Source organism: Corynebacterium sp. NPDC060344 (genome assembly GCF_042725215.1).
Lineage (GTDB): Bacteria > Actinomycetota > Actinomycetes > Mycobacteriales > Mycobacteriaceae > Corynebacterium.
Genome location: NZ_JBHXCS010000010.1, coordinates 1 through 83207 on the forward strand (window position 1 = coordinate 1; position 83207 = coordinate 83207).

The 83207-nt window shown below is 69.3% G+C and carries 83 protein-coding genes, 1 tRNA gene, 1 other RNA gene, 1 pseudogene and 1 riboswitch; of the genes and pseudogenes, 51 read left to right on the forward strand and 35 right to left on the reverse strand.

What is annotated here, in order from left to right; translation table 11 throughout:
* Positions 1-131 precede the first annotated feature (131 nt).
* The 7 genes from ACFWGD_RS10970 to ACFWGD_RS11000 all read right to left on the reverse strand — a co-directional run bounded on the left by ACFWGD_RS10970 (position 132) and on the right by ACFWGD_RS11000 (position 8596).
* A complete protein-coding gene (locus ACFWGD_RS10970; protein WP_377778738.1) occupies positions 132-1097 on the reverse strand; it encodes a DUF1707 domain-containing protein in 966 nt (321 codons plus the stop codon).
* Positions 1098-1170: 73 nt separating this feature from the next.
* Positions 1171-1911, reverse strand: a complete 741-nt coding sequence (locus ACFWGD_RS10975; RefSeq protein WP_377778739.1) for a TetR/AcrR family transcriptional regulator — start codon at positions 1909-1911, stop codon at positions 1171-1173.
* A gap of 37 nt (positions 1912-1948) precedes the next feature.
* A complete protein-coding gene (locus ACFWGD_RS10980) occupies positions 1949-3796 on the reverse strand; it encodes an ABC transporter ATP-binding protein (protein ID WP_377778740.1) in 1848 nt (615 codons plus the stop codon).
* A complete protein-coding gene (locus ACFWGD_RS10985; protein WP_377778741.1) occupies positions 3789-5609 on the reverse strand; it encodes an ABC transporter ATP-binding protein in 1821 nt (606 codons plus the stop codon). The genes ACFWGD_RS10980 and ACFWGD_RS10985 overlap by 8 nt, the downstream gene beginning before the upstream one ends.
* On the reverse strand, positions 5599-7167 hold the full coding sequence (locus tag ACFWGD_RS10990; RefSeq protein ID WP_377778742.1) for an ABC transporter ATP-binding protein: 1569 nt from the start codon (positions 7165-7167) through the stop codon (positions 5599-5601). Before ACFWGD_RS10990 ends, ACFWGD_RS10985 begins: the two co-directional genes overlap by 11 nt.
* Positions 7164-7934, reverse strand: coding sequence for an energy-coupling factor transporter transmembrane component T (locus ACFWGD_RS10995; RefSeq protein WP_377778743.1), 771 nt, complete (start codon positions 7932-7934; stop codon positions 7164-7166). Before ACFWGD_RS10995 ends, ACFWGD_RS10990 begins: the two co-directional genes overlap by 4 nt.
* A complete protein-coding gene (locus ACFWGD_RS11000) occupies positions 7931-8596 on the reverse strand; it encodes an MptD family putative ECF transporter S component (protein ID WP_377778744.1) in 666 nt (221 codons plus the stop codon). Before ACFWGD_RS11000 ends, ACFWGD_RS10995 begins: the two co-directional genes overlap by 4 nt.
* A 142-nt stretch (positions 8597-8738) precedes the next feature.
* Between ACFWGD_RS11000 and ACFWGD_RS11005 the strand changes: the two genes are divergently transcribed.
* The 7 genes from ACFWGD_RS11005 to ACFWGD_RS11035 all read left to right on the forward strand — a co-directional run bounded on the left by ACFWGD_RS11005 (position 8739) and on the right by ACFWGD_RS11035 (position 14805).
* A complete protein-coding gene (locus ACFWGD_RS11005; RefSeq protein ID WP_377778745.1) occupies positions 8739-9578 on the forward strand; it encodes a TatD family hydrolase in 840 nt (279 codons plus the stop codon).
* 318 nt (positions 9579-9896) lie between these two features.
* Complete coding sequence (locus ACFWGD_RS11010) at positions 9897-11036, forward strand: transglycosylase family protein (RefSeq protein WP_377778746.1); 1140 nt, start codon at positions 9897-9899, stop codon at positions 11034-11036.
* Positions 11037-11963 carry a 16S rRNA (adenine(1518)-N(6)/adenine(1519)-N(6))-dimethyltransferase RsmA gene (gene rsmA / locus ACFWGD_RS11015; protein WP_377778747.1) on the forward strand — a complete coding sequence of 309 codons (927 nt, stop codon included), beginning with the start codon at positions 11037-11039 and terminating at the stop codon, positions 11961-11963. It abuts the gene before it with no gap.
* A gap of 113 nt (positions 11964-12076) precedes the next feature.
* Complete coding sequence (locus ACFWGD_RS11020) at positions 12077-12718, forward strand: hypothetical protein (protein ID WP_377778748.1); 642 nt, start codon at positions 12077-12079, stop codon at positions 12716-12718.
* Positions 12719-12785: 67 nt separating this feature from the next.
* On the forward strand, positions 12786-13679 hold the full coding sequence (locus ACFWGD_RS11025) for a hypothetical protein (RefSeq protein ID WP_377778749.1): 894 nt from the start codon (positions 12786-12788) through the stop codon (positions 13677-13679).
* Complete coding sequence (locus tag ACFWGD_RS11030; protein ID WP_377778750.1) at positions 13676-14281, forward strand: hypothetical protein; 606 nt, start codon at positions 13676-13678, stop codon at positions 14279-14281. The genes ACFWGD_RS11025 and ACFWGD_RS11030 overlap by 4 nt, the downstream gene beginning before the upstream one ends.
* 248 nt (positions 14282-14529) lie before the next feature.
* On the forward strand, positions 14530-14805 hold the full coding sequence (locus ACFWGD_RS11035) for a DUF1540 domain-containing protein (RefSeq protein ID WP_377778751.1): 276 nt from the start codon (positions 14530-14532) through the stop codon (positions 14803-14805).
* Between the two features lie 130 nt (positions 14806-14935).
* Here the strand turns inward: ACFWGD_RS11035 and ACFWGD_RS11040 are convergent, their stop codons facing one another.
* Together ACFWGD_RS11040 and ACFWGD_RS11045 are read right to left on the reverse strand one after the other, a co-directional pair.
* Positions 14936-15688: a hypothetical protein gene (locus tag ACFWGD_RS11040; protein WP_377778752.1), complete on the reverse strand. Its 753-nt coding sequence runs from the start codon at positions 15686-15688 to the stop codon at positions 14936-14938.
* A 75-nt stretch (positions 15689-15763) separates the two neighbouring features.
* Complete coding sequence (locus ACFWGD_RS11045; RefSeq protein ID WP_377778753.1) at positions 15764-16279, reverse strand: NUDIX hydrolase; 516 nt, start codon at positions 16277-16279, stop codon at positions 15764-15766.
* A gap of 188 nt (positions 16280-16467) precedes the next feature.
* Between ACFWGD_RS11045 and ACFWGD_RS11050 the strand changes: the two genes are divergently transcribed.
* Genes ACFWGD_RS11050 through ACFWGD_RS11065 form a run of 4 tightly spaced genes read left to right on the forward strand, consistent with a single transcriptional unit; the run spans position 16468 to position 20831 of the window.
* A complete protein-coding gene (locus ACFWGD_RS11050; RefSeq protein WP_377778754.1) occupies positions 16468-17916 on the forward strand; it encodes an extracellular solute-binding protein in 1449 nt (482 codons plus the stop codon).
* Positions 17916-18809 (forward strand): carbohydrate ABC transporter permease, encoded by an 894-nt coding sequence (locus ACFWGD_RS11055; protein WP_377778755.1) that lies wholly within the window; start codon positions 17916-17918, stop codon positions 18807-18809. The genes ACFWGD_RS11050 and ACFWGD_RS11055 overlap by 1 nt, the downstream gene beginning before the upstream one ends.
* Positions 18810-18815: 6 nt before the next feature.
* The gene (locus tag ACFWGD_RS11060) at positions 18816-19649 is read left to right on the forward strand and encodes a carbohydrate ABC transporter permease (protein ID WP_377778756.1); all 834 of its coding nucleotides are present in this window, start codon (positions 18816-18818) and stop codon (positions 19647-19649) included.
* Positions 19650-19655: 6 nt separating this feature from the next.
* Positions 19656-20831 carry an ABC transporter ATP-binding protein gene (locus ACFWGD_RS11065; RefSeq protein ID WP_377778757.1) on the forward strand — a complete coding sequence of 392 codons (1176 nt, stop codon included), beginning with the start codon at positions 19656-19658 and terminating at the stop codon, positions 20829-20831.
* Positions 20832-20909: 78 nt separating this feature from the next.
* Here ACFWGD_RS11065 and ACFWGD_RS11070 read toward each other — a convergent pair whose 3' ends face one another.
* Together ACFWGD_RS11070 and ACFWGD_RS11075 are read right to left on the reverse strand one after the other, a co-directional pair.
* On the reverse strand, positions 20910-21758 hold the full coding sequence (locus ACFWGD_RS11070; RefSeq protein WP_377778758.1) for a ParB N-terminal domain-containing protein: 849 nt from the start codon (positions 21756-21758) through the stop codon (positions 20910-20912).
* A 2-nt stretch (positions 21759-21760) separates the two neighbouring features.
* Entirely contained in the window at positions 21761-22609 is an 849-nt protein-coding gene (locus tag ACFWGD_RS11075) for a metallophosphoesterase (RefSeq protein ID WP_377778759.1), read from the reverse strand.
* A gap of 94 nt (positions 22610-22703) precedes the next feature.
* On the opposite strand from ACFWGD_RS11075, the gene ACFWGD_RS11080 reads away from it, so the two are divergent.
* Positions 22704-23663, forward strand: coding sequence for a 4-(cytidine 5'-diphospho)-2-C-methyl-D-erythritol kinase (locus tag ACFWGD_RS11080; RefSeq protein ID WP_377778819.1), 960 nt, complete (start codon positions 22704-22706; stop codon positions 23661-23663).
* Positions 23664-23756: 93 nt separating this feature from the next.
* Entirely contained in the window at positions 23757-25730 is a 1974-nt protein-coding gene (locus ACFWGD_RS11085) for an ABC-F family ATP-binding cassette domain-containing protein (protein WP_377778760.1), read from the forward strand.
* A gap of 622 nt (positions 25731-26352) precedes the next feature.
* On the opposite strand, the gene ACFWGD_RS11090 is transcribed toward ACFWGD_RS11085, so the two are convergent.
* From ACFWGD_RS11090 to ACFWGD_RS11100, 3 genes and pseudogenes are all read right to left on the reverse strand, one after another.
* On the reverse strand, positions 26353-27960 hold the full coding sequence (locus ACFWGD_RS11090) for a carboxylesterase family protein (protein ID WP_377778761.1): 1608 nt from the start codon (positions 27958-27960) through the stop codon (positions 26353-26355).
* A 125-nt stretch (positions 27961-28085) separates the two neighbouring features.
* Positions 28086-28664: a CAP domain-containing protein gene (locus ACFWGD_RS11095; RefSeq protein WP_377778762.1), complete on the reverse strand. Its 579-nt coding sequence runs from the start codon at positions 28662-28664 to the stop codon at positions 28086-28088.
* A 226-nt stretch (positions 28665-28890) separates the two neighbouring features.
* Positions 28891-29652: pseudogene (locus tag ACFWGD_RS11100) on the reverse strand (alpha/beta hydrolase family protein); the annotation flags it as partial.
* A 273-nt stretch (positions 29653-29925) separates the two neighbouring features.
* On the opposite strand from ACFWGD_RS11100, the gene ACFWGD_RS11105 reads away from it, so the two are divergent.
* From ACFWGD_RS11105 to ACFWGD_RS11125, 5 genes are all read left to right on the forward strand, one after another.
* Positions 29926-31119, forward strand: coding sequence for an ABC transporter permease (locus tag ACFWGD_RS11105; protein ID WP_377778763.1), 1194 nt, complete (start codon positions 29926-29928; stop codon positions 31117-31119).
* The gene (locus tag ACFWGD_RS11110; protein WP_377778764.1) at positions 31116-31847 is read left to right on the forward strand and encodes an ABC transporter ATP-binding protein; all 732 of its coding nucleotides are present in this window, start codon (positions 31116-31118) and stop codon (positions 31845-31847) included. Before ACFWGD_RS11105 ends, ACFWGD_RS11110 begins: the two co-directional genes overlap by 4 nt.
* A gap of 254 nt (positions 31848-32101) precedes the next feature.
* A complete protein-coding gene (locus ACFWGD_RS11115; protein WP_377778765.1) occupies positions 32102-32689 on the forward strand; it encodes a TetR/AcrR family transcriptional regulator in 588 nt (195 codons plus the stop codon).
* Positions 32690-32732: 43 nt separating this feature from the next.
* Entirely contained in the window at positions 32733-33128 is a 396-nt protein-coding gene (locus ACFWGD_RS11120; protein ID WP_377778766.1) for a YbaN family protein, read from the forward strand.
* Positions 33129-33138: 10 nt separating this feature from the next.
* Complete coding sequence (locus ACFWGD_RS11125) at positions 33139-33918, forward strand: metal-dependent transcriptional regulator (protein ID WP_377778767.1); 780 nt, start codon at positions 33139-33141, stop codon at positions 33916-33918.
* On the opposite strand, the gene ACFWGD_RS11130 is transcribed toward ACFWGD_RS11125, so the two are convergent.
* The 5 genes from ACFWGD_RS11130 to ACFWGD_RS11150 all read right to left on the reverse strand — a co-directional run bounded on the left by ACFWGD_RS11130 (position 33902) and on the right by ACFWGD_RS11150 (position 39481).
* Entirely contained in the window at positions 33902-34822 is a 921-nt protein-coding gene (locus ACFWGD_RS11130) for a metal ABC transporter permease (RefSeq protein ID WP_377778768.1), read from the reverse strand. The genes ACFWGD_RS11125 and ACFWGD_RS11130 overlap by 17 nt on opposite strands.
* A complete protein-coding gene (locus tag ACFWGD_RS11135) occupies positions 34819-35757 on the reverse strand; it encodes a metal ABC transporter permease (protein ID WP_377778769.1) in 939 nt (312 codons plus the stop codon). The genes ACFWGD_RS11130 and ACFWGD_RS11135 overlap by 4 nt, the downstream gene beginning before the upstream one ends.
* Positions 35754-36482 (reverse strand): metal ABC transporter ATP-binding protein, encoded by a 729-nt coding sequence (locus ACFWGD_RS11140; RefSeq protein WP_377778770.1) that lies wholly within the window; start codon positions 36480-36482, stop codon positions 35754-35756. The genes ACFWGD_RS11135 and ACFWGD_RS11140 overlap by 4 nt, the downstream gene beginning before the upstream one ends.
* Positions 36482-37438, reverse strand: coding sequence for a metal ABC transporter substrate-binding protein (locus ACFWGD_RS11145; protein ID WP_377778771.1), 957 nt, complete (start codon positions 37436-37438; stop codon positions 36482-36484). Before ACFWGD_RS11145 ends, ACFWGD_RS11140 begins: the two co-directional genes overlap by 1 nt.
* A gap of 261 nt (positions 37439-37699) precedes the next feature.
* A complete protein-coding gene (locus ACFWGD_RS11150) occupies positions 37700-39481 on the reverse strand; it encodes an AbgT family transporter (RefSeq protein WP_377778772.1) in 1782 nt (593 codons plus the stop codon).
* A 226-nt stretch (positions 39482-39707) separates the two neighbouring features.
* Here ACFWGD_RS11150 and smpB point away from each other — a divergent pair, with 226 nt between their 5' ends.
* The 3 genes from smpB (at position 39708) to ssrA (ending at position 41490) form a co-directional block, all read left to right on the forward strand.
* The gene (smpB, locus tag ACFWGD_RS11155; RefSeq protein WP_377778773.1) at positions 39708-40205 is read left to right on the forward strand and encodes an SsrA-binding protein SmpB; all 498 of its coding nucleotides are present in this window, start codon (positions 39708-39710) and stop codon (positions 40203-40205) included.
* Between the two features lie 163 nt (positions 40206-40368).
* Positions 40369-40962 carry a hypothetical protein gene (locus tag ACFWGD_RS11160; RefSeq protein ID WP_377778774.1) on the forward strand — a complete coding sequence of 198 codons (594 nt, stop codon included), beginning with the start codon at positions 40369-40371 and terminating at the stop codon, positions 40960-40962.
* Between the two features lie 152 nt (positions 40963-41114).
* Positions 41115-41490: a transfer-messenger RNA gene (gene ssrA, locus ACFWGD_RS11165) on the forward strand.
* Between the two features lie 37 nt (positions 41491-41527).
* On the opposite strand, the gene ACFWGD_RS11170 is transcribed toward ssrA, so the two are convergent.
* Together ACFWGD_RS11170 and ACFWGD_RS11175 are read right to left on the reverse strand one after the other, a co-directional pair.
* A complete protein-coding gene (locus tag ACFWGD_RS11170; RefSeq protein ID WP_377778775.1) occupies positions 41528-42691 on the reverse strand; it encodes a tyrosine-type recombinase/integrase in 1164 nt (387 codons plus the stop codon).
* Complete coding sequence (locus ACFWGD_RS11175; protein WP_377778776.1) at positions 42678-43160, reverse strand: XRE family transcriptional regulator; 483 nt, start codon at positions 43158-43160, stop codon at positions 42678-42680. Before ACFWGD_RS11175 ends, ACFWGD_RS11170 begins: the two co-directional genes overlap by 14 nt.
* A 135-nt stretch (positions 43161-43295) precedes the next feature.
* On the opposite strand from ACFWGD_RS11175, the gene ACFWGD_RS11180 reads away from it, so the two are divergent.
* The 14 genes from ACFWGD_RS11180 (at position 43296) to ACFWGD_RS11245 (ending at position 50915) form a co-directional block, all read left to right on the forward strand.
* Positions 43296-43499 carry a helix-turn-helix transcriptional regulator gene (locus ACFWGD_RS11180; RefSeq protein ID WP_377778777.1) on the forward strand — a complete coding sequence of 68 codons (204 nt, stop codon included), beginning with the start codon at positions 43296-43298 and terminating at the stop codon, positions 43497-43499.
* Positions 43496-43738, forward strand: coding sequence for a hypothetical protein (locus ACFWGD_RS11185; protein ID WP_377778778.1), 243 nt, complete (start codon positions 43496-43498; stop codon positions 43736-43738). Before ACFWGD_RS11180 ends, ACFWGD_RS11185 begins: the two co-directional genes overlap by 4 nt.
* A 9-nt stretch (positions 43739-43747) precedes the next feature.
* Positions 43748-44086 carry a hypothetical protein gene (locus ACFWGD_RS11190; protein ID WP_377778779.1) on the forward strand — a complete coding sequence of 113 codons (339 nt, stop codon included), beginning with the start codon at positions 43748-43750 and terminating at the stop codon, positions 44084-44086.
* Positions 44087-44160: 74 nt separating this feature from the next.
* On the forward strand, positions 44161-44511 hold the full coding sequence (locus ACFWGD_RS11195) for a hypothetical protein (protein ID WP_377778780.1): 351 nt from the start codon (positions 44161-44163) through the stop codon (positions 44509-44511).
* Positions 44512-44636: 125 nt separating this feature from the next.
* Complete coding sequence (locus tag ACFWGD_RS11200; protein ID WP_377778781.1) at positions 44637-45176, forward strand: hypothetical protein; 540 nt, start codon at positions 44637-44639, stop codon at positions 45174-45176.
* Complete coding sequence (locus ACFWGD_RS11205) at positions 45173-46747, forward strand: phage/plasmid primase, P4 family (protein WP_377778782.1); 1575 nt, start codon at positions 45173-45175, stop codon at positions 46745-46747. Before ACFWGD_RS11200 ends, ACFWGD_RS11205 begins: the two co-directional genes overlap by 4 nt.
* Before the next feature lie 206 nt (positions 46748-46953).
* Positions 46954-47139 (forward strand): hypothetical protein, encoded by a 186-nt coding sequence (locus ACFWGD_RS11210; RefSeq protein ID WP_377778783.1) that lies wholly within the window; start codon positions 46954-46956, stop codon positions 47137-47139.
* Positions 47136-47450, forward strand: a complete 315-nt coding sequence (locus tag ACFWGD_RS11215; RefSeq protein ID WP_377778784.1) for a WhiB family transcriptional regulator — start codon at positions 47136-47138, stop codon at positions 47448-47450. Before ACFWGD_RS11210 ends, ACFWGD_RS11215 begins: the two co-directional genes overlap by 4 nt.
* Positions 47447-47791: a hypothetical protein gene (locus ACFWGD_RS11220; RefSeq protein ID WP_377778785.1), complete on the forward strand. Its 345-nt coding sequence runs from the start codon at positions 47447-47449 to the stop codon at positions 47789-47791. Before ACFWGD_RS11215 ends, ACFWGD_RS11220 begins: the two co-directional genes overlap by 4 nt.
* A gap of 1 nt (position 47792) precedes the next feature.
* The gene (locus ACFWGD_RS11225) at positions 47793-48167 is read left to right on the forward strand and encodes a helix-turn-helix domain-containing protein (protein ID WP_377778786.1); all 375 of its coding nucleotides are present in this window, start codon (positions 47793-47795) and stop codon (positions 48165-48167) included.
* An 89-nt stretch (positions 48168-48256) separates the two neighbouring features.
* A complete protein-coding gene (locus ACFWGD_RS11230) occupies positions 48257-48493 on the forward strand; it encodes a hypothetical protein (RefSeq protein ID WP_377778787.1) in 237 nt (78 codons plus the stop codon).
* Positions 48493-49389 carry a major capsid protein gene (locus ACFWGD_RS11235; RefSeq protein WP_377778788.1) on the forward strand — a complete coding sequence of 299 codons (897 nt, stop codon included), beginning with the start codon at positions 48493-48495 and terminating at the stop codon, positions 49387-49389. Before ACFWGD_RS11230 ends, ACFWGD_RS11235 begins: the two co-directional genes overlap by 1 nt.
* 17 nt (positions 49390-49406) lie before the next feature.
* Positions 49407-49790: a capsid cement protein gene (locus ACFWGD_RS11240; RefSeq protein WP_377778789.1), complete on the forward strand. Its 384-nt coding sequence runs from the start codon at positions 49407-49409 to the stop codon at positions 49788-49790.
* A 12-nt stretch (positions 49791-49802) separates the two neighbouring features.
* A complete protein-coding gene (locus ACFWGD_RS11245) occupies positions 49803-50915 on the forward strand; it encodes a head maturation protease, ClpP-related (protein WP_377778790.1) in 1113 nt (370 codons plus the stop codon).
* A gap of 652 nt (positions 50916-51567) precedes the next feature.
* Here ACFWGD_RS11245 and ACFWGD_RS11250 read toward each other — a convergent pair.
* The 4 genes from ACFWGD_RS11250 to ACFWGD_RS11265 all read right to left on the reverse strand — a co-directional run bounded on the left by ACFWGD_RS11250 (position 51568) and on the right by ACFWGD_RS11265 (position 54601).
* Positions 51568-51729: an RNA helicase gene (locus ACFWGD_RS11250; RefSeq protein ID WP_377778791.1), complete on the reverse strand. Its 162-nt coding sequence runs from the start codon at positions 51727-51729 to the stop codon at positions 51568-51570.
* Between the two features lie 59 nt (positions 51730-51788).
* Positions 51789-52403, reverse strand: coding sequence for an NUDIX domain-containing protein (locus ACFWGD_RS11255; protein ID WP_377778792.1), 615 nt, complete (start codon positions 52401-52403; stop codon positions 51789-51791).
* A gap of 557 nt (positions 52404-52960) precedes the next feature.
* Positions 52961-53800 carry a GDSL-type esterase/lipase family protein gene (locus ACFWGD_RS11260; RefSeq protein ID WP_377778793.1) on the reverse strand — a complete coding sequence of 280 codons (840 nt, stop codon included), beginning with the start codon at positions 53798-53800 and terminating at the stop codon, positions 52961-52963.
* 237 nt (positions 53801-54037) lie between these two features.
* On the reverse strand, positions 54038-54601 hold the full coding sequence (locus tag ACFWGD_RS11265) for a PPA1309 family protein (protein WP_377778794.1): 564 nt from the start codon (positions 54599-54601) through the stop codon (positions 54038-54040).
* A 111-nt stretch (positions 54602-54712) separates the two neighbouring features.
* Between ACFWGD_RS11265 and ACFWGD_RS11270 the strand changes: the two genes are divergently transcribed.
* Positions 54713-57709 (forward strand): UPF0182 family protein, encoded by a 2997-nt coding sequence (locus ACFWGD_RS11270; RefSeq protein WP_377778795.1) that lies wholly within the window; start codon positions 54713-54715, stop codon positions 57707-57709.
* Between the two features lie 257 nt (positions 57710-57966).
* Positions 57967-58043, forward strand: a tRNA-Met gene (locus tag ACFWGD_RS11275).
* Positions 58044-58189: 146 nt separating this feature from the next.
* On the opposite strand, the gene ACFWGD_RS11280 is transcribed toward ACFWGD_RS11275, so the two are convergent.
* Positions 58190-59083, reverse strand: a complete 894-nt coding sequence (locus ACFWGD_RS11280; protein ID WP_377778796.1) for a hypothetical protein — start codon at positions 59081-59083, stop codon at positions 58190-58192.
* Positions 59084-59292: 209 nt separating this feature from the next.
* Positions 59293-60996 carry a GMC oxidoreductase gene (locus ACFWGD_RS11285; RefSeq protein ID WP_377778797.1) on the reverse strand — a complete coding sequence of 568 codons (1704 nt, stop codon included), beginning with the start codon at positions 60994-60996 and terminating at the stop codon, positions 59293-59295.
* A gap of 209 nt (positions 60997-61205) precedes the next feature.
* Here ACFWGD_RS11285 and ACFWGD_RS11290 point away from each other — a divergent pair, with 209 nt between their 5' ends.
* Complete coding sequence (locus ACFWGD_RS11290) at positions 61206-62156, forward strand: trypsin-like peptidase domain-containing protein (protein WP_377778798.1); 951 nt, start codon at positions 61206-61208, stop codon at positions 62154-62156.
* Positions 62157-62198: 42 nt separating this feature from the next.
* Here the strand turns inward: ACFWGD_RS11290 and ACFWGD_RS11295 are convergent, their stop codons facing one another.
* On the reverse strand, positions 62199-62504 hold the full coding sequence (locus ACFWGD_RS11295; RefSeq protein ID WP_377778799.1) for a hypothetical protein: 306 nt from the start codon (positions 62502-62504) through the stop codon (positions 62199-62201).
* 152 nt (positions 62505-62656) lie between these two features.
* Positions 62657-63484, reverse strand: coding sequence for a histidinol-phosphatase (gene hisN, locus ACFWGD_RS11300; RefSeq protein ID WP_377778800.1), 828 nt, complete (start codon positions 63482-63484; stop codon positions 62657-62659).
* A gap of 38 nt (positions 63485-63522) precedes the next feature.
* Here hisN and ACFWGD_RS11305 point away from each other — a divergent pair, with 38 nt between their 5' ends.
* Positions 63523-64173: a hypothetical protein gene (locus ACFWGD_RS11305; RefSeq protein WP_377778801.1), complete on the forward strand. Its 651-nt coding sequence runs from the start codon at positions 63523-63525 to the stop codon at positions 64171-64173.
* A 28-nt stretch (positions 64174-64201) separates the two neighbouring features.
* Here ACFWGD_RS11305 and ACFWGD_RS11310 read toward each other — a convergent pair whose 3' ends face one another.
* Positions 64202-65020: an inositol monophosphatase family protein gene (locus tag ACFWGD_RS11310; RefSeq protein ID WP_377778802.1), complete on the reverse strand. Its 819-nt coding sequence runs from the start codon at positions 65018-65020 to the stop codon at positions 64202-64204.
* An 84-nt stretch (positions 65021-65104) separates the two neighbouring features.
* Between ACFWGD_RS11310 and prfB the strand changes: the two genes are divergently transcribed.
* The 11 genes from prfB (at position 65105) to ACFWGD_RS11365 (ending at position 77135) form a co-directional block, all read left to right on the forward strand.
* The gene (gene prfB / locus ACFWGD_RS11315; RefSeq protein WP_377778803.1) at positions 65105-66241 is read left to right on the forward strand and encodes a peptide chain release factor 2; all 1137 of its coding nucleotides are present in this window, start codon (positions 65105-65107) and stop codon (positions 66239-66241) included.
* A gap of 135 nt (positions 66242-66376) precedes the next feature.
* The gene (locus ACFWGD_RS11320) at positions 66377-66853 is read left to right on the forward strand and encodes a hypothetical protein (protein WP_377778804.1); all 477 of its coding nucleotides are present in this window, start codon (positions 66377-66379) and stop codon (positions 66851-66853) included.
* Positions 66853-68607 carry a sensor histidine kinase gene (locus tag ACFWGD_RS11325; RefSeq protein ID WP_377778805.1) on the forward strand — a complete coding sequence of 585 codons (1755 nt, stop codon included), beginning with the start codon at positions 66853-66855 and terminating at the stop codon, positions 68605-68607. Before ACFWGD_RS11320 ends, ACFWGD_RS11325 begins: the two co-directional genes overlap by 1 nt.
* A complete protein-coding gene (locus ACFWGD_RS11330; protein ID WP_377778806.1) occupies positions 68604-69263 on the forward strand; it encodes a response regulator transcription factor in 660 nt (219 codons plus the stop codon). The genes ACFWGD_RS11325 and ACFWGD_RS11330 overlap by 4 nt, the downstream gene beginning before the upstream one ends.
* Positions 69260-70879: an SLC13 family permease gene (locus tag ACFWGD_RS11335; protein ID WP_377778807.1), complete on the forward strand. Its 1620-nt coding sequence runs from the start codon at positions 69260-69262 to the stop codon at positions 70877-70879. Before ACFWGD_RS11330 ends, ACFWGD_RS11335 begins: the two co-directional genes overlap by 4 nt.
* A 97-nt stretch (positions 70880-70976) precedes the next feature.
* Positions 70977-72227, forward strand: coding sequence for a glycerate kinase (locus tag ACFWGD_RS11340; RefSeq protein WP_377778808.1), 1251 nt, complete (start codon positions 70977-70979; stop codon positions 72225-72227).
* A gap of 170 nt (positions 72228-72397) precedes the next feature.
* On the forward strand, positions 72398-73087 hold the full coding sequence (gene ftsE, locus ACFWGD_RS11345) for a cell division ATP-binding protein FtsE (RefSeq protein ID WP_377778809.1): 690 nt from the start codon (positions 72398-72400) through the stop codon (positions 73085-73087).
* Between the two features lie 48 nt (positions 73088-73135).
* Entirely contained in the window at positions 73136-74038 is a 903-nt protein-coding gene (gene ftsX / locus ACFWGD_RS11350; RefSeq protein ID WP_377778810.1) for a permease-like cell division protein FtsX, read from the forward strand.
* Positions 74039-74102: 64 nt separating this feature from the next.
* Complete coding sequence (ppk2, locus tag ACFWGD_RS11355) at positions 74103-75029, forward strand: polyphosphate kinase 2 (protein ID WP_377778811.1); 927 nt, start codon at positions 74103-74105, stop codon at positions 75027-75029.
* A gap of 177 nt (positions 75030-75206) precedes the next feature.
* Positions 75207-76256, forward strand: coding sequence for an enoyl-CoA hydratase/isomerase family protein (locus ACFWGD_RS11360; protein WP_377778812.1), 1050 nt, complete (start codon positions 75207-75209; stop codon positions 76254-76256).
* 66 nt (positions 76257-76322) lie between these two features.
* Positions 76323-77135, forward strand: a complete 813-nt coding sequence (locus ACFWGD_RS11365) for an Fpg/Nei family DNA glycosylase (protein ID WP_377778813.1) — start codon at positions 76323-76325, stop codon at positions 77133-77135.
* 86 nt (positions 77136-77221) lie between these two features.
* Here the strand turns inward: ACFWGD_RS11365 and ACFWGD_RS11370 are convergent, their stop codons facing one another.
* The 3 genes from ACFWGD_RS11370 to ACFWGD_RS11380 form a co-directional block, all read right to left on the reverse strand.
* Positions 77222-78139 carry a MinD/ParA family protein gene (locus tag ACFWGD_RS11370; RefSeq protein WP_377778814.1) on the reverse strand — a complete coding sequence of 306 codons (918 nt, stop codon included), beginning with the start codon at positions 78137-78139 and terminating at the stop codon, positions 77222-77224.
* A 427-nt stretch (positions 78140-78566) separates the two neighbouring features.
* The gene (locus ACFWGD_RS11375) at positions 78567-79466 is read right to left on the reverse strand and encodes an SDR family NAD(P)-dependent oxidoreductase (protein WP_377778815.1); all 900 of its coding nucleotides are present in this window, start codon (positions 79464-79466) and stop codon (positions 78567-78569) included.
* Between the two features lie 41 nt (positions 79467-79507).
* Positions 79508-80278 (reverse strand): YwiC-like family protein, encoded by a 771-nt coding sequence (locus ACFWGD_RS11380; RefSeq protein WP_377778816.1) that lies wholly within the window; start codon positions 80276-80278, stop codon positions 79508-79510.
* A gap of 132 nt (positions 80279-80410) precedes the next feature.
* A riboswitch (FMN riboswitch) is annotated at positions 80411-80563 on the forward strand.
* Positions 80564-80581: 18 nt separating this feature from the next.
* Here ACFWGD_RS11380 and ACFWGD_RS11385 point away from each other — a divergent pair.
* Entirely contained in the window at positions 80582-81370 is a 789-nt protein-coding gene (locus tag ACFWGD_RS11385; RefSeq protein ID WP_377778820.1) for a nicotinamide riboside transporter PnuC, read from the forward strand.
* Here the strand turns inward: ACFWGD_RS11385 and ACFWGD_RS11390 are convergent.
* Together ACFWGD_RS11390 and ACFWGD_RS11395 are read right to left on the reverse strand one after the other, a co-directional pair.
* Positions 81286-82191 (reverse strand): HAD hydrolase family protein, encoded by a 906-nt coding sequence (locus ACFWGD_RS11390; RefSeq protein WP_377778817.1) that lies wholly within the window; start codon positions 82189-82191, stop codon positions 81286-81288. The two genes, ACFWGD_RS11385 and ACFWGD_RS11390, sit on opposite strands and share 85 nt — an antisense overlap.
* A gap of 142 nt (positions 82192-82333) precedes the next feature.
* A complete protein-coding gene (locus ACFWGD_RS11395; protein ID WP_377778818.1) occupies positions 82334-83029 on the reverse strand; it encodes a hypothetical protein in 696 nt (231 codons plus the stop codon).
* Between the last annotated feature and the right edge of the window lie 178 nt (positions 83030-83207).

Consider the following 83207-nt stretch of genomic DNA (forward strand, 5'->3'; position numbering starts at 1 on the left):
TAAGAGACAGGGCCAGGTACCTACGTTTAAACGTAGGTACCTGGCCGAAACGTAGGTTTCTGCGGTGACCGGGCCGGCGCGGGGATCGGCGCTGAAACAGTACCGGGGGAATTGCGCTGCCGTGGCCGCCGTCAGTCGCGGCCGTAGGGGTTGTCGCTGGAACGACCGGCCGTGCCGCCGCTGCCTGCGCTTCCAGTGGCACCGCCGTTACCAGCGCCGCCGCCCGCCGAGCCGCCGTTGCTCGAATCGCCGTCGGTCGCGCCGCCGTTGCCGGTGCCTCGATCGGTTGCGCCGCCGCCCGCCGCGCCGCCGTTGCCAGCACCACCGTTGCCCTTCGCGTGGCGCCCGGTCTCGCCGCGGTTGAACAGGCCGGCGGTGCCCTTCAGGCCGGTCTTGCCCATCTCGCCGAGGTGGCTCATGGTCTCCGGGTCGAAGGCCTTGTTCACCAGGCCGATCGCCCGTCCGGTCAGCTCCTCGGTCTGGGCCTTGCGCGCCAGCCGCACCTCCATCAGGCGCTCTTCCTCGAGGATCTTCTGCCGCGCCGCGCGCTCCTGCTCGGCGGCCTTGCGCTCGGCGGCGCGGAGCTTTTCCGACGACCGCAGCTCGCGCAGCCGCTGCCGCTCCACGGACTGGGGGCTGGGGACGTGCCAGGAGTCGGGGCCGATCTTCATCACGTAGAGCATCAGCCACACCGTCGGGATGAGCAGCAGCAGCACCGCGGGCAGGGGAGATGCCACCATCGCGGACAGGAGGATGGTGCCTGCGGCGGACCCGACCGTCGTCAAGCCGAGCAGCCCCAACCTGGTCTTCTTGCCGTGTTGGTAGGCGGCGTCGATCTCCTCGCCGGCGTAGAGCTTCGCGGGCGCCTGCCCGGGCAGACCGCCCCTGCGGGATGCAGGGAGGTCGTCGAAAAGCGGGAGGAGTTCGGTGCCGGTCTGGGCGCATGCGACCTGCTGGACGCGCTCGTCGTATTCGTCGATGGTCAGGCGCCCTTCGGAGAAGGCGCGGCCGAGGCTGGCCATCGCCGCCTCGCGTTCGGCGTCGCTGATGCGGTAGTTCGCGCCGTTGCTGCCGTGGTTGCCGTTGCTGACCGTCATGCGGTCGATGATATCGCCTCGGGTCGCCGGGACTCGGGGCGCAGTGTCGGGTCGGAGCGCTGGCGGGCCGGGCTCACGGTTCCGTGGGAGAGACGGCATCGCGGCCTGCGTCGCGGCCTGCGCCGAGATTCACGCTGAGGTCCACGGCGAGGCCCGCCTCGATACCCGCGATGATGAATTCCACTTTCGCGTCGAGTCGTCCCCGGACGAGCCATGAGCGATCCGGTGGGACGTGGGTGCGGCCCCCGCTTTTCGACGCCTCGGCCAACAGCTTGTCCACCGCCTGGTCCAATCCGCTGCGCCCGGGTGAGATTTCGCGGCGCATGGCGGCGATGGACACGTGCGTCATCAAGATGGTGTCACCGAGGAAATCGAGGACGAAATCGAGCGCCCCGCCATCCCCGGGAAATCCCGCCGCCATCACCGAGTCGGCGAGTTCCCGGAAATATCGTTGGGCCGCCGCGTGGGCGCCCGGGTAGTCCATGATGGCGCGGTCGACGCCGGGGTGGTTTTCCAGCAGCGCCCACATCGTGTCGACGTAGTGGCGCAGCTGATCGGGCCACGGCAATTCCGCCGGCGGCGCCACCAGGGAATCAGCGGTGCGGGCGAGGGAGAGTTCGACAAGGTCGGAGCGGGATTCCACGATCCGGTAGAGCGATGGCGTGGACACCCCCAGCTCTTTGGCGACGGCACCGAGGGTGAAGGAATCCAGGCCTAGCTCCAGTGCCGCGTCGATGGCGTCGTCTGCGGTGAAGCGGGGTTTCGGGCCGGTGCGGCGGCCGCCGGCCGGGCCCCCGCCAATGGAGGTGGGCATGGTCCCAACTGTAATGGTGCCGGCGGCCGCGGCCGGATCAACCGGCCGCCAGGGACCACCCGGACGCGGCGGCGCGACGATCCCAGAAGGTGCGGTACGCCCCACCTGCGGCATGGAGTTGGGCGTGGGTGCCCCGCTCGGCGATGCCGCCGGCGTCGTCGAGGACGATGATTTCGTCCGCCGCCATCACCGTGTCGAGTTTGTGGGCGATGACGATGAACGTGGACTTCTTGCGCAGCTCCTCGACGGAAGCGAGGATGTTGGACTCGTTTTCCGCGTCGAGTGCGCTGGTCGCTTCGTCGAAAAGCACGATCGGCGAGTTCTTCAGCAGCGCCCGTGCGATGGAGACCCGCTGGCGTTCGCCGCCCGACAGCGACCGGCCGCCTTCACCGACCCGGCTGGCCCAACCGTCGGGCAGGCGTTCGGCGATGGAGGTCACGCCGGCGAGGTCGGCGGCCGCGCGGACCTCGGCGTCCGTGGCGCCGTCGCGGCCCACCCGGATGTTGGCCTCGAGGGAGTCGTCGAACAGGTAAACGTCCTGGAACACCATCGATAGTTGCGCCATGAGCTGCTCGGTGGTCTGGTCGCGCACGTCGGCGCCGCCGACCCGGACCGCCCCGGAATCGACGTCCCAGAACCGGGAGATCAGCCGGGCCACGGTGGTTTTTCCGGAACCCGATGGCCCGACCAGCGCGGTCATGGTGCCGGGGGCGACGGTGAAGGACAGGTCCGACAGCACCGGCCCCGACGCGTCGTAGCCGAACCCGACACCGTCGAATTCGACGCGTCCGGGGGCGCCCAGGGAGGCCGCGGCGCCGGCGGAGGGCGTCGGCAGCGTCGGCTCGGCCAAGATCGCCGACAACTCCGCCAGCGGTGCGCGGCCCATGTCGAGGCCGATGAACTCCGCACCGAGGTCGTCGAGGATCCGGGTGAAGCGCAGTGCGATGCCGATGAAGGCGATGGTTTCGATCGGGCCCAGCGACCCGTCGACGACGAGGCCCGCCGCGACGGTGATGAGCGTGACGACGACCGCCTGCACGACGATGCCGTTGAGCACCAGCGGCACCATGCTCAGCCACATTTCGGCGACTCGTGCGCGGTCATTGTCCTTGGCTGCCCGGAGCAGCGGCGCGAAATCCGCGGAGCGCCCGGCGGCGCGCAGTGCCGGCTGGCAGGCGGCGTACTCGACGATGCGGTTGGCCAGCTCGCGTTCCGACGGCTGCACCCGCGCCGAGGCAGTGCGCTTGATCGACTGCGCGATGACCATCACCGCGACCGTGATGGGCGCGGCAACGGTGAGGATCAGGCCAAGGCGGGGATCCCAGAACCACGTGCCGACGACGATGACGGCCAGCGCCGCGGCGTTGGCCGCCACGGTAGCCATGATGTGGGCGAACGCGCTGGCCGCGGCCATGAAGCCGTCCGACACCAGCCGGGACAACCCGCCCGTGCGGTCGGGCCGGAACCATCCCAGGGGCAGGGACGCCAGGGCTTCGCCGATGGCGCCGTGGGCGCGGCGGATGAACTCCAGAGTCGACGAGTAGCCGTTGATCGTGGACAGGTATCGGGCCGTGGCGCCCACGGCGGCCAGCGCGGCGAGGACCACCAGCCACCCACCGACGCCGAGGCCCCACACGGGGGCACCGGTGCCCAGCGACGACGACGCCGGCAGCAGGACGATGAGGGCCGCGCCATCGGCGAGCCCCGACACCAGCGTCCATGCGAGGGATGTCCGGCGCAGCCTTCGGCCCTCCGCACCGAACAACCCGCCACTGGCATTCAGCAGCAGGGGATCCTTCAGCACGGAAAGCGGGGAGGTGGAATCGGGGCGTTTGACGGCCGGCCGCCGGGGCGCGCGCCGGGTGGCCGTGGAGGGCTCAGACATGCTTCGGGGCCTTTCGGTTCATCAATTCATGGACGGCGCCGGCGGTGACGGCGTCTCCGGACAGGACGTCGGCGATGCGGCCGTCGACGAGCAGTGCGATCTGGTCGACGCCGCGGACGGACTCGGGTTTATGTCCGATGACCAGTACGGTCCGGCCGACGACGAGTCGGTTGAGCGCCGCCTGGATCTCCGCTTCGCAGTCGGGGTCGGTGGCGGCGGTGGCCTCGTCGAGGATGAGGATCGGCGCGTCGGCCAGCAATGCCCTGGCGATGGCGATGCGCTGGCATTGGCCACCGGACAGATGCGCGTCCTCGCCGACGACGGCGTCGAGGCCGCGCGGCAGCGCCTCGACGTCATCGGCGATGCGGGCAGAGCGGGCGGCGGCGATGATCTCCTCGTCGGTGGCGCCGGGCTTGGCCAGTGCAATGTTGTCGCGGATGCTGATGCGCGGCAGCTGGGGGTCCTGCAGCACGAAGGACACGGTCCGGTAGAGCTCGGCGGTGGGCAGGTGGCGGATGTCGACGCCCCCTATCTCCACCGAGCCTTCGTCGGGGTCCTGGAAGCGCGCGACCATCGTCGCCAGCGTCGACTTTCCCGACCCCGACGGCCCGACTAGCGCCGTGACCGTGCCCGGCGCCAACCGCAGCGTCACGTCCGACAGTGCCCTGGTGTTCCCGTAGGAGAACCCGACGCCGCGGAACTCCACGCCGTTGTCGCGGGGAGCGGGTGCACGGGGAGGGGCGCCGGCGTCGTCGGAAAGCGATCCTTCCCTCGTGCGACCCGCGTCCGGTGCCGACAGTTCGGGACCGTCGAGGATTTCGGTGATGCGCAGGGCCGCATTGCCGGCGAGCTGGTACGACCAGGCGGTGGTGCCGAGCTTCTGGACCGCGCCGGGCACGACCAGGGCGATGAGCGTCGTGGTGAGCACCTGCACCGGCGACACGATGCCCGCGGCCACCAGGGCCGCGCCACCGGCGACGTTGACCAGCACCAGCAGCGCCACCGAGACGACGGATTCGGACAAGGCGGATACGCGCATGAGCGGGCCCACCCAGGTCAGGTAGAAGTCGGAGAACGAGCGCGCGGCATCACGGTAGCGGCGGTGTGCCTCGCCGGTGCGCCCGAAGGCCTTGACCACGGCGATTCCGTCGGCGAATTCCACGGCGGTGGAGGACACCCGGCCGAGGTGGGTGTCCATCTCGGCCGTCTTCGTTCCCATTCCGCGCATGCCCCACGCCTGCACGAGCGCGTAGAGGGGCAGCGTCGCCAGCGCCAGCAGCCCGAGTCGCCAATCCACGGTGAACGCGTAGCCGAGCAGCATCACCGGGGTGATGATGGCCACCGTCGTCTCCACCGGCGCATGCGCCACGAGGATGTGGAGGGTGCGGGTGTCGTCCTGGATGGCCTTGCGCACCTGGCCGGACGTCGCGTCGGAGAACCACGACAGCGGTGCCCGTGAGATGCGGTCGAGGATGCGGCGGCGCAGGACCGACCCGAGTGCGAGATCCGCGAAATGCGTCAGCGCCAGTGCCGCGAACAGCAGCGCGAGTTGGCCGAGGAACGTGGCCAGCAGGAACTTCACCACGGGGTCGGTGTCCGCGGAGTCGACGGGTACGCCGGCGCGGTGGGCCTCGAGGAGGATCTCGCCGAGCCGCACCAGCGCCACGTACGGCGCGATGGACAACAGGGCGGATGCGGCGCCGAGGATGCGCCCGGCGAGCAGGCGGCCCCGGATGGGACGGAGGAGCTCGCCGAGCGCGGCGTTGGCCGCCGTTCGCTTGTCGACGGTGCCGGCGTGGACTTCAGCTGTCATGGTCGGTCCCTTCCGGGGCGGACGACGCCCCGCAGTCGTTGGTGGGGTCGCTCCCGGGAATCGCCGGGGCGTGGTTGATCGCGGGGTCTGAGAGGTCGATGACGTGATCTGCGCAGGCGTCGATGAGCTCGTCGTCGTGGGTGATGACGATGACCACCGCGCCTGCGTCCGCAAGCCCGCGCATGTGGCCGGCGATGGCGGTGAGGTGATCGAGGCCGACCCCCGACGTCGGCTCGTCGAGGATGTGGATGCGCTTGTCCTGCACCGACGCCGAGGCGATGACCAGGCGTTGGCGTTGCCCGCCGGACAACGAATGCGGGTGGCGGTCGCCGAGCCCGGAGAGGTCGAACTCCGCCAGCACGGACGGCACGTCGACGGTGCCGCGGCGGTGTCGCGGCAACCCGAGCGTGACCTCTTCTGCGACGGATTCGGCGAAGAGCTGGCGGCCGGTGTCCTGCATGACCATGTACCCCTCTCGGCGCAGGGCCTTCGCGGACGCCGGGGCGCCGTCGAACTCGACGGTGCCGCCCTTCTCCGGCGACGACAGTCCGCACGCGATTCGGGCCAGCGTGGACTTTCCGGCCCCGTTGGGCCCGGTCAGCGCCGTGACCCGGCCGGCGGGGAAAGCCAGGTGGGGGATGTCGAGCACCCTCCGGTGGCCGTAGGAGAAGCGGACGTCGCGCAGGACCAGTCCGGAAGTCGGGCCGGATCCGTCATCGGTGCCGGCTGCCGCCGCATCGGGGTTACGGCGGCCCCGTGGAGCCGACGCCTGGGGCGGGCCGAGCCGGCGCAGCCCGGCGTCCCGCCGTTCGGCGTCGGGCATGCCGAAGAACTCGTCGCCGGTGAACGTCCGGGCGACGGCGCCGTCGCGCAGGAGCACCACGCGATCGGCAAGGCCGGCGAGGAAATGCAGCCTGTGCTCGGCGACCACGATGGCATTGCCGTCGTCCTTGAGGCGGGCGATGATCCCCCTCAATTCCCGGATCCCGGACGGGGATAGGTTGGACGTCGGCTCGTCGAAAAGCAGGGTCCGTGCACCGGAGGCCATCGCGCATGCGCAGGCCACCCGCTGCAGTTCGCCGCCCGACAGGCCGGCGAGGTCGCGGCCGAGCAACGGGCCGATGCCCGTGGCCGCGGCGGCGTCGGCGATGCGGCGGCGAATGACGCCCGGATCGACGCCGAGATTTTCCGGCGCGAAAGCCAGATCGCCGAGGACCGTGGGAGTGAAGAACTGCGTGCGCGGATTCTGGAACACCGTCGCAGTCGACCCCGCGGCCGCGTGCAGGGGCGAGGCGGGGACATCGAGATCGCCGACGCGCACCCCGCCGGAGAGGCGGCCCCGGTGGAAATGGGGGATCAGCCCATTGAGCAGGCGCAGAGCCGTCGACTTGCCCGACCCTGAAGGTCCGCACAGCACCGTCACCGTGCCCGGTTCGGCAGTGAAGGAGACATCGTCGATGCCGCCCGACTCGGAAATGACGTCCTCGGGGCCGGTGGCGTAGCGGAAGGTGGCGCCGGTCACGTGGGACCCGGCCATGGTGGTCGAGGTGCCGCTCACGAGGTGCCCCCGATTCCGTAGGCGCCGGCGCCGGGGCCGAAGGACAGGGCGACGACGGCGATGACGCCGGCGAGCACTGCGGCGTCGGAAAGCCGGAAGGCGAGGCGGGTGATGGTGGTCGGGCGCGCCGGGCCCCCGAGGCCGCGGATCATGGCGGAGGCCGCGAGTTCGTCGCCCGTGCGCACCACCGTCGACAGCAGCGGGATCAGCGCCATTTCACCCGTGCGCACCGGGTGGGCGAGGAATGAACCGACGCCCGGGCGCAGGCCGCGCAGAGTCATGGCGTCGCCGATGGCGCGGGCCTCGGTGATGATCACCGGGATGATCCGCAGCACCACCGCCAAGGGGATGACCAGGAAGTTCGGGGCCCGCAGTGCCCGCAATCCGGCGGTGAGCTCCGTCGGGCGGATTACCGCGATGGCGTAGGCGCCGAGCCCGATGCACACGGCGAAGCGGGCGCACCAGAAACCGATGGCCACCAGCGCCGCGGCGCCGGTCGAGGCGAGGAACGTGGGCACCATGAGGAACAGTGCCGTGAACGCGGCGAACGCGATGGCGAAAACCCCCGCATGCCGCAGTGCCCGCGGCCGGCCCGTCGTGGCGAGCAGAACGGTGACCAGGATGCCCGCCGCCACAACGCCCGCGAAGGCGCCGCGGCCGAGGACGGTGCCGTTGATGACGGCGACGGCCAGCAGGATCGTCCGGGGATCCGGCGTGGCCCTGGTGGCGCCGAGTTCCGGCGCGATCCCGGGAATCGCCGCCGTCACGCCAGGCCCGCCCGGGAGAAGTGGCGGCGGCCGACCCGGACGCCCAGGATGCCGCCGAGCCAGGCCAGGATGAACACGACGATGGCCCAGGCGCCGATGATCCACGGCTGGAACAGTTCGCGCATCGAGGCGACGTAGTCGGCGCCCATTTGCGCGGACAGCTGCTCGTAGTATTCGTCGGCGGCGAAGAGAATCGGGAACAGCGGCACGATCAGCCACAGCGAGAAGATGGCGTAAACCAGGGGCACCCCGAGCGAGGGACGGCCGCGGAGCCGTCCGAGCAGGAGGTCGCAGACGACGCCGATGACGAGCAGCGCCGGGATCAGGTAGATGGGGTGGCCGGTGGCGACCCACAGGATGGACAGGATGACGCTGAGCAGCGTCATGGCCCCGAAGCGCGGCGTGCGAGCGATGAAGAGGGCGATGACGATGCCGTTGAGGATCAGCCCCGCCGCCCACCCGACGAACATGAGGATCGGGTTGATGAACCCGATCATCCCGGTGGCGAAGAAGACCACGTAGTAGAGCGCGGTGAATATGCCGACGTTGATGAAGTCGCGGGTGGTCATGCGGTTGCCGCGGGTCTCCGTCGCCGTGGTCGCCGTGGTCGATCCCGTGGGGCCCGTCGTCGCGCCCGTCCCGGTCGGTGTGGTGCTGGTCATGCGCATTCCCTTCTGGTGGGGTGGCGGCAGCGGCCGCGATCGACGGGCCGTGCCTGGCTTAGGTAAGGCGAGGGTAACACTGAAGGGCTTAAAGTGTTATTGGTCGCGGGGTGCTGCGGGGACCGCCCTACACTTGGCCACCATGGGAAAGAAGAAGCGCCCCGTTGCCGAGCCCGCCCCGTACGTCGCGCCGTTGTTCGACGCGCATACGCACCTCGCGTCGTGTGGTGCGCGGGATGAGGCGTCGATCGCCGCCTTGATGGACCGCGCGATGGCCGCGGGCGTGGCGGGCGTGTGCACGATCGGCGATGGGTTGCCGGAGACGGAGTTGGCCGTCGCGGCGTCGCGCGCGCATCCGCGGGTGTGGGCGGCTGCGGCGATTCATCCGACCAGGGCCCATGAGCTTGACGACGACGCCCGGGCGCGCCTCACCGCCATGGCCTCGGAGGAGCGGGTCGTCGCCATTGGGGAGACCGGCCTGGACGAGTATTGGATCGGGAAGATGGACGACTGTGCGCCGCTGGACGTGCAGATCGAAGCGCTGCAGTGGCACATGGGGTTGGCGGAATCGGTGGACAAGCCGCTGATGATCCACAACCGCGAGGCCGACGAGAACCTGATGCGCGAGCTGGACGGTTTCGGCGGGACGGTGATCCTGCATTGCTTCAGCTCGCCGATCGCGGTGGCGCGCGAGGCGCTGGAGCGGGGATACGTGCTGTCGTTCACGGGCAACGTGACGTTCAAGCGCAACGCGGACCTGCGGCTCGCGGTGGAGGAGGCGCCGGCGGAGCAGCTGCTGGTGGAAACCGATGCGCCGTACATGACCGCCGAGCCGTACCGCGGGGCGCGCAACGAGTCGGCGTTCGTCGGTTGGCAGGCCCGCTGCATGGCGGAGGCCCGCGGGGTGCCGGCCGAGGAGATGGCCGCTCAACTCACCGCCAATGCCGAGCGGATCTACGGCATCGAGGTGCCGGCGCTGTAACGGGCGGTCGCGTCGCAAAGCAATTGCATGCGGTGCTGTCACATCAACCACAGTTGCCCCAGTGGTTCCACCAAATGGGGGTGTGTAACGCTGCGATTACGGCAACTGTGGCGCGAATTACTCCCGATTTGCCGATCAACCTGGGCATTTGGTGGACTTTGATGCGATCTTTACCGTAACGTGACCGCAGTACTTCCACCGGGGTGCACTTTTCGCCGCCCGCACCAGCCCGTGCCGGAGCGCGCCCGCCATGCCCGACCATGCCCGCCAGCAGCCCGACCGCAGCCCCCGGGGAACTTCGAGAGGAACCGCAGCACCGTGACCAAGCACTCCAAGAGCCACGTCAACCCGCTCAACAACAAGGCCACCACGACCAAGCGCGTCGCCACCGGTGGCCTTCTCGTCGCCCTCGTCGCCGGCGGCGGCACCGCCGCAGCGGCCCAGAAGAGCGTCACCGTCGACGTCGACGGCGAGATCCAGCAGGTCTCCACCATCTTCGGCGACGACGACCGCATCCTGGACAAGGTCGGCGTCGAGGTCGGCGACGGCGACCAGGTCATCCGCCAGGGCGAGATCACCGACGGCGGCAAGCTGGTCTACCGCTCCGCGAAGCCGGTGTCGCTGACCATCGACGGCGTGACCACCGAGACCACGTCGACGGCCCTGACCGTCGAGGAGCTGATCGATTCGCTGCCGCAGCTCGGCGCGGCCGACACCGTCAAGGCCCCGACGTCGCAGCGCATTCCGGCCGAGGGCATCGAGCTGGACATCGTCACGGCCAAGGAGATCCTCCTCAACGACTCCGGCCGCGAGGGGCGCCTGCAGATGGCCGTGGCCACCGTCGCCGACGTGCTGGAGCAGCGCGGCATCGAGCTGGGCGAGGGCGAGACCGTCACCCCGGCGCCGGAGACCCCGGTCACCGAGGGCATGCGCGTCGACGTCTCCCGCGTCATCGAGCAGGTGCTCACCGAGGACGTCGAGATCGCCTCCCCGGAGGAGATCATCGAGGATCCGGAGATGTTCGACGACGAGCGCGTCGTGGAAACCCAGGGCACCCCGGGCACCAAGCTGGTGCAGGTCAAGGTCCTGTCCCGCGATGGCCAGGAGCTGTCGCGCGAGGTGCTCAAGGAAGAGGAGAAGGCCGCCGCGACGCCGACCACCGTCCGCCAGGGCACCAAGCCGCGCCCGGGTGCGGCCCCGGCCGTGTCCAACGGCTCCACCTGGGACGCGCTGGCGCAGTGCGAGTCCGGCGGCGACTGGCACATCGACACCGGCAACGGCTACTCCGGTGGCTTGCAGTTCCACCCGCAGACCTGGACCGGCCACGGTGGCGGCCAGTACGCGCCGACCGCGGGCCAGGCGACCCGCGAGCAGCAGATCGCCGTGGCGGAGAAGGTCCGCGCGTCGCAGGGTTGGGGCGCCTGGCCGGCGTGCTCGGCCTCCCTGGGGCTGCTCTAAGTGACCGAGGTGCGTCTCCTCGGCCCCGTCGAGGTGCGGCAGTTGGCTGCGGAGCTGGATCTGCAGCCGACGAAGAAGCTCGGCCAGAACTTCGTCCATGACCCGAACACGGTGCGGCGCATCGTCGCCGCCGCCGACCTGTCGCCGGACGACTACCCCGTCGAGGTCGGCCCCGGGCTGGGGTCGCTGACCCTGGGCCTGCTGGAGCACTGCGGCCGCGCCGCCGCCGTCGAGATCGACCCGCGCCTGGCGCAGCGCCTGCCGAAGACGGTGGGGGAGTTCGCGCCGGGGCGCCACCTGAATCTGGTGCTCAAGGACGCGATGACGGTGACGCGGGACGACATCGTCGGCAAGCAATCCAATGCCGCGGGCGAGGGCGACGCGGAGTTCCCCGAGCCGACCGCGCTGGTGGCGAACCTGCCGTACAACGTGTCCGTGCCGGTGCTGCTGCACATGCTGCGCGAGTTCTCGTCGATCCGGCGCGTGCTGGTGATGGTGCAGCTGGAGGTCGCCGAGCGCCTGGCCGCGCAGCCGGGGTCGAAGATCTACGGCGTGCCCAGCGTCAAGGCCGCCTTCCACGGCAGCGTGCGGCGCGCCGGCACCGTCGGCCCGAACGTGTTCTGGCCGGTGCCGAAGGTCGACTCGGGCCTGGTGCGCATCGACGTCTTCGGCGTACCCGGCCCGGATGGCGGGGACTCGCCCGCCGGCGACGCCCCGTGGCCCGTCACCGACGAGGCCCGCGCGACGGTGTGGCCGCTCATCGACGCCGCGTTCGCGCAGCGCCGCAAGACCCTCCGCGCGGCGCTGTCCGGCGTGTACGGGTCGGGCGCGGCGGCCGAGGAGGCGCTCGTCGCCGCCGGCATCGACCCGAAGCTGCGGGGCGAGAAGCTGGGCGTGGCGGACTTCGTCAGGCTCGCCGGACTGTAGTCGGGCTGCCGTAGCCACGAGCAGCCCCGCGCCAGCGGCCCGATATCGGCGCTGGTCAGGTGCGATGAATCTCCACCGGCCAGCCGGAACACCCCGTGTGCTCCACTGTCGGCATGACCGACAACACGAATGACCCCGATCAGCTCCGCCTCGACGATGGCTTCACCTCCGAGTGGCGGGTCGAGGTGGCCTTCCGCACGGAGCGACCGTTCGACGACGACGATCTCGACGAGATCCTCGGTGCCCTGCGCGCCGTGTACGGATCGTCGGTGATGATGACGCCCGGCGGCCACGACGGCTCGACGGTGCTGTCCTTCTGGGCGGATTCCGGAGCCGAGGCCGCCGGCGAGGCCGTCGCGTTCGTCGAGTGGGCGCTGTCGCCGATTCTCGGCCGCGTGACGGTGACCCGGGCCGAGCCGACGCTGGTCAACGCCTGGTCCGGGCCCGACGATGATCCGATCCGCGTGGCATTGCGCGCGCTGGAGGCCGATCGCGCGGCCGAGGCGCGGGGCGAGGTCCCGGTGCTTGACGACGGTCTGCGAGCGGCCTTCATCCGCGCCCGCGGCGGATTCGACCCGGCCTTCCCCGAGGTGAAGCGCCAGCGGATCCGGGCGGTGTGGGTGGAAGACGCCGACATTCTCGAGGCGGTCGCCGACACCGGCTGGGAACCGGGGCGGCCCTTCATCGGAGGCGGAGATGAGGATGAGGACGGTGACGAGTTCGATGGGGGCAATGAGGACGAAAACCTCTCGTGACCTTGAATGTTCGACTGGCGGGCCGAGTTCCGGCCAGGCCATCCGGAGCGTGTTCTAGCTTGGGGCCATGACTTTCACGGATGAAAACACCGACCGACCGTTCACCCGCGCAGAGGAGTTCCGCGACGTGCTCGCCGACGCCTGCGCCGACGACTCCTTCGCCGACAGCGGGCTGATCTGCCCGGACGCCGACCTCGATTTCGGGGCCGATGATCTGGGGCTGTGCGACGCCTTCGACGTCGTCGAGGAAATGCGCGGCGAACTGCGCAATCTCCGCTACGTATGGCGCGACGACGACGGCACCCGGGTCACGCTCGTGGCCGACTCGGGGGAGATGCTGACGCTGTCGTACACCGTCATCGAGCGCCGCCATCGTTTCGGGCGGACGCGCGCCGCTGGAGCCGGCTGGGAGGTGGCGGCCTTCGGCGCCGACGGGTTCCCGGTGCCGGTGGGCGTGGCCAAGCCGGGCGCGACGCCGGCGATGACGAAGACGGTGACGACGGCGGACGAGGTGCGCAAGACCGTCGCGCGGATGGTCGCGGGGTGGGTGTCCGACGAGATGCGCCGGATGCGCGCCCGGCGGCGCGCTCAGATGGGGCGGCTGACGGAGAACAACCGGGCGAAGGCGATCGCATGGCTCGAGGACATCCACCGTGCGCTGGAATCCGGGGACCGGGAATCTCACCGCGGTGACCTCGACGGATATCACTGGCTCGATGGGTTCGACGAACCGGAGGTGGCGTACGCGGTGGTCCGGTACCGGATGAATGGCCGTGACGTGCTCCGGGTGATGTGGCTTGATCTGACGGACCTGGCGGACCTCGGCGCCGGCGAGGCTGATCTCAAGGCCTGCCGGGTGGCCAGCGCCGAGGCGGCCGAGTTCATCGGCGACGACGGCGTGCGGGCGATCATCGAGTGGGACGACGAGAACTCGACCCCGGCGGATTGGACTGCGGCATGACGGTCATGGACGTGTGGCGGGTACGGGTCGGATTCCGGCTTTCGGCTGAGCCAACCGGGAAAAACTCGGCCGGGAACAAGTCCGCCGGCGAGAGTCTGGTCGCAGTCACTCTCGCCCCGGAGCTGGAACGCCACCTCAAGCGGTTTCCCGGTGCGGGGTTCGAGTTCGATGCCGCGTCGAACGCCGGAGCAGTCGACGTGGTCGTGGAAGGCCCCTCCGGCCACTGGGGATCACCCGACGCGGACCATGCCGCTGCCGTGGCCGCCGGCATCGTCGACGATGTCGCCGGCGCCGTACTTAAGGCGCCGTCGGCAGTGCTGCAGGCGCCTTCGGTGACGGTTCCGAAAGCACCGTTGGCGGAGCTGCAGATGCCCTTGGCGACCGTGGCGACGACCGTCATCGGCGACGCGGAGATCGTGCCAGCGGTCGTCGTGTGGGGCGGTGCGGACCACGATGCGCCGATTCCCGACTCGGAACGGCACCGCTTCCTGCGCCGCCGTGGCCTGTTCGGTGACCGGGCGCGGACGGCGGAAAGGCGGGAAACGCTCGACTTCTGGCACGACGACGTGGACGTGAAAACCGCGATCACGGCAGGGTTTTAGCGCTCGTGGCCCGTCCATCGCGCCGTCGCGGACGAGATCGTTGTGGCGGGCCGAGAGTGAGCTGAAGCGAGTCTGGATCGGGCGTGTATCGGGCCCGAATTGGATCCGGATTGGGGCAGGAAAGGGAACGTGAATCTCCGCAGCGGAGGCTCCCCTTCCTTGTCATTGCAGGTCAGGTGGCTATTCTGGGGATTGTCAGATACGCGGAGATACCCAAGACCGCTTCGTGCCCTTTAGGAGACCCGCTCATGTCCATCACCAAGATTTCCTCCTGCACCACCACCGCCTGCTCCTTCAACAACGGCGGCTGCACCGCATTCGCCGTGAACGTCGGAGGCGACGGCGACGCCTCCTGCACCACCTTCGCCACGGTCGACCTCCGGGCCGGCCTCGCCGATGCCGCCGGCCAGGTCGGAGCGTGCAAGCGCTTGGACTGCAGCCACAACGACGACCTCATGTGCGGGTTGGCCGACATCTCGGTCACCGGTGACACCGCACTGTGCGCCAGCTACGAGGCGCGCTGACACGGTTCACGACCGGGTCGACACTGAGGCTGCACCGGGCCGACACGGTCCCGAATCGGCCTGGCTCCCATCGGAAATGGAAAACGCGCGGGGTTCGGCGACGAACCCCGCGCGTTCCCTCGTCCCGGTGTCAGATACGCGGTGACGCGTGCCGGGCCGAGGTTCTGGCGGCCAACGCGGACACCGCGCCGGCCAAGTCCGAAAAGTCCCGGATGGCCTCCGGGAAGTACACGAAAACACTGGTCAAGCGGTTCCCGTACACGGTGGACAACATCAGCCCACTCGTGTCGATGTCCGCGACCCACACGTCGCCGCCCATGGCATCGCCGGCGTGCATCGCGGCGGAGGCGTCCAACTCGAACTCCGAGCAGCGGAATCCGGGAATGAAGCCGACCAGGGCGTCGGAAAGCAGAAGCCCGAGCTGGGCCTGCGACAAGTTGCCGACGACGTCGCGCGCATCGACCTCCCGGGCCGCGAGCTCCACTTCCTCGCGCACCGGCCGCAGTTCGTCGACGGGAAGCTTCACGACGCCCGACGGCCCGTGCACGAGGGCCTTCTCCAGCTCCACGACGCCCAGGGCGTACATGCCGTCCTCGCTGCTCAGCCAGCGGACCTTCCCCAAAGCGTGCAGGCCCGCGACGGTGATGTCGGCGGAGACCTCGGGGGCCTTCTTCACGCCGTCGATGCGGACATCGGCATCGCCGAAGAATACCGCGTCGGCGGCGGGGCACACGACGATGAGTCGGCCTCCATCGCTCAACCGATGCGACACGACCGGGATCGTGGCAGTGGCATCGGCCCGATACGGCGCCAGCGACAGGGCCCCGGCTCCGCCGAGAATCCGGCGGCCGAGGCCCTGGCCATGCGAAACTGCGGAATCCATGGAACCTCCATTGGGTCTAGGTGAGGCTAGCCTAAAGACAGTGTCTTTGGCTGTCAATGGAGGGGGTGGTCGTACTTAGGTGGACTCCAGGCCCAGCACCCGGCCGACGTGCCAGGCCAACGGCAGCTCCGCGAGCTGCTCGCGGGTGGCCCACAGATAATCGGAATGCTCGCGGGTCAGCACGACGTCTTTCTCGGTGTTATCCGCCTCTCCATGCGCCCCGGCATCGTCGTCACGCTCGTGGGCCTCGAAGGTGACGATGTGATACCGGAAATCCCCGCCATTGGTGTCGGGATTCGACCAATGCGCGACCTCCCGGCCGAGGGTGCCGACCAGCCCGGTCTCCTCGGTCATCTCGCGCAGTGCGGCGACATCGGGTTCCTCGCCCGGCTCGCTCTTGCCGCCCGGCAGATCCCACTGGTCGCCGAGGTACCCGCCGGGGGAGCGGCGCAGCACCAGCAGGCGGTCGCCGCGGCGGACCAGCACATTGCAGACCCACCCATCGTCGTCCGGCCATTCGGACAGCAGGGCCGTGCCCGCGGGCTCGCGGCGGCTCGAAGCCGGCTTGTCGTGGTGGCGGTCGTCGATCATGAGGAAATCTTAAGTCCGCGCCCCGAAGTGGGCACAACTCGCGCGTCCGCGATGAGCACACCCGCAACGCCCCTGCTCGCGCGGCCGCCATCGATAACTATCCAATAAAGATCTCCCTGTGGAAACAGTGACGGCCGTACACTGAGAAATGGCTTATCAAATCCGCTACACGAGGAGCTGATGGAACCATGACGGCGTCGCCGGGAAGATCCCCGACCGGGGATCGGGAAGGGCGGGGCCGACGGCCTCGCCCGCGAACATCGTGGAAAAAGAAATCCGCCGCGCTGCTCGCCGCGCTGACCATCGGCTCGCCGATGCTCGCGGCCTGCGGCACCGACGACGGCGGCCCCACCGTCCTGCGGTTCATGGGGCCGGCCGACGGCGTCGACCAGTACACGGCCGCCGCGCAGAAATGCTCCGAGCAGGCCGACGGGCGCTACACCATCGAGTACGACGTCTCCGCCAAGCAGACCGACGACCAGCGCCTGCAGCTCGCGCGCCGCATCGTCGGCGGCGATGACTCATTCGACATCATGGGCCTCGACGTCACGTGGACCGCCGAGTTCGCCGAAGCGGGGTGGGCGGTCGAGTTCCCGCAGGACGTCGCAAAGCGGGTCGAGGACGGCACCCTGTCCGGCCCGATGGAAACCGCCACGTGGGACGACAAGGTCTATGGCGCTCCGCTGAACACGAACACGCAGCTCATGTGGTACCGCAAGTCGCTGATGCCGCAGGGCCCCGACGGTCAGCCGCAGCCCCCGGCGACGTGGGAGGAGATCGCCGCACTCGGCGGCCAGCTCGCCGACGAGGGCAAGCCGTCCTACGTCGGCGTGCAGGCCGCGCAGTTCGAGGGCATCGTCGTCTGGTTCAACTCCATGCTCGAGGCCGCCGGCGGCAGCATCGTCGACGAGACCGGCCGCGAGGCCACCATCGACGAGGGCGACGCCGCCCAGCGCGTGCTCGCGGCCATGAAGGCCGTGGCCACCGCGAAGGGCGCCGACCCGTCGACTTCCCAGCTCGACGAGAACATGGCGCGCCTGGCCTTCGACCGCGGCGACGCGTTCATGCAGGTCAACTACCCGTTCGTATACGCGGGCCTCAAGGAGAAGGCCGAGGGCGGGGACGCCCGCGCCAAGGAGGCCTTCGACGACCTCGGCTGGACGGTCTACCCCGGCATGGACGCCGGCGAACCGTCCAAGGCGACGATCGGCGGCCTGAACATCGCCGTGCCGTCGACGTCGAAGAACCAGGAGCTGGCCTTCGAGGCCATCGAGTGCCTGCGCAACGAGGAAAACCAGATGCACAACGCGCTCACCGGCGGCCTGCCCCCGACGCTGACCAGGCTCTACACCGAAGCATCCGACGAGTTCATCGAGGAGTACCCCTTCTACCGGGAGATCTTCGAGTCGCTGAACACCCTCGACCCGGCCGACCTCGGCCCCGAGGAGCAGAGCCTGCTTCCCGACGAACGCCGCGTCTCCGTCGCGGTCCGCCCGGCCTCGCCGGCGTATCAGTCCGTGTCGATCCTCCTCGCCTCGCGGCTCAGCCCGCCCGGCGACATCGACCCCGAGTCCCTCGTCCCCGAACTGGCGGAAGAGATCGACCGGGCCATCAAGTCCGAAGGGTTGGTGCCGTGATGAGTGGCCAAGTGAAGTACTCCGACGGCCGCAAGGCCGAGCGCCGCCTGGGCATGATGCTGGTCGCCCCCGCGGTGATCCTCATGCTGCTGGTCACCGCGTACCCGATCATTTACGCGGTCTGGCTGTCGATGCAGCGTTACGACCTGCGTTTCCCGGCCGACCGCGAGTTCGTGGGCGTGGACAACTACGCCGCGGTGCTGTCGTCGGGCTACTGGTGGGAGTCGCTGTGGGTGACGGTGTTCATCACGGTCATCTCGGTGATCATCGAGTTCGTGCTCGGCCTGGCCATCGCGATGGTCATGCACCGCGCGATCTTCGGCCGCGGCATCGTCCGCACGGTGGTGCTGGTGCCGTACGGCATCGTCACCGTCGCCGCCGCCTATTCGTGGAATTACGCGTGGACGCCGGGCACCGGCTACCTGGCCAATTTGCTTCCCGACGGCTCGGCGCCGTTGACCGAGCAGTGGCCGTCGATCTTCATCATCATCCTGGCGGAGGTGTGGAAGACCACGCCGTTCATGGCCCTGCTGCTGTTGGCGGGCCTGGCGCTGGTTCCGGATGACGTGCTCAAGGCCGCGGCGCTGGACGGCGCGGGTTTCTGGCACCGGCTGTTCAAGATCACGCTGCCGCTGATGAAGCCGTCGATCGTGGTGGCGCTGCTGTTCCGCACGCTCGACGCGTTCCGCGTGTTCGACAACATCTACATCCTGACCAAGGGCAACAACGGCACCGGCTCGGTGTCGATCCTCGGCTACAACAACCTGTTCAAGGCGTTCAACCTGGGCATCGGCTCCGCCATTTCGGTGCTGATCTTCCTGTGCGTGGCCGTCATCGCATTCATCTTCGTCAAGGGGCTCGGCGCATCGACCCCGGGCAACGGGAAGGAGTGATCCGCCATGCAACAAGGAACCGGCAAAGAGAAGGCGCTGTGGACCATCGCGCTCGTTCTCGTCGTCCTGTACGCGCTCGTGCCCGTGGCCTGGATCGCGTCACTGTCGTTCAAGACCACGGCAACGCTTCACGACGGCCACTTCATCCCCCGCGAGTGGACGCTCGACAACTACAAGGGCATCTTCCAGACGTCCGAGTTCACCCGCGCCCTGATCAATTCGATCGGCATCGGGATGATCACCACGCTCATCGCCGTGATCGTCGGCACGATGGCGGCTTACGCCATCGCCCGGCTGACGTTCCCGGGCAAGTCGCTGATCCTCGGCGTGTCGCTGCTGATCGCGATGTTCCCGCAGGTGTCGCTGGTCAGCCCTCTGTTCGACATCACGCGCCGCGTGGGGCTGTTCGACACGTGGCCGGGCCTGATCCTGCCGTACATCACGTTCGCGTTGCCGATGGCCATCTTCATCCTGTCGTCCTTCTTCAAGGAGATCCCGTGGGAGTTGGAGAAGGCCGCGCAGATGGACGGCGCGACGCCGTTCCAGGCGTTCCGCAAGGTGGTGGCCCCGCTGGCCATCCCGGGCATCGTCACCGCGGCGATCCTGGTGTTCATCTTCGCGTGGAACGACTTCCTGCTGGCGGTGTCGCTGACGTCGACGGAGGCCGCCCGCACCGCCCCGGCCGCGATGGCCAACTTCACGGGTTCATCCCAGTTCGAGGAGCCGACGGGTTCGATCGCCGCGGCGGCGATCGTCATCACCATCCCGATCATCATCTTCGTCGTCATTTTCCAGCGCCGCATCGTCGCCGGGCTGACCTCCGGCGCAGTGAAGGGATAGCAAGTCATGGCCGAAATCGAGCTGAAGAACGTTTGCAAGAGGTTCCCGGACGGCGCCGTGGGCGTCGACGACGCGAACCTGCACATCAAGGACGGGGAGTTCATCATCCTCGTCGGGCCGTCGGGCTGCGGTAAGTCGACGACGCTGAACATGATCGCCGGCCTGGAGGACATCACCGACGGTGATCTGCTCATCGGCGGCGAGCGCGTCAACGACGTCGCCCCGAAGGACCGCGACATCGCCATGGTGTTCCAGTCCTACGCGCTGTACCCGCACATGACGGTGCGCGAGAACATCGAGTTCCCGCTGAAGCTGGCGAAGATGTCCAAGGGAGAGATCGACGAGAAGGTCGCCGAGGCCTCCCGCATCCTCGACCTCGACCCGTATCTGGACCGCAAGCCGTCGAATCTGTCGGGCGGCCAGCGCCAGCGCGTGGCCATGGGCCGTGCGATCGTGCGCCGGCCGAAGGTGTTCCTCATGGACGAGCCGCTGTCGAACCTCGACGCGAAGTTGCGCGTGCAGATGCGCGCGGAGATTTCGCGCCTGCAGGATCAGCTGGGCGTCACCACGGTCTACGTCACGCACGACCAGACGGAGGCGATGACGCTGGGCGATCGCGTGGTGGTCATGAAGGGCGGCGTCATCCAGCAGGTCGGCGAGCCGCAGGAGCTCTACGACCACCCGAAGAACCTGTTCATCGCGGGGTTCATCGGCTCTCCGTCGATGAACTTCACCCCGGGCCGGCTGAATCGGGGAGTGGTCTCCACGGGGCTGGGCGACATCCCGCTTTCCGACGATTTGTCGTCCAAGCTCGGCGATTCCTCGGACCGCGGCGTGATCGTGGGGCTGCGCCCGGAAGCGTTCGAGGACGCCACCCTCGTCGATGAGTCGCAGCGCGGCGACGGCGTGGTCACCGAGGTCGACGTGGAGGTGCTCGAGTCGATGGGCTCGGACAAGTTCGCGCACTTCACCGCCCCGCAGACGGGGGAAAAGGGCGCCGGCGGCGTGGCGTCGTCGGCGGCGGCCGCCGATGCCGGGCTCGACGACAAGTCCACGGGCACCATGGTCGCGCGCCTGTCGGCGGAGTCGCCGGCGCGGCGCGGCGAAAAGGTGTCGCTGTGGTTCGACCCCGCCAAGGTCACCGTGTTCGACGCGGAGACGGGCGAGAACCTGGGGCTGTGATCCATCCCGGTTGACGTGCCCCGGTCGCGCCACGTGCGCGCCGGGGCGTCGCAAAGCAATCGGCCGCACGGCCCCGAATCAGTCGGGCTGGCGGCCGGTTTCGCGCACCCGCTCGAAGACCTCGTCGGTCCACTCGTGGCGGCGGATGAGGCGGTAGCGCTCGGCGGCGATCCAGACGTAGAGCTCGGCGTCGGTGTGGTTGGGGGCCAGGCCGATGGCGCGGGCGGCGGCGATGACCGGCTCGTACTCGGTGGTGAACCAGCGGTCGGCGACCTCGTCACGGGTGAGGAACGCCCCTTCGGCCTGCATGGCGCGGAAGCCCCAGGCCTCGACGTTTTCGGCCAGCTCCGCGTACTTCCACGGGTTGGGCAGGACGATCCGCGCGGCGCGGTCGGCCGGCAGCGGCACGCGGGACAGGAAGATGCGGCGGTGGTCCTTGAGCACCAGGTCGCGGTTGGACTGGATGCCGTCGGCGTCGACCTTGGTCAGGATCTCCGTGACGTAGGCGTCGATGGTGGGGTTGCCGCGGTTGCGGGCGATGGAGACGCGGTGGTGGCCGTCGACGACGAAGTACATGCCGCCGACCTTGCGCAGCCGCACCGGCGGGACCGTTTCGCCGCGGCGCTGGGCGGCGTTGATGCGGGCCCAGCGCTCGCGGGAGATCGAGGTGGTGGGGCGGAAGTCGCGGTCGAACTGGCCGGTGCGGTCGACGGAGCCGACGATGGCCTCGACGGGGACGTCGATCAGGCCCAGTTCGCGGCGGCCGGTTTCGCCCAGGGCGGCGACGACCTCGTCGTAGGGCAGCACCTGGGTGATGTCGTCCGGCTGGCGGCGCAGGCGGGACACCGCGCGGTTGAGACGGGCGCGGCGGCGGGCGCGGGAGAAGTCGGCCTGGGCATCGGCGTCGGGGAAACCGGTGTCTGCCATGGTCAGCGTCCTTTCAGGATCAGTTCGGCGCGCGGGGTGGGGTCGGCGGAGTCGGTGCGGGAGTTGGGGCCGGAAACTGAGTTGGAGTTGGGGCCGGGGTGCACCCGCGTCAGCGTCCACCCGACGGTGTTGACCACGAGGGTGCCGGGCCCCGAGTCGCCGGACGGCAGCGAAGTGACCCGCCGGTCCGCGCCGTGCAAGTGGACGTGACCATGCAGGTGCAGGGCGGGCCGGAGCCGTTCGGCCAGCATGTCGACGGCCGGCAGCGCACGATGGACGGTGTCGTGGTCGCGCACCGTGACCGGGGATCCGCCGAGACGCGCGCGACCGCCGGCGGATGCTCCCTGGTTCTCGGCCCCGGGAGTGCCGGGAGCGTGGGTGAGCAGGACGTCGACGGCGGGGGAGCGGCGGGCCCTCCTCAGCACGCGCCGCGCCCGCCGCATGGCCTGGGCATTCGTCCACTGGTTGGGTCCGGCCGAGTACCGCCCGCAGCCGCCGAGCCCGGCGATGCGCAGCCCCGCGACCTCGACGACGTCCCGGTCGGCGGCCCACGCCCCGGCGGGCCCGGGCCAGACGTCGTGGCGGCCCGCGCGGATCCACCCGGCGGCCGACAGAGTGAACCCCTCCAGCGATGGGTCGTGGTTGCCGGGCACCATCGCGCAGGGCACGTCGAAGGCGTCGGCGACGGCGGCGACGTAGCCGAAGTCCAGGTCCCCGGCGGACAGCAGCAGGTCCGGCCGATTGCCCGCGCCGAAGTCGACGCCTCCGGGGACGGTCAGCGCGGGGCGTTCCTCGTCGGCGATGGCGAGGATGGTCACCGGGCCCGTTGCTGTGCGACGCTGCTGTTCCATTGCCCTCGACCGTATTCGACCGGGGCGGGGGACGTGTGGCGCGCGGGTAGACTCGGGCGTCGTGAACCCGCCCAACCCCCCGAATCCGTCGTCCATGCCGCCGAAGGTGCCGCAGTCCATTTCCGCGACGGCGCACGCCAAGGTGAATCTGCACCTGGGCTGCGGCGACGTCCGCGATGACGGGTTCCACGAGCTGGTCACCGTCTTCCAGTCGCTGTCGCTGCCGACCACCGTCACGCTGACGGAGATCCGCGATGGCGATGCGGAGGGTCATGTCGCCCGGCTGACGGTGTCCGGAGACTCCGCGGCGCACGTGCCCACCGACGAGTCGAACCTGGCGTGGCGCGCCGTCATCGCCGCCGTCGAGGCCGCCGAGTCGAAGGTGCCGAAGGTGGCGGCGATCCACATCGACAAGTCCATCCCCGTCGCCGGCGGCATGGCCGGAGGTTCGGCCGATGCCGCCGCCGCGCTGGTCGCCGCCCGCGAGTTCTTCGAGCTGCCGCTGACGGACGCCGACCTCATGTCGCTGGCCGCCGACCTCGGCTCCGACGTGCCGTTCTGCCTCATCGGCGGCACCGCGCTGGGCACCGGGCGCGGCGAGAACCTGGCGCCGGTGCTGGTGCGCGGCGAGTACCACTGGGCACTGGCGCTGGCCAAGGGAGGGCTGTCCACCCCGGAGGTCTTCCGCACCATCGACCGGCTGCGCGCCGACCGCGACGTCCCCCGCGCCGCCGCGCCGGATGATCTGATGAAGGCCCTGGCCTCCGGCTCCGCCGACGAGCTGGCCGCCCACCTGGCCAACGACCTGCAGCCGGCGGCGATCTCGCTCAAGCCCGAGCTGCGCACCACCCTGCGCGCCGGGCTCGACGGCGGTGCACTGGCCGGCATCGTCTCCGGCTCGGGGCCGACGACGGCGTTCCTGTGCCGCGACCGCGAACACGCCCTCGACGTCGCCGCGCACCTGGCCACCTCCGGCACCTGCGCCGCCACCCTCACCGCCTCCGGGCCCGCCGCCGGCGCCCGGCTGGTGAAGTCCCCGCCGCGCCGGGCGTGAGGGTGATCCGGCGGGGACGCCGGGACGTCGTAAAGCACAAAGCAATCCACCGACCGCACTGACAGCACTGACCGAGGAGCACGAGAAGCCGCGATGGCGAACCTGATCAACCTGGAGAACGTCAGCAAGACCTTCGGCCTGAAAACCCTGCTCGACGGCATCAGCCTGGGCATCCAGACCGGGGACCGCATCGGCGTGGTCGGGCTCAACGGCGGCGGCAAATCGACGCTGCTGAAGATCCTCGCCGGCGTCGAACCCGCCGACGCCGGGCGCGTGTCGCGCAACAACGACCTCGCCATGGCCCACGTCACCCAGGGCGCCGAGCTGGACCCGCAGGCCACGATCTTCGACAGCGTCATCGCGCCGCTGGGCGTCGCCGAGCACGAATGGGCGGGCGACGCGCGGATCCGGGGCGTCCTCGACGGCCTCGGCCTCAACGACCTGGGCCTGGACACCAAGGTCGGGGAGCTCTCCGGCGGCGAGCGCCGGCGCGTCAACCTCGGCGCGGCGCTGGTGCAGGACCTGGACCTGCTCATCCTCGACGAGCCGACCAACCACCTCGACATCGAGGGCGTGCAGTGGCTGGCCGACCACGTCATGGCGCGGCGGTCGGCGCTGGTCGTGGTCACCCACGACCGCTGGTTCCTGGACACCGTGGCCACCAAGACGTGGGAGGTCCACGACGGGCAGGTCGACTTCTACGACGGCGGCTACAACGACTGGACCTTCGCCCGCGCCGAGCGCGCCCGGCAGGCCGACGCCGCCGAGGCCCGCCGCCAGAACCTGGCGCGCAAGGAGCTGGCGTGGCTGCGGCGCGGCGCCCCGGCGCGCACGTCGAAGCCGCGCTACCGCATCGAGGCGGCCGAGGCGCTGATCTCCAACGTGCCCGCCCCGCGCGACAGCGTCGAGCTGATGGCGTTTTCCAAGCGGCGCCAGGGCAAGGTCGTCGTGGAGCTGGAGGACGCCGCGCTGTCGGCGCCCGACGGCCGCGAGCTGGTCCGCGATCTGACGTGGCGCCTCGCGCCGGGCGAGCGCATCGGCCTGGTCGGCGTCAACGGCTCCGGCAAGACGACGCTGCTGCGCACGCTGGCCGGCGAGCACCCGCTCGACGCCGGCAAGCGCATCGAGGGCAAGACCGTGCGTCTGGGGTGGCTTCGCCAGGAGCTCGACGACCTGCCCATGGACATGCGCGTGCTCGACGCCATCGAGGACGTGGCCACCTACATCGAGTTCGGCGACAAGCAGCTGTCGGCGTCGCAGCTGGCGGAGCGCCTGGGTTTTTCGCCGAAGCGCCAGCGCACCCCCATCGGCGACCTGTCCGGTGGCGAGCGCCGTCGCCTGCAGCTGACGCGCGTTCTCATGGCCGAGCCGAACGTGCTGCTGCTCGATGAGCCGACGAATGACCTGGACATCGATACCCTCCAGGAGCTGGAGGACCTGCTGGACAATTGGCCGGGCACGCTGGTGGTCATTTCGCACGACCGTTACCTGGTCGAGCGCGTCTGCGACACCACGTGGGCCCTGTTCGGCGATGGTGGCCTGACCAACTTGCCGGGCGGCATCGAGGAGTATCTGCAGCGTCGCCGCCGCCTTGCCGCGGCGGGCGTCGGCGGGGCGGCCCCGGTGCGTGAGGGTTCCGGTTCTTCGCTTGACGACGCCCCGGCCTCCTCCACCTCGGCCACCAGTGCCGGCGCCGCGGGTGCCGGCGCTGCGGGTGCGGCCGGTGGGGGAACTGCCGGCGGGAGCGCAGCCGGTGCGAGCGTGGCCGGCGGAGCTGGTTCGGGCGCCGCGGGTGGCGGTGCGGGGCAGTCAGCGGCGCCGGCGAAGACCCTGTCCTCGCAGGAGGAGCGTGAGCTGCGCAAGGAGATGAACAAGCTCGAGCGTCAGATCGCGAAGCTGGACCAGAAGGAGTCGAAGCTCAACGACGAGATGGCGAAGATTTCGGAGGACGTCGCCAACCTCGACACCACCCGCCTCGCCGAGATCGATCGGGAGCTCACGGCGCTGCGCGAGGAGCGCGACGAGATCGAGATGCGGTGGATGGAGGTCGGCGAGGAGCTGGAGTAGCGGCCGCTCCATCGGGCCGTTCCTCCTGACTGCTCCCTCCGCCGACTCCGCCCGACTACTCTCTCCGCCGCCTCCGAAGCCTTCAACTGACTGCTCCTGACCAGGCGATTGTCCCGTTTTGGGCGACGAAACCCCGAAATCGCGGAAAACGGGACAGTCGCCGGCGGCATTGGTGCAGGTCGCCGTAGCCCGGCATGTCCCGGTTTGGGCGATCCCCGAAAAATTGGGACGGAAGGTGCCCGTGGTGTGGGGTCGGGCCCGGAGTACGGCGTCGGGAGCTCGAAGTCGGGAGCTCCGAGCCGAGAACCGGGCGCCGAAGCCGGGAAACGTGGGCCGGCCTGGAACCAGGGGCCCACGATGGACTGGATTACCGGCGCTGGAATCGGGTCAAGTCACACCAGCCCCAAAGTTGGCGAGCGCGTTCATTTCGTAGGCTCGCAACGGCAAACGACCAGGTGAAACGCCGCCGAAATCCTACGAAATGAACGCAAACCCGGTTTGCTGGGGCTGGTGTGAATAGCGCAGGTCAGCGCCGTGGGAAATTACGGACGCCGGGGCGAGGTGCGAGCGCCGGAGCCGGGGCGAAGTGCCAGCGCCGGGGCCGACGACGCGCGCCGGCCGGCTACTTGGCCGCGACCTTCTCCACCTTCAGGAAACCCGCACGGCGAAGCAGCGCCTGCGCGACGGCGCCGGTCTTCGCGAACTGCGTCCAAATCGCCTGCATCGCCTTCCGGTCGCGCTGGACGTCGGTCCACATCTGCCCTTCGAGGAGGACGGAGTCGCGCCAGATGGCCTCGTCGCCAAGCAAAAGCGGCAGGTCACAGGTGTGGGCGGAACGGTACTCGCTGTCCTTCGACCCCCACTTCAGCGTGTAGTGCAGCGCGCTGCCGCCGGCGGCCGCCCACTTCCGCGCGAACGCCTCCGAACCACCGTAGGTCTTCTTCGTGAAGTGCCGCAGCGCCCGCTCGAACAGCTGCCCGCCGACGGCCGGCACGCGCTTGAGCCGCGCGACCTCCTCGGCGTCGTGGAAGAACAGCGCCGCCTCGCGCGGCGTGTGCCCGAGCAACAGGTCGATGTCCTCGGCGATGGCGTCGAGGGCGGCGTCGAAAAGCGACTCGTCGGGCATCGGCGCCGCGCCGTAGCGCACGCCCCACGGCATGGCCTGCCCGTTCTTGAACGGGCGCGCGGCCTCGGTGGCGCGGTCCTCGGCGTCGGCGATGTCCTCGTGGGAGGTGGCGCGGTCGATGGGCCCGGCGGCGTCGATCATGGCGTCGTACATCGGGCCGCGGCCGCCGAGGAAACCGAACGCGAGGGACTGCAGGATCGCGCGCTGGAACGGCGGGCGGTAGGGCTTTGCGACGTCCCCGCGCCCCGGTCGAGGCGCCCCGATCTTGTCGGCGCCGGCGATGACCATCAGCGACAGGATCAGGTCCGCACCCGCGGACTGGCCGAACATGGTGATCTGCTCGGGATCTCCGCCGAACGCGGCGATGTTGTCGCGGATCCATTCCAGGCCGGTCTGGATGTCCATGAGGCCGAGGTTGGCCGGCGGGACGCCGTCGGCGCGATCGTCGCCGCCGCCGAGGAAGCCGTACGCGCCGAGCCGGAAGTTGATCGAGGCGACGATGACGTTGTTCTCCGCCACCATCTGCGAGGGATTGAAGCGGGGGAGGTCGCCGCCGCCGGCGATGTTCGCGCCGCCGTGGACCCACACCATGACCGGCAGTTTCGCGTCGGCCGCCGTGCCGTCGGGCACGGTGATGGCCACGTGCTGGCAGTGCTCGTCGTGGCGCCGCGGCGTCGCGTGCGGGGCGATCTTCTGGCCGGCGAGCGACGGGCGCTGGTGGCACGTCGGGCCGGGTTCGTCGGCGACGATGATTCCGCCGTTGGGCAGCGTCGTCAGCGGCTGCGGGACCTCGTGGCGGTTGGCGTAGGCGTAGGGGATGCCGATCGCCCGGAGAACATGCTGGTCGCGGGTCTCCGGGGCGGGAGTGTGGAAGCCCTGGATCACGCCGGCCGGGGCGTACCAGCGGGGTGCGCCGGCGGACGGGGCCGGGTTCGGCTGGGTGTCGGTGTCGGCGTCGGCGTCGTCTTTGGCCTCGACTGCCGCGGTGTTGGCCCGGGCTTCCCCGGCATCTTCGCCGGTGTAGCGGAACGCCTCGTTGCGGTAGGCGTCGTCGGCGAGGACTTCTTCGGGGCTGGGCACCGGATCCTGGTTATTCGCGCTCATACTGCAATGTTGCCACGTCCACAGGGGACGCGTGGGGCGAATCGTCGCGGCGCCGGTCCCCGCGCCCGGCCCACGGGATCGCGATTGCGCAGCTGGATCGCGATCTCGTGGAGGGGCGGTGGGGATCAGCGGTTGAAGCGCTGCGTCACGTAGTACGTGCCCTGGCCGTCGGTGGCGATGCCGATGCCCTGCGTGGCGAAGTCGCCGATCATGTTGCGGTAGTGGCCCGGGGACTTGCGCCAGGCCTGGACGGCATCGGCGGCGGAGCCGCCGCGGGTCATGAAGACGTTTTCGCCGTTGTAGCGGCCGGTGGTCTGGCCGGTGTCGTGGTGCATCCGGCCTTCGCGGAGCTGCTGCTCGGACCACTTCTTGGCTTCACCGGCCAGCTTCTGGTCCCACGCCAGCGGGGCCTTGCCGGCGGCGCGGCGGATCTCGTTGGTCTCGTCGTGGAGCTTCTGCAGCTCGGCGGTGGCGGGTTCGTCGGAGGGGGTGCCGGTCTCTGCGGCGGGCCGGTTGCCGGGCTCGGTGCCCTCGCGTGCCGTGTCGGCGGGCGCGGTGGCCGCGGGGCGCTCGCCGGCGGGTGCGCCGGAGCGGCCGGAGTCGAAGGATCCGAAGTCGAGGGCGCCGGCGGTGGTGGCGCCCAGGAACATCGGGGCGGCGATCGCCGCGGTCGCGGCGATGGACGTCAGGTGAAATCGGTTCATACGTGTGCCTTCCGGAACATGTAGGGGATCGGAATGAACTGCGCGGCACAATATAAGCACGATTCCGTAACGATGGATAGGGTCCCCCGGAATCTATTTTTGTCCGACCCTGTCAAGCCGTCCCTGGGCCCGGGTCCCTGCGCTCGTGCTCGTGTCCCGTCGTCCGCGTTCCCGCCCGCGCCCGCGGCCCCCGCCCCTGCGCCAGCCCCTACACCTACGCCTTCGCCTCCGCCGGCAGGTACGGCTCGATCCACGTGCGGATCAGGTCGGCGGCGCGCTGCGGGGCGCCGGGCTTGATCAGCAGGTGGTCGGCCTTGTCCAGGCTCATCAGCGACTTGGGGTAGCGGGCGACGAGGAAGATCTTCTGCGCGCTGTCGATGCCGACGGTCTGGTCGGTGGGCGAGTGGAGCAGCAGCAGGGGCTTGCGCAGCTTGTGGATGTACGTCTCCGGGTTGATGTCGGCGAGCGTCTCCAGGAATTCGCGCGAGATCGGAATGTCCCGGCCGGCGATGGACAGCGTCTGCGTCCCGTGGGCGTCGATCGCGCCGATGGCGTCGGCGAAGTGGAAGATCGAGTGCGCGGGGTCGAAGGGGGCGCCGATCGTCGCGACGGCCTTGACCTTCGGCATGCGCTGGCCCGCCAGGATCGCCGCGGCGCCGCCGAGGGAGTGCCCCATCAGCAGCGTCGGCGCGGTGTATTCGGCGTCGAGGAATTCGTAGGCGGCGACGAGGTCGTCGACGTTGGTTAAAAACGTCGTGTCGGCGAAGCTGCCGCCGGATTCGCCGAGGCCGGTGAAGTCGAATCGCAGGCAGGCGATGCCCTGCTTGGCCAGTGCGCGGCAGGTCCGCGCCGCGCCCGGCACCTTGCGGTTGCAGGTGAAGCAGTGGGCGAACAGTGCCCAGGCGCGCGGTTCGCCGTCGGGCAGGTCGATGGTGGCGGCGATGGTTTCGCCGGTCGATCCGGTGAATGTGACGTTCTTGCTCGGCATGTAATGGAAGGGTACCCGCGCCTCCTGGGCTTGGCTTTACGACGTATCGATGTTCACGTGACCGCCGTTTTCGTGAGAATCGCCACAAAACCGCTGAGTGCAGCCGCTGTCATTTAGTGATGCCGACATAGCGTCGTTAACATGGTGACGTTGCGTCGGCATCTTTCGCTCTTCCTCTTTCTCCCTTCCTCTTTAACACCCGGCGAAGCGGGGAGGCGCAGGCCGTCGCAAAGCAATCCCAACCAGCCGCACCCACCCGACCCCGGAGGCCCCATGTTCCTGGCCTGGCGCGAAATGCTCTTCGCGCGCACCCGATTCCTGCTGATGGGCCTGGTACTGGCCCTGATGTCCATCCTCATCGTGATCATCTCCGGCCTCACCGCCGGCCTGGTCAACGACGGCGTATCCGGCCTCAAGGCCATGGACGCCGAGACCATCGCGTTCGAGGAGGGCACCAAGACCGACTCCGCGTTCACCCGCTCCATCGTCGACGCGGACAAGGCCGACGAGGTCGCCGCCGCCGATGGTGTTGCCGAGGCGACGCCGATGGGCCTGACCATCGTCAACGCGAAGAATCAGGACGGCACGCCCGTCGACCTCACCCTCGTCGGCGTCGAGCCCGACTCCTTCCTGTCCCCGGGCACCGCCGCCGCGGGCGACACCGTTGAGGGCGAAACCCTGCCCGCCATGGCCGACCCCGTCGAGCGCGCCGCCGGCGAGCCCACCGCCACCCCGCGCGAGATCGTCGTGTCCGCCCCGCTCAAGGACGAAGGCCTGAGCATCGGCGACGTGATCACCATCGAGCGCCTGGAGACGCCGCTGACCATCGTCGGATTCGCAGACGGCCAGCGCACCTTCGGCCACGTCGACATCGCCTACGCCCCGCTGGACGTCTGGCAGGAAATCCACGCCGGCGCCCGCGACGGCGAAGCCGCCCCCGACGACGCCTACTCCCAGGCCAGCGTCGTGGCGGCCAAGGGCGACGACGGCATCGTGCCGGACCTCGAGGCCCTGTCCGCCGCCACCGGCACCGACGCCCGCACCCTGGAGCAGTCCTTCGAGTCCTCGCCCGGCTATGGGCCCGAAATGATGACGCTGTCGATGATCGAGTGGTTCCTCTACATCATCGCCGCCCTGGTCACCGGCGCCTTCTTCCTCGTCTGGACGATCCAGCGCTCCGGAGACATCGCCGTCATGCGCGCCATGGGAGCCACCAAGGGCTTCCTGCTGCGCGACAGCCTCGGCCAGGCCGTGGTCATCCTCGCCCTGTCCATCGGCGTCGGCGTCGCACTGGCACTGGCGCTCGGCGCCGGCCTCGAGGCCTCGCCCATGCCGTACGCCACCGAACTCGCGCCCGTCGCCACCGGCGCCGCGCTGCTGTTCGTCTTCGGACTGATCGGCGCCACCGTCGCCGTCTTCCGTGTCACCCGCACCGACCCGCTCACCGCACTGGGGGAGAACCGATGACCGACACCCGCCCCGACACCAATCCCGCCACCGAGTCGGCCGCTGAGTCGGCCGTTGAACCGGCGCTCGTCCTCGACGGCGTCTCCGTCAGCTTCGGCGACGGCGACTCCACCGTCCACGCCCTCGACGACGTCTCCCTGACCGTCCGGCCGGGCGAGTTCGTGGCCATCGTCGGCCCGTCGGGCTCCGGCAAGTCGACGCTGCTGGCCGTCGCCGGCGCGCTGACCACCCCGCAGTCGGGCACCGTCAGCCTCGGCGGCGAGGTGCTCACCGGCATGAAGGACAAGGACCTCGCCCGCGTGCGCCGCGAGCACATCGGCTTCGTGTTCCAGTCCGGCAACCTCCCGTCGTCGCTGAAGGCCCGCGACCAGCTCGAGCTGGCCGCCGAGCTGCTCGGCCACCGCGGCCGCAAGTCCAACCAGGAGCTCCTCGACGCCGTCGGCATGGGCCACCGCGCCGGCCACCGCCCGGGCCAGCTCTCCGGCGGCGAGCGCCAGCGCATCGGCATCGCCCGCGCCCTGGTCGGCGGCCCCGACGTCCTGCTCGTCGACGAGCCGACCGCCGCGTTGGACACCCGCCGCTCGCAGGAGATCGTCGCGCTGCTGGCCGAGGAATCCCGCAACGAGGGCGTGGCCACCGTCATGGTCACCCACGACCTCGGCGTCCTCGGCCACTGCGACCGCGTCCTGGAGATGGCCGACGGCAAGCTGCGCCCGCGCGAGGTCTAAGAGGGGCCACGAGTAGGCGGCGCCACGATAAGGGCCGCCGCGTACGAAACTGCACATTTTCCGCCGCCCGAAAACGCCCACCTGGGCTTTTGTGCGGCGGTGGTAGCAGTTTCATACGCGCGTGGCGCCGGCACGGGCAGGGTTGCCGACTTTTCGCATCGAGCCGTCGTCAAGCTTCCCGATGCCGCAGGCCGGCGGGGTACGGTGAGAACCACAACCCCCGCAACCACAACCCCCGCCCGAGAGGAGACGCCATGCCGAAGATCACCGGCCCCACCGTCGTGGAGCACCGTGCCGCGCAGCATCGCGCCCTCCTGGACGCCGCCGAGCAGCTGATCAACGCCTCGGGCGGCACCGTGCCGACCCTCACGGAGGTGGCGGAGGCGATGGGGCTGGCCCGGTCGAGCGTGTATTTGTACGTGAAGTCGCGCCAGGATCTGGTGGTGCAGCTGCTTCTCGACGTCATCCCCACCTGGACCACCGGCATCACCCAGGCGATGGAGGCGGTCGGCGACGATCCGCTGGCGCGCCTGAAGGTTTACGTCGACGAGACGTTCCGCCTGTTCATCAGGGGCGACCACGGGCCGCTGATGGGCGCGGCCCAACAGTTCCCCGAGGCGTTCATGGATCCGCGGGTGCAGGAGGCGCACAACGCCCTCGACCCCGTGCTGCACGGGCTGCTCGACGACATCGGCGGCCCCGTCGCCGCCGCCGCGCTGCCGATCATCGATTCGGCGGTCCAGCGCGGCGCCGAGCTGGTCACCGCCGGCCGCGCCGACGAGGACACCGTCCGCGAAGCGCTCTACCGCATGGTCCGCGGCGTGGTCGCCGATGACGCCTGAGGCCGGCCCGCCGCGCCCACCCGGCCCTCCCGCCCTGCGGCCCGTGACGTCGCGGCCCGTGCGCTGGGCACTCAACGCCGTCGGCCTGGTCAGCCTGGCCCTCGGCGCGATCGGGGCGGTGCTGCCGCTGCTGCCGACGACGCCGTTTCTGCTGTTGTCGGCGCTGTGTTTCGCCAAGGCCTCCGACCGGCTGCTAGGTTTTCTGCTCGGCCACCGGGTCTTCGGCTCGTACCTGAACCAGTACTACTCCGGGCAGATGAGCCTGGCGTACAAGATCCAGACGCTGGCGGTGATGTGGATCGGCCTCATCGTCTCGGCGTGGGTGATCGGCAAACCGTGGCCGTGGGCCGTCTTCGCGGTCATCGGCGCGGGCGTGAGCTGGCACATTCTCACGCTGAAACCGAAGGGCCCGCCGGGTGGCGGGCCCGGGGTGCGGTAACGTTTCGGGCATGTCAGAGTCCACATCCGCCCGGGAGAGCAGGCCCGTACGGGGCTTTGCGACGGAGCCCGCGGCCGCCGCTCCGGCCTTGTCGGACCTGTCGGCGAGCTTCCAGAACTACCTGAAGGCCATGTGGACCCTGAGGGAGTGGAGCGATGAGCCGGTGTCTCCGACGGCGTTGGCGGCGCGCGTCGGGGTGAAATTGCCGACGGCCTCGGACGCGGTGCGCAAGCTCGGTCGGCTGGGTCTGGTCGACTATGAGCGCTACGGGGCGGTGTCGCTGACGGATTCGGGCCGGGCGCTGGCGCTGGAGATGGTCCGCCGCCACCGGTTGATTGAGACGTTCCTGGTGGCGGAGCTCGGCTACACGTGGGACCAGGTCCATGACGAGGCCGAGTCGCTCGAGCATGCGGTGTCGGAGTTCATGGTCGACCGCATCGACGACAAGCTCGGGCATCCCGAGCGCGATCCCCATGGCGATCTCATTCCCCGCGCGGGGCGGGAGCCGTCGTTGCGCGGAGCCGTCGCGCTCACCGGCATCGGGCCGGGCCGGCGGGTGAGGGTGGAGCGCATTTCCGACGAGGATCCGCAGCTGCTGCAGTTCTTCGCCGACCATGGCATCGGGGTCGGCGCGCAGTTGCTGGTGGGCGCCGGGGCGCCCTTCTCCGATTCGGTGGAAGTGACGGTGCTGGAGGATGCCGGCTCCGGCGTCGGCGGTGGCGGCGGGGCGCCGGCACTGCCGCTGGGCCGCACCGCCACCGACGCGATGTGGGTCACGCCGCGCGACTGAGCGGCGGCATTGCCAGATGCGCATCGGCCCGGTGCGCATCGGCCCCGTGCGAGCGGCGCAATCGCCGGGCCCGCACGCGCGTGACCAAGTGGACGGCGGCGAAGATCGCCCCGTAGCAGACCGACATCGCGGCGCTGGTCGCGGCGTGGAGCGCGTATGCGCCCCAGAATCCCGCGATCCCGCCGCCCACCGCGACCGCGGCGGTGACCGTGAACATGGTGCCCAGGCGATTTGTCAGCAGGTGCGCCGTCGCCGCGGGCACGACCACGAGCGCGATCACCAGGATCGCCCCCGCCGCGTTGAATGCCGCGGTGACGGTCATCGACACCAGGAACATGAACACGGTGTTTACGGCATTGACCGGGATGCCGATGCTCGCGGCGAAGGGGCCGTCGAATGTCGTGGCGGTCAGCTGCGTGCGAAACGCCGCGAGGAACGCGACGTTGGCCAGCAGCACCGCGAGCATGACGTAGATGTACGCCGGCCCGATCGAGGTTCCGCCGATGGTCAGGTGGCGGAAGGCTGCGAGGTTGAGGTCACCGACGAGGACGGCGTGGGTGTCCAGGTGAACGTTGGCGAAGTTGAGCGTCACCAGGATGACGCCGCCGCTGAACAGGGCCGGGAACACCAGGCCCTGTGGGGCGTCGCCGGCGATGAGGCCGGAGTCGGTGAGCCATTGGCTGCCCAGCACGACGATCAGCCCGGCGGTCGCGGCGCCGAGGATCAGCCACGGCGAATCAAGGTTCCGGGTGAAGAAGTACCCGACCACGATGCCCGGCAGCACCGAATGCGCGATGGCATCGACGAGCATCGAGTCGCGCCGCAGCACCACGAACACGCCGGGCAGCGCGCAGGCTAGCGCCGTGACCACGGCCAGCAGGAGGGTTCCGGCGAGGAAACTCATCGCGCCACCGCCCGTTGCGCCCTCAGCCCGCGCGCCAGGTCGGCCCGGCCGCGCATGCGCGCCATGGCCCGCGTGACGACGCTCCGGCGCGGCGCGAAGAGCATCGACACCAGGAAAACGACGAACAGCGTGATCACGATCAGCGGCCCCGTGGGGATCTTCCCGAGGGTGATGGACAGGTAGGCGCCCACGCCGCTGCCCACGGCGCCGATGGCGGCGGAAAGGCCGACCATCGTCGGCAAGCTCCGCGTCCACTGGCGCGCGGCGGCCGGGGGAGTGACCACGAAGGCCACCATCAGCACCAGCCCCACGGCCTTCACGCCGATGACCGTGGACACGACGATGCAGGTGAACATGATGCCGTCGATGATCCGCGGCCGGAAGCCCAGCGAGGTCGCGTGGGCGGGGTCGAAGGTGCGGATCTCGAACTCCTTCCACAGCAACAGCATCGGGGCGAGCGCGATGACGCCGACGGCCAGCGACGTGATGAGGTCGGCGCGCGTGATTACCGAGGCGTTGCCGAAGAGGTAGTCCTGGATGCCTCCCTTGTCGGGGAAGGGGCGGTTGGAGATCACTCGCATGAGTACCATGCCCGCGCCGAAGAAGACCGTGAGCGTCACCGCCATCGCGGTGTCGATGCGGATCTTCGACGTCGCCGCCACGGCATTGGAGTACCAGGCGGCGAGTGCGCCGGCGGCGATCGCCCCGATGATCAAGGCGGCCATGTTGCGCCCGCCCAGCCCGGGGATCGCCCCGGCGATGAGGAACGCAACCAGGGTGCCCGGCAACGCAGAGTGGGAGACGACGTCGCTGACCAGGGACTGCTTGCGCAGGTACGCGAAGGACCCCAGTGCGCCGGCGACGAGCCCGATCAGCCCGGTGCCGAAGAACACCATCCGGTAGGTGTGGTCGGTGAAGAAGTCCGCGGGGGTCATTGGAGAACCTCGGCGGCGAGGTCGTACGTTTCGGCGATCGTTTCGCGGGTGAAGGTCTCGCCGACCGGCCCGGACGCGACGACGCTGCGGTTGAGCAGCGTGACGTGGTCGCAGAATTCGGCGACGGTGGCCAGGTCGTGGTGGACCATGACAACGGTCTTGCCCCCCTCGCGCAGGCGATGGAGGACCTCGACGATGGCCCGCGCGCTCTTAGCGTCGACGCCCTGGAACGGCTCGTCCATGAAGAACAGGTCGGCGTCCTGCGCCAGTGCCCGCGCGAGGAACACCCGCTGGCGCTGGCCGCCGGACAGCTCCCCGATTTGGCGGTCGGCCAGGTCGGCGACCCCGGTGTTCCCCATGGCCGCGGCCGCGCGGGCGCGTTCGGCGGCTCCGGGGCGGCGGAACCAGCCGAGCCCGCCGTAGGTGCCCATGAGCACGACGTCCTTCACCCGCGCGGGGAAGTCCCAGTCGACGCTGGTGGACTGTGGCACGTAGGCGACCCGACCGCGCACGCGGTTGAGGGGCTCGCCGAAGAAAAGGGCGCGGCCGGTCAATGGCGGGATGAGCCCGAGCATGGCCTTCAGCAGCGTGGACTTGCCGGCGCCATTGGGGCCGATGACGCCCATCACCACCCCGGCGGGGACGGTGACGTCGGCGTTGCGCAGCACCGGCGCGGAATCGTAGGCGACGCTGAGGCCGGCCGCCTCGCACGCCGGGGCGCCCATCACGAGTCCTTTCCGAGCGCTTGCGCCACGGCCTTGGCGTTGTGCCTGAACACTCCCAGGTAGGTGTCGACGCCCGGTTCGGAACCGAGGGAGTCGGCGTAGAGCTCCTCGCCGGAGATCTCCACCTCCCAGCCCCGGGACCGCACCGCCTCCTTCAGGCTGGTGATGGCCTGGGGGTTGGCCTGGTTGTCCTGGAAGATCACCGGCACCTTCTTCTCCGCGATGAGGTCTGCGAGCTCGGACAACTCGGCGGCGCTGAGCTTCGCGTCCGTGGAGACGAAGTCGGTGGCCCGGACGTCCAGGCCGAACGTCGTGCCGAAGTAGTTGAATGCATCGTGGCCCGTGATGAGCATGCGCGGCTCGGGGATGCCGGAGAGCTTTTCGCGGGCATCCTCGGCGGCCGCATGGATCTTGCCGGCGTATTTCTTCGCGTTGGCGCGGTATTCGTCGGCCTTCTCGGGCGTGGCCTCGCCGAGCTTGTCGGCCACCAGGCCGACGACCTCCGACCATGCCTCGGGGCTGTTCCAGACGTGCGGGTCCTTCAACGGCTTGCCCTCGTCGTCCTGCTCCGGCCAGTCCAACAGCAGTTCGTCGGGCAGTTGGTCGCCGACCGCGAGCTGCCGGTCGCCGAGCGAGATCAGTTGATCGCTCATGAGGGCCTCGAGGTGGAGGCCGTTCCACAGCACGACGTCGGACGAGTGGATGTTCTCGATGTCCTTCGTCGATGGCTGGTAGGTGTGCGGGTCGCCGCCGGGGCCGACCATGGTGGTCACGTCTGCGTCGGGGGCGATGTTGGCGACGGCGTCGGCCAGGTAGCCGGTGGTCGCGTAGACCTTGAGCGGCTCGCCGCCGCCCGGGGCGGAATCGCCGGATCCGGCGGGGGAGCAGCCCGTGAGCAGCAGCGCGGCCGCGGCGAGAACGCCGACTGCTTTCTTGGTGGTGGATCGGATTGTCACGGTGGACCTTTCGGGTTGATGAGGTTTGGCTTTTATGGGAGGTGAGTCACGTCGATCAATCTAACTTAGGCGCGTCGAACTTCAAGAAATAGGGGTGGCTTCGGGGTGTTCCCGATGAGCCCCCCGGTGTGCTCGTGGAGCGGTGGCGTGGGCGGGCGGCGTGAGTGAAAGACGCGAAAACCCGGCCCGCACCGTGAACGGGTGCGGGCCGGGCCGTCGTAAAGCGAAAAGCGAAACCCGCCGCGGCGGGGAGCGCGGTGCCTACCGCACCGGCACGCCCGGGCCCAGCGGAATGCCGAGCAGGTACCACAGCGCGAAGAACAGGAACCAGCCCACCAGCATCGCGATGGAATACGGGATGGCCAGCGACATCAGCGTGCCCACGCCCGCCGGCTTGTAGTACTTCTGCAGGAACGTCAGCGCCAGCGCGAAGTACGGCGACATCGGGGTGATGATGTTCGTCGGCGAATCACCGATGCGGAACAGCATCTGCGAGACCTCCGGGGTGATGCCGACGTACATGAGCATCGGCACGACGACTGGCGCCATCAGCGCCCACTGCGCCGAGCCGGAGGTGATCATGAGGTTGAGCAGCGCCACCATGAGCACCAGCGCCGCGAACAGCACCAGCGGCGGCAGGTCGGCGCGGGTGAGCAGCTCGGAGCCCTTGATCGCCGTCCACTGGCCCAGGTTCGACCAGGAGAAGTAGGACGTGAACTGGGCGACGGCGAAGAACAGCACCATCATCGCCGTCAGCGTGGTCAGGCCCTTTTCCATGAAGCCGGGGATGTCCGACGAGTTGCGGATCGACCCGAACGCGATGCCGTAGGCGATGCCGACGATGGCGAACAGCAGCGCGATGGGCACCACGATGTCGGTGAGCAGCGGGGAATTGAGGATGCCATCGCCCTCGCCCCGCAGCGGCGAGCCCGGGATGAACAGCAGCGCCGCCCACGCGGCGATGGTCGCCAGCGCGGCGAGCCCGGCGATCTTCAGGGCGCGGACCTCGCGCGGGTCGAGCTCGAGCTCGTCGCGCAGCTCCTCCTCGGAGCGGTGGTCGCCGGCGTTTTCGCCATTGCCCAGGTTCGTGCTTGACGACGACCTGCCGGCACCGTCGTCGGCGGACCCGTCGTTGGCGGCGGGGGCATCGCCGGTGCGGTCGTCGGCGGCTGCGTTGTCGGCTGCGGTCTCATCGTCGCCGCTCGTCTCCGGCTTCGTGAACGCCGCGGCCTCGTAATTGATCTTCGACTCGTCGATGGTCTTCTTCGCGTGCTTGACTATGAACAGCTCCGTCACCGCGGTGATGATCGCCGACAGGACGAGCGCCGACGCCATGGAGAAGAAGTAGTTGGCCAGCGGCGACACCACGTACTCGGGGTCGACGAACTGCGCGGCCTGCGTCGAGATGCCCGCCAGCAGAACGTCGGTGATGTTGAGCACCAGCGAGGAGTTGAAGCCCGCCGACGACGCGGCGAAGGCGACCATCGCGCCGACGATCGGGTTGCGCCCGACCGCGCGGAAGGCGGCGGCACCCAGCGGGATGAGGATGACGTACACCGCGTCGGAGGCCACCGAACCGGTGACGCCGGCCAGCGCGACGACGTAGGTCAGCCACATGGGGGAGCGGACCTTCGACACCGCCGAGCGGATGGCGGCGCCGATGAAGCCGGAGTACTCGGCGACGGCGACGCCGAGCATGCACACGAGGATCAGGCCGACCGGCGCGAAGGTGACGAAGTTGTCCACCGCGTCCGTGACCATCTTCTGCAGGTACTCGGGGGTCAGCAGGTTCTGGACCTCGATGACCTCGCCGGTGCCCGGGTCCTCGGCGGACATGCCCGCCATGGAGCCGAGCCACGACGAGACGACGACCACGCCCGCCAGGATGACGAACAGCCAGAACGGGTTCGGCAGTGCATTGCCCACCCGTTCCAGCGTCGCCAGGAATCCCTTCGGCTTGTCGTGCCCGCCGGTGGATCCTCCGCCCCGGCCGCCACCTCCGCCGTCTCTCGTTTTCTCCGCGGTGCCCGTGGACTGCGCCATGGCGTCCTCCGTGTGTTGTGTCGTCGGTGCAATGTCGGTGTGTCGGGCCGCGGCGAAGCGGCGCACTCTTCCGAAAGTAACCGAAACTAACTCCGATGGCTTTGGAAAGGTGCGATGAAACACGGTTGTTACCCGGCGGCGGTGGCAGCAGTCGCGGACCGGTGCCGTGGCCCGGCGCAAACGCGGATTGGGCTCGTCCCCGCGCCCGACTAGGCTGGGCAGGGTTATGGCCAAAAAGAAGTCGACGAACGCGAAAAACGCCAACCCGGTGATCGCCACCAACCGCCGTGCCCGCCACGATTTTCACATCGTGGACACGTGGGAGTGCGGCGTCGTGCTGGTGGGCACCGAGGTCAAGGCCCTGCGCGAGGGCAAGGCGTCGCTCAACGACGCCTTCGCCACCATCGACGACGGCGAGGTGTGGCTCCGCGGGCTGCACATCCCCGAGTATTCCCACGGCAATTGGACGAACCATCCCACGCGGCGGGCGCGAAAGCTGCTGCTGCACCGGGCCGAGATCGATTCGCTGATGGGCAAGGTCCGCGACGGCAAGAACACCCTCATTCCGCTGAAGCTCTATTTCAAGGACGGCCGCCTCAAGGTCGAGTTGGGGCTGGCCCGCGGCAAGCAGGATTACGACAAGCGCCAGGACATCAAGCGCCGCACCGAGGAGCGCGAAATCACCCGCGAACTCGGCCGGCGCATCAAGGGCATCAAGGGATAAACGTCAATAATGGGTGGGCAGAGGGCAATGCCGAGGCGACACAGCTCATTGCGTCGCAGAGGCGGCGCAGGAACCCCACGCAAATAACCACATACCGGGATCGATGGAGGAAAGCGTGATCAAGAGGTTAAAGAGGTTTCAGTGGGGATCCGCCTTGACTGGGATGATCCTGACGCTGGTACTCGTCGCCGTTTTGGTTGTCTCTTTCTGGGGCCAGATTTCGACGTTATTCAACGATCCCGTGGAAACGGTAACCGAATCGACTACCACCGAAGTCGTCAACGCCGTCGAGCGCGAGGAACAGGTGGTGCTGGTCAGCAGCTCCGTGCAGGGGCTGCACAAGACCGAAACGCGCAGGACCGCGTTCGGGCAGAATGTGCCGGGCTCCGGCCGCACCCATTTCCTGCAGTACACCTACACCGCGAAGCTCGGCATCGAGGGGAAGGACGTGGATATCCGCGAGACGGCGGACAACGAGTTCACCATCGTCATCCCCGCGTTCACGTTCATCGGTCACAGTGACCCGACCTTCGAGACGGTGCTGGAAGACGGCGGGGCCCTGCGCTTCGTCGCGCCGGAGATCGACACGGCGGACGTGATCACGCAGGTCCTCAACGGCGAAGCCAAGGCCGAACACGTCCGCCGCAACACTGCGCTGCTGAAGGACCAGGCAAAGGTCTTCTACTCCGGCATCGTCCACTCCATCGACGAAGACGCGAAGCTGACGTTCGAATACCGGAATCCCGCTTCGGGCTAAAGGGCCGGGCACTGAACTTCTCTCGGCAAGGCGGGTTCGTGGCTGAACAAGACGTCGTCAAGCAACGCGACCTTGACCCCCGAAACACATGGAGATAAACTGAACCATCCTGCCGGGCACAGCAAGCCGCATCCCGTCCGGCGGGAACTCGAGGGGCCGACTTGGTTTCGACTCCGTACAGTGAGCCAGGGGAAGCGTGCCGGTGCAGGCTGGAGACCACCGCAAGCGTCGCAGCAACCAATTAAGCGCCGAGAACACTCAGCGCGACTACGCCCTCGCTGCCTAAGCAGCGACCGCGTGTCTGTCAGACCGGGTAGGCCTCTGATCCGGACCCTGGCATCGTTTAGTGGGGCTCGCTCGCCGACTTGGTCGCAAGGGTCGGCGGGGACACCTACTTGCGACTGGGCCCGTCATCCGGTCATGTTCGACTGAACCGGAGGGCCGAGCAGAGACCACGCGCGAACTGCGCACGGAGAAGCCCTGGCGAGGTGGCGGAGGACCCGGGTTCAATTCCCGGCGGCTCCACAATGGCTCCCTACTTGTTAACGCAGGTAGGGGGCCTTTTCTATTCGATCATGGAGTCGGGAAGATCGTCCGTGGACACGTTTTGGACACAATCCCCTGCAAACAGGGCACTGCCCATAGCGTCCGCGATCACGTCGAGGTCATCGTCAAACAGGTGCCCATACTGGTCGAGCGTCATGGCCGCGGACTTGTGGCCGAGCTGCCGCTGGATCGTCTTGACGTGAGCGCCGGAAGAGATCATGAGCGACGCCGCCGTGTGCCGGAGCTCGTGAGCGGACAAGGCCGATGGGAAGTCCTGGTCGGCCCCGTGACAGCGCTTCACGGCCGCGTCTAGCCAGTTGCCGGACTTAGGGGGCTTCAACGGCAGGCCATTGCGCGGCCCGATCCACAACAGCTCGTCGCGGTCCTGTTCATCGGCAACCGCGGTGAGCATCTCCTCGACTTGCGGCGGGACGATGATCGTCCGGGCTTCGTGCCCCTTCAGGTCTTTCAGGATCGACCGGGTGTCGCTCTTGGAGTACGACCGCGACAGTCGTATCCGCCCGCCGCCGATCAGGTCGACGGGCCGTAGTGCAGCCATCTCGCCCCACCGCATCCCTGACGATCCCAGCAGCCACACGATGGGCCGGTAGAAGTCCGGTACCTCCCTGGTGAGTGCTTGGAGCTGGCCGGCGGTGAGCATGGTCTTTTCGTTGCGTGTGACGCGGGGGAGACGGATTTCCCCGCGGGCGGGGTTCGTGCCGATGCGGTTGGCGGCGACGGCGTAGTCGAGGATCGACGCCAGGACGCCGACGATGTGCCGCACGGTCTTCGGTGCCAGGGGTTGCGGTTCGCGAGTGGGGGAGGCCAATTCGGCGGCCCATTGCTGCACGTCGTCGTGCCCGATGTTGGAGACGTACCAGCGGCCCCACTTCGGTTCGACGTGAATCTTCCAGATTGACTCTTGGCGGCGGCGCCATGATTCGGCGACGTCGATCAGGCTGGGCAGCCATTGCTTCGATACGTCGGCAACCGTCATTTTGCCGGCCGCTACGGGGATGAACTGGCCGGTCATCTTGTCCACCTCGACCGTCGCAGCGAAGGCCTTGGCGTCGCGCTTCGTGGTGAAACCCCGCTTGCTCGTCGTACGCCGGTCGGGTGTCCGGTATCGCACGCGGTAGCGCGTCGCCCCGGACTTCAGTGTGTACGGCTCAATCGTCGCCACGGTTACGCGCTGCCATTCGTTGGATGAAGTCGAGCATCTGGCCCAATTCCTCGTCGGCTTCAGGCGTCCCCTCTTCGAGGACCCAATCCGGGCGCGCCCGAAGCAGATCATCGAGGTTGATCCGCTCGCCGGGCATCCCCCCGTCCCGGAGCCAGTGCCAGAACTGACGGGCTGTTACGTCGTCAAAGCCGGTGGCCTTGATTGTAAGATCCCCCGTTTTCGACACCGGGATAAGCAGGGTGACCGGGGCGACGCGGAGGATGCGCGCGAGTGCGACAAGCTCGTCAACGTCGACCTTTCGTTGTCCCTTCTCGATGTTGCGCAGTCCCAGCTCCGGGATCGGTTGTCCGAGGTTCGTTAGTTGCCGGGTCATCTCCGCGTACGTGAGTCGTTGCTCCTCGCGGAGGCGCTCCACGTTCGCGCTCACAGTCTGACCGGTCGGTCCGATGGTCGCCTTTTTGCCTGCCATGCCTGAAGGGTACCCGATAAAAAATATCGCCCCTCCCGTTAATCTTGCACTATTCCCTGCTATGCGGTAAGACTTAAGTCACGGGCGATAAAAGATAACGCCCGGGCGATAAAAACCATCGCACGAGGAGGAGATATGAGCGTCCCGCTCACCATCGAGGACATGATCGCCCGGTATCCGGGCACCAACCGCCAGGCATGGGCACAGCACCGATACCGGGGGACCGGCCCGGCCTTCTTCAAGGTCGGCCGCCGCGTCTACTACCGGCTCGAAGACGTGCTCGCCTGGGAAGAGAACAGCACCCGCACCCGCACCGACGACCCGAAGGCCGCAGCATGACCCGCGCCAGCGTCCGCCGCGTCACCAACGTCCCCGCCCTTGGCTCGATCGTCGTCTTCAGCGACAGCACGGCCCGAACCGCAGACGGCACGACCCTGACCAACCACGACCTGTTTCACCTCCACCGCGCCGTCGAGCAAGCGATGTGGGCGTCGAATCGGCAAGCCGAGAAGCGCCGGAGCCTTCGCCGCCCCACCGCCGTGGCCGCGGACCTCGAACAGCTCGCGGATCGGAACTAGGAGCCCAGCATGCACTCACCGCTCGATTCACTGCTCTACATGGTCGCGTCCGATCCCATCGGCGTGGCCCTGGAACGCCTCTACGACGACGGCGACGACGTGGCTATCTCCGTACTTGAAACACTGCGCAAAGAACTGCGCTACGAAGCCCTGCTCCACGGCATCGAGGGCGCGTCGCACTACTCAACCGGCGTGCCCGTCTTCGCCGAAGGCCGGCACACCTCCGCCGAACCCCGCCCCGATGGCACCACGGAGATCGTCACCCATCCCACCGTATGTACGCCATACCCCGGCGACGGCGGCGAAGCCCACCCCATCTGCCGACCCAAACAAGGGCCGGCGGCATGAACATCAACCCCAACAAGAAAAACCGCCAGCGCGCTGCAACGCACTGACGGCCAAGGAACCCAAGGAGTAATTCCATGTCTGACCATACCACTGGCCCCGCTTTCGAAATCCGCCTCGAAGACCGCGGCGCCTCCAACGGCATCGCCTACGCCACCTACGCCGGCGAAAAGCTGCCAATGAGCGACCACCGCCGCGCAATCATCCCCTGGGAGCTGATCGTCGCCGCCTACCATAACGGCTCCGTCACGGTCACCATCTCCGCCGACGATATCGCCGAGCATGACCGCCGCATCTTCGCCGAGCGCGCACGCCGCGAAGAGCGCGAGCGCGACGCCCAGCTTCTCGCCGAAGCCAAGGCTCGCGAACTGGCCGACGCCGAAGACCTGCTCAACAACCTTGACCTGCGGGAACTTACGTCACAGTGACGAATACGGCCCTAATCCAGGTATGGCCTGGCGCCGGTTCACGACCGGAATAGGGCACTGCCCGAAAGGGAAAAACCGCCCCGGCTGGGGAAGAGCCGCCGCGGTTTTACGAGAAGAGGGGAAACGTGGACACACCGACGAAACTACTCCTGGGAGCCCTCCCGACACTGGGGCGCATCGCGCTGACCCGTGAGCTTGCGGCGCTTGAACCCGAAGACTTCCGGGTCCCGCAGCCAACCGGACTCGACGCCGTTGGCGTGGAGCTCGCCGACGGCCTGACCTCCATCGCCGGCATCGCCCCGGAGATCGGCAACCGATCACTGACACTTCAGCTACTCCACCGCCACCACCTCGACGCAGGGGACATGGAGGGAACGAAGGGCCGGCAGATCAAGAGCGCGCTAAGCGAGCTGGCATCGTCCACCGTCGACGCGGTCATGGTGCCGACCCTCGTCTTCGAGGTGATCGAAGCGCGATTCCGGCGTGAATACCGCCAGCTCGCCGCCGCGATGCTCGACCGCTCCCACACCTCCCCGCTGACGGACCTCGACGCGACCCTGTCGAACGGCGTGCCGGAGCTCCGCCGACTCCGCGCGCGCATCAAAGATCCCAGGCGCCTGGCGCACGATGCTCTGCTTCACGACGTGTTGGAGGTGCCCGCATGACCGCCCGCACCGTGACCGCCGGGGTCAAGGAGATCATGAAAAAGTACAACTCCGACGCGCCGTCACCCGCCGCATTTCCGCCGCGGGACGATGGGCTGCCGCCCGATCCCGCCGACTACGACCCCAGCTTCGAGAACCAGCGTTTCGAGGACGAACTCAACGCTGCCGGCGAAATCGAATCCGGCGACGACGGCAACGTCTACCCCAGCCCCAGCCAACCGATGGGCGCCGCCCGCCGACTCATGGCCGACCTGTTCAGCACCGGCGGCAAACAAACGCTGGTGTTCTGGCGGGGCACCTGGTGGCTATGGGGCGGGGCGTCCTGGCAGCAGGCCGAAGACGACCTCGACGTCAAAGAGCACATCTGGAACCGCCTCGAACAGGCCACCTTCATGGACAAAGACGGCTCCCCGAAACCGTGGGCACCGACGACCGCGAAGGTCGGCAACCTCATGGAACCGCTGGCGATCCGCTCCCGCATCCCCGGCCACGTCGACGCACCCGCATGGCTCGACACCGCCGACCACCCGCCCGCCGGCCGCATCATCCCCATGAACAACGGCCTGGTCGACCTGAAGACCGGACAGATCACCGACCACGACCCCGCCCTGTTCACCACCTGGCACCTGCCCTTCGACTACGACCCGAACGCCACGTGCCCCACCTGGGCGCGGTTCCTGGGCGACGTCTTCGCCCACGACCCCGCCGGGGAACTACTGCTGCAGGAATACGCCGGCTATCTGATCTCCGGCCGCACCGACCTACACAAGGCGCTGCTGATCGTCGGCCCGCGGCGCGGCGGCAAAGGCACCATCAGCCGCACCGTGCAACGGCTCGTCGGCGCCGGCAACACCGTCTCGCCGACCCTGGGCAGCCTCGGCAGCGAATTCGGCCTGGCCGACCTGATCGGCAAGCCCCTGGCCGTGGTCGAGGACGCCCGCGCCGACGACGACCGCCGCAACAACACCACCGTCGAACGACTGCTCAACATCATCGGCGAAGACGCCGTGAGCATCAATCGGAAGAACCGCGACTACTGGAACGGCACCCTGCCCACCCGCTTCATGATCGTCTCCAACGAAACCCCACGGTTCCTCGACTCATCCGGAGCGATCACCAGCCGGTTCATGTCCGTGCGGCTGAAGCAGAGCTACGAGGACAACCCGGACCCGACGTTGGGCGCCCGGATTGCCGCCGAGCTGCCCGGCATCTTCAACTGGGCTGTCGACGGGCTGCACCGCCTTCACGAGCAGGGAGGCTTCACCCGCCCAGCGACGATGGACGAAATGCACGACCTCATGGCCGACATGACCTCGCCGATTGCCCGGTACATCGAAGAGCGGTACGCCGTCACCGGCAACGACGCCGACATGTTGAAGGTCTCCGACGTGTTCGCCGCCTTCAAACAGTGGTCCGAAGATCAGTCGATGCGGCCGATCAACCGGGACACCTTCATTCAGCGGGTGCTGTCCGCCGCCCCGTCCGTGTCGTACAAGAACACGCGCATCGACGGGCGGATGGGCCGGCACTTCTTCGGCATGAAGGAACAGCCGTGGGAATTTTCAAAGTGAACTCTCTTGCAACCGGTTGCATTGGTTGCAGCAGGTCAAAGGGTATTTCCTGCCGGTTGCGCGCAACCGTGCAACCGCAACCCCCGTGACCGCAACCCGGTTGCAACCACGCTGCAACCGCCCGAAAACCACCCCTGACCTGCATGCAACCGTGCAACCGGTTGCAACGGGTTTACCTCGCCCCAGAAATCACGAAGGAGACTCCCGTGAAGTTCAAAGCCCATCGACTCGACGGCGCCCCGACCGCGTACATCATCATTCGACCCGACCGCGACAACCCCGGCCGCGCCTTCGTCGACGCCCCGCGCCGGTGCTCCCTGCCGCCGGCCGAAATGATCCGCATGGCCAACTACCTTGCCGACCTTCTCGACGCCGGCGAGCCGGCCGCATGACCCGCCGCAAACCGGAGATCTGGCCGACGGTCAAGGATATGCCCGATATCCGCCCGATCCTCCGCGGCCCGCGCCTCACCGGGGCGCTGTGCATCGGCCGAGGCAAGCTGTTTGACGACTACCTTCACCGCGAATCCGCCGAAGCCCGTGCCGCCCGCCATGACGCCGCCCGCCGCCTCTGCGCCCGTTGCCCCGCCGCCCCGGAATGCGCAGCCCTGGCCAACCAACTGCCCGCCGAGCACCGGCAGGGCGTGTGGGCCGGCCACCTCCACGAAGAACCCCAACCCCAGCGAAAGGATCTCGCAGCATGACCACGATCACCCTGGCAATCCAGTGGCGCGGACACCAGCCCGGCGACACCGTCGACGTCGACAACGCCACCGCCGAATGGTTGCGGCGCACCGGCGCCGCGGCCCCGGAACCGTCGCTCGAGACCACGCTAGCCGCTGCCCCGGAGCTCGACCCGGAACGGGAGCTCGAGACCCCGGCAGACCCCGAACCCGCGCTTGCGGACGAAGCCCCCGCCGCGGTCCCGGAGCGGCCGCGGAAGGCCGCACCCGTGGCCACCTGGCGCGCCTACGCCGTCCATCACGGCATCGACCCGAAGGGCCTGTCCAAGGCCGAAATCATCGCCGCGACGAAGGACGCCTGACATGGTGCAGCACATCGACCGGCGCATGGTCCTGCTGTCGGCGCGCGACGCCCGCGCTCTGGCCGCCACGATCCTCGAAGCCGACTTGCGCCTTGGCTTCGACGTGTACGCCCCAATCCGGAAGATCGCCTACGACATTCTCGCAGGACTTCCTTCCGTTCCGGCCACAACGGAAACCGATTCGCCACCTGTCACACATCATGAAGTAAGTGAGGCAACGACTGTAAACACCGCCGTCGCAGCCAGAATGCTCGACCTGACGCCGCGGCGCGTGCGCCAACTGGCCGAAAAGGGCAGACTCCCCGGAGCCAAGCCCGCCGGCCGTTGGGAATTCAACCTCGAAGACATTGAGGTCTTTCACGACTACCGCGAATAGAAACTGGCCTCACACCGTCACGACCCCGCCCCGACCACCACGGTCGGCAGCGGGGTTTTCTCATGCCCGAAACAAGGAAGGACCAACACATGGTCAACCATCCCAAGCCCATCGAGCTCGTGCCCGGCTACATCGCCACCGGCCCGACGAACTACACCTACGACGGCGACACCGCCGGCCGGCAGACCTACACCCTCGACCGCGCCAAGTACGGCGACGACGTGCCCGTCTACGACGACCCCGCGCACCTGGCCGCATGGGTCGACGGGTGGCTCGCCGGCCGCGCCCACTACGCCGAGCAGATCGCCAAGAAGGAGAACAACTGATGCCCCTCTACCCCGGAAACGCCGACTACGACAACGGCGTCATCACCGTTGACGCCGCCCTGAACTCCCCGGAGGTTATCGAGCAGCGCATCGCGTCGATCGCCGACGAGAAGTCACTGCTCAATGACATTTTCACCGAAGGCACCGCCCCGGAGGGCGGCGCGGTGATCTACGCCCGCGCCACCCGCGACAACCTCTTCCCCGAAGGTGACGCCAGCTCGCGGCTGCCCGGCGACGAGTACAGCATCGTCCAGCCGACCCGCCCGGAAGACCGTCTCGCCAAGGTCGAGGACTTCGGCGCGAAGATCTCCGTGACCGACGAAGCCCGGCGCCGCAACCGCGCCGTCGACTTCGACAACGCCATCACGCAGCTGGCCAACACGGTCATCCGCAAGATCAATCGCCGCGCCGCCGAAACCGTCGCCGCGGTCATCGCCGAAGGTGGCGACGACCTCCACCAGGTGCAGGCGTCCGCCCAGTGGTCGACGCTGCTGGCCCACGGCCCCGAGGCGACGCTGTCGAACCCGCGCGAGCTGCCCGGCGCCAACTTCGCCACCTTGGCCGCCAAGGCCGAGGAAGACCAGCTCGGCATCGCGTACAAGACGCTGCTGGTCTCCCCGGCCGCGAAGGCCGAGCTGCGCAACATCTACGGCCCCAAGCTCGGTGACCTGCTCACCGACCTGGGCCTGACGCTGAAGACCAGCATCGACATTCCGGCCGCCCACGCCTACCTCATCGACCCCGGCAAGTTCGGCTTCGTGAGCTTCGAAGACCACCTCACCGTCGAGACCTGGCGCGACGAGCACCACCGGCAGACGTGGATTCAGACCTACGCCGGCCCCGTCATGGGCGCCACCATGCCCGGCGCCCTCGCCGTCATCAACGGCATCGTCTAACCCGAAAGGACCAGCACATGCAGTACGCAAACCAGATGCGCGACATTTTCAACCCCGGCACCGACCTGACCGTCGTGGCCACCACCGCCGTGGCCGGCAAGACCTTCGCCGCCATAAGCGGACCCCGGTCGGACAACTTGCTGTCGGTGACCACGGCGACCGCAGGAGCCCCCACCGTCGGCGTGTTCAAGTACGACGCCGCCGCCGACAACATGGTCGGCGTCGCCCGCGGATCGGCCCGCATCGTCACCGTCACCGCCGATGGTGCGATCACCGCCGGTTCCCCCGTGGAGGTCGGCACCGGCGGTAAGGCCACCACCGCCGACACCGGCGCCGTCGTCGGCTGGGCCGTCGACACCGCCACCGACGGCGGCGACGCGCTGATCAGCCTCGCCCACTAAGGAGCCCCCCAGGTGAACATCATCCTGGACGGAGAAATCAGCCCCCGGGGGAGGGGGTCGGCGTGGTTGCGAAACCAGCTCGCCGGCCACACCGGCCCCGTTGAGCTCCACGTCAATTCCCCCGGCGGCGACGTCCACGAGGGCGTCGCGCTGATGAACGTGCTGCGCGCCCACCCTGGCCGCGTCACCGCGATCATCGAAGGCCTCGCCGCCTCCGCCGCCAGCTTCATCGTCGCCGGCGGCGCCGACCACGTCATCATCCGGCCCCACGCCGAAGTCATGGTGCACAGCCCGTGGACGGCCCTGGAAGGAGACGGCCCCACCCTGGTCAAAGCGGCCGGGGATCTCGAACGCCTGGGGGGCACCCTCGCCCGGATCTACGCCGACAAGGCCGGGGGCACCCCAGAGCACTGGGCCGGCCTCATGGCCGCCGAGACCTGGTTCACCGCCGACGAAGCCGTCGCCGCAGGTCTCGCCGACCAAGTGGTCGACGGCCGACAGGCAACGACCAACGTCAACAACATCGGCGCCTCGCCGATCTTCGCGCGGTTTCGTTACCGCTCGCGGTCCGAAGCGCCGCAACCCAACACGAAGGGAACACACATGGCTGAACAGCAGCCCAACCAGCAGCTTGACCAGTCGGTCGACGGCATGGTCTTCACCGTCGAGCAGTGGACCAAGCTCACCACGATGCTCGACCTCGATCCGGCGGCCGCAACCGTCGATGAAACACTCGATCTGATCTCTGCGATGGTCGACAAGCTTGCCGGCGACGACCCGGAGAAGACCGATTCGGAAGGTGGTGCTGTTCTCGCACGAGCGGGCCGTGTCCTGCTGGATCGGGACACCTACCGGGAGCTCGTGGACGGTGCCCGCGAAGGCATCGCCATTCGTGCCCAGCGCGACGCCAAGGCACGCGAAGACGAGGTCGACAAGTGGATTCGCGAAGGCCGAATCAACTCCGCGCTGCGCCGGCAGGCCGTGGCGATGGCGCACCGCGACATTTCCACCGCGCGAGCGTACTACGGCGCCAACCCGCCCAACACCATCCCGGTGAAGGAAATCGGCCACGCGCTGTCCGTTGACGACGAAGCCGAGACCGCCGCGTCGACGTGGGTCCGCTAGGACTCGCCACCCGTCCCCCGGGGCACCGCCGGCCACGCACCGCGGCCCTGGGGGACTTCGGCGTTTAGTTGACACCCCAAACATTCTTCGGCGGGTCCATCGCCAGACTCACCCTCCGCTTCGGCAGTCTCGCCCTCTCCCTCTCCGGAAGGGATTCACCCGCCGGCCAGTTCAAAAGCGCGCGCGGAAGGTGGGTTTAGCGGCCGCCCGTCTGCCCCGGCGCTCGACCGCTGGGGGTGGCGGGAGCGCCGGGGCGCGGCCGCCGGCTTCGGGGGGATGGGCGACGGCCGAGGGGAGTGTCCCATGAGTCCGGGGCGACCGCCCGCTGAGGCGCACGGCGTGGAGTGTTCTCGTGGACACTTTTTGGACACAACCGTTTCGCAATGGTGGCCATTCGCCGTTATCGAACACTATCCGAACATGCAGGTAAGGGGTTATATCGCTTTGCTTGTACGGGTTTAGGCCGGGTTCAATTCCCGGCGGCTCCACGCGGAACCCGCTCATCGGAAACGGTGGGCGGGTTCTTTCGTGCGCTGGTGGGGTGGGGGCCGGCGAGGTGAGGTCGCCGAGTTGTGCCGGCGAAGTTCAGTGCAAGGGCATGCGGAAAGGCCCGGCTGGGCGACCATGTCATGGTGCTCCGCCAGGACCTGGTCTAGCGATCGGGCGCGGAATCCGCCAGCTCTTTGATCCGTGAGCTGACGGGCACGGTGGCCTTGCCCTCCTTCTCGCGCTTCACCAGAAGGCGGGCTGCGGCGACCTGGCCGCGGGTGGGCTTGCGGGGCACACGAGCAGAAGCGGCGCGTCGCTCAGTCATCGGTGTCACCTCCGTCAGTCGATGTTGGAGGCCCATCGTACTCGGATGGCCGTCGCCGCCTACCCGAAGTCCGCGACGTCCGTCCCCGGGCGTCCGCCCTGGTCGGCGAGGTCGAGGATGTCGGTGCGGCCGAGCATGTCGAAGATGAAGTCGATCGCCGCCGGCCGGTAGGGGATGAACTCGCCGGCGGCGTGCATCGCGAGGATCTCGCCGCGGGTGGCCCACCGCGCGTCGGCGACCTCGTCGTTGGGGATGGCCAGGTCGGCGAGCTCGATCGCGGGCGCCTCGCCGGCCTGCAGCAGGTAGAAGTCGTCGAAGCCGTGGCGGAAGTTGAACGTGAAGTTCGGGCGCCGGCCGCTCAGGTCGAGCCGGATCCCCAGCTCCTCGAGCACCTCCCGCTCCGCCCCGCGCGCGCTGGATTCGCCGGCGGTGACGCTGCCGCCGACGCTGACGTCCCACATCCCGGGCCATCCGGCCTTGTCGTCGGTGCGCCGCTGGATCAGCATCCGCCCGGTCGCGTCGAAAATGCACACGTGCACGACCATGTGCAGCTCGCCGGGCCGAAAATCGTCGCCGCGGCGCATGGTCGTGCCGGTGGGGATGCGGTCGGCGTCGTACATCGTCCATATCTCCGTCGCGGTCGCGCGCGCCTCGCCGTCGTTCACATCCGTCATGCTTTACGACGATACGGCCCCCTCATCCTCCGCCGCCCTCATCATCGGCGACGTTTCGTGTCATATGGGCGCCACCGAATCTCGCGACCTGGTCGAACGCAGTTATCGACGCGGCGTTGGCATCTCTGTGTCACGAAACCCGGCGAGGCGGTGGAGGCGGCGCGCCATCCAGGAGGGGAGGGCGCCGGCGGGGCTGCAGATCTGACGAGTGTGCGCTGAGAGCTCCGCACCGCACACTCGTGGGCGTGAAGGGGGTTGCGATTTCTAAACCACGGGGTCTAAACCACGGGGTCACGGTGAACCCGTGGTTTGGAGGGGCGTTTTCGGCCGAACCCGAGTTTTAGACCCCGTGGTTTGGGATGAGGGGCCCCGACCCCGTGGTTTGGGGGACCGCCGGCGGGGCTGCACATCTGACGAGTGTGCGCTGGAGTGGCTGTACCGCACACTCGTGGGCGTGGGCGGCGGTGGGGTGCGGGGCGTGGGCGTCGCAAAGCGAAACCCGGCCCGCCCATCAAGGGCGAGCCGGGCGACCTCGCGCGACCCGGAACGAGCGCGAACTACCCGCGGTACGCGTTGGCGACCTGCGTGGCCACGACGCGGGAGCCCTCGTGGGTGAGGTGGTTCGGCATGTTGTAGTTGGCGGTGTCGGAGTCGAGGAACGCGGACACGTGGCGCTGGCCGTCCGGGCCGCACATGGCGGCGTCGACGTTGGAGACGTCCTTCATGTTGATGAACGTCGACCCCGTCGCCTGCGCGGCGCCGAACTGGCGGGCCTGCAGGTTCTCCTCGATGACGCGCACCGGCGCGGCGGGCACGCGCGGGGCGTTGCCGAAGACGTTGGCGGGGCACATGTAGTTCTCGCCGTCGCGCGAGGCGATCTCGGGCAGGCCGATGACCATGACGCGGGCGTTGGGGGCGTGCTCCTTCAGGCGGTTGATCGAGCCGGTGACCGACTGGTGGAACATGTCGTTCTGGATCTCGGTGGGCGCCCAGAACGCCTGCATGGCGTCGTTGGCGCCGATGGCGACGGTGATCAGGCGGGTGTTGCCGTTGACGTGGCCGTTCTGGATGGCGGTCTCGACGTAGCCGGCCAGCGTCTTCGGGGTGGTGGGCACGTAGGCGACGGTGCCGTTGCAGGAGTAGTCGTGCAGGTGCATGCCCAGCTGGTGGGCGACGTTGTGGCCGACGTTGGTGGTGGACACGGGGCAGACGGCGCCGGGGCGGCCGGTGCCGTTGGCCTGGTCGGTGGCGCCGGGGTTGGCCACGAAGGAGTCGCCGAAGGCCACGTATTCGCCGTTGGGGTTGGCCGTCGCGGCGTTGCCCGCGAGGAGGGTGCCGCCGGCGGTGAGCAGGGCGGCGGCGGTGGCCAGGATGCGGCGGGTCGTGGTCGTCTTCATGCGGGTCCTCTTCGTTCGGGTCGTGCGGGCGCGTCGCGCGAGTGCTTTACGACGCCGCTGCGCACCCCGTCCGGCGGGGCCTTGGCGTCACGGCGTCGTTATCTTCGCGTTATCAAACACGTTTTGCCGAATGAAGTCAATATTGCGCCGGGGATCGTGCCGGGGATGCTGGCCGGGGATGCTGGCCGGGATGCTGGCCCGGGATTCGTGTCGCCCGGAATATCGGAGTGGCCCGCCTCAGCCCAGAAAGGTCGACCGCAGCGCGCCGACGACGCCGTCGGCCAGGCCCTCGCCCGACCGCAGCTCGACGTCGTCCTCGGCGAACGGGCCCTTCTCCGCCAGCTCCGCTTCCGTGGGGCGGGGCTGGATCAGGGTGAGGGAGGGGCCGTCGTCAAGCACGCCCGTGAACAGCCGGGCCTGCCGCGCGGCGCCCGCCCCCGCCGACGCGCGGATCTCGTCGAGGCTCAGGCCCTCCACCGCATCGGCGTCCTCCGGCGCGACGATGAGGATCTCCTGCGCCAGCACCGCGCCGATGACGCCCTCGGGCCACGAGGTGCGCGCGATGAAGTCGGACAGCTCGGGGGACCCGCCGTCGATGCCGTCGGGGAGTTCCTCCTGCACGACGACGGTCAGCGGGGACTCGTCGAGCAGCTCCGGGTCCAGCGCATCGGCGACGAGTTCCGTGGGCACCAGCGCGAACAGCGTCGGCGCGGCGTCCCAGCCCTCGGCGTGGACGAAGTCGACGGCCTCGCGGACGGCGCGGTTGAGGGCCTGCGGGGTGAGGGCACGTGGTTCGGGCATGGGTGACGACCTTTCACTCGATTCACCGAAAACCAGGGGCGGCGGCGTGCCCCCGGGGGTTTTTCAATAGAGTAGGGGAGACCGCACAACCCGTAACGACTAGGAGACCCCTTGTCCACCAGCGCGACCCGGCCGGGCCGCACGGGCATGCCGAGACCGGGGTGGCTCGCCACCACGGTGATGATCCTCGCGATCCTTGCTTTGCTCGTTCCCGTCATCGTCAACGTTTACGTCGATTTCCAGTGGTTCGGGGAGGTGGGCTTCCGCGGCGTCTTCGCCAAAACGTGGGTGACCAGGGTCATCCTGTTCTTCCTCATTGGTGCGCTGGTCGGTGCGATCGTGTTCCTGTCCATGTGGCTGGCCTGGCGCCATCGGCCCCATGACGCGGGTCCGCTCGACCCGCAGAGCCCGCAGGCGATCTACCGCCGCATGGTGGAGTCCTCGCACAAGCCGGTGCTCATCGGCATCCCGCTGGTGTTCGCGCTGTTCGCGGGCCTGGTCGGCCAGGCCGGCTGGCGCACCGTGCAGCTGTACCTCAACGGCGAGAGCTTCGGCCAGACCGACCCGCAGTTCCAGAAGGACCTGGGGTTCTACGCCTTCGATCTGCCGTTCTGGCGGTTCCTGGTGGACACCGCCATCTTGGCGATCATCGTGGCGTTCCTGCTGTCGCTGGTGACGCACTACATGCTCGGCGGCATCCGCGCGGGCAACCCGACGACGGGCGAGAAGACCCGCGTCTCCGGTGCCGCGCGCGCCCAGCTGGCGTCGTGGGCCGGCGTGTTCATGCTGCTCAAGGCCGCCGCGTACTGGCTGGACCGCTACGACATGCTGGGCAACCGCCAGCAGACGTTCACCGGCGGCTCCTACACCGACATCAACGCCCTGCTGCCGGCGAAGATCGTGCTGCTGGTCATCTCGATCGTCGTGGCGGCGGCGTTCTTCGCGTCCATCTTCCTGCGCAACCTGGCCATCCCGGCGATGGCGACCGTGCTCATGCTGGTCTCCGCGGGCATCATCGGCGTGGCCTGGCCGCTGGTCGTCGAGCAGTTCTCCGTGTCCCCGAACCGTGCGGCGAAGGAGCGGGAGTACATCGCCCGCAACATCGAGTCGACGCGCTACCACTACGGGCTGACCGACGACAACGTGTCCGTCGAGCGCGACTGGGGAGTACCGGGCGATGAGGAGGAGGACGCCGCCTCGCAGGAGGAGGGCGCCGAGTCCATCGCCCAGGACACCAACACCCTGGCCAACATCCGCATCCTCGACCCCGAGGTGCTGTCGCCGACGTTCACGCAGCAGCGCCAGCTGAAGAACTTCTACGGCTTCCCGGAGTCGCTGTCGATCGACCGCTACGAGGTCAACGGCGAGATGCGCGACTTCGTCGTCGCCGCCCGCGAGCTGAACCCGCAGACCCTGCAGGGCAACCAGCAGGACTGGATCAACCGCCACACCGTCTACACCCACGGCAACGGCTTCGTCGCCGCGCCGGCCAACCGGGTCGACGAGGTCGCGGCGGAGGCGGGCTCGTCGCGCGGCGGTTACCCGCTGTACACGGTGGCCGACCTGTTCGAGTCCGAGGACCCGAACGGCATGAACCTGGAGCTGGAGCAGCCGCGCATCTACTACGGCCCGGTCATCGCGGACTCCGATGCGGACTACGCCATCGTCGGCGGTTCCGGCGACGGCACGGACTTCGAGTACGACGCCGACGGCCGCAACTTCACCTACGACGGCTCGGGCGGCGTGAGCGTGGGCAACATCTTCGAGCGCCTGGTCTTCGCCACCCGCTACCAGGAGGTCAACATCCTCCTGTCGGATCGCGTCGGCCCGGAGTCGAAGATCATCTACGAGCGTGACCCGCGCGAGCGCGTGCAGAAGGTCGCCCCGTGGCTGACCACCGACACCCGCACGTACCCGGCGGTCATCGACGGCCGCATCAAGTGGATCGTCGACGGCTACACCACCCTGGCGCAGATGCCGTACTCGGAGCGCACGAGCCTGCAGGAGGCGACGCAGGATTCGCTGAACCCGGACGGCACGTCGCGCCCGCTGCCCAACAGCGAGGTCAGCTACATCCGCAACTCCGTCAAGGCGACGGTCGACGCGTACGACGGCACCGTCGAGCTCTTCGAGTACGACGAGAACGACCCGGTGCTCAAGGCGTGGCGCGGCGTCTTCCCGGACGTGATCAAGCCGAAGTCGGAGATCTCCGACGCCCTGCAGGAGCACCTGCGCTACCCGGAGGACCTGTTCAAGGTCCAGCGCGAGCTGATGGCCCGCTACCATGTCTCCGACCCGGGCATCTTCTTCACCAACGATGCCTTCTGGTCGGTGCCGAATGACCCGACCGCCCCGGAGGACCAGGGCCTGTCGCAGCCGCCGTACTACGTGGTGGCCGCGGACCCGGAGACGGGCGAGTCGAGCTTCCAGCTGATCTCCGCCTTCCGTGGCCTGGAGCGCGAGTTCCTGTCGGCGCACATGACGGTGTCGTCGGATCCGGAGACCTACGGGCGCATCACCATCCGCGCGCTGCCGACGAATACCCAGACGATGGGCCCGAAGCAGGCGCAGGACACGATGATGTCGGCCAACGAGGTCGCCCAGGACCGCACGCTGCTCGAGGGCTCCAACGTGGTGACCAACGGCAACCTGCTCACGCTGCCCGTCGGCGACGGCGAGATCCTCTACGTCGAGCCGGTGTACACGCAGCGCCAGGGCCAGGAGACGGCCTTCCCGAAGCTGCTGCGCATCCTGGTGTCCTACCGCGGCGAAGTCGGTTACGCGCCGACCGTGTCCGAGGCCCTGCGCCAGGTGGGCATCGATTCCAGCGACGTCGCGCGCGAGCGCGGCGAGGAGGATGCCGTCAACGGCGAGGGTGATCAGGAGGCCACCGAGGAGGGCGCGGCCGAAGAGACCAGCTCCGAGGCCCGTCCCGAGGCCGATCGCCAGGTCGACGTCGCCGCCCGCGATGAGGCCGCCGGCCGGATCGCCGACATCCTCGGCCGCCTGAAGACCGCCCAGGAAAACGGCGACTTCGCGGCCCAGGGCCAGGCGCTCGCCGATCTGGACAAGGCCGTGGCGGATTACCAGAAGGCCAACGGCCAGTAGCGGTAATCGCCTGCTTTGCGACGAGCCGGGCCGCACCAAGGGACCATCCCTTCCGGTGCGGCCCGGTTTTCGTCTGAGCGGTGGCCGTCGTCAAGCCCTCGCATCGCGCTGACCAGGGGATTGGCCAAGAGTTGAGTGCGGGTGTTAGTGTTACGTCTCGTTGGTCAGCGAGAGATTCTCTCGATTGATCGGCGCCCGCTGCGAGCGGCGTGATTATGGAATCATCTGGTTCCGTGTTACGGTGTACAAGCAGTCGACGCGGGGTGGAGCAGCTCGGTAGCTCGCTGGGCTCATAACCCAGAGGTCGTAGGTTCGAATCCTGCCCCCGCTACCACGTGAACGAAGGCCCCCGGCATTGTGCCGGGGGCCTTCGTCGTGCGCGGGGTCGTACGCTCGGTCGTGCGCGGGGCCGGCAGGTTCCGCGGATCCTGGATCCCGCCGGTCACCGCCGAAGGTCACCGCCGCTGGTCAGTGCAGGTATCAGTGCAGGTAGGTGCGGAACTCCTGCACGTCCGGGGCGTCGTCCTCGGTGGGAGAGGTTTCCGAGGAGCCCGAAGAGCCCGCGGCGTCAGAGGCGTCGGAGTCATCGGCGCAGTTGTCGGCGAGGGAACCGATGGATCCGACGGAGCCCAGGGAGCCGAGTGAGCCGAGCGAGCCACTGCCGATCGAGCCAATGGACCCCGCCCCCGAGGGCTGGCATTCCTCTCCCGGGGTCGCCGGCGGGATCCGCAGCTCCGAGTACAGCCCGGGATTGACCCTCTGATTCTGGGTGAGGTTGCCGCCTTCGTCGGGAAGCTTCATGGATTCGGAGACGACGACGGATTCGCCCGGCTCCAGCCGGATGCTCTCGAGGATGGTGTTGGACTCGATCTCGGGGCCGTAGGCGCCCTTGACCACGCCCTGGGTGTCCTCGGCGGTGTCCCAGCCGTCGCCCCAGAAGATGCGCTCGGTGCCTTGCTGGTCGCCGAGGTCGACCCGGTAGACGAAGAGGGCGTACTCGGACGTGGTCACGTCCTTGGTCCCGATGAGGAAGGTCCCGGCCTCCGTATCGGCGTTGCGCACGTGGAAGCTGCGGCTCATGCCGGCCCCGCCGGGAATCAAGCCTCCGGAGTAGCCGCCGACGACGCTCTGGTCGGTGCTCCAGGTTTCGCCGTCCGCGGAGTACTCCAATTCGCCGACGCGGTAGTCCTCGGTGGGGACCTCGTCGGCCGGAGCGGACGGAGCCGCCGGCGACAGCGATCCGATCGAGCCGGCGGGGAGCGGGGCGGCGCCGGCGGTGCCCGCGCCCATGGCGAGGGCGGCGCCGATGCCGACGGTCGCGGCGGCGATCTTCATGGTCGGGCGGCGGCGCGCGGAAGTCAGGATCGGGTACATGGTCCCTCCGGTGTTCGTCGGACGTGCGGCCGGGTGCCGCTGTCCGCGGTATCCAGAGTGTTCCATGGGGAACGGTCTTTTGCACGCACTCGGCATGGTCCGGAGGCGAAGTCCCGGAAACGGGTGACCACGCGCCGGGTCACGGTGGCCGTCATTGCGGTCGTCGCGAGTCGGCGAGGACCGTCGCCGCGGGGGTCCTCAAGGCAGCTTTACGACGACAAGAAGGCGTGCATGCACCGTTCCGCGATGGCGGTGATCGTCAGCGACGGGTTGACCATGCCGGTGCTGCCGGGCAGCAGGGATCCGTCGACGACCAGGAGCCCCGGGTAGCCGTGGACGCGTCCTTGGGCGTCGGCGGCGCCGGCGGCTCCGCCATGGGCCTTCGCCCCGTCCATCACCATGCCGCCGAGGAGGTGCCACGTGCAGGCGGTGCCGAAGTCGGCGGCCTGCGTCCACACCGGCACTCCGGCGTGGGGGAATCCGTGCCGATCGTGGGCGAGGTGCTTGAAGTGCAGTGCGGCGGCGCGGCCCTGGCGGTCGACGTCGGTGTCGGCGCGCGGATGCGGGTAGACGAGAGTCGCAGTACCGGTGGCCGGATCGGCGGTGATGCTGCCGCGCTGGGGCGTCAGCACCTGCAGCAGGTGCGTGGTGGTGAAGCCGCCCGCGATGTCGGGGATGGGCGCGCCCTCCCAGGACAGCGAATACGGGCCCAGCGGCCCTTCGTCGAAGGCCACGCCCACGCCGGGGCCACCCTGCCTCGAGCCGAAATCGCGCCGGTGGAGGGTCTGCCCGACGAGGAAGTCGCCGTTGGTGCCGACGTTTTCGCCGACCATCGGCGACAGCCGGGGCAAACGGCCGGCCGCCCGCATCGTCGCGAGCAGCGCCGTCGAATGAAATGAGCCGGCCGCCATGACGACGACGTCGGCCACGTCGCGGCGCCTGGCCAATTCGCGCCCGGTGTCGTCGATGAACTTCGACGTCACCTCCATTCGGCCGTCGGGAAGCTCGTCGATGCCGATGGCCTCCGTCATCGGCACCACCTCGACGTTGCCGGTGGCTTCGGCGCGGGCGAGGTAGGTCCGGTCGAGGGAGAGTTTCGCGCCGGAGTTGGTCCCGTACAGGTATTCGCCGACGGATACCGACGGCGGGCGGCGCCCGTCCAGCTCTTCCCGGACGCGATCCCAATCGATGGCGAAGTGGTGCCGGGTGGCTTCCAATCCGGCATCGGCCACCGTGTCCAGCCACGCCCGTGCGCCGCGCCATTCCGGGCGGGCCAGGAGATCATCGGGCAGGGGAGAGACGCCCGTTTCCGCCATCGCCAGCGGGTACCACGTGGAATCCATCTCGTCGTAGCTGATCGAGTCCGGATACAACTGCTCCCATTCGCGCCGCCGGGGCTGGATGGAAAACGTTCCGAAGGTCAGCGAGCCGCCGCCGACTCCGGCGCCGAAGACCGCGTCGGCGCCCTGGCCGTGAATGCGATCGACGAGGCCGGGGTAACGCTCGATGGGGGTGATGCGCGTGAGCTGATTGATGCTCGGATGGTCCGCGAACCATGCGACGCGCCGATCGGGCGCCATGAGCAGCGGGAACGCATCATCGCCGCCGTCGGTGTCCCATCGGCGACCGCGCTCGAGGACGGTGGTCCGGTATCCCGCCCGGCCCAGCCGCAGTGCCGCGACGCAGCCGCCGAATCCCGAACCGACGATGATGGCCGTTCGCGGCCGACTCGGGTCGCCGATGCCATTTCCGGGCCGGCCTCCGGAGGGATCCGGGATCCCGGGGGACGCGGAGGCCGAGGAGTTCAGGGCCGGGGCCATGGCGGAAGTGGCGGCGGCGGCCGCGGCCGCCCCGAGAAGGCGGCGCCGGCTGATCCGCCTGCGCTGTGCTGCATCATGTGAATCCGGCGACATTGGCGAAAAGTACCATCGAAGGACCCTTCTCCGCGAGAGGTTTCGCATATCACGTCACACCCGCAACTCCTGCAACATTGGCCCCAGATCCGGGCTGCGGGGTATGGTTGCCCCGTAATCCCGAACTGCGTGCCCGTGTCCGGTGAAATCACTGGCCAGGGCGCATTTTCGGGTAGGTGATGGATAGTGGATGGGGTGTGGGCGCGAACATGAGCGGCAAGCAGAGGGCACTGGCACGTCGATGGGGAACCCGCGTGGCCGTCGCCGCCTGCGCCGCAGTCGCATCGGCCGGGCTCGGCATGGTGCCGGCCACTGCCGCACCGGATGCCCGCGCTGCTGAAGAGGTGGTGTCGAGCGTCGTCAAGCATGACTATGCACTCGAGTATTCGGCGCTGGAGCTGGCCATGGAGCCGCATGCGGTGGCGGAGGACCCGGTGTCGAAGATCCTCGGCGCGACCTCCGGGCCGGTGCACAAGCGCGTCGATGGCGTGTGGTTCTCGTCGCCGACCGCGCCGCCGGAGGCCGACCGATTGGCGGAGCAGGGCAAGGCGCTCGTCGGGCCGGGCACGCCGATCCTCGTCGGCGACGGCGGGGCGCGCAACGCGTGCACGCTGACGGCCGCCGGTCGCGACGCCGCGGGCAACCTCATCGGCATGACCGCCGGGCACTGCGGCGGGCCGGGCGCGCCGGTGCGGTCGATGGATGCGACGGAAGCCGGCGTCATCGGCACGGTCCAGCGCGTCGACGCCAGCTTCGACTACGCCGTGCTGGTGTTGAACGGCAAGGCGGTGCCCACCTCCACCTACGGCGACACCCGCGTCGCGTCGGTCGGGCAGCTGCCGAAGGCGGGGGAGATGGCGTGCAAGCAGGGCGTCGCCACCGGTCGCACGTGCGGCCCGACGTGGCTGCAGGGCGCTCCGGGTTCTGCGGCCGAGCCGCACGTGTCCACCCAGATCTGCGCCGCGCCGGGCGATTCGGGGGCGCCGGTGTTCGTCGGCGACCGCCTGGTCGCCATGGTCAAGGGCTCCAATTCCGCCCCGGCGTGCGTCACCCCGTGGCAGGGGCCGGTGTTCGCGCCGACGATCGTCACCTCGGTGCAGGCGCAGATCGACGACATGAACCTCCATGGCGGCCCCGGCGGCGGCTTCCGCCTGGCGTAGGGGAGGGCGCGCCTACCTGGATCGCGCCCGCTTCGCTCCCGCCTACCGCACCCGCGCCTTCGCGGCGACGAGCAGCAGGGCGGCGCGGTCGACCTCGCCGTTCTTGATTTCCCGATTGAGCTTGTGCAGCACCACCGGGCAGCGCAGGCAGCGGGTGCCGGACTTGCAGCACTTCTTCTTCGGCGTCATCCCCGCGAGCTTGAACGGGTCCTTGCCGGCGAGCTTCTTCGCGGCCTTCGCCTCGGCCTTCGAGCATGCGGGCAGGCGAAGCGCGGTCGCGGTGGCCTTCGCCGCGTCCTTCTTCTTCGCCTTCTTCTTGGTCTTGCCGCCCTTGCCGTTCTTGGCCATGGTCCGCATGTCCTTCCCGCCGTGAACTTTCGCGGATCAGGTTAGCGTCACCTCATGCACGGTGGGTAGCCGTGGGTGGTTAACGGGTGTAGCGCGGAGGGGCTGGGCGCGGGGCGTCGCAAAGCAATTGCTTGACGACGCCCACCGCCCACCTACTTCAGGTACTCCAGCACAGCGTCGTGCAGCAGTCCGTTCGTGGCGATGGCGTCGCCGCCGTGCGGCCCGTCCTCGCCGGCCAGCGACGTGAACCGGCCACCGGCCTCGGCGACCAGCACCGCCAGCGGCGCCAAGTCCCACAGGGACACCTCCGGCTCGGCGGCGACGTCGACGGCGCCCTCGGCGACCAGGCAGTAGGAGAAGAAATCGCCGTAGCCGCGCAGGCGCCAGGCGTCGTCGGTGAGCGCGAGCAGCTGGTCGCGCAGGCCGCGGTCGCGCCAGCCGGTCAGGGAGGAAATGGCCACCGAGCTGTCGGCGACATCGGCGACGCGTGAGACGGTGATGCGCTCCGGGGCGGGGGCGCCGACGACCTCGCCGGGCGCCTCCGACGTCGCGGGGGAGCCCAGCGCCGCCGACCGCCACGCGCCGCCGTCCTTCGACGCCCACCAGCGGCGGCCCAGCGCCGGCGCCGACACGACGCCGACGACCGGTACGCCATCGACGAGCAGCGCGATGAGCGTCGCCCACACCGGCACGCCGCGCACGAAATTCTTCGTCCCGTCGATCGGGTCGATCACCCACTGGCGGCCCTCGAACGCCGCGTCCCCGCCGAACTCCTCGCCGAGGACGCCGTCATCGGGACGCTCGGCGGCGAGCATGGCCCGCAGCTCCCGCTCGCAGGCCAGGTCGGCGTCGGACACCGGCGTCAGATCCGGCTTCGACTCGACGTCGAGGTCGGCGGCGCCGAAGCGCGGCATGGTCACCGCGTCGGCGAGGTCGGCGAGCCCGTGGGCGAGGGCGAGGTCATCGGCGTAGGCGCTCATGAGGGGTAGTCTAGACCGGCCCGACCGGAAGGCCCCGCATGCTCCACGCCCTGACCTACGCGTTCATCGACTCGATCAACGTCCTGCTGATCGCGGTCGTCGTCGCGCTGGGCCTCATGCTCCCCGCCGGCCGCTACCGCCGCATCACGCCGCTGCTCATCCTCGGCGATTGGCTGGGCGTGGCCGTGCTGGCGCTGGGCGTGCTGGTGGTCTTCGATGGGCTCGGCGACCAGATCAAGGCGCTGGTCGAGTCGCCGCTGTTCGGCGTGCTGCTCATCCTCACCGGCCTCGCGTCGGCGGTGATGACGTGGCGCGGCGGCGATTCTTCCGCCCTGGTGTCCAAGATCCTCGGGCCGTTGCGCACGCCGTCGCTGATGACCGTGGCCACCGGTTTCGTCCTCGGCGCGATCCAGTCGGTGACGTCGGGGCCGTTCTTCCTGGGTCTGGCGGTGCTGTCCGCGGGCGGCTTGCCCACCGTCGAGAGGTATTTGGGGCTGATCCTTTACGCGTCGGTGGCGCTGAGCTTGCCGACGGTCGTCGCCGTCGCCGTCGGCCTCGTCCGCCTCAACCCGACGTCGTGGTTGGGCGTTCTCTTCCAGCGGGCCCGCGACAACCGCGAGGCTTTCTCGCGCGGCGCGGGCTACCTGGTGTCGGTGCTGCTCATCGTCATCGGCCTGCTGCACTTCTAGCTTCCGCGCCCGCTCGCTCAACCGGCGGCTACTTCTGCAGCGTGGCCTTCAGCTCGGCGACGACGGAGGCCGGGCCCGCGATGCGCCAGCCGTCGACGAACTCCGTCGCGCCGCCCGCGCCGGCGACCAGGGCAATGCCCGGCAGCCAATCCCACGACGCCACCGAATGCTGGTACCACGCGCCGACGCGGCCTTCCGCGACCCCGGCCAAATCCACGGACGCCGACCCGAGGATCCGCCACGTGGCGAACTTCTCGGCGGCGGCGAGCCACGGTGAAAGGAGGGAGTCGTCGCCAAGCCAGCCCGGATGCAGGTACGTGCCCACGCTCAGCGACGCGGCGTCGGCGTCGGAGAGGCGGGGGAGCTCGACGATGCCGCGATCATCGGTGCGGGTGGTGGGCAAATCGGGGCCGCCGACCCACGTCACGTTGCCCACGGTGCGGTGGACGGCGCCGAGGATGATGCGGTCCGGGGCGTCGGGCGAACCCTCCACCAGCGCGATCGCCGAGCACCAGTAGTCGGAGCCGGAGGTGAAGTTGTACGTGCCGTCGACGGGATCGATGACCCACGTGCGGCCGGAGGTGCCCTCCTTCGCCGAGCCCTCCTCGCCGAGGATGCCGTCGTCGGGGCGCAGGCGGGCGAGCTCGGAGACGACGAGCTCCTCGGCGGCGCGGTCGGCGGCGGTGACGACGTCGGAGATGGACGTCTTGAACTCGGTCTCCAGTCCCTCGGCGCGCATCCGCGCCGCCAGTTCCGCGGCGCGGGCGACGACGCGGGCGGCCAGCGCCGCATCGTCCAGGGAGGTGTCGGGGGAGTCGGTCGCAGTGGTCATCGCGTCATCCGTCATGGCCCCCATTGTGCACGCGGCGGCGCCCGGCGCTCGTCGGCGGTGCCCGAAATCGCCGGGGCCCCGTTCGCTACAGTGGAGCGCGTGAATCCCGACGTGACCGCTGACCTCACCGACCTCGACGCGACGTTGACCACCATTGAAAAGGTGGTCGACCCCGCGGAGCTGTCCGATCGGGTCCGCGAGCTGGAGGCGCAGGCCGCCGATCCGTCGCTGTGGGACGACCAGGACCATGCGCAGCAGGTGACGTCGCAGCTGTCGCAGGTGCAGGCGAAGCTGAAGAAGGTCACGGCGCTGCGCGGGCGCCTCGACGACCTGCCGGTGATGTACGAGCTCGCCGACGAGGAGGAGGGCGACGCCGCCGCCGAGGCCGCGGAGCTGGCCGACGCCGAGCGCGCCGACCTGCGCGCCGACATCGAATCGCTCGAGGTCACGACCATGCTGTCGGGCGAGTACGACTCCCGCGAGGCCGTGATCAACATCCGCGCCGGCGCCGGCGGCATCGACGCGGCGGACTTCGCCGAGATGCTCATGCGCATGTACACGCGCTGGGCGGAGAAGGCCGGCCACAAGGTCGACGTCTACGACATCTCCTATGCGGAGGAGGCCGGCATCAAGTCGTCGACGTTCGTCGTCCACGGCGAGTACATGTACGGCCAGATGTCGGTGGAGCAGGGCACGCATCGCCTGGTGCGCATTTCGCCGTTCGACAACCAGGGCCGCCGCCAGACGTCCTTCGCGGAGGTCGAGGTTCTGCCCGTGGTGGAGACCACCGACCACATCGACATCCCGGACAACGAGGTCCGCGTCGACGTCTACCGTTCCTCGGGCCCGGGCGGCCAGTCGGTCAACACGACCGACTCGGCGGTGCGCCTGACGCACGTGCCCACGGGCATCGTGGTGACCTGCCAGAACGAGAAGTCGCAGATCCAGAACAAGGCCTCGGCCATGCGCGTCCTCCAGGCGAAGCTGCTGGAGCGCAAGCGCCAGGAGGAGCAGGCGGAGATGGATGCCCTCGGCGCCGGCGGCAATGCGTCGTGGGGCAACCAGATGCGCTCCTACGTCCTGCACCCGTACCAGATGGTCAAGGATCTGCGGACGAATCACGAGGTCAACAACCCGTCGGCGGTTCTCGACGGCGACATCGACGGCTTCCTCGAGGCCGGCATCCGCTGGCGCATGGACACCGAGAACCCCGACAACGCCGACAGCGCGGGGTAGTCCGGCTGGCCCGGGTGGGCTGTTTTTCCGGCTGCTTTACGACGTCCCGGCGCGCGCCCCGGAGAATTCTCCAACATGAAAGGACTCTCATCGGGGTTTCATGCACCGGTCATGCACGGCGTTCATGCTTGAGTCATGGACATGATGAAGAAGCTGCTGCCACTGGCCGGCGTCATCGCCGTGCCGGTGCTGTTGGCGGTGGCGGGCGGGGCGCTGACCTCCGACGACACCCCGCCGAACGTGTCGGGGGAGCCCGCGGTCACCGATCGTGAGCTGCCGCGGGCGCCGATGCCGGGCGACGCTGGCAACACCGACGACGCTGATAACCCTGATGACTCGGGTGACTCCCGCGAGGCCGGAAACTCCGACGGCGACAACTCCAACGGCGCTGACGGTGGTGCCGGTGGTTCGGGCAGCGGCAAAGGCGCGGGTGGTGCCGGCGCCGGCGGCTCCGGGTCCGGCGCTGCAGGCGGCTCCGGCGGTCGCGCCCCGGCCCCAGCTCCCGCGCAGCCGGCCCCCAACCTCAACTACCAGCCCGCGCCGAATTACGGCGACGACTGGGACGACGACGATTGGGATGACGACTACGATGACGACTGGGACGACGACTGATGGCGGGGGAGAAGCGCGGCGCCCGGGGCGTCGTCAAGCAGAAGGACCGTGAGCCCCGCGAACCTCGCGAGTCCCGCGAGCCCGCGACCACCGGCGGTGCGGAGCCGCTGGTGGGGTCGAAGTTCTCGGCGCGGTGGCGGATCGTCATGTGGATCATGGTGCTGCTGGGCATCGTGCTGTTCACGATCATCCTGACCACCCGGACGATCATGCTCGCCGACGTCGAGGCCTCCGCCAACGCGCAGGTCGAGCAGGAGGCCGAGGAGTTCCGGCGCTTCGCCGTGGAGGGCATCGACCCGGCCACGGGCGAGCCGTTCGACACGTCGACGCGCCTGTTCGAGGTGTTCCTGTCGCGGCAGATCCCCGAAAACGACGAGATCATCGCCGGTGTCGTCGACGACCGCGTCATGCAGATCGAGCGCGGCACCGGGCCCGAGGGCATGGCCGGCGATGGGCCGATGTCCGGCGGCGAGCTGCTGCGCGCGGTCCGCGAGACCGACGCCGCCTCCGGCATTCTCGAATCCGACGAGCACGGCCGCGTCCACTGGGGCCGCGTGGCGCTGACCGGCGGAGCGGACGCGGATCACCTCGTCGTCGCGGCGTTCACCGCCGGCGCGCGGGAGGGCGTCCACCACCAGGTCCGCGTGATCTCGATGGTGGCCGTCGGCGGGTTGCTGCTGACGCTGCTCATCGCGTGGCTCGTCGCCGGGCAGATCCTGGCGCCCGTGCGCGAAGTCCGCCGCGTCGCCGCCCGCATCCAGGACACCGACCTGTCGCAGCGCGTGCCGGTCACCGGGCGCGACGACATCGCCGAACTGGCGCTGACGTTCAACGGGATGCTCGACCGCCTGGAGACCTCCTACGCCACCCAGCGCCGCTTCATCGACGACGCCGGCCACGAGCTGCGCACCCCGATCACCGTCATCCGCGGCCAGCTCGAGCTGCTCGAGGGCGCGTCCGGCGAGGAGCGCGAGCGGTCCATCCGCCTGGCCACCACGGAGCTCGACCGCATGTCGCGCATCGTCTCCGAGCTGCTGACGCTGGCCCGGGCGGAGCGCTCCGACTTCGTCGTGCCGGAGCCCACCGACGTCGCCGACCTGACGCTGGACCTCGAGTCGAAAGCGCAGGCCCTCGGCGACCGCGAGTGGCTGGTCGAGGAGATCGCCGAGACCACCGCCGCCATCGATCCCGAGCGGATCATGCAGGCGATGCTCCAGATCGCCTCCAACGCCGTCGACCACACCGAGGAGGGCTCGGCGATCCGCATCGGCAGCCGCGTCACCGGTTCCGGCGACCGCCGCCTGCTGCGCCTGTGGATCACCGACTCCGGCCCGGGGTTGTCGTCCTACGACGCCCGCCACGTCTTCGACCGCTTCTCCCGCGGCTCGGCGGGCTCGAAGCGCAACAAGGGCGGCGCCGGCCTGGGGCTGTCCATTGTCAAGGCCATCGCCGACGCCCACCGCGGCTCGGCGTGGGTGACGTCGGCGGAAGGGGAGGGGGCCACCTTCGGCCTCGAACTCCCGGCGGGTCCCGAGCCCGCGCCGCGTGACGACGATGCCGGCGCCGCCAATGCCACGGCCGCCACCGAAACCTGGGGCGTGGACCCGGAGACATGGGGTCCCGCGCCGGAACCCGACGAAACGGGCGGACGGGACGTCGCAAAGCACGACGACGCCAACCCACCGACCAACCCGTTCCCGCCGATCGACCCGGGCACCGCAGCCCGCACCGCCAACCCGAAGGAGACGCCATGAGCCGCATCCTCGTCGCAGAAGACGACCGGGGCATCGCCGATTTCATCTGCCGCGGCCTGCGCGACGCCGGCTACGCCACCGACGTCGCCGAAGACGGCCTGACCGCCTACGAACTCGCCCGCGGCGGCGAATACGACCTGGTCGTGCTGGATCTGGGGCTGCCGATCATCGACGGCCGCGTGGTGCTCACCCGCCTGCGACAGTCGGGCGTGACGGTGCCGGTCATCGTGCTCACCGCCCGCGATGGGGTGGAGGACACCGTCGGCAGCCTGGAAGACGGCGCCAACGACCACATGACCAAGCCGTTCCAATTCGCCGAGCTGCTCGCCCGCGTGCGGCTGCGCCTGACCGACGACGCCGCCGGCGACGCATCGGGGCGCATCGCCCACGGCGACCTGGTGCTCGACCCCCGGACCCAGCGCGTGCAGGTCGACGGAAAGTGGGTCGACCTATCGCGCCGCGAGATGGGGCTGCTGGAGGTGTTCCTGCGCCACCCGGGCCAGATCCTGTCGCGCGCCCAGCTGCTCGGCCGGGTGTGGGGCCTGGACTTCGACCCGGCGTCCAACGTCGTCGACGTCTACGTCCGCGCGCTGCGGCGCAAGATCGGCGCGCACCGCGTGGAGACCATCCGCGGATCGGGGTACCGCCTGCCATGACGAACGCCACCAACCGGCCGTGCACGAGCACCGCCGGCGAGTCCCGCGCACCCGAAAACGGGTCGACGACCTTCGCGACGACCCCGCCCGAGCGCCCCATGCCCGCCGTCACCGACATCGACCCCGACGAGCCGCGCGGCGTCGGCGTGCGCGAATGGTTCCGTGCCCTGCCCGGGCCGCTGCACACTGCGACGCGGCCGACGGCGGCGATCACGGCGCTGGTTTTCGCCGCGGGTATCGCGGTGCTTCCCGACGGCACCCCGTTCCACGCCACCGTGACCCTCGCCGTGTTCGCGGCCGCCGTGTGGCTGTGGTCGTTCACCTCCATCGGCGACACGTACATCGCGCTCGGCGCGGCCGTGACCCTGGTGATCATCGGCGTCATCGACGCCGGCGCCGTCTTCGACGCGCTCGGGGAGGACACGACGTGGCTGCTCATCGGCGCCTTCGTCATCTCCGGCGCCGTCGCCGCATCGGGCCTGGGCGTGCGCGCCGCCGTCCACTTGGCCGCCGGGTGCCGCACGCCGCGCGGGCTGGTGCACCTGCTCACGCTCGCCGTCGTGGCCACCGCGTTCGCCATTCCTGCGACCTCCGGGCGCGCGGCGCTGGTGCTGCCGGTGTTCATCGCACTGGCCATCGCGCTGGGCCCGGCGCGCCGCTGGCTCGTCGTGGTGCTCAGCCTGGCGCTGCCGACGGTGATCCTGCTGTCGGCCGTAGGCTCCTACATCGGCGCCGGCGCGCACCTGATCACCGACCAGATCCTCGACCGCGCCGGGCTGGGCACCATCGGCTACACCGGCTGGCTGCTCGTGGGCATGCCGCTGGCGCTGGCGTCGTCGCACCTGGCCGCCGAGATCGTGCTGCTCACCGGCTCGACCCGCGATCAGCGCCGCGAGCGCCTGGACCTGTCCATCGCCGACCTCGCCGCCGGCGTGCCGGGCAACGCACCGGTCACCGGACCGCTGACCATTCACGAATCCCGCTCGGCGATCGTCCTGGTCGCCGTCGTGTGCCTGTGGAGCACCGATGAGCTCCACGGCGTGCACCCGGCCATCGTCGCGCTGCTCGGTGCGCTGGTGATCACCCTGCCGTCGTGGGGCCCGCTCGGGTTCGGCGCCGCATTGAAGAAGGTGCCGTGGTCGCTGCTGCTGTTCATGGCCGCCACGCTCGCGCTGGGCGGGGCGCTCATCGATTCCGGTGCGGCGCAGCTGCTCACGGATCTGCTGGCCTCGGCCGCCCCGGGCGGGTCGGCGGCGGCCCCGGCGTTCCTCGTCGGCATCATCGTCGTCTCGGCCGCGGCGCACCTGATCATCCAGTCCCGCTCCGCCCGGTCGACGGTGCTGGTGCCCATCGTCATCGCTCTGGCCCCGGCCGCCGGCGCCGATCCCGTCATCGCCGCCTTCGCGTCGACGGCAGCGGCGGGTTTTTGCCACACCATGAATTCCTCGGCCAAGCCCATGGCCATGTTCGCCACCGTCCCCGCCGAGCAGGGCATCCCCGTTTTCGACGACGCGTTCCGCCTGCGCAGCGCCGCCCTCATCGTGCTGCCGACCATCGCCATGATCGCCGCGTTCGCGCTGGTCATCTGGCCCGCCATGGGGCTCGGAGCGGGGTAGGGGCGGCGGCGCCGGGCCGTCGCAAAGCAAACCGCGCACGCACAACCAACCAAGCCAGTACCAACCAAGCCATCAACGATAACCCAGGAGAAAAGCCATGACCATGTTCATTCCGCAGCGAGTCCTCGTCGCTCCGTCCGGATTCAAGGAGAGCCTGTCGGCGGTCGAGGCCGCCGAGGCCATCGCCGGGGGCATCCGGCGCGAGCTGCCGGGCGTGCGCGTCGACATTTATCCCGTGCCTGACGGCGGCGAGGGCACCGTGGACATCATCGCCGCGCGCACGGGGGCGCAGCGCCGCACCACGCGCGTGACCGGCCCGGTGGGCCAGCCCGTGTTCGCCGAATGGGCGATCGTCGACGACGGGTCGGGGGAAGGCAGTCCGGTGCGCACGGCGGTGCTGGAGATGGCGTCGGCCGGTGGCCTGCGTCTGGTGCCCTCCGATCTACGTGATCCGGGCGCGACGACGACCCGCGGCGTCGGCGAGCTCATCGCCGCCGCGCTCGACGAGGGCGTCGACCGCATCGTCGTCGGCTGCGGCGACTCCGGGACGTGCGACGGTGGCGCGGGGGCGCTGTCGGCGCTGGGCGTGCGGATCCTCGACCAGGACGGCGAGATCGTCGCCGACGGCGGCGGCAATCTCATCGACGCCGTGGCCATCGACGCCTCCGGCCTGCATCCGGGGCTGGCGTCGACGCCGATCACCCTGGCGTGCAACATGCACAACGTGCTCACCGGGCCGCGCGGCGTCGCCCGCGTTTTCGGCCCGCAGAAGGGCGCGACGCCCGAGCGCGTCGACGAGCTCGACGCGGCGATGACCTCGTGGGCCCGCCTGCTCGAGGGCGCCTTCGCCCCGCCGGTCGACGTCGCCCGCGGCCCGGGTTCGGGAGCCTCCGGAGGGCTCGGTGCGGGGCTGGCGGCCATCGGCGCGGTGCCGCGGTCGCGGTTCGACGTCCTGCTCGACGACTCCGGCCTCGGCGGCCTGGGCTCCGGCGACATCGACGCGCTCATCGACTCCGCGGACCTCGTGGTCACCGCCGAGGGCGCCATCGACTTCCAGACCCCCAACGGCAAGGTCCCCGCCGAAATCGCCCGCCGCGCCCAGCGCGGGGGAGCGCCGGTGCTCGCGCTGGCCGGCTCGCTCGGCCACGGCGCCCCGCAGGTCCACGACTGCGGCATCGGCGCCATCGCCTCCATCATGACCGTGCCCATGGCACTGGAGGATGCGGTCCGCGACGGGCGGGCATTGCTTTCCGACGCCGCCGCCCGATCCATCCGCCTGCTCCTGCTCGGTGCGGCGGTGGCGTCGAGGAGCGAGGAGCGCTTCCGGGAAGGCCTCGCGTCGGCGTAGGTCAGGGGGCCACGCCCCCTCGCTAACCCACCTTGAATGTCTTAACCCACCCGCTATGACGGGTGGGTTAAGACATTCAAGGTGGGTAAACGGCCTCGGCGACGATTCGGCCGGAGTACGTGCCGCAACTCATGTGACACGTGGTGCGCACGGCAACTAGGGTGATGGCCGTGATCACTTTCGACCGGGTTACCAAAACCTACGCAACCTCCACCCGGCCGGCACTGGACAACGTGTCGGCCGAGATCGGCAAGGGCGAATTCGTCTTCCTCATCGGGCCATCGGGCTCCGGCAAGTCGACGTTCCTGCGCCTGATGGTGCGCGAGGAAGCACCGGACTCGGGAACGCTGAACATCAATGGCAACGACGTCGCAAAGCTGTCGAACAGGCAGGTGCCCAAGCACCGCCAGAAGATCGGCTACGTCTTCCAGGACTTCCGCCTGCTGCCGAAGAAGAACGTGTTCGACAACGTCGCGTTCGCGCTGCAGGTCATCGGCAAGAGCCGCGACAAGATCGACAAGGCCGTGCCCGAGACCCTCGAAATGGTCGGCCTCGAGGGCAAGGCCAACCGCATGCCGCACGAGCTGTCCGGCGGCGAGCAGCAGCGCGTGGCCATCGCCCGCGCCTTCGTCAACCGCCCGCTGATCCTGCTCGCCGACGAGCCCACCGGCAACCTCGACCCCGACACCTCGGGCGAGATCATGCTGCTGCTCGACCGCATCAATCGCCTGGGCACCACCGTCGTGATGTCCACCCACGACAACGAGTCCGTCGACGCCATGCGCCGCCGCGTGCTCGAACTGGACAACGGCAAGCTCGTCCGCGACGACGCCACGGGCGTCTACGGTCTGGGCCGCTAGGGCCATCCGGGAACGACGACAGAGAACCAAGGACGCAGGTAAAAAGCGATGAAAACCCGCTTCGTGCTCGGGGAAGCCCTCTCCGGATTGACCAAGAACGTCACCATGACGGTGGCGATGATCATCACCACCGCCATTTCGCTGGCCCTGCTGGCATCGGGCCTGCTGGTCACCGGCATGACCAACGACACCAAGGACCTCTACCTCGACCGCGTGGAGGTGCTCATCGAACTCGACGAGGCCATCTCCGCCGACGACGAGACCTGCGCCTCCGACGGCTGCGTCGAGGTCCGCGAAACCCTCGAGGCCGAAGACGGCGTCGAGCAGGTCACCTACCGCAACCGCCAGCAGAACTACGAGCACTTCGTGGCGCTGTTCGAGGACACCGACCCGGCGCTGGTGGCCAACGCCACCCCCGAGTCGCTGCCCGCCGTGCTGCTGGTGCGCCTGGAGGACCCGACCGACGTGTCGCCGCTCGATCCCGTGCGCGACATGGAGCAGGTCGCCCACGTCACCGACCAGCGCGACGACATCGGCAACGCCGCGTCCAACCTCGATTCGATCCGCAATGCGACGTTCCTCATCGCGGGCATCCAGGCGCTGGCGGCGATCTTCCTCATCGCCAACATGGTGCAGATCGCCGCGTACTCGCGCCGCACCGAGGTCGAGATCATGCGCATGGTCGGCGCGACCCGCTGGTTCACCCAGGCGCCGTTCGTGCTCGAGGCCGTCATCGCCGCGCTCATCGGCGGCGTCCTGGCCATCGCCGGCCTGTTCGCCGGCAAGGCCGCCGTCATCGATCCGGCGATGAAGGGCCTCTACCAGGCGCAGCTCGTCGCCCCGGTGACGGCGACGGACATTTGGCTGGTCGCGCCCATCGTCATCGTCGTCGGTGCGCTATTCGCCGGCATCACCGCCCAGCTGACGCTGCGGTTCTACTCGCGCAAGTAGCGCGGGCGAATCTCACACCTCAGGAAATTCTTGGGCACCGGTCATGACGGGTAAACTGCGTGTCATGACCAACGACGACGTGCAGCGCCCGCCGAAGCTCAAGAAGAACGCCTACGAGAAGGAGCTCAAGCGCCTGCAGGCCGAGCTCGTCGAGATGCAGCAGTGGGTCGTCGAGACCGGCGCGCGCGTCGTGGTCGTGATGGAGGGCCGCGACGCCGCGGGCAAGGGCTCCGCCATCAAGCGCATCACCCAGTACCTGAATCCCCGCACCTGCCGCATCGAGGCGCTGCCGGCGCCGACGTCGCGCGAGTCGGGCCAGTGGTACTTCCAGCGGTACGTGGAGAAGCTGCCGACCGCCGGCGAGATCGTCATCTTCGACCGCTCCTGGTACAACCGCGCGGGCGTCGAGCGCGTCATGGGCTTCTGCACCTCGCAGGAGTACCGCCGCTTCCTGCACCAGGCCCCCATCTTCGAGCGCCTGCTCGTGGAGGACGGGATCATGCTGCGCAAGTACTGGTTCTCCGTCTCGGACGAGGAGCAGGTCAAGCGTTTCGAGTCGCGCCGCGAGGATCCGCTGCGCCGCTGGAAGCTCTCGCCGATGGACCTGGAGTCGATCACCCGCTGGGAGGACTACTCGCGCGCGAAGGACGAGATGTTCATCCACACCGACATCCCGTCGGCGCCGTGGTTCACGGTGGAGTCGGAGGACAAGAAGCGTTCGCGCATCAACGTCATCAGCCACCTGCTGTCGACCATCCCGTACGAGCACATCGAGCGCGAGATGCCGACCATCCCGGAGCGCCCCGAGTCGGAAGCCTCCTACGAGCGCCCGCCGCGCACCGAGTTCCGCTACGTCCCCGACGTCGCCCGCCACCTCGAGGATGAGGAGCTGAAGGCGAAGAAGGCCGCCAAGAAGGCCAAGAAGGCGAAGAAGTCCAAGGACTCCAAGGATTCCAAGGACTCCGGCACCAAGAAGTCCGACAAGAAGTAGGCCCGGCTCCGGCCCCCGCTTTTTCTCGCTTTACGACGTCCCGACCGTCCGCGCCGCCCGGCGTGGACGGTCGATTCGTCGTCAAGCCATGCCCTGCGGGAACGCGGGTGCACCTAACCGCGAATGGCGATTAACTTATTGTGGCGGCCCGGGTGTGCCCTGTGCCACACTGGCGGCATGACTGAATCGGTGATCAAGGACGTTTCCGGCCGCACGGGCCGACTGACCCTCAACCGCCCCAAGGCGCTGAATTCGCTGGACCTGGGCATGGTGCGCCACGTCCGCGAGGCGCTCGACGCGTGGCGCGACGACGACGCCGTGGAGCAGGTCGTGGTGGTGTCGGAGCATCCGAAGGCGTTCTGCGCCGGCGGCGACGTGCGCCAGGTGCGCGACGCCCAGATCGCCGGCAATTCCGCCGAGGGCGACGAGTTCTTCTCGGAGGAGTACGAGATGAACGCGGAGATCGCGGAGTTCCCCAAGCCGTACGTCGCGGTCATCGACGGCATCGCCATGGGCGGCGGGCTGGGCGTGTCGCTGCACGGTTCGCACCGCGTGGTCACCGAGCGGGCGTCGGCCGCGATGCCGGAGATGGCCATCGGATTCGTGCCGGACGTGGGCATTTCATGGTTCTCGCAGCACGTGGAGGCGGCCTCCGGGCGGCCGGAGCCGGCCGTGGCGCGGTTCCTCGGGCTGACCGGGTACCGCCTCAACGCCGCCGACCTGCTGTGGGCGGGGTGGGCGACGCACTTCGTGCCGCAGGATTCGCTGGAGAACTTCCTGCGCGCCGTCGACGCCGATGGCATCGAGGCGGCGCTGGGCGAGTTCGCCGAGGACCCCGCCGCCGCCGGCGAGTCGAACCTCGCCGCGTTCGCGCCGTGCGCCCGCCAGATCTTCGGGTTCGATACGTGGCGCGAGATCGAAAACGCCCTCGACGGCGGGAAGTGCTCCGGCGAGGAGCGGCGCGTGATCAACGACCTGCTGCGCTCGGCCTCGCCGACGTCGCTGGTCGCCGGCGCCGAGCTGTATGCCGCGAATGCCGCCGAGGGCGTCGACCTGCGCACCGGCCTGCGCAACGAGTACGCCGTCGGCCGCATCCTGCGCCTGGCCCCGAACTTCGCCGAGGGCGTGCGCGCCGTGCTGGTGGACAAGGACCGCAACGCCCAGTGGCAGCCGCAGACCACCGGCGAGGTCGACCCGACCCCGTATCGCGAGGCGCTGGAGAAGTAGCGGCCTTCGCGCGGCGTGAACCAGCCGCCCCGATGACCTCGTCGGGGCGGCCGATAGTGTGCAGGCATGCCCGAAGGTCACGTCATCCACCGGCTCGCCCGCGAGTTGAACGAGCGCTTTTCCGGAACACCCCTGTCGGTGAGCAGCCCGCAGGGGCGCTTCGCCGCAGAGGCCGCGCTCGTCGACGGTGCGGAACTCGCCCATGCCGAGGCGTGGGGCAAGCACTTGTTCGTGGAGTTCGACGTACCGAGGCCGGACAACATCATCCACATCCACCTGGGGCTGATCGGCCAGCTGAAATTCGAGGGGCCCGATGACCTCGCCGGCCAGGTGCGGCTGCACGTGTCCACCGGCGAGGAGTCCGCGAACCTGCGTGGCCCCCAGTGGTGCCGGCTGATCACGGATGAGGTGCGCGCGGCGGCGATCGCGAAGGTGGGGGAGGACCCGCTGCGCGCCGACGCCGACCCCGGCGCCATCGTCGATCGGGTGCGGCGGTCGCGCCGGCCTATTGGCGCGCTGTTGGTCGACCAGAAGCTCTACGCCGGGGTGGGAAGCATCTACCGCACCGAAACCCTGTTCCGCCTGGGCATCCACCCGTTGACCCCGGGCACGAACCTTGACTCCGGCACCATCAATGACATGTGGGCCGACCTGCGCGAACTCATGGAGGACGGCGTGCGCGTCGGCCGCATCGACACCGTCCGGCCGGAGCACATGCCGGAGGCGATGGGCCGCGAACCGCGTGCCGACGATCACGGCGGCGAGGTCTACGTCTACCGCCGCACCGGCCAGCCGTGCCACGTGTGCGGGACGCCGGTGGCGGAGACGCCCATCGAGTCCCGCCGCGTCTTCTATTGCCCGGCCTGCCAGCCGGTCTGACGGGCCCCCGCCTCTGCCAGGCCCCTCACCGGTCCCCGCCAACGCCCCGGTCTCCGCCTGCGCCCCGGCCCAACTCCCTGGCGTGCCTACCTGTGCCTGCCACCGGGCTGGGCGAAGTCGTCGGCGATCATCGCGGCGAGCTGCCGGTACGCCAGCTTCGTCGCGGGCTTGAGCATCTCGATGTCCACGTCCGCCCCGCGCGCGATGTGCGGGTCGTGCGGGATGACCTGCACCGCCCGGCACCGCTGCCCGAACAGGTCGCGCAGCGAGTCCGCGTCGACGCCGACGTCGGTGAGCTGGTTGACCACGACCACCGTCGACGACACCAGGTCCGCCCACCCGTGCGCCGACAGCCAGTCCAGGGTCGCCCACGCCGATCGCGCGCCGTCGAGTGCGGGCGTTGCCACGAGGACCAGGCAGTTGGCCTTGGCCAGGATCGATCCGACGGCGCCGTGGACGATTCCCGTGCCGCAGTCGGTGAGCAGGATGTTGTAGTGCCTGCGCAGGATGTCCAGGGTGCGGTCGTAGTCGGCCGCGGAAAATGCCTCGCTTATCGACGGATCCCGTTCGCTCCCCAGAACCTCCAGCCGCGAGGGGGCCTGGGTCGTGTAGGAACGGACTTCGGCGTAGCGGTCCGTCGACGGGGCACGAAGGAGGTCCCGCACGGTGGCGGGGTTGGGTTCGGGGACGCGGTGGGCGAGGGTGCCGAAGTCCGGGTTGGCGTCGATCGCGATGACCCGGTCGCCGCGCAACGACGCGAACGTGGCGCCCAGACCGATGGTCGTGGACGTTTTGCCCACACCGCCCTTCACGCTGAGTACGGCGACGCGGTAGTCGCCGATGACGGGGCGGCGGATGCGTTCGAGCAGTTCGCGCTCGTCGCGTTCGGCGGCGGATTCGCCCGGGTTGAGGCGGCCGCCCGATGCCCGGTGCACCGCGGCCCGCCAGCCGCGTCCTGGCCGGGGCCGTTCGGCGACGAGGCCGGCGATGTCGCCGACCGTCATCGGGCGCTGATCCGCCGTTGCCCGTGCGCCGGTCCGCGGCCGAATCGCCTCCGGCTCCGCGAAGCCCGCAAATGGCGACGGCTCGGCACACTCCTCGGGAACAGTGAATTCCGTGGGTGCGGTGAACTCTGCGGAAGTCGAATGGCCGGTCACTCCGGCCACGGCAGCCTGTCCACCGGCCTCAGTCTGGGCACCGGTCCCGGTCACTTCTGAGATTCCGGTCGGTGGTTCCGTCTTCGCGGTTGTCGTCGGGACCTGCGGCACGAACGGCCGCGCGGTCGGATTGAACATGATCTGTTGAGTCGGCGTCGATGCGCCGGATGAGTCCCCCCTCATGCTCAGGCAAGCTACCCCAGCCCCAGCGCACTCGCGACCGCAGCACTCGCGGCCCTGGTTACCCCGACCTCGCTGCGCGCGGCGTCGCGGATCAGCCTCGCGAGTCGGAGGTCAGCTCCTCGCAGCGCTCCCACAGCGCCGCGGCCACGGCGGTGTCCCTGGACGCCTCGGTCGATCCGACGACCTTCGGGGATCCGGTGAGCTCGCCGGTCCGGTGCGGGCCCACGTACTTCCCGCCGGCCAGCTCCTGCACGGTGGAGGCGTAGAGAATCGGGAGGACCCCTTGCTCGGCGGGCTGCACCATGAACGGGATGCGCTCGGCGGCGCGCATCAACCGATCCAACGCGCCCGACCCCGATCGGTACTGCAGGTTCGTCGCCGAGTACCCGGGGTGGGCGGCCACGGCCTTGAGCCGGGAACCCGCCGCCTCGAGCCGTCGCTGATGCTCGAAGGCGAGCATCACGCACGCCAGCTTCGACGCCCCGTAGGCGGGCATGGCGGAGTACTTCCGGCTGGTCCAGTCCAGATCGTCGAGGTTAATCGAGCCGAACCTGTGCATGATCGACCCGAGCCACACGACCCGGTCGGTCAGCTGCGCTTCCAGGCGGCGAGCCAGCGCGAAGTGTCCGAGGACGTTCACCCCGAACTGCATCTCGTGCCCCTGCGCCGTGCGGGCGAGGGGGATGTTCATCAGGCCGGCGTTGAGGATCAGCACGTCAATGGGCCGGCTCGCCAGCGAGTCGGCGCAGCCGTCCACCGAGTCCAGATCGGCGAGGTCCAGCTCCACGACTTCGGCGCGGTCGGGGTGGGCAAGCCCCGCGCGTGCGGTCTCGGCTCGTGCGGTGTCGCGGCAGGCCATGATCACCTGCGCGCCGGCCGTGGTCAGTGCATCGGTGGCCTGCAGGCCGAGACCCGAATTGGCGCCCGTGACCAGGAAGGTCCGTCCGGTCTGGTCGGGCATGTCTGCGGTGGTCCAGCTGTTGCGGCTCATGCGGACGAGACTACGCACCCCGAGTGCCCGTCGGCGGGAAACTAGAGCAGCACGACGATGACCACGAACACCGTGATGGCCGCATCGAGCAGCCCCACCGTCTTCGGCGTCCACGGCCGCTCGCGCCGGGCGCCGGTGACCGGCATGAGCACGGCGCGGGCCAGCAGCACCAGCGCGGCGACGATCGCCAGCGGATTGACGGGATCACCGTCGGTGATCCGGGCCGCGGCCAGGGCGGCGAACAGCACCACCACGTGATACGCCACCGACCCGATGAACCAGGGCCTGGAACCGCGCTCGCGGATGAGTGTCTTCACGTACGGCACCGTGCCCGCGAAAAACGCCAGGTACACGGCGAACGCCGCCCACGCCTTCGCATCGAGCCCGCCACCGGCCCACGCCGCCACCGGCAGGATCAGGCACGCGGCGATGACCGTGGAAATCCCCGACAGCAGCGACCTCGGCCGCCGTCTCCACGCCTCGTAAACGGCCACGGCCACCAGGGGAGCGAACGCCGGCACCCAGATGAGGAGCTGCCAGTTGAACAGCAGCGTCGTCAAGCCCGCGACCGCCGCCAACGACCCGTAGACCAGCACCGGCGGGCGATTGCGCTCGCGGAAGCGCGAGCGAATCCACACGCTGCCCGCGAAGAACGTGAAATACCCGAGCCACCACGTCAGCAACAGGGGAATCGCGGTCCACGACGGGGCGAGGATGACGCCGGTGATCGCGGGGACCGTCACCATGAACCAGGCGCCATGCTGGTCCGGCACCCAACCGGGGGAGCGGCGGCGCGTGAGGGGCTTGACCATGCCCCCAGCCTACTAATGCGCATCCCCCGGGGGCATTTTGGGCCGGGGCTCCGCTCGAACCCCGCACGAAGCCCGCCCATTCCCCGCCCATTCCCCGCCGGGCGGTCCGGGGACGGTGCTAACGTCGGAATCGCACATTCTCAGGGCGGGGTGGAATTCCCCACCGGCGGTGACGCCGGGCCGATCATGGCCCGGACGAGTCCGCGAGCGCTCCCGCGAGGGAGGTCAGCAGATCCGGTTGGAACCCGGAACCGACGGTCATAGTCCGGATGGGAGAGAAGGAGATTCATCGTGGATTCCGTCATGTCCGCGCTCGTCGGTTTTTTGACCGCGCAGCTGACCATCGGGGGCGTGCCCATTTTGGTGCGCGAGGTCGTCGGCAATGTTTTCGGCCTGGGTTCGGCGTATCTGGGCATGCGCCGGCTCGTGTGGGCCTGGCCGGTGGGCATCGCCGGCAACATGCTGTTGTTCACCGTGTTCCTCGGCGGCGTGTTCCATACGCCGCAGGACCTGGACCTGTACGGCCAGGCGGGCCGCCAGGTCATGTTCCTGGTGGTCAGCGTCTACGGCTGGTGGCGGTGGGCGCGGACGCGCCGGGCGGCGGTGGCGGGCGGTTCTTCGCTTGACGACGCCGCCGTGGTGCCCCGATGGGCCACCGGACGCGAGCGGATGCTCATGCTCGCCATCGCCGTGGGCGGCACCATCGTGTGCGCGAAGATTTTCCAGGCACTCGGGTCGTGGGGGCCGTGGGCCGATGCGTGGATCTTCGTGGGATCGCTGCTGGCCACGTGGGGCATGGCGAAGGGCTGGACGGAGTTCTGGCTGATCTGGATCGCCGTCGACGTCGTGGGCGTGCCCTTGCTGTTCCTCGGCGGGTACTACCCGTCGGCGGCGCTGTACCTGTTCTATGCCGGGTTCGTCACCTGGGGGTTCGTCACCTGGCTGCGCGTGCAGCGGCGGGCGGCCGCCCAGGGCCCGCAGCCGGTCCCGGCGGCCGCGGCAGCGGATCAGGAGCGGGCGGCCTCGGCTTCGTCGAGCAGCCGGTCCAGCGTCACCACGACGCCCGAGTCGGTGTTGGACGGCGCCAGGTAGTTCGACGCCGCCTTGATGTCCTCGTGGGCGTTGGCCATGGCGAAGGACATCTCGCCGGCCGACATCATCTGCAGGTCGTTGAGGAAGTCGCCGAACACCGCCGTCTGTTGCGCCGTGACGCCCAGGCGTTCCTGCAGCGCGCGCACGGCGTGGCCCTTGTGGCGGCCCGGGACCATCAGGTCCACCCAGCACTGCCCCGACACCGCGACCTCCAGGCGGTCGCCGACCAGGTCCGCCATCAGCGGCGCGGCGTCGAGCTCCGAGCCGCGGCCGTCGAAGATGGCCAGCTTGATGGCACCGTCGTTGACCTCGTGCAGGTCCTCCACCACCGCACGCGCGTGGTAGTACTTCGAGGCCTCGTCGGTGAAGCCCGGCTGGTCGATTTCCACGTAGGCGCAGTCCGGGTGGCAGACGATCAGGCCCATGGGCTTGCCATCGGCGCGCGCGGCGCGCACCGCGTCGATGACCTCGTCGACCAGCGCCGGGTCCATGCCGTCGGCCGCGGAGATCTCGCCGTCGCGCACCACCACGTTGCCGTTTTCGGCGATGTAGGAGTCGACGGTGGCACCGCCCTCGGTGCGGACCCCGCCGAACATGTCGCGCAGCGTCGCGTACTGGCGCCCCGACGCCGGGGCGAAGGTGATGCCGCCGGCATTCAGGCGATCGAGGATGCGGGGGAGGTCGGCGGGGAGGTCGCCGGCGTCGTCGAGAAGCGTGCCGTCCATGTCCACCACGACCAGGCGCAGATCGGCCGGGGCGGCGGGGAAATCGGGGGACCGGAGGTCACCGGGGACATCGGGGCGATGGGGTGTTTCGCGCATGCCCGCGACACTAGTCCCCGAACCGTATCGGGGCACAACACCCCGGCGGCCCGGGTTGTTGGGCTGTGGTGACCCTGGTTTTCCGACCGCGGCGACCCTGGATCTCCGGCACCGGCGACTCTAGCCCTCGGCCGTGCCGCCCCTAGTCCTCGGGCAGCGGCGGCTCGTGGCGCAGGTCGCGGGCCTCGGCGCGGCGGACTTCGCGGGGATCGTCGCCGCGGTGCTTGCGGCCCGGGCGGGGCCGCGGCCACGAGCTCAGGCCCGGCAGCTTCTCCAGCGCCTCGCGGCCGGCGTCGACGGACCGGCGCAGCACTTCGCCGCCGACGTCGCGCGTGCGGTCGAAGGCATCCGAGGCCAGGTGCTCCGCCTTGCGCAGCAGCTCCTCGCGCTTCTCGTCGCGGCGGCGCTTGACCTCCGCCGCATCGGTCTGCCGGTTCCTCTCCCGGGTGAAGGCCTCTGCGTCGCGGGCCTCGGCGTCGGAAAGCCTCTTGGATGCGGCAGCCGCGGCATCCCAGCTCTCCTCGAGGCTCTCGGCCAGGTGCAGCATCGCGTCGATGCGGCGTTCCATGTCGCGCATCTTCTCCCGGTAGCCGGACTGGATGTCGTAGCGGCGCAGCAGGCGGCGGGCGCGCGACGCATCCTCGCGCCACGAAGCGATCGGGCCCTCGGCGATGGAATCATCCGCGATGAACCGGTGCTCCCACGGGTCGACGTCGGGCGACGACAAATTCGAGCGGAGGCGCTCATCGCGATCCAGCACCTCCTGCACCAGCAGGCGGGCGCGCTCCTCGGCATGGGAGGCGCGGGCGGAACGGGAATTGTCGGAACGGAAAGTCACGTGGCCCATCCTACGGACGGGCGCGCGCGACGTGGGCCGATCGGGGCGGCCCGGCGGTCGCGGAAGCGTGTGGTGCGCGTTCCCGGGCGCGCCAACGGCTAAACCCACCCCGAATGTCCTAACCCACCCCGAATGTCCTAACCCACCCGTTGTAGCGGGTGGGTTAGGACATTCGGGG

Bases quoted from the DNA above. Each gene is read 5' to 3' on its own strand.
- ACFWGD_RS10970 (WP_377778738.1), bottom strand. From the start codon at position 1,097: ATGACGGTCAGCAACGGCAACCACGGCAGCAACGGCGCGAACTACCGC.
- ACFWGD_RS10975 (WP_377778739.1), bottom strand. From the start codon at position 1,911: ATGCCCACCTCCATTGGCGGGGGCCCGGCCGGCGGCCGCCGCACCGGC.
- ACFWGD_RS10980 (WP_377778740.1), bottom strand. From the start codon at position 3,796: ATGTCTGAGCCCTCCACGGCCACCCGGCGCGCGCCCCGGCGGCCGGCC.
- ACFWGD_RS10985 (WP_377778741.1), bottom strand. From the start codon at position 5,609: ATGACAGCTGAAGTCCACGCCGGCACCGTCGACAAGCGAACGGCGGCC.
- ACFWGD_RS11000 (WP_377778744.1), bottom strand. From the start codon at position 8,596: ATGACCAGCACCACACCGACCGGGACGGGCGCGACGACGGGCCCCACG.
- ACFWGD_RS11005 (WP_377778745.1), top strand. From the start codon at position 8,739: ATGGGAAAGAAGAAGCGCCCCGTTGCCGAGCCCGCCCCGTACGTCGCG.
- ACFWGD_RS11020 (WP_377778748.1), top strand. From the start codon at position 12,077: ATGACCGACAACACGAATGACCCCGATCAGCTCCGCCTCGACGATGGC.
- ACFWGD_RS11025 (WP_377778749.1), top strand. From the start codon at position 12,786: ATGACTTTCACGGATGAAAACACCGACCGACCGTTCACCCGCGCAGAG.
- ACFWGD_RS11030 (WP_377778750.1), top strand. From the start codon at position 13,676: ATGACGGTCATGGACGTGTGGCGGGTACGGGTCGGATTCCGGCTTTCG.
- ACFWGD_RS11035 (WP_377778751.1), top strand. From the start codon at position 14,530: ATGTCCATCACCAAGATTTCCTCCTGCACCACCACCGCCTGCTCCTTC.
- ACFWGD_RS11040 (WP_377778752.1), bottom strand. From the start codon at position 15,688: ATGGATTCCGCAGTTTCGCATGGCCAGGGCCTCGGCCGCCGGATTCTC.
- ACFWGD_RS11045 (WP_377778753.1), bottom strand. From the start codon at position 16,279: ATGATCGACGACCGCCACCACGACAAGCCGGCTTCGAGCCGCCGCGAG.
- ACFWGD_RS11050 (WP_377778754.1), top strand. From the start codon at position 16,468: ATGACGGCGTCGCCGGGAAGATCCCCGACCGGGGATCGGGAAGGGCGG.
- ACFWGD_RS11055 (WP_377778755.1), top strand. From the start codon at position 17,916: ATGAGTGGCCAAGTGAAGTACTCCGACGGCCGCAAGGCCGAGCGCCGC.
- ACFWGD_RS11060 (WP_377778756.1), top strand. From the start codon at position 18,816: ATGCAACAAGGAACCGGCAAAGAGAAGGCGCTGTGGACCATCGCGCTC.
- ACFWGD_RS11065 (WP_377778757.1), top strand. From the start codon at position 19,656: ATGGCCGAAATCGAGCTGAAGAACGTTTGCAAGAGGTTCCCGGACGGC.
- ACFWGD_RS11070 (WP_377778758.1), bottom strand. From the start codon at position 21,758: ATGGCAGACACCGGTTTCCCCGACGCCGATGCCCAGGCCGACTTCTCC.
- ACFWGD_RS11075 (WP_377778759.1), bottom strand. From the start codon at position 22,609: ATGGAACAGCAGCGTCGCACAGCAACGGGCCCGGTGACCATCCTCGCC.
- ACFWGD_RS11080 (WP_377778819.1), top strand. From the start codon at position 22,704: ATGCCGCCGAAGGTGCCGCAGTCCATTTCCGCGACGGCGCACGCCAAG.
- ACFWGD_RS11085 (WP_377778760.1), top strand. From the start codon at position 23,757: ATGGCGAACCTGATCAACCTGGAGAACGTCAGCAAGACCTTCGGCCTG.
- ACFWGD_RS11090 (WP_377778761.1), bottom strand. From the start codon at position 27,960: ATGAGCGCGAATAACCAGGATCCGGTGCCCAGCCCCGAAGAAGTCCTC.
- ACFWGD_RS11095 (WP_377778762.1), bottom strand. From the start codon at position 28,664: ATGAACCGATTTCACCTGACGTCCATCGCCGCGACCGCGGCGATCGCC.
- ACFWGD_RS11105 (WP_377778763.1), top strand. From the start codon at position 29,926: ATGTTCCTGGCCTGGCGCGAAATGCTCTTCGCGCGCACCCGATTCCTG.
- ACFWGD_RS11110 (WP_377778764.1), top strand. From the start codon at position 31,116: ATGACCGACACCCGCCCCGACACCAATCCCGCCACCGAGTCGGCCGCT.
- ACFWGD_RS11115 (WP_377778765.1), top strand. From the start codon at position 32,102: ATGCCGAAGATCACCGGCCCCACCGTCGTGGAGCACCGTGCCGCGCAG.
- ACFWGD_RS11125 (WP_377778767.1), top strand. From the start codon at position 33,139: ATGTCAGAGTCCACATCCGCCCGGGAGAGCAGGCCCGTACGGGGCTTT.
- ACFWGD_RS11130 (WP_377778768.1), bottom strand. From the start codon at position 34,822: ATGAGTTTCCTCGCCGGAACCCTCCTGCTGGCCGTGGTCACGGCGCTA.
- ACFWGD_RS11135 (WP_377778769.1), bottom strand. From the start codon at position 35,757: ATGACCCCCGCGGACTTCTTCACCGACCACACCTACCGGATGGTGTTC.
- ACFWGD_RS11140 (WP_377778770.1), bottom strand. From the start codon at position 36,482: ATGGGCGCCCCGGCGTGCGAGGCGGCCGGCCTCAGCGTCGCCTACGAT.
- ACFWGD_RS11150 (WP_377778772.1), bottom strand. From the start codon at position 39,481: ATGGCGCAGTCCACGGGCACCGCGGAGAAAACGAGAGACGGCGGAGGT.
- smpB (WP_377778773.1), top strand. From the start codon at position 39,708: ATGGCCAAAAAGAAGTCGACGAACGCGAAAAACGCCAACCCGGTGATC.
- ACFWGD_RS11160 (WP_377778774.1), top strand. From the start codon at position 40,369: ATGATCCTGACGCTGGTACTCGTCGCCGTTTTGGTTGTCTCTTTCTGG.
- ACFWGD_RS11175 (WP_377778776.1), bottom strand. From the start codon at position 43,160: ATGGCAGGCAAAAAGGCGACCATCGGACCGACCGGTCAGACTGTGAGC.
- ACFWGD_RS11180 (WP_377778777.1), top strand. From the start codon at position 43,296: ATGAGCGTCCCGCTCACCATCGAGGACATGATCGCCCGGTATCCGGGC.
- ACFWGD_RS11185 (WP_377778778.1), top strand. From the start codon at position 43,496: ATGACCCGCGCCAGCGTCCGCCGCGTCACCAACGTCCCCGCCCTTGGC.
- ACFWGD_RS11190 (WP_377778779.1), top strand. From the start codon at position 43,748: ATGCACTCACCGCTCGATTCACTGCTCTACATGGTCGCGTCCGATCCC.
- ACFWGD_RS11195 (WP_377778780.1), top strand. From the start codon at position 44,161: ATGTCTGACCATACCACTGGCCCCGCTTTCGAAATCCGCCTCGAAGAC.
- ACFWGD_RS11205 (WP_377778782.1), top strand. From the start codon at position 45,173: ATGACCGCCCGCACCGTGACCGCCGGGGTCAAGGAGATCATGAAAAAG.
- ACFWGD_RS11215 (WP_377778784.1), top strand. From the start codon at position 47,136: ATGACCCGCCGCAAACCGGAGATCTGGCCGACGGTCAAGGATATGCCC.
- ACFWGD_RS11220 (WP_377778785.1), top strand. From the start codon at position 47,447: ATGACCACGATCACCCTGGCAATCCAGTGGCGCGGACACCAGCCCGGC.
- ACFWGD_RS11225 (WP_377778786.1), top strand. From the start codon at position 47,793: ATGGTGCAGCACATCGACCGGCGCATGGTCCTGCTGTCGGCGCGCGAC.
- ACFWGD_RS11230 (WP_377778787.1), top strand. From the start codon at position 48,257: ATGGTCAACCATCCCAAGCCCATCGAGCTCGTGCCCGGCTACATCGCC.
- ACFWGD_RS11235 (WP_377778788.1), top strand. From the start codon at position 48,493: ATGCCCCTCTACCCCGGAAACGCCGACTACGACAACGGCGTCATCACC.
- ACFWGD_RS11240 (WP_377778789.1), top strand. From the start codon at position 49,407: ATGCAGTACGCAAACCAGATGCGCGACATTTTCAACCCCGGCACCGAC.
- ACFWGD_RS11250 (WP_377778791.1), bottom strand. From the start codon at position 51,729: ATGACTGAGCGACGCGCCGCTTCTGCTCGTGTGCCCCGCAAGCCCACC.
- ACFWGD_RS11255 (WP_377778792.1), bottom strand. From the start codon at position 52,403: ATGACGGATGTGAACGACGGCGAGGCGCGCGCGACCGCGACGGAGATA.
- ACFWGD_RS11260 (WP_377778793.1), bottom strand. From the start codon at position 53,800: ATGAAGACGACCACGACCCGCCGCATCCTGGCCACCGCCGCCGCCCTG.
- ACFWGD_RS11265 (WP_377778794.1), bottom strand. From the start codon at position 54,601: ATGCCCGAACCACGTGCCCTCACCCCGCAGGCCCTCAACCGCGCCGTC.
- ACFWGD_RS11280 (WP_377778796.1), bottom strand. From the start codon at position 59,083: ATGTACCCGATCCTGACTTCCGCGCGCCGCCGCCCGACCATGAAGATC.
- ACFWGD_RS11285 (WP_377778797.1), bottom strand. From the start codon at position 60,996: ATGTCGCCGGATTCACATGATGCAGCACAGCGCAGGCGGATCAGCCGG.
- ACFWGD_RS11290 (WP_377778798.1), top strand. From the start codon at position 61,206: ATGAGCGGCAAGCAGAGGGCACTGGCACGTCGATGGGGAACCCGCGTG.
- ACFWGD_RS11295 (WP_377778799.1), bottom strand. From the start codon at position 62,504: ATGGCCAAGAACGGCAAGGGCGGCAAGACCAAGAAGAAGGCGAAGAAG.
- hisN (WP_377778800.1), bottom strand. From the start codon at position 63,484: ATGAGCGCCTACGCCGATGACCTCGCCCTCGCCCACGGGCTCGCCGAC.
- ACFWGD_RS11305 (WP_377778801.1), top strand. From the start codon at position 63,523: ATGCTCCACGCCCTGACCTACGCGTTCATCGACTCGATCAACGTCCTG.
- ACFWGD_RS11310 (WP_377778802.1), bottom strand. From the start codon at position 65,020: ATGACGGATGACGCGATGACCACTGCGACCGACTCCCCCGACACCTCC.
- ACFWGD_RS11320 (WP_377778804.1), top strand. From the start codon at position 66,377: ATGGACATGATGAAGAAGCTGCTGCCACTGGCCGGCGTCATCGCCGTG.
- ACFWGD_RS11325 (WP_377778805.1), top strand. From the start codon at position 66,853: ATGGCGGGGGAGAAGCGCGGCGCCCGGGGCGTCGTCAAGCAGAAGGAC.
- ACFWGD_RS11330 (WP_377778806.1), top strand. From the start codon at position 68,604: ATGAGCCGCATCCTCGTCGCAGAAGACGACCGGGGCATCGCCGATTTC.
- ACFWGD_RS11335 (WP_377778807.1), top strand. From the start codon at position 69,260: ATGACGAACGCCACCAACCGGCCGTGCACGAGCACCGCCGGCGAGTCC.
- ACFWGD_RS11340 (WP_377778808.1), top strand. From the start codon at position 70,977: ATGACCATGTTCATTCCGCAGCGAGTCCTCGTCGCTCCGTCCGGATTC.
- ftsX (WP_377778810.1), top strand. From the start codon at position 73,136: ATGAAAACCCGCTTCGTGCTCGGGGAAGCCCTCTCCGGATTGACCAAG.
- ppk2 (WP_377778811.1), top strand. From the start codon at position 74,103: ATGACCAACGACGACGTGCAGCGCCCGCCGAAGCTCAAGAAGAACGCC.
- ACFWGD_RS11360 (WP_377778812.1), top strand. From the start codon at position 75,207: ATGACTGAATCGGTGATCAAGGACGTTTCCGGCCGCACGGGCCGACTG.
- ACFWGD_RS11365 (WP_377778813.1), top strand. From the start codon at position 76,323: ATGCCCGAAGGTCACGTCATCCACCGGCTCGCCCGCGAGTTGAACGAG.
- ACFWGD_RS11370 (WP_377778814.1), bottom strand. From the start codon at position 78,139: ATGACGGTCGGCGACATCGCCGGCCTCGTCGCCGAACGGCCCCGGCCA.
- ACFWGD_RS11375 (WP_377778815.1), bottom strand. From the start codon at position 79,466: ATGAGCCGCAACAGCTGGACCACCGCAGACATGCCCGACCAGACCGGA.
- ACFWGD_RS11380 (WP_377778816.1), bottom strand. From the start codon at position 80,278: ATGGTCAAGCCCCTCACGCGCCGCCGCTCCCCCGGTTGGGTGCCGGAC.
- ACFWGD_RS11385 (WP_377778820.1), top strand. From the start codon at position 80,582: ATGTCCGCGCTCGTCGGTTTTTTGACCGCGCAGCTGACCATCGGGGGC.
- ACFWGD_RS11390 (WP_377778817.1), bottom strand. From the start codon at position 82,191: ATGCGCGAAACACCCCATCGCCCCGATGTCCCCGGTGACCTCCGGTCC.